The sequence below is a fragment of the Mesorhizobium japonicum MAFF 303099 genome, from assembly GCF_000009625.1.
GTDB classification, from domain to species: domain Bacteria; phylum Pseudomonadota; class Alphaproteobacteria; order Rhizobiales; family Rhizobiaceae; genus Mesorhizobium; species Mesorhizobium japonicum.
Window position 1 is genome coordinate 57,672 of record NC_002682.1, and the last position, 113,701, is coordinate 171,372.

Annotated in this window: 105 protein-coding genes and 5 pseudogenes (2 of these 110 only partly in view); 48 read left to right on the forward strand and 62 right to left on the reverse strand. The window is 60.4% G+C overall.

Going from position 1 to position 113,701, the window contains the following annotated elements:
- Together MAFF_RS00345 and MAFF_RS00350 are read right to left on the reverse strand one after the other, a co-directional pair.
- Positions 1 to 238 carry the 5' end (the start) of a hypothetical protein gene (locus MAFF_RS00345; protein ID WP_010916192.1) on the reverse strand. It extends 266 nt beyond the left edge of the window, so the window shows 238 of its 504 coding nt (coding positions 1-238); it begins with the start codon at positions 236 to 238; its stop codon lies beyond the left edge, outside the window.
- A 12-nt stretch (positions 239 to 250) separates the two neighbouring features.
- The gene (locus MAFF_RS00350; protein WP_010916191.1) at positions 251 to 721 is read right to left on the reverse strand and encodes a host attachment family protein; all 471 of its coding nucleotides are present in this window, start codon (positions 719 to 721) and stop codon (positions 251 to 253) included.
- A gap of 291 nt (positions 722 to 1,012) precedes the next feature.
- On the opposite strand from MAFF_RS00350, the gene MAFF_RS37220 reads away from it, so the two are divergent.
- Together MAFF_RS37220 and MAFF_RS00365 are read left to right on the forward strand one after the other, a co-directional pair.
- Positions 1,013 to 1,498, forward strand: coding sequence for a DUF982 domain-containing protein (locus tag MAFF_RS37220; RefSeq protein WP_162034336.1), 486 nt, complete (start codon positions 1,013 to 1,015; stop codon positions 1,496 to 1,498).
- A gap of 355 nt (positions 1,499 to 1,853) precedes the next feature.
- Positions 1,854 to 2,864, forward strand: coding sequence for a sensor histidine kinase (locus MAFF_RS00365; RefSeq protein WP_010916189.1), 1,011 nt, complete (start codon positions 1,854 to 1,856; stop codon positions 2,862 to 2,864).
- A gap of 74 nt (positions 2,865 to 2,938) precedes the next feature.
- On the opposite strand, the gene MAFF_RS00370 is transcribed toward MAFF_RS00365, so the two are convergent.
- Positions 2,939 to 3,280 (reverse strand): response regulator, encoded by a 342-nt coding sequence (locus MAFF_RS00370; RefSeq protein WP_010916188.1) that lies wholly within the window; start codon positions 3,278 to 3,280, stop codon positions 2,939 to 2,941.
- Positions 3,281 to 4,975: 1,695 nt separating this feature from the next.
- Here MAFF_RS00370 and MAFF_RS38880 point away from each other — a divergent pair.
- Positions 4,976 to 5,308: a trehalose-6-phosphate synthase gene (locus tag MAFF_RS38880; RefSeq protein WP_052292067.1), complete on the forward strand. Its 333-nt coding sequence runs from the start codon at positions 4,976 to 4,978 to the stop codon at positions 5,306 to 5,308.
- A 132-nt stretch (positions 5,309 to 5,440) separates the two neighbouring features.
- The gene (locus MAFF_RS36815) at positions 5,441 to 6,268 is read left to right on the forward strand and encodes an alpha,alpha-trehalose-phosphate synthase (UDP-forming) (RefSeq protein WP_010916186.1); all 828 of its coding nucleotides are present in this window, start codon (positions 5,441 to 5,443) and stop codon (positions 6,266 to 6,268) included.
- A gap of 433 nt (positions 6,269 to 6,701) precedes the next feature.
- On the opposite strand, the gene MAFF_RS37245 is transcribed toward MAFF_RS36815, so the two are convergent.
- The 17 genes and pseudogenes from MAFF_RS37245 to trbB all read right to left on the reverse strand — a co-directional run bounded on the left by MAFF_RS37245 (position 6,702) and on the right by trbB (position 24,225).
- Positions 6,702 to 7,001 (reverse strand): DUF982 domain-containing protein, encoded by a 300-nt coding sequence (locus tag MAFF_RS37245; RefSeq protein ID WP_080511750.1) that lies wholly within the window; start codon positions 6,999 to 7,001, stop codon positions 6,702 to 6,704.
- A 289-nt stretch (positions 7,002 to 7,290) separates the two neighbouring features.
- Positions 7,291 to 7,722 carry a hypothetical protein gene (locus MAFF_RS00390; protein ID WP_044547254.1) on the reverse strand — a complete coding sequence of 144 codons (432 nt, stop codon included), beginning with the start codon at positions 7,720 to 7,722 and terminating at the stop codon, positions 7,291 to 7,293.
- A gap of 694 nt (positions 7,723 to 8,416) precedes the next feature.
- Positions 8,417 to 9,178 (reverse strand): annotated as a pseudogene (locus MAFF_RS37250) (IS5 family transposase).
- A 369-nt stretch (positions 9,179 to 9,547) separates the two neighbouring features.
- The gene (locus tag MAFF_RS00405; RefSeq protein WP_244420571.1) at positions 9,548 to 11,584 is read right to left on the reverse strand and encodes a sensor histidine kinase; all 2,037 of its coding nucleotides are present in this window, start codon (positions 11,582 to 11,584) and stop codon (positions 9,548 to 9,550) included.
- A 652-nt stretch (positions 11,585 to 12,236) separates the two neighbouring features.
- Positions 12,237 to 12,425: a DUF982 domain-containing protein gene (locus MAFF_RS41270; protein WP_341872695.1), complete on the reverse strand. Its 189-nt coding sequence runs from the start codon at positions 12,423 to 12,425 to the stop codon at positions 12,237 to 12,239.
- A gap of 1,034 nt (positions 12,426 to 13,459) precedes the next feature.
- Entirely contained in the window at positions 13,460 to 13,951 is a 492-nt protein-coding gene (locus MAFF_RS41275; protein WP_010916181.1) for a DUF768 domain-containing protein, read from the reverse strand.
- Between the two features lie 652 nt (positions 13,952 to 14,603).
- Positions 14,604 to 14,825: a DUF2274 domain-containing protein gene (locus tag MAFF_RS00430; protein ID WP_010916179.1), complete on the reverse strand. Its 222-nt coding sequence runs from the start codon at positions 14,823 to 14,825 to the stop codon at positions 14,604 to 14,606.
- Position 14,826: 1 nt separating this feature from the next.
- A complete protein-coding gene (locus MAFF_RS00435; RefSeq protein ID WP_010916178.1) occupies positions 14,827 to 15,963 on the reverse strand; it encodes a TrbI/VirB10 family protein in 1,137 nt (378 codons plus the stop codon).
- The gene (trbG, locus tag MAFF_RS00440) at positions 15,960 to 17,024 is read right to left on the reverse strand and encodes a P-type conjugative transfer protein TrbG (RefSeq protein ID WP_044547258.1); all 1,065 of its coding nucleotides are present in this window, start codon (positions 17,022 to 17,024) and stop codon (positions 15,960 to 15,962) included. The genes MAFF_RS00435 and trbG overlap by 4 nt, the downstream gene beginning before the upstream one ends.
- Complete coding sequence (gene trbF / locus MAFF_RS00445) at positions 17,021 to 17,710, reverse strand: conjugal transfer protein TrbF (RefSeq protein ID WP_010916176.1); 690 nt, start codon at positions 17,708 to 17,710, stop codon at positions 17,021 to 17,023. Before trbF ends, trbG begins: the two co-directional genes overlap by 4 nt.
- Positions 17,711 to 17,713: 3 nt before the next feature.
- Positions 17,714 to 19,084, reverse strand: coding sequence for a P-type conjugative transfer protein TrbL (gene trbL, locus MAFF_RS00450; protein WP_044547260.1), 1,371 nt, complete (start codon positions 19,082 to 19,084; stop codon positions 17,714 to 17,716).
- A gap of 2 nt (positions 19,085 to 19,086) precedes the next feature.
- Positions 19,087 to 19,410 (reverse strand): putative entry exclusion protein TrbK-alt, encoded by a 324-nt coding sequence (trbK-alt, locus tag MAFF_RS00455; RefSeq protein WP_341872696.1) that lies wholly within the window; start codon positions 19,408 to 19,410, stop codon positions 19,087 to 19,089.
- Positions 19,411 to 19,415: 5 nt separating this feature from the next.
- Positions 19,416 to 20,174 (reverse strand): P-type conjugative transfer protein TrbJ, encoded by a 759-nt coding sequence (gene trbJ, locus MAFF_RS00460; protein ID WP_010916174.1) that lies wholly within the window; start codon positions 20,172 to 20,174, stop codon positions 19,416 to 19,418.
- Positions 20,171 to 22,621 (reverse strand): conjugal transfer protein TrbE, encoded by a 2,451-nt coding sequence (gene trbE / locus MAFF_RS00465; RefSeq protein WP_010916173.1) that lies wholly within the window; start codon positions 22,619 to 22,621, stop codon positions 20,171 to 20,173. Before trbE ends, trbJ begins: the two co-directional genes overlap by 4 nt.
- A gap of 10 nt (positions 22,622 to 22,631) precedes the next feature.
- Positions 22,632 to 22,913 carry a VirB3 family type IV secretion system protein gene (locus MAFF_RS00470; protein WP_044547263.1) on the reverse strand — a complete coding sequence of 94 codons (282 nt, stop codon included), beginning with the start codon at positions 22,911 to 22,913 and terminating at the stop codon, positions 22,632 to 22,634.
- Positions 22,913 to 23,245, reverse strand: coding sequence for a TrbC/VirB2 family protein (locus MAFF_RS00475; RefSeq protein WP_010916171.1), 333 nt, complete (start codon positions 23,243 to 23,245; stop codon positions 22,913 to 22,915). Before MAFF_RS00475 ends, MAFF_RS00470 begins: the two co-directional genes overlap by 1 nt.
- Positions 23,242 to 24,225, reverse strand: a complete 984-nt coding sequence (trbB, locus tag MAFF_RS00480) for a P-type conjugative transfer ATPase TrbB (RefSeq protein WP_010916170.1) — start codon at positions 24,223 to 24,225, stop codon at positions 23,242 to 23,244. Before trbB ends, MAFF_RS00475 begins: the two co-directional genes overlap by 4 nt.
- Positions 24,226 to 24,611: 386 nt before the next feature.
- On the opposite strand from trbB, the gene MAFF_RS00485 reads away from it, so the two are divergent.
- The 3 genes from MAFF_RS00485 to MAFF_RS00495 are packed head-to-tail and all read left to right on the forward strand — an operon-like array spanning position 24,612 to position 26,735.
- Positions 24,612 to 25,310 (forward strand): amino acid ABC transporter permease, encoded by a 699-nt coding sequence (locus tag MAFF_RS00485; RefSeq protein WP_010916169.1) that lies wholly within the window; start codon positions 24,612 to 24,614, stop codon positions 25,308 to 25,310.
- Positions 25,300 to 25,959, forward strand: a complete 660-nt coding sequence (locus tag MAFF_RS00490) for an amino acid ABC transporter permease (RefSeq protein ID WP_010916168.1) — start codon at positions 25,300 to 25,302, stop codon at positions 25,957 to 25,959. The genes MAFF_RS00485 and MAFF_RS00490 overlap by 11 nt, the downstream gene beginning before the upstream one ends.
- Positions 25,959 to 26,735 carry an amino acid ABC transporter ATP-binding protein gene (locus tag MAFF_RS00495; protein WP_010916167.1) on the forward strand — a complete coding sequence of 259 codons (777 nt, stop codon included), beginning with the start codon at positions 25,959 to 25,961 and terminating at the stop codon, positions 26,733 to 26,735. Before MAFF_RS00490 ends, MAFF_RS00495 begins: the two co-directional genes overlap by 1 nt.
- A 50-nt stretch (positions 26,736 to 26,785) precedes the next feature.
- On the opposite strand, the gene MAFF_RS00500 is transcribed toward MAFF_RS00495, so the two are convergent.
- A complete protein-coding gene (locus MAFF_RS00500) occupies positions 26,786 to 27,619 on the reverse strand; it encodes a winged helix-turn-helix transcriptional regulator (RefSeq protein ID WP_244420572.1) in 834 nt (277 codons plus the stop codon).
- Position 27,620: 1 nt separating this feature from the next.
- Positions 27,621 to 28,511 carry a hypothetical protein gene (locus tag MAFF_RS37275; RefSeq protein ID WP_010916165.1) on the reverse strand — a complete coding sequence of 297 codons (891 nt, stop codon included), beginning with the start codon at positions 28,509 to 28,511 and terminating at the stop codon, positions 27,621 to 27,623.
- Positions 28,512 to 29,121: 610 nt separating this feature from the next.
- Between MAFF_RS37275 and MAFF_RS37280 the strand changes: the two genes are divergently transcribed.
- On the forward strand, positions 29,122 to 29,394 hold the full coding sequence (locus tag MAFF_RS37280; protein ID WP_010916164.1) for a WGR domain-containing protein: 273 nt from the start codon (positions 29,122 to 29,124) through the stop codon (positions 29,392 to 29,394).
- A gap of 41 nt (positions 29,395 to 29,435) precedes the next feature.
- Here the strand turns inward: MAFF_RS37280 and MAFF_RS36820 are convergent, their stop codons facing one another.
- Entirely contained in the window at positions 29,436 to 29,627 is a 192-nt protein-coding gene (locus MAFF_RS36820) for a hypothetical protein (protein WP_052292070.1), read from the reverse strand.
- A 394-nt stretch (positions 29,628 to 30,021) separates the two neighbouring features.
- On the opposite strand from MAFF_RS36820, the gene MAFF_RS00510 reads away from it, so the two are divergent.
- The 3 genes from MAFF_RS00510 (at position 30,022) to MAFF_RS00525 (ending at position 32,893) form a co-directional block, all read left to right on the forward strand.
- Positions 30,022 to 30,876, forward strand: a complete 855-nt coding sequence (locus tag MAFF_RS00510) for an alpha/beta fold hydrolase (protein WP_010916163.1) — start codon at positions 30,022 to 30,024, stop codon at positions 30,874 to 30,876.
- Between the two features lie 328 nt (positions 30,877 to 31,204).
- Positions 31,205 to 32,071 carry a Ku protein gene (locus MAFF_RS00520; protein ID WP_010916162.1) on the forward strand — a complete coding sequence of 289 codons (867 nt, stop codon included), beginning with the start codon at positions 31,205 to 31,207 and terminating at the stop codon, positions 32,069 to 32,071.
- 12 nt (positions 32,072 to 32,083) lie between these two features.
- The gene (locus tag MAFF_RS00525) at positions 32,084 to 32,893 is read left to right on the forward strand and encodes a Ku protein (protein WP_010916161.1); all 810 of its coding nucleotides are present in this window, start codon (positions 32,084 to 32,086) and stop codon (positions 32,891 to 32,893) included.
- 133 nt (positions 32,894 to 33,026) lie between these two features.
- Here MAFF_RS00525 and ligD read toward each other — a convergent pair whose 3' ends face one another.
- Positions 33,027 to 35,678 carry a DNA ligase D gene (ligD, locus tag MAFF_RS00530; RefSeq protein WP_010916160.1) on the reverse strand — a complete coding sequence of 884 codons (2,652 nt, stop codon included), beginning with the start codon at positions 35,676 to 35,678 and terminating at the stop codon, positions 33,027 to 33,029.
- Between the two features lie 619 nt (positions 35,679 to 36,297).
- Positions 36,298 to 36,786: an Hsp20 family protein gene (locus MAFF_RS00535; protein ID WP_010916159.1), complete on the reverse strand. Its 489-nt coding sequence runs from the start codon at positions 36,784 to 36,786 to the stop codon at positions 36,298 to 36,300.
- 682 nt (positions 36,787 to 37,468) lie between these two features.
- Between MAFF_RS00535 and MAFF_RS37285 the strand changes: the two are divergent.
- Positions 37,469 to 37,639, forward strand: a pseudogene (locus tag MAFF_RS37285) (cytochrome C oxidase subunit III); the annotation flags it as partial.
- 64 nt (positions 37,640 to 37,703) lie between these two features.
- On the opposite strand, the gene MAFF_RS00540 reads toward MAFF_RS37285, so the two are convergent.
- The 5 genes from MAFF_RS00540 to MAFF_RS00560 all read right to left on the reverse strand — a co-directional run bounded on the left by MAFF_RS00540 (position 37,704) and on the right by MAFF_RS00560 (position 44,596).
- On the reverse strand, positions 37,704 to 38,231 hold the full coding sequence (locus MAFF_RS00540; RefSeq protein ID WP_052292071.1) for a cytochrome c oxidase assembly protein: 528 nt from the start codon (positions 38,229 to 38,231) through the stop codon (positions 37,704 to 37,706).
- A 455-nt stretch (positions 38,232 to 38,686) separates the two neighbouring features.
- Positions 38,687 to 40,558, reverse strand: coding sequence for a cytochrome c oxidase subunit I (gene ctaD / locus MAFF_RS00545; RefSeq protein ID WP_010916156.1), 1,872 nt, complete (start codon positions 40,556 to 40,558; stop codon positions 38,687 to 38,689).
- A gap of 38 nt (positions 40,559 to 40,596) precedes the next feature.
- Positions 40,597 to 41,589 carry a cytochrome c oxidase subunit II gene (gene coxB, locus MAFF_RS00550; RefSeq protein ID WP_010916155.1) on the reverse strand — a complete coding sequence of 331 codons (993 nt, stop codon included), beginning with the start codon at positions 41,587 to 41,589 and terminating at the stop codon, positions 40,597 to 40,599.
- Positions 41,586 to 42,179, reverse strand: coding sequence for a c-type cytochrome (locus MAFF_RS00555; RefSeq protein WP_425280317.1), 594 nt, complete (start codon positions 42,177 to 42,179; stop codon positions 41,586 to 41,588). The genes coxB and MAFF_RS00555 overlap by 4 nt, the downstream gene beginning before the upstream one ends.
- A gap of 23 nt (positions 42,180 to 42,202) precedes the next feature.
- Complete coding sequence (locus tag MAFF_RS00560; protein ID WP_010916153.1) at positions 42,203 to 44,596, reverse strand: FdhF/YdeP family oxidoreductase; 2,394 nt, start codon at positions 44,594 to 44,596, stop codon at positions 42,203 to 42,205.
- A gap of 406 nt (positions 44,597 to 45,002) precedes the next feature.
- Here MAFF_RS00560 and MAFF_RS00565 point away from each other — a divergent pair, with 406 nt between their 5' ends.
- Both MAFF_RS00565 and MAFF_RS00570 read left to right on the forward strand, forming a co-directional pair.
- The gene (locus tag MAFF_RS00565) at positions 45,003 to 45,215 is read left to right on the forward strand and encodes a hypothetical protein (protein ID WP_044547272.1); all 213 of its coding nucleotides are present in this window, start codon (positions 45,003 to 45,005) and stop codon (positions 45,213 to 45,215) included.
- A 522-nt stretch (positions 45,216 to 45,737) separates the two neighbouring features.
- On the forward strand, positions 45,738 to 46,184 hold the full coding sequence (locus MAFF_RS00570; protein ID WP_044547274.1) for a pyridoxamine 5'-phosphate oxidase family protein: 447 nt from the start codon (positions 45,738 to 45,740) through the stop codon (positions 46,182 to 46,184).
- A 388-nt stretch (positions 46,185 to 46,572) separates the two neighbouring features.
- Here MAFF_RS00570 and MAFF_RS00575 read toward each other — a convergent pair whose 3' ends face one another.
- Genes MAFF_RS00575 through MAFF_RS00585 form a run of 3 tightly spaced genes read right to left on the reverse strand, consistent with a single transcriptional unit; the run spans position 46,573 to position 51,409 of the window.
- Positions 46,573 to 48,117 carry a SpoVR family protein gene (locus tag MAFF_RS00575; protein ID WP_010916150.1) on the reverse strand — a complete coding sequence of 515 codons (1,545 nt, stop codon included), beginning with the start codon at positions 48,115 to 48,117 and terminating at the stop codon, positions 46,573 to 46,575.
- A gap of 12 nt (positions 48,118 to 48,129) precedes the next feature.
- A complete protein-coding gene (locus MAFF_RS00580) occupies positions 48,130 to 49,440 on the reverse strand; it encodes a YeaH/YhbH family protein (RefSeq protein ID WP_010916149.1) in 1,311 nt (436 codons plus the stop codon).
- Positions 49,441 to 49,459: 19 nt separating this feature from the next.
- Positions 49,460 to 51,409 (reverse strand): PrkA family serine protein kinase, encoded by a 1,950-nt coding sequence (locus MAFF_RS00585; RefSeq protein WP_010916148.1) that lies wholly within the window; start codon positions 51,407 to 51,409, stop codon positions 49,460 to 49,462.
- Positions 51,410 to 51,960: 551 nt separating this feature from the next.
- Here MAFF_RS00585 and MAFF_RS00590 point away from each other — a divergent pair.
- Entirely contained in the window at positions 51,961 to 52,188 is a 228-nt protein-coding gene (locus tag MAFF_RS00590) for a hypothetical protein (protein ID WP_044547275.1), read from the forward strand.
- 78 nt (positions 52,189 to 52,266) lie between these two features.
- Here MAFF_RS00590 and MAFF_RS00595 read toward each other — a convergent pair whose 3' ends face one another.
- Positions 52,267 to 52,512, reverse strand: a complete 246-nt coding sequence (locus tag MAFF_RS00595; RefSeq protein WP_244420556.1) for a resolvase — start codon at positions 52,510 to 52,512, stop codon at positions 52,267 to 52,269.
- A 365-nt stretch (positions 52,513 to 52,877) separates the two neighbouring features.
- On the opposite strand from MAFF_RS00595, the gene MAFF_RS38890 reads away from it, so the two are divergent.
- The 3 genes from MAFF_RS38890 (at position 52,878) to MAFF_RS00605 (ending at position 54,703) form a co-directional block, all read left to right on the forward strand.
- Positions 52,878 to 53,153 (forward strand): hypothetical protein, encoded by a 276-nt coding sequence (locus tag MAFF_RS38890; RefSeq protein ID WP_157865841.1) that lies wholly within the window; start codon positions 52,878 to 52,880, stop codon positions 53,151 to 53,153.
- Between the two features lie 23 nt (positions 53,154 to 53,176).
- The gene (locus tag MAFF_RS00600) at positions 53,177 to 53,584 is read left to right on the forward strand and encodes a hypothetical protein (RefSeq protein WP_044547277.1); all 408 of its coding nucleotides are present in this window, start codon (positions 53,177 to 53,179) and stop codon (positions 53,582 to 53,584) included.
- 195 nt (positions 53,585 to 53,779) lie between these two features.
- Positions 53,780 to 54,703, forward strand: coding sequence for an alpha/beta fold hydrolase (locus tag MAFF_RS00605; protein WP_080511752.1), 924 nt, complete (start codon positions 53,780 to 53,782; stop codon positions 54,701 to 54,703).
- Positions 54,704 to 55,033: 330 nt separating this feature from the next.
- Here MAFF_RS00605 and MAFF_RS00610 read toward each other — a convergent pair whose 3' ends face one another.
- Both MAFF_RS00610 and MAFF_RS37295 read right to left on the reverse strand, forming a co-directional pair.
- The gene (locus tag MAFF_RS00610) at positions 55,034 to 55,723 is read right to left on the reverse strand and encodes a hypothetical protein (RefSeq protein WP_010916145.1); all 690 of its coding nucleotides are present in this window, start codon (positions 55,721 to 55,723) and stop codon (positions 55,034 to 55,036) included.
- A gap of 395 nt (positions 55,724 to 56,118) precedes the next feature.
- On the reverse strand, positions 56,119 to 56,808 hold the full coding sequence (locus MAFF_RS37295; RefSeq protein WP_010916144.1) for a hypothetical protein: 690 nt from the start codon (positions 56,806 to 56,808) through the stop codon (positions 56,119 to 56,121).
- Between the two features lie 244 nt (positions 56,809 to 57,052).
- Between MAFF_RS37295 and MAFF_RS37300 the strand changes: the two genes are divergently transcribed.
- Together MAFF_RS37300 and MAFF_RS36825 are read left to right on the forward strand one after the other, a co-directional pair.
- Positions 57,053 to 57,819 (forward strand): IS5 family transposase gene (locus MAFF_RS37300; protein ID WP_157865845.1). Its coding sequence is split into 2 segments (ribosomal slippage): positions 57,053 to 57,377 and positions 57,377 to 57,819, totalling 768 coding nucleotides; the frame shifts between segments, so codons are not numbered across the junction.
- 194 nt (positions 57,820 to 58,013) lie between these two features.
- A complete protein-coding gene (locus MAFF_RS36825) occupies positions 58,014 to 58,535 on the forward strand; it encodes an EF-hand domain-containing protein (protein ID WP_044547279.1) in 522 nt (173 codons plus the stop codon).
- Between the two features lie 664 nt (positions 58,536 to 59,199).
- Here MAFF_RS36825 and scpB read toward each other — a convergent pair.
- The 3 genes from scpB to MAFF_RS00640 all read right to left on the reverse strand — a co-directional run bounded on the left by scpB (position 59,200) and on the right by MAFF_RS00640 (position 62,260).
- Entirely contained in the window at positions 59,200 to 59,877 is a 678-nt protein-coding gene (gene scpB, locus MAFF_RS00630) for an SMC-Scp complex subunit ScpB (RefSeq protein WP_010916140.1), read from the reverse strand.
- A 2-nt stretch (positions 59,878 to 59,879) separates the two neighbouring features.
- A complete protein-coding gene (locus MAFF_RS00635) occupies positions 59,880 to 60,836 on the reverse strand; it encodes a DUF1403 family protein (protein WP_010916139.1) in 957 nt (318 codons plus the stop codon).
- A 401-nt stretch (positions 60,837 to 61,237) separates the two neighbouring features.
- Positions 61,238 to 62,260: a nucleotidyltransferase family protein gene (locus MAFF_RS00640; RefSeq protein WP_044547353.1), complete on the reverse strand. Its 1,023-nt coding sequence runs from the start codon at positions 62,258 to 62,260 to the stop codon at positions 61,238 to 61,240.
- A gap of 213 nt (positions 62,261 to 62,473) precedes the next feature.
- On the opposite strand from MAFF_RS00640, the gene MAFF_RS00645 reads away from it, so the two are divergent.
- Positions 62,474 to 63,571, forward strand: coding sequence for a site-specific integrase (locus tag MAFF_RS00645; RefSeq protein ID WP_010916137.1), 1,098 nt, complete (start codon positions 62,474 to 62,476; stop codon positions 63,569 to 63,571).
- A 39-nt stretch (positions 63,572 to 63,610) separates the two neighbouring features.
- Here the strand turns inward: MAFF_RS00645 and MAFF_RS00650 are convergent, their stop codons facing one another.
- The 6 genes from MAFF_RS00650 to MAFF_RS00675 form a co-directional block, all read right to left on the reverse strand.
- Positions 63,611 to 64,129 carry an RES family NAD+ phosphorylase gene (locus MAFF_RS00650; RefSeq protein ID WP_010916136.1) on the reverse strand — a complete coding sequence of 173 codons (519 nt, stop codon included), beginning with the start codon at positions 64,127 to 64,129 and terminating at the stop codon, positions 63,611 to 63,613.
- On the reverse strand, positions 64,126 to 64,527 hold the full coding sequence (locus tag MAFF_RS00655) for an antitoxin Xre/MbcA/ParS toxin-binding domain-containing protein (RefSeq protein WP_341872699.1): 402 nt from the start codon (positions 64,525 to 64,527) through the stop codon (positions 64,126 to 64,128). The genes MAFF_RS00650 and MAFF_RS00655 overlap by 4 nt, the downstream gene beginning before the upstream one ends.
- A gap of 136 nt (positions 64,528 to 64,663) precedes the next feature.
- Positions 64,664 to 65,869: a plasmid replication protein RepC gene (gene repC / locus MAFF_RS00660; RefSeq protein WP_010916134.1), complete on the reverse strand. Its 1,206-nt coding sequence runs from the start codon at positions 65,867 to 65,869 to the stop codon at positions 64,664 to 64,666.
- A 153-nt stretch (positions 65,870 to 66,022) separates the two neighbouring features.
- Complete coding sequence (gene repB / locus MAFF_RS00665) at positions 66,023 to 66,988, reverse strand: plasmid partitioning protein RepB (protein WP_010916133.1); 966 nt, start codon at positions 66,986 to 66,988, stop codon at positions 66,023 to 66,025.
- A gap of 77 nt (positions 66,989 to 67,065) precedes the next feature.
- Entirely contained in the window at positions 67,066 to 68,268 is a 1,203-nt protein-coding gene (gene repA, locus MAFF_RS00670; RefSeq protein WP_010916132.1) for a plasmid partitioning protein RepA, read from the reverse strand.
- A 587-nt stretch (positions 68,269 to 68,855) separates the two neighbouring features.
- The gene (locus MAFF_RS00675; protein ID WP_044547282.1) at positions 68,856 to 70,643 is read right to left on the reverse strand and encodes a PAS domain S-box protein; all 1,788 of its coding nucleotides are present in this window, start codon (positions 70,641 to 70,643) and stop codon (positions 68,856 to 68,858) included.
- Positions 70,644 to 71,364: 721 nt separating this feature from the next.
- On the opposite strand from MAFF_RS00675, the gene MAFF_RS00680 reads away from it, so the two are divergent.
- Positions 71,365 to 72,195 carry a PRC-barrel domain-containing protein gene (locus tag MAFF_RS00680; protein WP_244420557.1) on the forward strand — a complete coding sequence of 277 codons (831 nt, stop codon included), beginning with the start codon at positions 71,365 to 71,367 and terminating at the stop codon, positions 72,193 to 72,195.
- Between the two features lie 237 nt (positions 72,196 to 72,432).
- Here the strand turns inward: MAFF_RS00680 and MAFF_RS00685 are convergent, their stop codons facing one another.
- A complete protein-coding gene (locus MAFF_RS00685) occupies positions 72,433 to 72,921 on the reverse strand; it encodes a hypothetical protein (protein ID WP_157865847.1) in 489 nt (162 codons plus the stop codon).
- A 651-nt stretch (positions 72,922 to 73,572) separates the two neighbouring features.
- A complete protein-coding gene (locus MAFF_RS00690; protein WP_010916127.1) occupies positions 73,573 to 74,100 on the reverse strand; it encodes a ferritin-like domain-containing protein in 528 nt (175 codons plus the stop codon).
- Positions 74,101 to 75,188: 1,088 nt separating this feature from the next.
- Here MAFF_RS00690 and MAFF_RS00695 point away from each other — a divergent pair.
- The gene (locus MAFF_RS00695; protein ID WP_010916125.1) at positions 75,189 to 75,881 is read left to right on the forward strand and encodes a response regulator; all 693 of its coding nucleotides are present in this window, start codon (positions 75,189 to 75,191) and stop codon (positions 75,879 to 75,881) included.
- Here the strand turns inward: MAFF_RS00695 and MAFF_RS00700 are convergent.
- A complete protein-coding gene (locus MAFF_RS00700; protein WP_010916124.1) occupies positions 75,878 to 76,123 on the reverse strand; it encodes a hypothetical protein in 246 nt (81 codons plus the stop codon). The genes MAFF_RS00695 and MAFF_RS00700 overlap by 4 nt on opposite strands.
- Position 76,124: 1 nt before the next feature.
- Positions 76,125 to 76,319, reverse strand: coding sequence for a hypothetical protein (locus tag MAFF_RS38895; RefSeq protein ID WP_157865849.1), 195 nt, complete (start codon positions 76,317 to 76,319; stop codon positions 76,125 to 76,127).
- Positions 76,320 to 76,586: 267 nt separating this feature from the next.
- Here MAFF_RS38895 and MAFF_RS00710 point away from each other — a divergent pair, with 267 nt between their 5' ends.
- The 4 genes and pseudogenes from MAFF_RS00710 to MAFF_RS00725 all read left to right on the forward strand — a co-directional run bounded on the left by MAFF_RS00710 (position 76,587) and on the right by MAFF_RS00725 (position 77,935).
- On the forward strand, positions 76,587 to 76,796 hold the full coding sequence (locus tag MAFF_RS00710) for a hypothetical protein (protein ID WP_010916122.1): 210 nt from the start codon (positions 76,587 to 76,589) through the stop codon (positions 76,794 to 76,796).
- A complete protein-coding gene (locus MAFF_RS00715; protein WP_010916121.1) occupies positions 76,797 to 77,258 on the forward strand; it encodes a hypothetical protein in 462 nt (153 codons plus the stop codon).
- Between the two features lie 155 nt (positions 77,259 to 77,413).
- A complete protein-coding gene (locus MAFF_RS00720) occupies positions 77,414 to 77,629 on the forward strand; it encodes a hypothetical protein (RefSeq protein WP_157865851.1) in 216 nt (71 codons plus the stop codon).
- Positions 77,626 to 77,935, forward strand: a pseudogene (locus MAFF_RS00725) (hypothetical protein). Before MAFF_RS00720 ends, MAFF_RS00725 begins: the two are co-directional and overlap by 4 nt.
- Before the next feature lie 440 nt (positions 77,936 to 78,375).
- Here the strand turns inward: MAFF_RS00725 and MAFF_RS00730 are convergent.
- The 3 genes from MAFF_RS00730 to MAFF_RS41115 all read right to left on the reverse strand — a co-directional run bounded on the left by MAFF_RS00730 (position 78,376) and on the right by MAFF_RS41115 (position 80,316).
- Positions 78,376 to 79,446 carry a YihY/virulence factor BrkB family protein gene (locus MAFF_RS00730; protein WP_010916120.1) on the reverse strand — a complete coding sequence of 357 codons (1,071 nt, stop codon included), beginning with the start codon at positions 79,444 to 79,446 and terminating at the stop codon, positions 78,376 to 78,378.
- 462 nt (positions 79,447 to 79,908) lie between these two features.
- Entirely contained in the window at positions 79,909 to 80,094 is a 186-nt protein-coding gene (locus MAFF_RS00735) for a hypothetical protein (protein ID WP_010916119.1), read from the reverse strand.
- Positions 80,095 to 80,193: 99 nt separating this feature from the next.
- On the reverse strand, positions 80,194 to 80,316 hold the full coding sequence (locus MAFF_RS41115) for a hypothetical protein (RefSeq protein WP_280111400.1): 123 nt from the start codon (positions 80,314 to 80,316) through the stop codon (positions 80,194 to 80,196).
- Positions 80,317 to 80,509: 193 nt separating this feature from the next.
- On the opposite strand from MAFF_RS41115, the gene MAFF_RS00745 reads away from it, so the two are divergent.
- Complete coding sequence (locus MAFF_RS00745; protein ID WP_044547289.1) at positions 80,510 to 80,749, forward strand: hypothetical protein; 240 nt, start codon at positions 80,510 to 80,512, stop codon at positions 80,747 to 80,749.
- A gap of 152 nt (positions 80,750 to 80,901) precedes the next feature.
- Here the strand turns inward: MAFF_RS00745 and MAFF_RS00750 are convergent, their stop codons facing one another.
- Positions 80,902 to 81,201, reverse strand: coding sequence for a DUF1236 domain-containing protein (locus MAFF_RS00750; RefSeq protein ID WP_010916116.1), 300 nt, complete (start codon positions 81,199 to 81,201; stop codon positions 80,902 to 80,904).
- Between the two features lie 613 nt (positions 81,202 to 81,814).
- Between MAFF_RS00750 and MAFF_RS00755 the strand changes: the two genes are divergently transcribed.
- Positions 81,815 to 82,159 (forward strand): low affinity iron permease family protein, encoded by a 345-nt coding sequence (locus tag MAFF_RS00755; RefSeq protein ID WP_044547292.1) that lies wholly within the window; start codon positions 81,815 to 81,817, stop codon positions 82,157 to 82,159.
- Positions 82,160 to 82,285: 126 nt separating this feature from the next.
- Entirely contained in the window at positions 82,286 to 83,686 is a 1,401-nt protein-coding gene (locus MAFF_RS00760) for a phospholipase D family protein (RefSeq protein WP_010916114.1), read from the forward strand.
- A 248-nt stretch (positions 83,687 to 83,934) separates the two neighbouring features.
- Here MAFF_RS00760 and MAFF_RS00765 read toward each other — a convergent pair whose 3' ends face one another.
- Genes MAFF_RS00765 through MAFF_RS00775 form a run of 3 tightly spaced genes read right to left on the reverse strand, consistent with a single transcriptional unit; the run spans position 83,935 to position 86,428 of the window.
- Positions 83,935 to 84,744, reverse strand: coding sequence for a metallophosphoesterase family protein (locus tag MAFF_RS00765; RefSeq protein ID WP_010916113.1), 810 nt, complete (start codon positions 84,742 to 84,744; stop codon positions 83,935 to 83,937).
- Positions 84,741 to 85,721, reverse strand: a complete 981-nt coding sequence (locus tag MAFF_RS00770; protein ID WP_244420559.1) for a diacylglycerol/lipid kinase family protein — start codon at positions 85,719 to 85,721, stop codon at positions 84,741 to 84,743. Before MAFF_RS00770 ends, MAFF_RS00765 begins: the two co-directional genes overlap by 4 nt.
- Entirely contained in the window at positions 85,682 to 86,428 is a 747-nt protein-coding gene (locus MAFF_RS00775; RefSeq protein ID WP_157865853.1) for a phosphatase PAP2 family protein, read from the reverse strand. Before MAFF_RS00775 ends, MAFF_RS00770 begins: the two co-directional genes overlap by 40 nt.
- Before the next feature lie 184 nt (positions 86,429 to 86,612).
- On the opposite strand from MAFF_RS00775, the gene MAFF_RS00780 reads away from it, so the two are divergent.
- From MAFF_RS00780 to MAFF_RS00790, 3 genes are all read left to right on the forward strand, one after another.
- Entirely contained in the window at positions 86,613 to 88,142 is a 1,530-nt protein-coding gene (locus MAFF_RS00780; RefSeq protein WP_010916110.1) for an ATPase domain-containing protein, read from the forward strand.
- Positions 88,139 to 89,179 carry a sensor histidine kinase gene (locus MAFF_RS00785; protein ID WP_010916109.1) on the forward strand — a complete coding sequence of 347 codons (1,041 nt, stop codon included), beginning with the start codon at positions 88,139 to 88,141 and terminating at the stop codon, positions 89,177 to 89,179. The genes MAFF_RS00780 and MAFF_RS00785 overlap by 4 nt, the downstream gene beginning before the upstream one ends.
- Before the next feature lie 63 nt (positions 89,180 to 89,242).
- Entirely contained in the window at positions 89,243 to 90,316 is a 1,074-nt protein-coding gene (locus MAFF_RS00790) for a histidine kinase dimerization/phosphoacceptor domain -containing protein (protein WP_044547298.1), read from the forward strand.
- A gap of 318 nt (positions 90,317 to 90,634) precedes the next feature.
- On the opposite strand, the gene MAFF_RS00795 is transcribed toward MAFF_RS00790, so the two are convergent.
- On the reverse strand, positions 90,635 to 91,039 hold the full coding sequence (locus MAFF_RS00795; protein ID WP_010916107.1) for a host attachment family protein: 405 nt from the start codon (positions 91,037 to 91,039) through the stop codon (positions 90,635 to 90,637).
- A 315-nt stretch (positions 91,040 to 91,354) separates the two neighbouring features.
- On the reverse strand, positions 91,355 to 92,368 hold the full coding sequence (locus MAFF_RS00800; protein WP_010916106.1) for an ATP-dependent DNA ligase: 1,014 nt from the start codon (positions 92,366 to 92,368) through the stop codon (positions 91,355 to 91,357).
- A 411-nt stretch (positions 92,369 to 92,779) separates the two neighbouring features.
- Here MAFF_RS00800 and MAFF_RS00805 point away from each other — a divergent pair, with 411 nt between their 5' ends.
- A complete protein-coding gene (locus MAFF_RS00805; protein WP_010916105.1) occupies positions 92,780 to 93,322 on the forward strand; it encodes a cysteine hydrolase family protein in 543 nt (180 codons plus the stop codon).
- A 519-nt stretch (positions 93,323 to 93,841) separates the two neighbouring features.
- Here the strand turns inward: MAFF_RS00805 and MAFF_RS00815 are convergent.
- Positions 93,842 to 94,120 carry a hypothetical protein gene (locus tag MAFF_RS00815; protein ID WP_010916104.1) on the reverse strand — a complete coding sequence of 93 codons (279 nt, stop codon included), beginning with the start codon at positions 94,118 to 94,120 and terminating at the stop codon, positions 93,842 to 93,844.
- Positions 94,121 to 94,395: 275 nt separating this feature from the next.
- On the opposite strand from MAFF_RS00815, the gene MAFF_RS00820 reads away from it, so the two are divergent.
- From MAFF_RS00820 to MAFF_RS00825, 3 genes are all read left to right on the forward strand, one after another.
- Complete coding sequence (locus tag MAFF_RS00820; protein WP_044547301.1) at positions 94,396 to 94,677, forward strand: hypothetical protein; 282 nt, start codon at positions 94,396 to 94,398, stop codon at positions 94,675 to 94,677.
- A gap of 448 nt (positions 94,678 to 95,125) precedes the next feature.
- Positions 95,126 to 95,242 carry a hypothetical protein gene (locus MAFF_RS38900; protein WP_157865854.1) on the forward strand — a complete coding sequence of 39 codons (117 nt, stop codon included), beginning with the start codon at positions 95,126 to 95,128 and terminating at the stop codon, positions 95,240 to 95,242.
- A gap of 294 nt (positions 95,243 to 95,536) precedes the next feature.
- Positions 95,537 to 96,559 (forward strand): YihY/virulence factor BrkB family protein, encoded by a 1,023-nt coding sequence (locus tag MAFF_RS00825; RefSeq protein WP_044547303.1) that lies wholly within the window; start codon positions 95,537 to 95,539, stop codon positions 96,557 to 96,559.
- Positions 96,560 to 96,739: 180 nt separating this feature from the next.
- Here MAFF_RS00825 and MAFF_RS00830 read toward each other — a convergent pair whose 3' ends face one another.
- Entirely contained in the window at positions 96,740 to 97,210 is a 471-nt protein-coding gene (locus tag MAFF_RS00830) for an outer-membrane lipoprotein carrier protein LolA (RefSeq protein ID WP_080511755.1), read from the reverse strand.
- A 197-nt stretch (positions 97,211 to 97,407) separates the two neighbouring features.
- Here MAFF_RS00830 and MAFF_RS38905 point away from each other — a divergent pair, with 197 nt between their 5' ends.
- The 11 genes and pseudogenes from MAFF_RS38905 (at position 97,408) to MAFF_RS39885 (ending at position 112,056) form a co-directional block, all read left to right on the forward strand.
- The gene (locus tag MAFF_RS38905) at positions 97,408 to 97,638 is read left to right on the forward strand and encodes a hypothetical protein (RefSeq protein ID WP_157865856.1); all 231 of its coding nucleotides are present in this window, start codon (positions 97,408 to 97,410) and stop codon (positions 97,636 to 97,638) included.
- Positions 97,639 to 98,723: 1,085 nt separating this feature from the next.
- Positions 98,724 to 98,978 (forward strand): annotated as a pseudogene (locus tag MAFF_RS00840) (transposase); the annotation flags it as partial.
- 206 nt (positions 98,979 to 99,184) lie between these two features.
- Complete coding sequence (locus tag MAFF_RS00845) at positions 99,185 to 99,709, forward strand: hypothetical protein (protein WP_010916097.1); 525 nt, start codon at positions 99,185 to 99,187, stop codon at positions 99,707 to 99,709.
- Between the two features lie 15 nt (positions 99,710 to 99,724).
- The gene (locus MAFF_RS00850; RefSeq protein WP_010916096.1) at positions 99,725 to 100,138 is read left to right on the forward strand and encodes a phage holin family protein; all 414 of its coding nucleotides are present in this window, start codon (positions 99,725 to 99,727) and stop codon (positions 100,136 to 100,138) included.
- Entirely contained in the window at positions 100,119 to 100,784 is a 666-nt protein-coding gene (locus tag MAFF_RS00855; protein WP_010916095.1) for a hypothetical protein, read from the forward strand. Before MAFF_RS00850 ends, MAFF_RS00855 begins: the two co-directional genes overlap by 20 nt.
- Before the next feature lie 737 nt (positions 100,785 to 101,521).
- Complete coding sequence (locus MAFF_RS00860) at positions 101,522 to 102,484, forward strand: ArdC family protein (protein WP_010916094.1); 963 nt, start codon at positions 101,522 to 101,524, stop codon at positions 102,482 to 102,484.
- A 144-nt stretch (positions 102,485 to 102,628) separates the two neighbouring features.
- The gene (locus MAFF_RS00865) at positions 102,629 to 104,743 is read left to right on the forward strand and encodes a ParB/RepB/Spo0J family partition protein (protein ID WP_044547305.1); all 2,115 of its coding nucleotides are present in this window, start codon (positions 102,629 to 102,631) and stop codon (positions 104,741 to 104,743) included.
- A 159-nt stretch (positions 104,744 to 104,902) separates the two neighbouring features.
- Positions 104,903 to 109,210: a bifunctional class I SAM-dependent methyltransferase/DEAD/DEAH box helicase gene (locus tag MAFF_RS00870; protein ID WP_044547306.1), complete on the forward strand. Its 4,308-nt coding sequence runs from the start codon at positions 104,903 to 104,905 to the stop codon at positions 109,208 to 109,210.
- On the forward strand, positions 109,210 to 110,268 hold the full coding sequence (locus tag MAFF_RS00875) for a DUF7146 domain-containing protein (protein ID WP_044547309.1): 1,059 nt from the start codon (positions 109,210 to 109,212) through the stop codon (positions 110,266 to 110,268). Before MAFF_RS00870 ends, MAFF_RS00875 begins: the two co-directional genes overlap by 1 nt.
- Positions 110,269 to 110,619: 351 nt before the next feature.
- Positions 110,620 to 111,546, forward strand: coding sequence for a DUF2493 domain-containing protein (locus MAFF_RS00880; RefSeq protein ID WP_010916090.1), 927 nt, complete (start codon positions 110,620 to 110,622; stop codon positions 111,544 to 111,546).
- A gap of 342 nt (positions 111,547 to 111,888) precedes the next feature.
- Positions 111,889 to 112,056: a hypothetical protein gene (locus tag MAFF_RS39885; protein WP_167316189.1), complete on the forward strand. Its 168-nt coding sequence runs from the start codon at positions 111,889 to 111,891 to the stop codon at positions 112,054 to 112,056.
- A 44-nt stretch (positions 112,057 to 112,100) separates the two neighbouring features.
- Here MAFF_RS39885 and dinB read toward each other — a convergent pair whose 3' ends face one another.
- The gene (gene dinB / locus MAFF_RS00885; RefSeq protein ID WP_010916088.1) at positions 112,101 to 113,186 is read right to left on the reverse strand and encodes a DNA polymerase IV; all 1,086 of its coding nucleotides are present in this window, start codon (positions 113,184 to 113,186) and stop codon (positions 112,101 to 112,103) included.
- Positions 113,187 to 113,244: 58 nt separating this feature from the next.
- Positions 113,245 to 113,701, reverse strand: a pseudogene (locus MAFF_RS00890) (SOS response-associated peptidase family protein); it runs 31 nt beyond the window's last position.

A 113,701-nucleotide genomic window follows, 5' to 3' on the forward strand; every position in this document is an offset into this window, starting at 1 on the left:
TCGCCCGCGAGAAGACCACGTAACCTGTACACTTGCCGTTAAGCGCCAATGAGCTTTCCGTCGCGTCAGATGCAAACTTGCAGTTGATTTTGATGGGTTGGGAATCAGCGTCGACCTTGACCGTGCCCTTGCCAATCCAGCTGCCGGCAAACGATTTCAAAAAGGCGCCGTCAGCGGCCTGAGCAGGCGCTGCAATGCAAAGCACTGCTGCGGCTAGCCATCCAATGGATTTTATCATGATTAAAGTCCTTCAGTTCGGCGCAGGCGCGAAGACGATCATAGCGCGGGCGCGATGCAGATTTGAGTTTCTGTCGATGATGCGCCCTAGGCGCTGGCAACTGCCTTCTCCTGGGCCATGGCCGGTGAGATCCTTGGCGATTTCGCCAATCAGAACGTCCGATAATTTCTGATGATAGTGCTTGCGCAGTTCGCCAAGCGTTCGAGGAGCGGCGATGATGGTCAGGTTGGCGATTTGTCCGCCGAGGACCTTTCGGTTGAGCAGTTCGGCGGTTCCGGCCGCAAAACTGTCCTCCTCGATTTGACTGTTGTCCGGATTGGCGGAGCTGCTCTGATGACGCGCTCCGGATCCCTTGTTCTCATTTGCCACGTCTTCCACGACCGAAGCCGGCAGCGTTGGATTGGCTTCGTCTCCTGAATTGCGGAAAAGATTGAGCCTTTCGCCATCCGCCACAGCAACCGTCGTGCCTTTAGGAATATCCATGTGCGAATGTTCTCCGATATCGCGCCAGCCTTGGCTATGCGGTTTGGAGGCCTGCTGACGTCAGTCTTAACGCCCCAACCCGCCAATGGATGCTTGTATCTGAGCCTTTCGTCGACGCCCGTCCGACTAAGGGCCGTGCCGACCGCCTGCATGCCCCCAAACGGCATGGCGCTTTATTGTGAGATCGACGTCAGGTGCCTGACGTTGGACGGATAGGCCGCATTACATGTTGCGCTGGAACGAATGTCGTCGCGCCCCGTTCGCTGAGAGATGGTGGATAGGGGTGACGCGATGCACGACGCTTTTTTCAGGGTTCCAGTGACGGTTGAGTTGCCAAATGGAGAACTTCGCAGGTTGTCCAGTGCGTCCGAGGCTGCGATCTTGCTCATGGAGAAGTGGCCGGAAGAGCATAGCTCGATATACCGGGACGCGTTGCAGGCCTGCACAGGCTCACTGGCTTCGGAGGCCGATGTTGAAAATGCCCGGCAGGCGTTTTTGGCAGCTGCGGAGGAGGCAGGGAGGCTGACCTTGCAAGGCGTGCATCACAACGAGGACGCTCCATCGCCGCGTTCGGTAGAACAGCCAAAATCGTCATACATTGCCGATGAGAAACGGCGCGACCGTGGGCATAGGGAGGAGCAAGAAGACTTTCTCATCCGTTTCCTGGCGCGCGAAACCGGGATTACGGAAGCCCAGGCGCGCGAGCTGATCGATATGGTCGGTACTGACCGTGGATCACTGCTTCGAGAGGCCAGGATATTGAAGGCGCAGCGCTGAGACACCGGAATCTGGCAATGTTCCGGAAAGAGTGCGCCGCCTAGGCTGATGATGGGGATGCTGGACAGCCAGTACAGTGCCTGACGATGTCGTTGTGCGGTGACTTAGCCGTTTGATTGTTGACCCAGAGGTTCCCTCGGCCCGGTCGATACGAGTTTCGACGACCGCCAAGGAAAACCGATCATTGACGGAACTAGCCCCACGTATGCCGGCAGTGAACACGTCGGGTTCGCGGCGCTAACACCCGGCATATGATCTGCGATTTTTCTCATATGCTGGATGAATTGAGCTAATAGAACCGCAGCTTCTGGTTTACAGCATCAGAGTCTGTCCATCGACACCGTTGCGAGTTTCCATGACGACAACCGCGGAACATCTAAAGCCACTCCTTTGGGAACCCAAGAACCTGGTCCGAGCCATCGAAGCCGCAGGGGTCGCCCTGTGGTCGTGGAACGTGGATAGCGACGCCTTGGCCATGGATGACCGCGCCTATGACCTTTGGGGCATCCCGCGCACGACAGACGTCAAGTTTGAAGACCTGTCCGCGCACATCCATCCTGCCGACCGAGACCGAGTGCGGGCGGCCTTCAACGCCACGCGAGCGATTGTCGGCCCCTATGAGATCGACTTCCGGATCATGATCGGCGACGAACTCAAATGGATTTCCGCGCGTGGTCAAGGCGACGACGAAGGAATGGTCCAGCGGCTGATGTTCGGCATCTTCATTGATGTGACCGGCCGCAAACAGGCGGAAGAAAGCCGCGAGCTTCTGGCTGGCGAAATGAGCCATCGCGTCAAGAACCTGCTCACCATAGCCTCCGGCCTTACTGCCATTACCTCGCGTTCGACGACGACCACCAACGATATGGCGCGCGAGCTTACTCAGCGGCTGACCGCCTTGGGGCGAGCCCATGATCTGGTGCGGCCGGTGCCCGGCCAGACCGAAGCCGCCTCGGCGCTGCTTGGCGATCTACTTACGGTACTGCTTGCGCCTTATGACGATCTGGGAGCGTTTAGCGGCCGCATCAGGGTGTCGGTACCAAGGATGAGCGTCGGTGAATCATCGGCAACTATCCTGGCGCTTATCATCCATGAACTTGCAACCAACTCTCTCAAATACGGCGCCTTGTCGGCGGAAGCAGGCACGCTCGATGTATCGTGCTCGGCGCACGATGACGCCGTCACCATCATCTGGACAGAAAGTGGGGGCCCGCTCGTTGAGACACCTGCCGGTCCGCCTGGCTACGGCAGCAGATTGGTCGAGCGCAGCGTAACTGGGCATCTGCGTGGCTCGATCGCGTATGACTGGTCAAAGCAGGGCCTGGTCGTCACGCTGAAGGTCCAGCCGGAACGGCTCGCACAATAACCCCGCGCTGGCCTTTAGAGGCCTAAGCTGGTGATCGAGAAACGACCTGACCACGCCATGGAGCGGAAGAAAGTTCAGACGAGGTCGCGTATACTTGCCGCTATGGCTGCGTTGTCATACGGCTTGGCATAAAACAGGCTGCCTTTCGGAAGGTCCGCGACCGACACCGCGCGATGGCCTGACGTCGCTACAATCCTGATGGGTGGCCAGCGATCGCGGACAGCAGCAGAAAGCTTTATGCCATCCATGCTACCTGGCATGTCGATGTCGGTGAACATGACCTGGATCTGGGCATTGCTTTCGAGCAAGTCGATTGCCTCATCGGCATTGGCAGCCTCCAATACCTCGAAACCCTCGCCGAGCAGGAAATCCACGATGTCCATGCGGATTAGCGGCTCGTCCTCGACAACCAACACGCAGATGCTAGGCGCCAAATGGACCCTCCTGCCAAAATGATGCTGGTGGTCCACAACTCTCTTGAGCCCAGATCGCTCCACAAAAACTTGCAATACAAGCATTGACGCCAAGAGCCGAAGTTCGCGACCTCGGCGATAACCAGAAGCGCTTCCAACGCGAGTTCGTTCGCCCTGTTCTGCATGCTCGCTCTCAGTTCCTTGAGTTTCAGGCGCAGGTCGCCGTCCACGGTCACTCTCCGGTTTCACGCCCGCAGAGGAACGCGCCCACAGGCAACCAATTCCGCCTTGCCAGCTATTCGACCCCGCGTATTTCCAACGGTGACGCTTGAGCCTGAAGAAGGTCAAACCGGCGAGCAGAAGATGCCCAGACGCATACTCCGTATGCCGTCGCGAAGGAGATTAGGAGAGCGATCGCGATAGGTAGACGGTGCATGGCTGGGCTTGTCCTCTTTGTTTCAGACCCGCCCACAACCTTCTGCAACCTGATCGGTTCGCCATAAAGTGTTTACCGTAACGAGATGGTTAAAGAACTGTTTCGAACGCGGTCGCCCCACTGCTAGCTCGCCCACTCCGCAGGCCACTTTCCGGGGTACCTGCACTTCGTAGCCATGTGACGCGGTGCTCTTCACAGCCTTACAGCCCTATGGTTACCGGCATCTCGACAGCGACCGACCCAGACTGGAGCCTCAGCGTTTGACTGAAGCGCTGGATTGAAATGCTGCGAGCTCCTGCTTTGAGCAGCAATCGGTCGGCCGTACATCAAGCGCGAAGATTTTCAGCATATCATCAGCCAGGTCCTAGAAATCATTCGCACGCAGAAACTCGAGTGCGCCTCCGCGAATCTGCTGAACGCTACATCATCGCGCAAGAACTCACCGTGTTTGCCTGCTGCGGTCGCGCACGGCTATTCAAGGCGTGTTATCGTCGTCCGAGACCTTAGCGCTTCCAACGCGTCATCAGGGGACCCTTGCTTCCGTACAAGGGGTCCTTACGAGGACGGCCAACCGCGGGGATAGTCGCTACCGCGTCCTCGTGCTGATCCTTGGTGGTACATTCGTCGTAGGTGCGAGGCAAGCTTCACCGGCATTCCCCCTCCCCCGTCGGTCATTCGGGCCGATTGGGCTGAACACAGCTCACCGGCAGCTACCAGCTTGTCGATTGCGAGGGCAATCTGCGCGGTTGGCCTTGCGGGAGCTGCCCGTCGACTGCCCTACCCACAGCAACCAGGAGTTTAATTTCGAGAGACAGAACTGTCCCTGGATTGCCGGCGGTGAAATTCCACTGAGACCGATCGAGTTCAAGCTGTTGCGTCACCTGCTTGAGAAGGCTGGAAATGTCATCAGCGGGGATGAACTGATCGCCGCGGCTTCGCCCCAGAACGCCGGCGTAAGTGCGCGGTGGTCGACGTCCACATAACTCAGCTGCGAAAGCTGCTTGAAGCAATCCTTGCACAACGTTGCAATACGTACCGTCAGCCTTGCTGGTTACGCCCGGGACGACAAGCCCCGCTGGCTATCTTTGCCGTGGACGTGGACGAGCGTCACAGCGATGGTTGGCATCAAGGCGCTTGCCCTCCCCTGCCCCCCAATGTGCACAGACACAACAAAATCTGCCGCTCGTTTGCGTCGTGCTGGGTTGATCCCTCCACTCCAGACCTTGCCCGCTGCCGATTGGTGGCGGGCCTTTTTGAGGTGTGTGGCGGAAACACGCGATGGTGCCGGCGATGCCTTGGCCGCGAGTGGAGGGCTGTGGCTAGGGGCAAGCGTCGGGCACCATGATTCAGCCGCGAGCGACGAACCGCTGATCCACCTCGAACGCGTCGGCAAGATCGAGTCGGCCGCGCTGACGCTGCCGCAGCAGGAGTATTCGCTGTACTACAACGGCTATGCCGACAGTACGCTTTGGCCGCTTTTCCATTACCGGCTCGACCTTGTACAGCACCGGAGCGAGTTTCTGCACGCGTACGGCAGGTCAATGCGCGCTTTGCCAAGGCGCTCGCACGACTGCTATCAGGCGATGATGACCTGATCTGGGTTCACGACTACCATCTTATCCCCCTGGCTGCGGAGTTGCGGCGCCTCGGATTCGGAAATCGCATCGGTTTCTTCCTCCATATCTCCATGGCCAGGCGCAGCAACAAACAGGTCCGGCGGCGGGAACGTGCTGGGTTTCCAGACCGCGACGGACGTAACGAATTTTCGGCGCTCCGTTCGGGCGACAGGTTCGACCACCTTCGACATCAACGGCGCGGCCAAAAGCAATGGCCGAACCGTCCTGTCGAGGAGCTTTCCGATAGGCATCGATGTCGACGCCTTCGCACGCATGGCTAACGATGCGGCGAGTGATGTCCAGATCGATTCCATGCGCCGCCAGATTCTTGGTCTCAAGCAGATCATCGGCGTCGACAGGCTAGACTACTCCAAAGGGCTGCCCGGCCGCATCCAGGCCTTTGCGCGCCTTCTCGAAAGGCACCCCGAACACGAGCGGACGGTAACCTATCTGCAGATAGCGCCGCCCACGCGAGAAGAGGTCGGAGCGTATGCGGAAATACGCGCGCAGCTCGAGGCAACCGCTGGCTCCGTGAACGGAAAATACGCGGACCTGACCTGGACGCCGATCCGCTACATCCACCGCACCGTTCCGCGCTCGCGGCTGGCCGGTCTGTTGCGGGCCAGTCAGGTCGGGCTGGTCGCGCCCCTGCGTGATGGAATGAACCTCGTCGCAAAGGAATATATCGCCGCCCAGGATCCAGCCGATCCCGGGGTCCTCGTATTGTCGCGTTTTGCAGGCGCGGCTGAAGAGCTTGCGCACTCCTTGATCGTTAACCCCTATGTGGTCGACGAGGTTGCTGACGCGATAGCAAAAGCGCTGGGCATGCCGCTCGAGGAAAGAATTGCAAGGCACGGTGCCCTGATCGAGCGCATCCGGCGCAATGACGCGGCACAATGGCGGAAGTCATTTCTCGAGGCGCTGGCGGACAGCAGCTAGCGTGGCTGGCAACGACCGACTGGATAGCCTCATCGCGCACAGGTTCCTCTGGTGAGATTTTCTTCAGCGGCATGAAACGAGCGCCATCTTGCGACGTTGCCGCTACAGGTGAAGATATACAGGAATAGCGCCATGAAGATATCGCTCTTGCAGTTTCATGAACTTGCAGCGCCACGCGGAGAGGGGTTGCATCCGGTTTTCTTGCAGCCACGGTTGACAAGTCCGCCGGACTTTGTCGCCCTGCCGATTGTTGAGGTGGGCGAGGAACAAAGCCCTCGCCCCCTGCTCCAACTGGTCAGGCCTCGGTCGGCAGACAGCTGACGGCCTGTCTCGTCTTGATGCGTGTCAAACCAGCGAGCGGGAGTACGCCGTCCTGCGGCTGTTCAAGCCGACAGCTTGCCCTTGGCAGCTTGCACAAGCGGTGATTGGCAGATCAGGAATCGCGCGGAGCAACAGACTTCTTTCCATCAGCTCCAGCCGATGCGGAACGATCGGATTGTGCCAGCACCCCTGCCATTCTGGCAAAGCTGACAAATGCTTGCCGAGCCTCTTCGGGTGGCATTTGCCCGGCTATCGCACAATTACAGCTTCTGACCGCGCCAGCATAGACCAGGTCCCGACGGGCCCTCGGCCATTGGTTCAGGAATACGAGCGCCTCCCGAACCGAGTTGATGTCGCATATGACCTCACTGGTCCTAACCGGCACTGGAGGAAGGAAGGCCAGTCTGGCCATTGTTACCTCCCTCCGATTAGGTTGAAGCAAATCTCATGATGTGGCTTTCCCGTTTTGAGGCTTCCCGACGTTATTTGGCATCCTGACGATCCGCGAGGGCCGGGCTCGACGAGCACCGGCCCCGGAGCGTCAGATGCGGTGCGAAAAGCACGCGCCGGGAATTGGCGTCGGGCGGGTAGTCGAATGATTTCCAGCTACACCAATAGACCCGTGATGACCGCAAAGAAGATGTATCTCCAGAGCGAGCGGCCACTATCGACCTTAGCATCCACCTGACTATCAGAAGGCTTTAGTGCCACAGTTTCTCGCTCAGCCATTCAAGCAACTTATTGCCACCAATCGTTTTGCGAACCCTTGCGGCGGCCCATTGAGCCTTAAATGTTGTGCCGACGTGGCAACTGCAGACGATGCTGTGCAAATGCCAGTCGGTCAGTTCGAAGAACCGCTTGGCTTCTCCATAAGAATCATCCCTCAGGCCCAGCTCCCGCAAGACCGGATCCTCAAAGGCCACGGTGATGGGCGAGCCCTCACAGCGTGACGAATCACGGGCCTCCCGCTTCAGATGCTCGGTGCCGCTAAGGGCACCCAGACACCGATCTGGGTCTTTTTCCAGCAGCGCTGCCCACCGTTCTATGCGCTGTTGGCGAGTCATGAACGGATACGTCGACAAAGGCTGAACCTTCGCGATTGTCTGCAGTTGGTCTAGGGTTTGATGTTTCATGGTAGGCTCCTGTCGATTGAAGTGCCCCACCCTGCAAAATTATCGCGCACCGACGTCCCGACAAGAGCCGGTCCCGGTGCGTATCAGCGACAAAATTGGCACAGCTGCAGGTGACGACGGGCGCTGATGCGGACGCTGTCATTGCGGCTGCTCGTGCTTGATTATCCGTGCGCCGAGCCACCTCGATGGCGAGCAATTCGTCCAGTCCCACGCATGCTGGGCACCACGAATTTTCTGGGGCCCGTTGCGATGTACGGTGACGGGAGACATTTTCTCTTGATCGTCGCGAATTCGCCGCGATCCGGGCACGGATATCGCGGTGCCGAAGGCTGATCCGCGGCCCAATCTGGCAACGGCTGTGTGGGACGACTCCGACGCCGTGAACCCTGGCGTTATATGCTACAACATTCGCAGACGCTAATAAACAAGTGCCCTTGCCATCCCAATCGTGATTAACCTCCCCGGTCCGGCGACCCTTTCAACGAGGATCGCCAATGTCGAACAATTACCCCTTTAACGAAAGCACGCTCGGCAAGAAGCTTGAGGCCGGCACGGGCCTGTTGGTATACGGCGGTACGTGCAAGCGAACCGCCGTCTTAAACGTCGCCGAGCTTGGGCCGCGACGATCGGAACCTGCCTTTTACAAATCATGCGGTAACGCAAGAGCAGCGTCGCAGCTAGTCAGTGCTAGTTCTCATTGATTGAGCCAGAAGATGACGGTGGCTGCGATGCAGATGGCAGACATGAAGGCGTGCGCACAGCGGTCGTAGCGAGTGTGGATGCATCGCCAATCCTCGAGCCTGCCGAACATGTTCTCAATCTTTGTGGCGCTGGCGATAGAGTGCGACATCGTGCGGGATCGGCACTTTTCTGTTGACCTTTGACGGGATGCAGGCGGTGATCTTGCGCTCTGCGAGAGCGGCGCGGAACCAGTCGGCGTCATAGCCCCTGTCTGCGAGCAAGGCTTTGGCCGTGGGCAAAGCGTCGATCATGAGGGCAGCGCCTTTGTAGTCGCTCATCTGCCCCTCGCTCAGCAGCATCACCAGCGGTCTGCCTTTGCCATCGCAGACGGCATGTAGCTTCGAGTTCAGACCGCCTTTGGTACGTCCGATACGTCGGGGAACAACCCCTTTTTGAGCAGGCTTGCTTCCGTCCGGTGGGCTTTCAGGTGGGTCGCATCGATCACCAGATGGTCGGGCTTCCCACCCTTCGCCGTGAGTGCCGCGAAAATCCTGTTGAACACGCCCAGCCTGCTCCAGCGAATGAAGCGATTGTAGATCGTTTTTGGCGGGCCATACTCCACAGGCGCGTCGAACCACCGCAAGCCATTCCTGATCACGAAGATGATCCCACTGATGATCCGACGATCATCGACATGAGGCACGCCGTGGGACAGCGGAAAATATGGCTCGATGCGGCGCATCTGCGCTTCCGACAGCCAGATCAAATCACCCATGGCAGCGTCTCCTTGCGCCGCCTTTGAATCAACTGGTCGATATCCCCGCAAGCGATTTAATAGGTCCTGAGCCTAGCTTGAGCTATCCCTTTAAGAAGATCGCTTTCGGTTGCTTGCCTAACGTTGCGGCTGCTTGAATGCGCAATTCCTTGCGACCCTGGCGCCGCCGCGGTCATCTCACCTTCAGGCGTTGCACGAATTGGCGGGAATCATTCTTCCCGCTTGGAGCTGGTTTCGAGGAACGCTAGGCGAGATGCCAAGTTACGGCAGGATCGTTGCTTGCATAATCACGCCCGCCCTGTTCGACCACGGCATTTCAGACTGCTAACCAGCAGCAGCTAAAGCCGTCACGCGATTGGAGCCTCTCTATCAAGCAATTGGTCCTGCGTCAGTCTCATTGTGCTCGGACACGTCGACCTCAAAAACGCAAGACAACCCTCGCCGTTTAAAGTTCATCAAGACCCGACCTGCGGAGTTGGGGGCGAATACGCGCTCCAAAAGTTGGGTGCCAAAGCCCCTGCGCTCGATAGATCCCACGGCTGGACCACCGGTTTCCCTCCATTCCAGATTAAACCGGGCTTCAGTCCCTCGGTTCACGAGGTTCCAAGAGATCGTGACCCTACCTTTTGCGTTTGACAGGGCACCGTACTTGATAGCATTCGTCGTCAACTCATGAAGCGCGAGGGCAAATGAAAGCGCCAGGTTTGGCGGAAGCCAAACTTTCTCTCCGGTAATTTGAAAGCGCTCGATGGCCGCATGGGGCTTGATCGATTCGATGATCAGATCATGCAGATTAGCGCCGCTCCAATTCTTTTGCGTTAGAATGTCATGAGCCTTTGACAGCGAGACGAGTCGACTCGTGAGGGTTCGGCCTGCCTCCGGCAGACTGGTGGCGTTGCGGATCGTTTGGCTGGCTATGGCCTGGACGACTGCAAGCGTGTTCTTGACACGGTGATTCAATTCTTTGACCAGCAATTTCCTTTGCTCTTCGCCGCGCTTGCGGTCCGTAATGTCGAGGCTGATCTGCACTGCCCCTATGATATGGCCGGTTGCGCCGCGAATCGGACGCGCGCTCGAAAGCAGGAAGCGCTCTCTGCCCGACGGAAGGGTGTAGGAAAATTCTTCGTTGTCGGTCAGCTCTCCGCGCATCGCTCTGGATAGTGGCCGATCTTCCCGACTGACCGTGTGACCGTCCTTGACTGCCACGGTATTGATTACAGGATCAGGCACTCCAAACGATTGCCGGACCTTGGTTGGCAAACCCATCAGTTCCGTGGCGAAGCGGTTGCGAATGACCAGAAGAGCTTTGGGATCATATGTGAACCAGACAGCAGCCGGCACCGTGTCGAGCACAGTCTCCAGCTCATTGCGGCGCTGCGCAATCGCACGTTCGGCATCCACCAAGGCTTGCGCGATTGTTGCAAACTCTCTTACCGAAGTGGACAGAGGTTGCACGGGACAGCCCTTTCCCAGCGCATCCGCTCGGGCTGCCAGTTCGGTGGTTGCCCCCGTGAGGTGTTTGCCGACAACATAGGCCAGAGCAGTCGACAATAGAAGCGCCACAATGCCAATCCCGCCTATCGCCGCCAGCGAGCGCCACAGCGGCGCCTGCACATCCGACAGTGGCACGTTGGCTGTGTAGAACCATCCGGAATACGAGGATCGGAAATAGCCCGCCAGCAACGTGGTGCCCTGATAGTTGCGAGATATGAAGCTGCCAGAGCGGCCGACGATCTTTTCCAAATATTCGGGTAGTCCGGGCTTGCCGGTCATCTCCTCATGCGATCTGGAGCGCGCGACATAGTTTCCGTCGCGATCTCCCACTCCGACTGTCCAACCATCGGGCACGGCCGGCATCATCACATCGCGAATGCGCGATGTCGGGACGGAAATTGAAAGAAGCAGGTCCTCACCGGTAGGAGATGGCACTTTGACGGAAATGGCCACGCGATAATCCTTGGAGCCCTGGCCTTGAAAGACATCGCTAACGAGAATGCCAGAGACCTTCAGCTTCTCGCGATCTGGGGCTGATATCGGTTCGACGTGCGGCAGATCTGCCCCGAAACCGACGTCTGTGTTCAACAGCTGATTGTGCCCGAGATCGCGCAGTGCAAGGTTATAGGTGGTTCCTTGTACCGCACGGAGCGCCTCTCCTCGAAAGGCTTCCAAGTCGCCATTGGCGAGAGCCGCGGATTTCGACAAGCCGTCCACGATCGTTCTCAGATTGGCGACCTCAGCCTCCACCACAAGCGAAACCTGCCGGGCCGTCTGCAACGCATCCTGCTCAAACCGCGATCGCTCATGCATGGCAAATTGGAAAAGGAGATACGCCGCGAAAAGCCAGACCGGTATCACTGCGGCCGCGATCAGACCTAGCAGGTGCAAACGAGCGGAACGACGAGGCAACCTATGTCCCCTTGTGCCCTCACAGACCTCGAACATAATTGCAGGACGACGTTCCGCAAGCGTTAGTTAAGAAGAACCAGTCAGTACCGGGTAAGGGTGTCCTGGAATGAACGATCGCGATTAGCCTGTAGCCTCTCGGAGACCGCAACTTTAGCCTTTCCGGATAATGCAGGACACGCCGAGGTGCGGCCGATGCCAGAGAGCATAGCGGCGACGATGACGTAGAAACCGGGAGGTGGTGTCTGCCTGCATTCGTTCCACCCATAAAGCTAGGTCCTTGGTGGTGCGTGACCGAAGTCCGGCGTCAGCGTGGAAATTCCCTGGTTCCTGGTGCGGGAGCAACGCAGCTGGGCACGCTGCATCCGGCTCGGTCACCACTGCAACGCTGTGTACGGTAAGCGATGGGCATTCCCAACGAGTTTGGCCCGTTCGCCCAGCTCCCAATGTCCTGTTCCCCCGATCGATATCGCAAATGCCCAAGATCGCGGAAGATCCTGGTCGATTTCCTCCTCCCATGGCAGTGGTGACGCGTCTTCCGATGCGGCGGCGGGTCGATTGCCGCCGCAAGCGAAATCAACGGTCAATTTCTGTAGGATGGCCTGCACCGCCAATCTTGGGCCCTGTCTTCCAAGGCGGCGCCGCGGGAACATCCTCAATGGACGGACTTTCGACCATCATATGCGGAGTAGCAAGTGTCACTCGCCGCTGCGTGAAGCAGGCCGCGCCTTTCGAGCGGCCATTCCTCAAGAAGCTCTATCGCATCCATGACACAAGCTATCCTTCGGAGAGCGAAACCATCATCTCGTACGAAGATCGCCTGTTTGAACATCCCATCTTCCATGGTGACCTCCCTTCAAACAGTGTGGCAACCGATCCTGCCTCGCCTCTGCGTGGCGAGGATCCGGCAAGTCGACGAGCTTGGGCGAATGCCATAGCAAACAACACGGAATTCGGCCCGACGTCCGCCAAGCTGCACTCGACATAGGAAGAGATTGGAAAGACCTCTTTTGGGTTCAAGGGATGTCGGCAACCGGGACAGCCAGAACCTCCGTTAATCGGGTGCCGTTGCAGCTAAAGGGACGCCCCCGGCTTGGCCAAATCGCCTCATGTTGAGTACAATGAAGATATGAAATCGAAGAATCTGACTTGTGTCGTGTGCAGCCCACCAGCACGGGGCTGCTGTTTCTTGCGGTCATTCTGGCGGCCGACGGCACGGTGACCGCGAGAGCTGCCGCATTCAACCGCCAAATGGCGCGATCATATTAGGAGCGGGACGGTGCCAGCATCGCGCTTTCGTTCCTGGGGATCCAGTCGCACAACACCCCGCACGGGGGTCCAGTATCTCGGTGACGAAGATCGGCGATTGGCGGCCGCTGCCCGGCACGCGCGGCTACCTATATGACCATGTCGAAACCGCGTGCGTAGGCGGCCGCGTCGGTCCTGTCCGTTCCATCGAATGAACGGCGCATCATCGCCAGTGATATCGTTCACGATCTTCGGCAGCGTTTGGTGGGTCCGCTTGAGGGCGCGGAAGTGCTTCGCTGGTTGAGCGGCTTCACGATGGTCTTGTGCAGCGCTTCCGCTGCCACTAGGAAGCGCTCGATTTCAGCCTGCGATAACTGCTTGGGGTTTGGTTCTGGCTATTCGGTGATCTCCGTTTTGAGGGCCTCGCCGCAAAGGAAGGATTATATTCCTCGCCGCAATCTCGGCGGGCAAGGGCTAAAAGTCAGCCTCGAAATGCACAATCGAACAGTATGCGATATAGGTTATCGACCTCTTCATCGATTTCCTCTCGCCCGATACCCAGCGCTTTGGCATCGGAAAATAGCTTGTGTGAGATCTCGGAAGTTGAGACAGCGTCCGGAAACGGCTCTATTAGCCCCAGCGGCTGCTGTAGAGCCGCCCTCCAGATCGATTTTGCATCGCTTCGAGAATGACCTGGAATACGCTGCCGACCTCTTCGGAAATATCCCGTCGAGATAGCCCCTGTTTTTCGGCCGCGGCCATCAACTGATCGGCAAGATCCGCGATGGCGGTCGGATCTTCGGTGAGGGTGTCCGGATGATGTTCCGCGATCCAGTCGTTGAGAAAATCGATCCCACGTCTGCTCATCTTGCAATAAGTTCGATTTGTAGCAAAGGTTCCGGCCGCGGCGCCTCCCCTGCCCAATGGCCGCTTCGACAACGAAACCAGTTCAGCCTCGTCGCTCACGCCGGCCATATAGTTCGCAATGATGCGGGAAGCCAAAGCGCTGCAGGCCTCTGGCGATTCATTATCGAGTTTCAGCAGGTTGTAGACGCGGCCAAGCAGCGCCAACTCCGCTGGCTGCAAAATACCGGCTTCAGTCGCCTGTCGTCGTATCGGCACGCGATTCCTCCCGACAATCCTGCGCGCAGCGTGTCGCAAATCCCCCTCGCCGCGCAAGTGCTTAATTAGGCCTTTGTCCTCCTGGCCTGGCCCGGGGTCAGGAAGCCATCCCTTATCAGGTCCAACGCGTCGAGCGCGTCTTCATCCAACAAGTTTGTCAAGAGCACTCCACCCACGCGCACAACCTTGTTGTTGTCTATGTCGTAGACCTCCCACAGCCCATCACTGACCCTTCGGATTGCTTGCCGTCTCTCCATAAGGGGTCTCTAATAAACGAGTCACCGAAGCGCCAGCAAGAAAACTCGATCCAAAGAGTTAACGGTGGAAAACCATGCTTGCTGTGGGGACAAAAAGCCGTAGCCCGCCCCAGACAGTTTTGCCCCCGTCCGAGGCGGGCTGATTGGAAGCTGATGGAGGCAGCTTCCTGGCCTTGGCCCACGGGGATAAAAACCAAGGCATACTCAGAACTTCACCCGGTGAAGAATGTTCCGCCCGCGGCGATCGCCGGCTGACCCGACCATAGCCCCACCTAAACCTCTCCGAGACAGGCCAGCGCTCGCATCCCTCCATTGCGTGGCTGCGGCGACCGACTTGAGTGATTTTGCAAACGCTCGATAGTCCAGGTGTTGTCGTCGGCCACTGGAAAACCGGTCTAAGCCCCCTGCTTCCTTGCTTTGGCAAAGCCGCGATCCGTTGCGATAAACCGCTCCAGCATCGGCGCGATCAGGCGCGATGGATTGGCAGATGGCTGCCCGGTTTCGCGTCCAAGGATTTCTGCGTATTTCACCAACTCTCGATGCAGGGACGCCGGCAGTTCCACCGTGACCTTGACTGGCTTATCGTCGGCGATCATCGCGAGCTTCAACTTGGTCATGTCAACCTCCGTATGGTTCAAGAACAAGGTCGCGGGTAACGAGCACGCGAACGGGGAACCCGGGTCGCACCGTAAGCGTCGGCGCCATATCGAGTTGCTGTTGAACGACCTGCTGGCCTACCTGGCTGACGCTATCGGAGGCGCCGCTGCGCAGAGCACGAACGATATCGCTGTCTTGGTCGGACGAACCGGCCTGCGCGCCAACACTCAAGACTGTCGACAACGCCGCTGCCTTGAACAACTCGCCCCAGTGATAGTCGACGCCATCCTCGAGGCCGGCATAGCCCTGAGCATCTGCGCCAGGCTGCCGCTCCAAAACGATGGAGCGCCCGTTTGGAAAAATCAGCCTGTTCCAGACGAGCAGCACGCGACGCTGCCCCGAACCAACTGCGTTATCGTATTGCCCGATAGCGCGAGTGCCTTGCGGGATCAGCAGCGAGCGGCCGGTTGGGCTGTCATAGATATTTTCGGTTACCTGAGCACTGATCTGGCCGGGCAGGTCCGACCGGATACCCGTGATGAGCGCGGCCGGGATGACGGCGCCGGCTTGCAGCACATAAGGTGACGCCGGAGGCGTGACGTGATCCGGCGCCACGGTGCGCCGGTCAGCGGCCGCCGACAGGAAGGAAAGCTGGCGATCCTGCGCATTTCGCTGATTGTTCTGACCGGCAAGGTCGTTGCCTGTAGGCGCGGACGCTTCGGCCGTCCTGGTATCGTCTTGTGCTGTCTGGAAGAAGACGCGCGAGGTTCTTGCCGCTTCCTCCTCAGCCCGCCGCCGCTGCTCGGCTTCGTCAATCGCGGGACTTGCGATCGGAGGCGGCACGACGGCCTGTCCCCTGTTTTGGGCATCGAGGATCGGCCTGCCGAGATCGCCAGGCAGCGGGGGCCCAAGGACGGGGCCGGCATAGTCGCGCGGCAGGCGCGCAAGTCCGTCAGCAGGCGGCCGATTGGAGGTTGGGTAGAGCTCTTCGCCCTGCTTGACCGTATCCGCGTCGCGCAGGGCGTAAATCAGCGCGCCGCCGATGCCGAGCGAGGCTACGAAGCCGATGCCTGCAAGCATCTTGCGCGACAGTCGCGTCACGCGCGGCGGGTCGGCGCGAAGGCGCATGGGTTCGACGGCCGTGTCCTGCTCGTTCATGGCTGCAGCCCTCCCCTCTGCATTGAGTTCGGCACCTTCGACGCGCTACTGTCGCCCAGCCTTGGCCATAATCCATCGGTTCGTCCTGCGTCGGTGCGGACGATCCTTACCGTCTGCTGGCGCTTGCCGGCGCCAAGACGCAGTTCGGCCGCGCCGAAAAGCCGGTCGACGATCAGGACGTTTTGATAGACGCGGCTGTTGGTGATTTCAGCCTCGCCGTCCGGACCGATGACGAAAATCGGCGGCATCTCGCCTTGCACAATGCCGCGCGGAAACTCGACATAGACCCTGCGTCCGTCGTCGTAGACATTCACCGGCGTCCAGGGCGGATTGTCGCCTGTGAGACCGTAGCGATAGTTGCGTGCCGCAACGGCCGGTATGGCCGGTGTTGTGGCGATGGCCCGGAGGGTTCCCGCTTTCTGAGCCGGATAGGACCACGCAACGGCGGGCATGTATGGCTTGGCGCCTGCCCGCAGCTCAAGCATATAGCTGCGCCGGTCCGTGGCGATAATGAGGTTGGTCGTGATGTCCGCCCGCGAGGGTTTCACCAGGACGTGGACGCGCCGGGCAATGCCGGAGCCGCTTTCGGTGTCGCCGATGATCCAGCGCGCCGTGTCGCCGGCGGCGATCGGACCGTCGCCGGTCAAGGTCTCGCCCGGCTCAAGCGCGATGTCCGTTATCTGGCCGGGCGCGGCATAGACCTGATAGAGTGCTCCTTCGCTCCAGGGATAGATTTGAATGGCGTTGTAGTAGCCTTCCCGGCGCGGTTCCACGCGCGCCGCAGCGTTTGCGTTCTGGACACGCGCGGTCGGCGTTTCGCCGAGCGCGCCGCCCCGCGCGGGAGCCCAACCTGGCGGAACGCGAAGGGGTTTTGGCCCTTGGTCTGAGGCGGCGACTGCCGGCGGCAAAGGCGCAACATAGCCATCGTAGCTGATCTTCGGCGGCTTTTTCGAAGGCGTGGCGCAACCGGCCAGCAGCGCCACCCCCGGGACCAGCACGACCGATAGCAGGTATCTCCAGACAATCGTACCGGCAGCAAGACGTAATGTCGGGCGGCTCATTGGCCCATCTCCCGCGACCAGTTGATGGCATTGACGTAGATCCCGAGGGGATTGGCGCGAAGGCGTTCGGCGTCGTTCGGCATCTGCGTCACGATTGTCAGGATCGCGGTCCAGCGCTCGGCGCTGGAAAGCTGGCCGTTTTCATAGTGCCGCTCGATCCAGGCGACACGAAAGGAGCTCGGCGAGGCCCGGATGACCGAAGAAATCTCCACCGCGACCTGCTGCTTGCCGACCCTGGAGAAAGGGTCGTTGACGCGAGCGTAATCGTTGAGGGCCGCAGCGCCCTGGTCGGTCGTCCAATCATAGGCGCGCAGCCAATCCTGGCGCAGGATGATGGGGTCCGCGGGGACGGAGCGCACCTGCTCGACGAAGCGGGCGAGATGCCATGCTATCTGTGGGTCGGTCGGCTTGTAGTCGGCGATCGCGGGCGCGATCGCTTGCGCCTGGCCCAGCGTATCGACCTGCACGACCCAAGGCACGACGGTACCTCGGCCCAACTGCCAGACCAGTGAGGTGGCGAGGCCTGCCGACAGGATGAGCGAGCCCAACGCCATGGCGCGCCAGTTACGTGCCTGGACGCGGGCGGAGCCGATGCGTTCGTCCCAGATCTGCTCGGCCTTTTGATAAGGGGTTTCCGGCCGAAGGGTCTTGCCATAGTGGACGGCGGGGCGCCTGAAGATGTTCATGGGTCATTCGCCTTCAGAAAGAGAAATCGAAGCGCCGCCGCCATGGCTGTCGCCGGCGCGCACCGCGTGGGCGGCGGTCTGCGCGCCGTGAGAGACGCGCTGGGTGCGCTGCAAGCGTCTGGCCCATTCCGGTTGCCCTTGAGAGCCGGATGGCTTGCCCGCGCCGGACGCAGGAGCCGCGGCTGCCAACGCGGCACCGCCGATCGTTCCCATGGTCGACGAACCGCCAGTGACTTCAGCCGCCGAACTTGCGCCGGATGCGAAGCTTGACTTGAGCGATCGACCGGTGTTTGCGGCGGCACGCTTGAGCGGCGAGGCGGCCGCCGACGCGCCGGCGCGCGCAATGCCGCCCAGGCCGGAGGCGATGCCTGCCGCGCCAGTCTGGCCGGCGGCGCCGAGCATATAAGCGGCCGAACCACCGCCGGCGAGTGACGTGCCGCCACGCGCGACTGACACCGCGCCCGAGGCCGCGGCTGTCCCGCCTCGCGCCGCCAGGCCGGCTGCGCCATAGCCCACAACCGCCATGCCGCCCGCGGCAAGGCCGGTGCCGACGGCCGCACCGGCGCCAAGCTGCGGCCCGCCCGCCACAAGGCCGTTGGCGATGCCGGGGCCGAAGGTGCCAAGCCCGAGCAGTGACAGCGCCGCCAGCACGATCGCCATGGCCTGGTCGATGGTGGGGCTCTCGTTGCCAAAGCCTTGGGTGAATTCGCCGAAGAGCGTCGATCCGATGCCGATAACCACGGCAAGCACCAGAACCTTGATGCCGGACGAGATGACGTTGCCCAGCACGCGCTCGGCCATGAAGGCAGTCTTGCCGAAGAGGCCGAAAGGGATCAGCACAAAGCCAGCTAAGGTCGCCAGCTTGAACTCGATCAGAGTCACAAAAAGCTGCACGGCCAAGATGAAGAAGGCGAGCAGGACAAGCGCCCAGGCAAAAAGCAGGCAAGCGATCTGGATGAAGTTTTCAAAGAAGGAGACGTAGCCCATCAAACCGGAGATCGCCTCAAGCAAGGGTCGTCCCGCATCGAGACCGGTTTGCGCCACCTTGCCGGGGTGCAGCAGGTCCTGTGCCGAGAAGCCGGTTCCGCTCGCCTTCAGACCAAGGCCGGAGAAACTCTCGAATACGATCTGGGCGAGACCGTTCCAATTGGAAATCAGATAGGCGAAGACACCGACGAAGAGCGTCTTCTTGACGAGCCTGGCGAGGATGTCGTCGTCGGCGCCCCAGCTCCAGAAGAGCGCGGCAAGCGTCACATCGATGACGATCAGCGTGGTGGCGACGAAGGCGACCTCACCGCCGAGCAGGCCGAAGCCGCTGTCGATATAGCGGGTGAAGGTGGCCAGGAATTGGTCGATGACGCCGGTATTGCCCATGTCTATCGACCCCTGAGCATGGAAGCATCTGGCGAGGCCGGTTCGCCTGTCGGGAGCCCAGACGGCTTTTCGAGGCCAAGGAAGCGGTCGCGCTGATCGGCCCACAGCCGCGCACATCCATCGTCGCGCAAAGCAGCCTCGCCGAGGGTCTGGCACCGGCGCAGCCGATCGCGAAGCGGATTTGGCATCGAGCCCGCCTGCATGCGCGGCCCCTCGCTCGCCGGTTTGTCGCCTTTTCGGCTTATACCGAGCGCGGCCGCCGCGAGGGCGGCCGCAACAAGGATGGCCGCCACGGTGCGAGCGAGGGTTTTGCCGTCCATGGTCATCGCGTTCAGCGGTTGAACATCCGGACCGGGCCGGCCTGGTAACCGGAGCCAGGCGTCAGGAAGCGGCGGCGTTGCTCGCGGCCTTGATCGACCGCGGCGGCACGCTCGGCCTCGGTCAGAGCCTGGGCGCGGCCGTTGGCGGCGACGACCGCGGTCAGGTCAGCGAGTTGTTGGCCCTGGAGCGCAAGGAGCTGATTGCCAGCTTGCGTTGCCTGCAGCGCCCCGGTTGCCGATTGGCTGGCGCCGACCAGCGCCGACATCTGAGCGCGAGCGCTTTCGATGTTTCCGACGACACCCGCCTGGACGCGCATCGCATCCTGAAGACCGCCCACCGTGTTTTGCCAGCGCGAGCGCGCCTCGGTGACGAGCTGCTGGTCGGATGCAGCGAGCGAGACGCTGCCGTATTGCTGCTGAAAGGCCTTGTCGACCTGCTGGACGTCGAAGGCGATGTTCTGTGCTTCGCCAAGCAGCTGTTGCGTGCGTTGCACCGACTCCTGCAGCTGCTGCAACGAGGACAAAGGCAGGCTCGCCAGGTTGCGCGCCTGGTTGATCAGCATCTGCGCCTGGTTCTGAAGCGAGGTGATCTGGTTCGTGATCTGCTGCAGCGAACGCGCGGCCGTCAGAACATTCTGGGAATAGTTCGACGGATCAAACACGATGAACGCATGTGCTGGCGCAGTCATCATCGGCGAAATCGCGATCGGCGCGACGAGCATCGCGGCGACCAGAAGAAGGGCGCGCGGGCGGCTTGGACGAACAGTCATGGCTGGGGGTCCTTTCCAGGTTCAGGGACGGTGAGATTGGGAATGAGGTCGGCGGCCCAGCCGACATTGCGGGCATGCAGCCAGGCCGGTAGGAAGCCATCGCGGCCATGCTCGGAGATGATGGCGCTGATCAGGGCCTGATCGCTCTTCGAGGACGCGGCGCAAAGTGCGAGCCCGACCTCCGACAGGCCGAGCTCGAAGAGACGGTTGCCACGACGGGACTGGCAGTAGTAATCGCGCTTGGGTGTCGCTCGCGCCAGGATTTCGATCTGGCGGTCGTTCAAGCCGAAGCGTCGATAGATGTCGGCAATTTGCGGCTCAATCGCGCGCGCATTAGGCAACAGAAGCCGGGTTGGACAGCTTTCGATGATCGCCGGCGCGATGGCCGAATTGTCGATATCGGCAAGTGACTGGGTGGCGAAGACGACGCTGGCGTTCTTCTTGCGCAGCGTCTTCAGCCACTCGCGCAACTGCCCCGCAAACCCCTCGTCATCGAGGGCAAGCCAGCCCTCGTCGATGATGAGCAGCGTTGGACGCCCATCGAGCCGGTCACTGACGCGATGAAACAGATAGGACAGGACAGCCGGCGCGGCTTGCGCGCCCACCAGCCCTTCGATCTCGAAGGCCTGCACCGATGCCTGGCCGAGGTGTTCGGCCTCGGCGTCGAGCAATCGGCCGTGAGGCCCTCCCAAACAGTATGGGCGCAATGCCTGTTTCAGGTCATTGGCTTGCAAGAGCACGCTGAGCCCGGTGAGGGTGCGCTCCTCGAGAGGAGCCGAGGCGAGCGACGTCAGCGCCGCCCAGATATGCTCCTTTGCGTCCGGGGTGATCTGGATACCTTCGCGCATCAGGAGCGCGACGATCCAGTCAGCCGCCCAGGCGCGCTCGTACGTGTCATGAATCCGGGCGAGCGGCTGCAGCGAAACGGAGGCGTCCATGCCTTCGGTGAGATGCCCCCCGAGATCGTGCCAGTCGCCGCCCATGGAGAACGCCGCGGCGCGGATGGAGCCGCCGAAGTCGAAGGCGAAGATCTGAGCGTTGTGGTAGCGGCAGAACTGCAGCGCCATCAGCGCCAGCAGCACCGACTTGCCGGCCCCCGTGGGGCCAACGACCAGCGTGTGGCCGACATCGCCGACATGCAGGACCAACCGGAACGGGGTCGAGCCTTCGGTCTTGCCGTAAAGCAGGGGAGGACCGACCAGATGCTCGTCCCGTTCCGGCCCCGCCCACACGGCAGACAGCGGGATCATGTGGGCGAGATTGAGCGTTGAGATGGGAGGCTGACGGACATTGGCATAGACGTGCCCGGGCAAGGAACCGAGCCAGGCATCGACGGCGTTGACGGTCTCGGCAATTGCCGTGAAGTCACGACCCTGGATGACCTTTTCGACGAGCCGCAATTTTTCGTCGGCCACACGCGGGTCGGAATCCCAAACGGCGACGCTCGCGGTGACGTAGGCCATGCCCACCATGTCGGCGCCAAGCTCCTGCAACGCCGTGTCGGCGTCGGCCGCCTTGTTGGCGGCGTCGGTGTCGAGGAGGGCCGACGCTTCGTTGGTCATCACCTCCTTCAGGATCGCGGCGATGCTCTTGCGCTTGGCGAACCATTGCCGCCGTATCCTGTTCAACAGGCGGACAGCGTCGGGCTTGTCGAGCAGGATCGCGCGGGTCGACCAGCGGTAGGGGAACGCCAGCCTGTTGAGGTCATCGAGCAGGCCGGGTGTCGTGGCGGTCGGGAAGCCGACAATCGAGAGCACGCGAAGATGCTTGTCGCCAAGCCGGGGCTCGAGCCCGCCGGCAAGTGGTTGGTCGGCCAGCAGCGCATCGAGATAGATCGGCGTTTCCGGCACGCGCACCCGATGGCGTTTGGTCGAGATCGTGGAATGCAGGTAGGTCAGTGTGTCTTCATCATCGAGCCACTGGCATTCAGGCATGAGTCCGTCGAGCAGCGCCAGAACGCGCCCGGTCCGATCGGTAAAAGCGCGCACGATCTCGCCCGGATCCGCGCCCGCGTGGTCGCGCCCCTCGTAGAACCATCCCTCGGCGCGCGTGGCGTCTTCGGGCGGCGGCAGGAACAGGAAGGTGAGAAAGTAGCTCGATACGAAATGAACCCCCGCCTCGTCGAAGTCGGCCTTGCGCTCGGCATCGAGCAGGCCGGAAGCCGCATTGGGGAACTGGCTCTCGGGATAGGAAGCCGCTTCGTGCCGCTGCGCTTCAACGAAGATGCTCCAGCCCGAGCCGAGGCGACGAAAGGCATTGTTGATGCGCGATGCCGCCGCCACAAGTTCCGCCGCCACGGCGGAGTCGAGATCGGGCCCGCGAAACCGCGCGGTGCGCTGAAAACTTCCGTCCTTGTTGAGCACCACGCCCGGTGCGACGAGAGCGACCCAAGGCAGGTAGTCGGCAAGGCGGGCGGCGGTCCGGCGGTATTCGGCAAGGCTCATCATAACCGCGCCCTCAAACCGACAGATGCCCGGGCAGACGCAGGTGCCTGCGTCCAACCTCGAAAAACAGCGGGTCGCGCCTGGCGGCCCATACCGCAGTGGCATGTCCGACCGCCCAGATGAGGAGACCGATAAGCCAGAGCCGCAGCCCGAGACCGACGGCGCCCGCCAGCGTGCCATTCAGGATCGCAATTCCGCGCGGCGCGCCGCCAAGCATGATCTGCTCGGTCAGCGCCCGGTGGACAGGCACCGTCCATCCCGGCACAGCGTCGAGTTGTTCGAGAGCGGCCGCCATCAGATCAATGCCCCGCCGCCGAACGAGAAGAACGACAGAAAGAAACTCGACGCCGCAAAGGCGATCGAGAGACCAAAAACGATCTGGATGAGCCGTCTGAAGCCGCCCGAACTGTCGCCGAAGGCCAGCGTCAGGCCGGTGACGATGATGATGATGACGGCCATGATCTTGGAGACCGGGCCCTCGACCGACTGCAGGATCTTTTCGAGCGGCTGTTCCCACGGCATCGAGGAGCCCGATGCATGGGCGACCGGAGCGACCATGAGGTTGACGGCAATTGCGACGCTGGCCGCGGCCAGGCTGGCGCGGCAGCGCGAAAGCAGGCGGATCATGAAGTTTCTCCTGTTTTGATCGGGGTGGCTTCAGCAATGCGGTAGTCGCCGTCGGCGCCGAGACCCTCGACCCTGACCAGTTCGACAAGCCGTCGCGCGGCGCCGCGTCCGGCGAGCACAGCGACAAGGCCGATCGTGTCGGCGATCAGCGCACGCGGGACGGTGACGACGGCTTCCTGGATAAGCTGCTCAAGGCGGCGCAGCGCGCCTATACCGGAGCCCGCATGAAGGGTGCCTATGCCACCAGGGTGCCCGGTGCCCCATGCCTTCAACAGATCCAGTGCTTCGGCGCCGCGCACCTCGCCGATTGGGATTCGGTCGGGCCGCAGGCGCAAAGACGAGCGAACCAGGTCGGAAAGCGTGGCGACGCCGTCCTTGGTGCGCATTGCGACAAGGTTGGGCGCGGCGCATTGCAGTTCACGGGTGTCCTCGATGAGGACGACGCGGTCCGTCCCTTTCGCCACTTCGGCAAGCAGCGCGTTGGTGAGCGTCGTCTTGCCCGTCGACGTGCCGCCGGCAACGAGGATGTTCGCGCGCACGGCAACCGCGGCACGCAATATCGCGGCCTGGCCGGCCGACATTGTGCCCGCCGCGACATAGTCATCGAGCGTGAACACGGCGACGGCGGGCTTGCGGATTGCGAAGGCCGGCGCGGCCACCACGGGCGGCAACAGGCCCTCGAAACGCTCGCCGGTCTGCGGCAACTCGGCCGACACGCGTGGAGAACGGGAATGGACCTCGGCGCCGACATGATGGGCGACCAGGCGCACGATACGCTCGCCAGCGGCCGGCGCCAGCATTTCCCCCGTATCGGCCAGACCGTTCGAAAGAAAATCCACCCAGATGCGGCCATCCGGGTTGAGCATGACCTCGACGATCGCGGGATCGTCGAGAAACCGGGCGATGGCCGGCCCGAGCGCGGTGCGCAGCATGCGCGAGCTGCGCGCGCGTCCTTCGGTATCGTTGTGCGAGATAGCCATCCTGTCCCCGTTCTGGCCGGGAACGCGTCGAACGACGCCCGGTCGGGGACGATCAAAAGAGCCTGGGAGCGGCCCTGTTCAATGGCTTTCAGCCAACATCGTAGCGTAGCGTGCAATTACCGGCCGACGGCGGCACCGACGGTCATGACGCTCTAGGCATACATATTGCCGCCTTCGCCGTACACACGAAATATGAAGTTTCGCAATAATATGTCTATGTTTATTGACACCCGACTCCTGCGGGGTTTATGAGATAGCAATCGATGGCCTGCCCCAACAGGCGATTGTCCTTTCAAGGCGCGGAGGATAGCCATGACGTTTGGTCCGGAGAGCGCGATTTCTGAGCGCAAAGCCGCCTTCCATAGGTACGGCGAGACGATGCTGACATGGTCGCCACGCCTTTCAGTAAAAAGTGGTGGCACCTGGTGAGCATGCTGGAGATCTGGCTAGGCATTCTGCAGGGGCTGGGCATCACCCTGGAGGTCACGGCCTACGGCCTCGTCTTTGCGATCCCCTTCGCGCTCGTCTTCGGCGTCGCGCAGTTTTTGACGACCGGCATGACCCGTTTCCTGGTCACGGCCGTGATTGAATTCTGGCGCAGCTCCGCGGTCGTCGTCCTGCTCTTCGTGTTCTACTACGTGCTGCCGGTGATGGGGGTCACCCTATCGGCGCTGACCGTCAGTGCATTGGTACTCGGCCTCAACACCGGCGGCTACGCCAGCCAGGCGGTTCGCGCCGGGCTGCAATCTCTTCCCGCCGGCCAACGCGAGGCTGGCATGGCGCTTGGCCTCTCTCGCCCGGCGATCCTGTTGCTGATCGAACTGCCGCAGGCGCTGGTCACCATGAGCCCTACCTTCATCAACAACCTTATCCAGCTCGTCAAAGCGACTTCCCTCGTCTCTCTGGTCACGCTGACGGACATGACCTTCCGCGCCAAGGAGATCGCGCAGACCCAATACGATCCGGTTGCGATCTATTCGGCGCTTCTGCTGGCCTTCTTCGTCGTCTGCTATCCGATCGCACTCGCCGGTCGCTGGCTCGAGGCGCGGGTCAATCCTGAAAGAGGAACGCCTCGTGGGATTTAACCTCGATTTCGCCCTCTCGACCATCCCGACCATTGTCGGGGCAATCGGAGCGACTCTGCTGGCAACGGTGTTGAGTTGCCTCGGCGCTTCGGCGCTTGGCTTCAGTCTCGAGATGATCCGGCGCGGCGGCGGTGCGCCTGGCCTCGCCGTCCGTTTTCTGATCGACTTCATTCGCTCAACGCCCGTCCTCGCCTGGCTCTATTTCCTGTACTTCGTCATGCCCTTCTACGGAATCCGGCTCGGCGCCATGACGGTCGGTGTGATGGGGTTGAGCCTATACTACAGCGGTTACCTGGCCGAGGTGTTCAAAGCCGGTATAGACGCGATCCCGAAGGGCCAGCAGGAAGCAGCCCGAGCCTTGTCGCTCAGCCGCCGCGACACGGTCGTTTTCGTCATCGCGCCGCAAATGTTGCGCAACGTCGCAGCACCGTTGGGCAACTATGTCGTTTCGATCCTCAAGGCCACGCCCTATCTCGCGATCCTGGCCGTACCCGAAATGCTCGGCCGCGCCTTCGACATCGCGTCTGAAACCTATCGATACGCGGAGCCGTTGACGGTCGCCGGCATTCTGTTTCTCGCCTTGGCGCTGATCGTTGCTTATGGCGTAAAGCGCATTGAGCAACGCCTGCTTGCATCTGGACGTCGCTGATGCTCGCTCAAGGCCCGCATCCGGACTCCACCGTTCCAACCACTGTGCAAGTCCGGGTCGATGGCCTCAACAAATGGTTCGGTGCCGTGCACGTCTTGAAAGACATTGATCTGACGATCCGCGCGGGCACACGCATCGTCGTTTGCGGGCCTTCCGGCTCGGGCAAATCGACGCTAATCCGCTGCTGCAACGGCCTCGAGCCTTTTCAAAAGGGGATGATCCAGCTCGACGGCATGGCACTGGGAAAAAATGCCCGGGAGACGGCGATGGCGCGCCGGCTGACAGGCATGGTGTTCCAGAGTTTCAACCTCTTTCCGCATCTCACCGTGCTTGCCAACTGCACGCTGGCGCAGCGACGGGTTCTATTGAGATCGGCGCGGGAGGCCGAAGAGATCGCTATGCAGCATCTTACGGCGGTGCGCATCCCCGAAAAAGCGCAAGCCTACCCGGCCCAACTTTCGGGCGGTCAACAACAACGGGTGGCGATCGCGCGTGCGCTTTGCCTCAATCCCCGCATCATGCTGTTCGACGAACCAACATCCGCGCTCGACCCGGAAATGATAAAGGAAGTTCTCGACGTCATGATTGCGCTCGCGAAAACCGGCGTGACGATGGTCTGCGTGACGCATGAGATGGGTTTTGCACGCGAAGTCGCCGATGACATCGTTTTCATGGATGACGGCCGCATTGTCGAGCGTGCCTCGTCCAAAGAGTTTTTCTCTCGAGCCGCTCACCCACGGGCGCGGCTGTTCCTGGACACCATCCTGAGCCATTGAGGAGCGATGGGTGCAGACCGGCGCGCCGGCAACGCTGCACGCTCGGCAGGTTACCACTCCGGCGCGAAGGCGTAGCCTGCCGAGCGGACGGTCCGGATCACATCGCTGCCCACGGATGCCCGAAGCCTTTTGCGTAACCTGGCTATATGGACGTCGACGCCCCTCACGTCGGTTGCGGCGGCATGTTCAGGCCATGCCGTCGCGACCAGTTCCTCGCGGCTGAAGACCTTGCCAGGCTGCGCCAAAAGGCTGCGCAGAAGCTTGAATTCGATCGGTGGCATCACGATCTCGTTTTGCCTGAAAAATGTTCGGTGGGTCTGTCGCTCCAGCCGAAAATCGCCTTGCACCAGCTCGCCCGAGTCCGTCTCGCGTGAAAGCTTGGCGAGGCCTGCTTTGCCGTGCAGCCATGTCAGCAACTGCTCGGGGGCGAACGGCCGGGAAAATATTTCGTCGACGCCAGCCTTGATCAAATCCAGATGCAGCCTGCCGGAGCGCGGGGCAACCAGTCCCGCGACCGGTGTGGCTTTGGTTGCGGCGGTGGACTTCAACCAGCTGCACTGCTTGACGATTGCACGGTCGCCCGGACGGCAGTCCATGATTATGGCAAGCGGGGCTGTCGCAGCGATGGCACGTGCGATTTCCCGGTCTCCCGTGATCAGCTGCGTTTCGAAGCCGGCTACCGACAGTATGTGCCCGAAGACCAGGAAAAAATCCGGGTCCTTCGAGGCGATCAGGACCAGCGGCTTCATGAGTCCATCAACCGATTTCGACACATCATAGGGCTGACTACCGCGCAAATGGGCGCGATGACAATACACCCTGACGATCGACGCCCGGCGAGGTTCCCGCAAGTCACTGATTGCGAGCTTAAATGTTGTTCGCAAGTCAGCCAGCGGTCTTAAGCTTGCGACTTAACATTTTCCGTTCAAGGCTCCGGGCATGTCGACGGGCGACTCTCAGTTCGGCAAGCGTCGGCTGCCACCAGCCGCGCAAACGTTCGTTCGCTTCTGGCGGATTGCGTGCGGGCCATGTCCTGACCAACTCGGCGAGCCTGGCCGAACGCCACCTGCCCCAAACATAGTCGATGTCTTTACGCATGGCGTTTGGATATGAAGCCAGCGACGGCTCGGCAAGTTCACCCGACACTTCGTTGAAAACGACGATGCCGTATTGTGCTGTCGCAACCGGCCGGGCGAGAGGCGGCAAATCTTCGGCTGGTAGTGGATAGCGATGACGCCGACGTTCGGCATTCTGCATTTTCGAAGCCTTGTAAGCTTCAGTGTCTCTGGCGGCTTCTCGTCGTCGCTTCCTTTCTTCGGGCTCGGCATGTCGGGCAGCCTTTTCTATGTTCGGCCATCGGCGCCGAAGCTCCTCAAACGAACGGAACGGCACTCGCCAGGCTCGCAGCTCGTCGTCCCAACTTGCCCACGGAATTGCCCGCAATTCCTCGAGAACGGTCTTCGAATAGGGCGTGCGAACACGTAGATCGTTGGAAACCTCCAGATATGAGCTGGATATCGGATCGAAGGCGAAAGCATCACGACCCTTGCTGTCGCCGTGGAGAGCGAACATCTCTGCCTCTTGTGCCAACCAACGGCCGATCCGGCGCGTGGCCGTCTTTCCGGGGACGAACCAACTCTTGCGCTCGTCACTCCACCTCGCTCGGGGAAAGGCGCGCCGAAATCGCTCGACAGCCATTCTATCAAACGCAAAGCGAGCTTCGGCGCCGGGAGCATTGCCCTGCCGTGGTACGTGATGGGCGTCTGAGTGTTCCATCGTCCTGATTGACAGCGTTCGTTGCCATGAACGCCTTCCCCAGCCTTTCGGTTCACGAGCATTGATCCACAATGCACAGGTCAGCTTGACGTGCGGGAGCGCTGCAAGCCCACCCCCATCTCACGCATCCCTGTGGCCGTGAAACCTTCTCGTCCCCGGTGACTAACTCTGATCTGAACGGCGGATCCATGCCGAGACGACAGGGAAAGGCTAAAGCAGCCCTGCGGCCAAAGAAGCCCCGTTCACGCCCGCTAAGGGCGGGGACTCGGAGGTGAAGCATATGGTTGAGACCCACAACGTCTCCCCGGACCAAGCGCGGGAACTTCTGCGCCGATATGGCGACGTTGGCGCAAGATAGAAGAAGCCACCAAGTCCTACAAAGACGAAAAGTAAGTGTTGCTCATGGTGCGCTGGGATTGAGCATTTGGCTGGGCTCAAAGGAACGTCGCTGGCTGCCTATCTGGTTCTGCGCTTGCGCAGGGAATGCAGGCCGCAAATACGGCATCGGGCAGCGGCTCCGGTCAATCCATCAGCATTGTGAATCAATTGGGTGTTGTCGATTCATCGAACTCGTTGGACGCTTCGGCGCTCGGGAGCGAGACTCCGCAGCATGCTTACCCCAGAGACACGACCGGCTCATCTGCACCGCATTGACGGCGCCCGCAATATGGCCAGGTTCTATTCGCTGACTATTCAGCCGACCCTTTTCGGTGGCGCATCACTCGTCCGCAACTGGGGACGGATCGGGACAAAGGGCCAAATCAAAATCGAGACCTTTGATGAGCCACAAGATGTCGACTGCGCGTTCACTCGGCTTGAGCGCGCAAAGCGACGGCGAGGCTATGTTGACCCGGGCAATACCGTCGCCGATTTACCTCGGTGACTGGCTTCGGCGCGCGATAACTCGCGCAGCAGCGGCAAAAATCAATGTTTGCCGACCGCGCCGATCGGCGGCTCCAGCTTAACGATAGAAAGATCGACAGATAACTGGGCGTCGTCACAATTGGTACGCGTTTCGGAGACGATGGCGCCGCCGCGGGCCTTTACGCTGAGGGTGACGATTTCGCCAATGAACTCGTGGTCGCCGGACTTCTTGAAGGTGCCGATAGTAGCCATGTTGGTTCTCGTTGATCCAGCATGTTTCGAGGCGCACCATTGCGATCTCGATGGGGACAGTCGGAGGCGATCGACGGCGCACTGCAGGCCGGAGCGAAGCGAAAGACGGCGAGGAGAGGCTTTGTTGTGCCGCGAGGGATGACGGCGCAGCCGGCAGGGCAGAACGCCGCGACGGGCCGATGCGGGACGGCCGCGCTGGCGTGACCTTGAACGAGAGCCATTTTTCGTTCGGCACACGATCCTTGATGGTACCCGAACCGCTGCGCCTGACAGGGCTTGCAGACTGAAAGCTATCAGGAGGGCAACGCGCCTGTAGTCGCGACCGACCCATGCCGAACCAATATAGGTTTCGAGAGTTCCTCAACCTGATATGCGTCTATTTTGAGGATGGCGGATGTTTGATAATTTCCGGCTCGAGATGATGGAAACCGAAGCCGGGCCGATAAGGCTTCGGCATGGCGGATCCGGGCCACCCCTTCTTCTGATCCATGGCCATCCGCGCTCACATATGACGTGGGGGCAAGTTGCGGACCTACTCTCGGCAGATTTCAGGATCGTGTGCCCCGACCTTCCGGGCTTTGGGCGCTCATACATTCCGAAGGACGACACAGAGAGCAGGTTCTCGTCCAAACGGGCAAAGGCCTCGGCATTGGTGGAGGTAATGGAGCGCCTGGGCCATCACGCCTTCTTCGTCGCTGGACATGATCGTGGGAGTTTGGTCGCATTCAGAATGGCGATGGACCATCCCAAGCTGGTGCGTAAGCTCATTATCATGGACGGACTGCCCGTCGTCGAGCATCTCGAACGCGCTGACTGGAAGTTTGCCCGCGATTGGTACCATTGGTTCTTTTTCGCGCAGCCCGAGAAACCCGAACGCGCCATTCTGGCAGACCCTATCGCGTGGTACGGCGCCTTGCGGCCGGATCAGATGGGGCGCGATGCCTATGACGAGCTGGTCACGCTCATCCATGATCCCACCGTCATCCATGGCATGGTCGAAGACTATCGCGCAGGAATCAGGATCGACCATCGTCATGACTGCGAAGATCGAGATGCCGGCCGAAGGGTGCGCTGTCCGATGCTGTGTCTTTGGTCGCTCAATGATGATTTAGAGCAGATCTATGGCGATCCGATCGCAATCTGGAAGCACTGGGCCGACAATGTGGGAGGCTACGGGATTGAGAGCGGGCACCACGTCGCCGAAGAAAATCCAGCTGCTCTCGCAGTCGCGTTCAAGGCCTTTCTCTGAAGACCGCAGCGAAACTCATCGACGCCCCCACGCGGGAGCGGGAATTCAGCATCCCGGTCGCCAACACTCGCCAGATCGGCTGAGCGATCGCTCGGCACAGAGCGATGCAGCGGCCTCGCCTCCAGTTCATTCCGCTTCCCGCCAAATCAGCCGGCTCCGGGACCGAGCGCGCGCCCACATGCGCTTGTCGACGCCTGCCGGATGACGCCTCTCGATCCTATCGACCGACGCCGCCAACTCGTTGAATTCAGATTCTTTTTGACTCTGGAACCATATCGGCGGCCTGCGGCTTATTGACTCGCAAAGGTTGTGCCGGAGCGTGAGTGTCATGGTTGCAGCGCGAGCGAATTGGAAGGGTTACATCAAATTCGGCGAGGTTGCCTGCGCGGTGGCGCTCTATACCGCCGCGTCGTCGTCCGAGCGCATCGCCTTCAACACGCTCAACCGCGCCACTGGTAACCGCGTCCGCCGCGAGTTTATCGATAGCGAGACTGGCGATCCGGTCGAGCGCGACGATCAAGTAAAGGGGTACGAGATGGAGAACGGCGACTACGTCGTGCTCGAACCCGAGGAAGTCGCTGCCGCCGTCCCGGAGAGCGACAAGACGCTTAAGATCGAGGCGTTCGTGCCCTGCGACGAGATTGACGACGTCTATTTCGACAAGCCGTATTATCTCGCGCCGGACCGGATGGGCGCCGACGCGTTCAAGCTGCTGCGCGACGGCATGCGACAGGCGAAAGTCGCCGCCCTGGCGCGTACGGTCCTGTTTCGGCGGCTGCGCACGGTGCTGATCCGCCCGCATGGCAACGGCCTGATCGGCACCACGCTGAACTTCGACTATGAGGTGCGCTCGGCGAAGGAAGCGTTCGCGGACATTCCCGAGATCAAGATCGAGGGTGAGATGCTCGATCTCGCCAAACACATCATCGATACGAAGAAAGGCTCGTTTGACGCCAAGACCTTCGACGACCGCTACGACGCAGCGGTGGCCGAGCTCGTCAAGGCAAAGATAGAAGGTAGGCCACTGCCGAAGAAGAAGGCGCCGCCACCGTCGAAGCCTAGCGATCTTCTCGAGACCTTGCGCAGGAGCGCCGGACTGGTACCCGACCAGAAACCGAAACGCGCTGCTGCCGGGAAGACCGACGGCAACCGAAAGCAGCCCAAGCGCGTCGCCAACTCCAAACGCGCGGCCTGATCGGAGACCATCATGGCCGTTCGTTCCTATTGGAAAGGATATCTGAAGCTCTCGTTGGTCACTTGCCCGGTGCAGATGATGCCGGCAACGTCGGAGAGCGAAAAGGTCCGCTTTCATACGCTCAACCGCGAGACGAACAACCGCGTGGTCAGCCACTACGTCGATGCCGTCACGGGCAAGGAAGTCAAGGAGGAAGACGAGGTCAAGGGGTATCAGCGTGGAGAGAGCGATTACATCATTCTCGAAGACGAGGAACTGGAGGACGTCGCCCTGGACAGCACCAGGACCATCGATATCGATGTGTTCTCGCCGCGCGATTCCATCGAATGGATCTGGCTCGACACGCCCTATTACCTGTCGCCGAACGATCCGGTCGGCCAGGAGGCCTTCTCGGTCATCCGCGACGCCATGGCAGCAGAAGACATGGTCGGTATCTCCAGGCTGGTGATCTCGCGGCGCGAGCGCGCGGTGATGCTGGAACCGCGCGGCAAGGGCATCGTATTATGGACCCTGCGCTATGGCGACGAGGTCAGGGACGAGGACGCCTATTTCGAGGGGATCGACGCGGACAAATCCGATCCCGAGATGATGCCCCTCATCCAGCAATTCATCAAGAAGCAGACCCGCCATTGGGACAGCAAACTCGTCTCCGACCCTGTGCAGGACAAGCTGCTGGACATCATCGAGGCTAAGCGGAAAAAGACAAAGCGACCGGCCAAGGCGAAGGCCTCCGGGCCGACGGCGACGCCAAACAACGTCATCAATATCATGGACGCCCTGCGCAAGTCCGTCGAAGCGCAGAACAGTCCCGGCAAGCGCTAGACGTCGGGATAGAGCCATTTCAAGGGACTGGCTGGCCTGTCATCTCGTAGACCATGTCCGGGAGCTAGGGGGTGATGTCCTGCAATCTCACATTCTCGGTGACTTCGTATGGTTGGAAACGCCCCGTCGCGCGTCAGGCCGCCCGCCGCATCGATCTTGCCAGTCGCTTGATGGATGCTTCCAGGAGGCGATGGCCATCGCCATAGTCCTTCCAGGCCGTGCTCTTTGCCAGCAGCCCGGGCACGGTGCGCAGGGTGAAGCGCTTCGGATCGAGATCGGTTTTGACCTGTGCCCAGGTGAGCGGCATGGAGACTGTCGCGCCGGGCCTGGCCCGCGGCGACAGCGGAGCCACGGCGGTCGCCATGCGATCGTTGCGCAGATAGTCGAGGAAGATGCGGCCGATGCGCTGGTTCTTCGCCATCTTGGTCAGGTAGAGGGCGGGATTGTCCCGCGCCATCTGCAGGCAGACATCATGAGCAAACCCTTTTGCCTCTGGCCAGGTGAGCTTGCTGCGCTTGGTGACCGCTAAGGGCGTGACGACGTGCAGCCCTTTGCCGCCAGTCGTCTTGCAGAAGCTGACGAGCCCAAGATCGTCGAGGCGCGCGCGCATTTCCTTAGCCGCCTCGACAACCGTTTTGAACGGGACGTCGGGACCTGGATCAAGATCGAAGACGAGCCGGCCCGGCACCTCGGGCTGCTGTGGCTCGCAATTCCAGGGATGCAATTCCAGCGCACCGATCTGGGCGACGGCGGCGAGACCCTCCACACGGTCGATCTGTAGGTAGGGCTTCTTGTCGCCGAACACCTCCACCAGTTCAAGAAGATTTGACGTTCCCGGCATCGCATGACGCTGGAAGAACTGCTCGCCGCCGAATCCATCCGGCGCGCGGATGATTGAGCAGGGCCGCCCGCGGATGTGCTCGATCAGCCAGGGACCGACAGCTTCGTAATAGCGGGCGAGATCTTCCTTGGTTACGGGGATGCCATCATTGGCATCCGGCCACAGCGGCTTGTCCGGATTCGAGATCAGCACACCCATGACATCGACCTTGCCGCGGCTGCGGGAAGGCTTGGCTGCTGCGGTCGGCTCCCGCGGCTGGGGCACCTTGGTCTTTTCCGGCGAGGCAGGCTTATCGGCTTCGACCTCCTCGGCCGGTTTGTCCTCACGCAAGCCTTTGAAGGCGGCTTGGCGCACGAGCCCGTCGGACGTCCAGCCGGCGAATTCGATCTCGGCCACCAGTTCCGGCTTCAGCCAGACAACGCCGGGTTCGTTCTTTGGCGCGCCGATGCCGGTGAAAGGTGATTTCCGGGTCGCGGCAGCTTTCAACTTCGGCAGCAGGTCCCTGACCTTGGCTGCGCCATAGCCTGTGCCCACGCGCCCGACATAGACGAAGTGATCGCCGCGATAGACGCCGACCAGAAGCGACCGGAATTTGCCATTCGTTGTGGCATAGGCGCCGATGACGACCTCGTGGCCTGCGCGACATTTTGACTTCGCCCACGTCTCGGTACGGCCGGAAACGTAGGGCGCATCGGCGCGCTTCGAAACGATGCCTTCCAAGGACAGCCGGCAGGCCGAGCGAAGCACTGCCTCGCCGCCAGTTTCGAAATGCTCAACGAAGCGGATGCGATCGTCCTCACCCGTGTCGGTCAGAAACTGACGCAATCGCGCCTTGCGCTTACTCAATGGCAAGACACGCAAATCCTCAGCGCCTTCGAACAGCAGGTCGAAGGCGAAGTAGACAAGCGCATCGGTCTTGCCCTCGGCCAGCGCTGCCTGGAGGGCGGCGAAATCCGGGGCGCCGTTTTCGTCAAGCGCGCAGATCTCGCCGTCGATGATCGCATCGGGCAGATTGCCGGCGGCTCGGGCAATGGCGCGATATCTGGCGGTCCAGTCGAGACCCTTGCGGGTCTGCAAGATAGCTTCGCCGCCCAGGACGCGCATCTGGATGCGATAGCCGTCGAACTTGATCTCGTGCAGCCATCCGCTCTCAGAGGGCGGCCGCGCCAGCGTCTGGCAGAGCTGTGGGGCAATGAAGTCGGGAAGATCGGCGGCAGTGACAGTCCCGTGCTTCTTCCTTTTTGCGCGAATGTTTGTTTTCCGTTCCTGCGCCGCCAAGCCTGTACGACTGTCCCACACCGCATCTGCCTCGGCCTTGCCGCCTTGCAGCATGAAGGGTTTCGGGCTGCGGCCCTTGCCGGCAGCAATTGCCTCCATCTTGCGTCCGGATGCGACAGAGGTGTCATTCTTGTCGAGGATTGCAGCCCCGTTTGTCTCGACGGCATATTCGTCGCGATGTTTGATCAGCAGCCAGTTGGTGCGCTTGCCGCGTTCGCGGTCGTTGGCCATCCTCACCAGCACGAAACTGCCATGCAGCCGCTCCCCTTCGAGCGTGAATTTGAAATCGCCCTTGGCCAGCGCCTGCTCGGGGCTGTTCTTTCCCTCGGGCTCCCAATAGCCGCGGTCCCACAGCATGACCGTGCCGCCGCCATACTGGCCTTTTGGAATCGTCCCTTCGAAATCCCCGTAGTCGAGCGGATGATCTTCCACCTCGACCGCGAGCCTCTTGTCATGAGGATCGAGAGAGGGACCGCGCGTCACGGCCCAGGATTTGAAAACGCCGCCGAGCTCAAGTCGCAGATCGTAATGCAGCCGCGTCGCGTCATGTTTCTGAATGACGAAACGACGGCGGTTGGATGGCTTGACCGACCCTTGACCGCTCGGCTCCTGCGTCTTCTTGAAATCGCGCTTGGCCTTGTATGTTGTTAGCTTGTCGCTCGCCATTCGATGCCCTCGGACCACGGACCACATCGGCCTACAGGCAGGAATGTTCGGAGTGGCGACATGTTCCCCCGAGGGGCTGGCACGCCCGCGCTGGCGTCATGCCAGCGCGGACTCGGGATAAGCAAAGGCACCGCCACCGCCAGTTCTGGCCGGAACGGCTGCAAAGACAGGACAAGGCGGCGGGTCGTCATCGTCATCGCGCCGACGATGGCGCACGATGCGCGCTCAATGTGGGAAGGACAGCCGTGCGCGACGCTGCGCCGGCGACTGTCCCGGTGTTTGCTGGCTGGTGCTTGCGCAGATGTCCGCATCCCGCCTTGAGCGCCTGGAGAATCTCATCCACTTCGATGCGGGAGCCGTCTTCCAGCTGACGCAACGAGGCCGGCCAGGAACCGCGCGGGCGTCGGATGCCCAGGAAGCCAGCAGCGCCCGCTTCTCCGCACGGCTCATTGCCGGATCGTTGAGGATTTCATCGGGCTGCTGGAATAGCGGAGATCGATCTGCGTCCCGAGACTTGTGTCTGGAAAGCCAATAAAGCCTGTCATCTCCGTTTCTCCGCAATCCGTGCCTCCCGGACCCTGCCGGGAGGCAAATCGCAGCTTTGAGGTTCGCGTGGAATTCAGGCGGCGCTGCGCTGCCGATCCGTATCCTGGCTGATGTGCTTGCTCTTCGCCGTCTCGTCCCCTGACGCGGCGCTGCCGGTCGAGCCGATGGCAATGCGGCGAGGCTTGAGCTCCTCAGGAATCTCGCGCACCAGGTCAACCGAAAGCAGGCCATTCTCGAGCGTGGCGCGTGCTACCTTGACATGATCGGCCAGCTTAAAAGCCTGCCTGAAATTGCCGATGGCCAATCCCTGGTGGAGAATCTGGCGGTTGCCCTCCTCCGGCTTTTTCTGGCCGGTGACAATCAGCTCGGGGCCGTGCTGGGTGAGCTCGACTTCGTCCGTACTGAACCCGGCGATCGCCATCGTAATGCGGTAGTCGTCGGGGCCGAGCTTTTCGATGTTGTAGGGCGGCCACTCCGACCGCACGCCATTGTCGAGCATGTCGAAGAGACGGTCGAAGCCGACCGTCGAGCGGTAGAGAGGGGTATAATCGAAGCTTCTCATAGCCATATCCTCCGTAAAGCAACATGGGTTACAAGCAGCGTCGCAGCGTCTCTGCGACGCCCAATCTGTCGGGCCGAAGCCCCGACGCAGAACGATTTGGGAAAACCCGAAATCCGGTTCAAGAGGGCAGATTCTATTTTTTTGATCGACATCCCGGATGCATGATTTCCGTCCCCTGCGACGGCAAATATGCTCGGCCCTGCCCCCATCGCGCTTACCAAACAAATGCGAAATAGGTAGACGGCCCGAGGGTCCCGGAAGCGGTCACGGGCCCGGAAGTGGAATAGCTCAAGCCCGGTTTCAAGGCGCGTGTGCGCTAGCTCCGAGGCGAAAACAGGCGGCGCGATGCGTCCGTGCAGATGTCCATGAGACAGACGACAATAAAGCGGCGGTGAAAGAAACCAGAGGGTCTTGACCCCTTCCCGCGACAAGCTACCTCTATCTCTATGATACCGGCGCCCCTTGTGCTTGTACTTGAAGACGAAGAGTTGATCAGTTGGGACCTGGAGGTCTCGCTGGCGGAAGTCGGATATCTCGTCGCAACAGCGAGATCATGCGCCTGCCGCTTGGGCGGTCACCACGCAGCTTGGACAAATCACGCCGTACATGGATTGCCGGCAGAATTTTCCGTGGACGGTTGCTATTTGTGCCGCGCTTCTAGCGGCTTCCATCGCTGGTGTCGATCCTGACCGACCTCGGTGAGACTGTCGTGCTGACCAGCCTGATGTTCACGCGCCATGGCGACAATGCACGGCGGTTTGGCGATGTGGCCGACAATGCGATGTACTGGAACTTTGTGGTGCTGACGTGGTTGCCGATGTACGTGTGCCTTTATTGGGTTCCACGACTTTGACCAGACGATGGTTGCGATATTCGGGATTGGTCGTGCCTGTGTGGGCCTTAGTATCGGGCGACGTTCAGAAAGCGGCGGAGCGTCGAGTTCCACCGTGCTGTAGCGCGCAAATTCGTTTGGCACCTCCGCGCAACTTCATTTGGCACTCAATCGTGCGATGGCCATAATCACTTCGCCAGACAATTGCCCACCAGAACAGTATCGCCGTCGCGAAGAAGCTCAGATGCTGGAGGCGGTGCAGGGACGTGTCGGTCACGGCGGCGTCGAACAGGACGGGCACGTGCCAGGCCCAGATGGCGACGCCGTGAATGATGGTCGCGTTGGTGGCGCCAGTACACCAGTCCCATGCCCTGCGGACAACGGCCATACGCATCACCAAGCCAGCGGCGTGACGTGTTCTCCCGGGCAATCCCCAAAGCAGAAGACCCACCGGCCGCGCCAGCACGATCAAGGGGGCCGCCACGGCCATGACAATCTCGTGCTCGATCATATGGAAGGTAAAGAGGTGTTCGCCAAGCCAATGAAGCGGCGAAAGCAGCGCACCTGCCAACGCCAGCATGCCGGCGCAGTACGGCAAGACCCGGATCGACATGATGCCCGGTCTCCTGATCCGCCAGGTCAACCTTATGACACCCACGCCGTACAGTATGGCAAGTACAGCAAGCGGCACGACGACCCACGGGTCAAACGTCCAAGGGTATGTCGAACCGTGTGTCTCGTTCCCATGCGGTCAAGATAGCCCTCCCTTGGCTAACTGACCTATGAAATTATCGCTCGCTTAAATTGTTCCCTCGTTGGTCCCCGGCGGCCAATTTCGTGACCGCACCGACGATATCGAGAATCCCCGCTGGCTTGGCTAGGAACGTACCCGATCGGAAAGCGTCGTCGACCTCTGTCCGTGCCAAAGCCGAATGCACAACGAAGGGAACGTCATCTGCATGAAGTTTCTTCGCTACATCGACGCATTGGCCGTCGCTAAGGAGTACGTCCAGAACTGCGACATCCGGCCGACGAGTAGCTAGCAAATCAGCGGCTTGGGCACATGCTTCATGACTCATCCTCCGGGTCGCCCTTTGGCCAGAACCAGCCAATGAGTGCGACTGCAATCGGTATGGAGCCCCAGACCACGGCCCATGGGGTAAAGATCGACCAAATCAGCATTGCTGACGTAGCGAGCGCCGCCAGGAGCGGCCAAATCGAATTCCCGACCGATGATTCACGCGCTTCCGCACGCGCTTCCACGACACTGGTGATAAGCAGTTCGCGCCGGTCCGTGTGCAGACCCTCGACGGTACCAAGTGGGTCCGATCTGTCCGACAAGGGCTCTAGGCTTTCGACGACAGGCAGCCGCGCGAAATTATAGGACGGCGGTGGCGAAGACGTCGCCCACTCCAGCGTCGAGGCCCCCCACGGATTGGCTGGTGCGATGGGACCTGATCTGGCGCTGCGTATGGCGTCGATGAAGAACAGCAGGAAACCGGCGGCCAGAACGATCCCGCTGAGACTGATGAACATGTTCAGGCCGGACCACGGCATCTCCGGCTGATAGGTGTAGATGCGCCGCGGCATGCCTTGCAGGCCGAGAATGTGCATGGGGAAGAAAGTCAGATTGAAACCCGAGAAGATGAGGCCAAACGACCAGCGGCCAAGCGTCTCGCTCATCATTCGGCCCGTCAGTTTCGGAAACCAGTAATAGATCGCGCCCAGCAGGGGAAACACGGCGCCACCGACCAGGACGTAGTGGAAATGCGCGACGACGAAATAGGTGTCGTGAACCTGGGTATCGAACGGAACCGATGCCACCATCACACCGGTCAGCCCACCAATGACGAACACGACGATGAACCCGATGACGAACAAAAACGGCGTCTTGAAGATTGGCCGTCCGGCCCAGATCGTCGCCAGCCAGCAGAAGATTTGCAGGCCTGCGGGAACGGCGATCGCCATGCTTGAGGCGGTGAAGAAGCTTTCGCCCAGCCGCGGGAGGCCGGCCACGAACATATGATGCACCCACAGCCCGAAGGCGAGAACGCCCGTCGCGATCAAGGCCATCACCATGGCCAGATAGCCGAACACCGGACGCTGTGTGAATGTGGCGACGATGCTCGAGACCATGCCCACCGCCGGCAGGAAGATGATATAGACCTCAGGGTGGCCGAAGAACCAGAACAGATGCTGCCACAGCAGCACGTCACCGCCTTCGGCCGGGTTGAAGAAATGCGTCCCCACGAGCCGATCGAGGATCAGGCTGGTGCTGGCGATCATGATCGCCGGCATGGCGAGGATGACCAGGAAGGACGTGACCAGCATCGACCAGACGAACAGCGGAATCCTGTCCAGTGACATTCCCGGGGCGCGTTGCTTGAATACGGTGACGACGATTTCGACGGCGATGGCGAGAGCGGAAACCTCGGTAAAGGTGATCATCTGGGCCCATATGTCGGCCCGCTTCCCGGCTGCATATTGAGGCCCCGACAGCGGTACGTAGGCGAACCATCCAATGTCCGGACCGGTATCGACGGCGAAGGCGATCCACAACAGCAGGCCGCCGGCAAGGTACATCCAGTAGGAGAACGCGTTGAGGCGCGGGAATGCGATGTGTCGGGTCCCCACCATCAAGGGCACGAGGTAGATCGCCATCGCCTGCATGACCGGCACGGCGAACAGGAACATCATGTTCGAGCCGTGCATGGTGAAAATCTGGTTGTAGCGATCGGGCCCGATGAACCGGGCTTCGGGTTGCGCCAGCTGCAGCCGCATCAGCAAAGCCAGCACTCCGCCAAGTGCCAGGAAGACAAACGCCGTGACGGTGTATCGGCGGCCGATAATCTTATGATCGACCGTCGACAGGGCACCCCACAGGCCAGGGGGTGTTGACCAGGTCGCGGCAAGTCGACGATCGAGTTCGCCGGCTTCCATCCCGGTGTCCCGAACCCCTTCGCGATCCGCTGCTGCACTCATTTGAGACTATCCATATAGGCGCAGATATTCTGGAGCTCGATGCTGGTCAGCGGGACCATCGGCATATTGTTCCCCGGCTTCAGCGTCTGCGGGTCTGCAATCCAGGCCGCCAGCGAACCGCGCGTGGTCTCCAGCAATCCGGCGGCGATTGTCTGACGACTGCCGATATGCGTGAGGTCGGGTCCCGTCGTACCGGTGGCTTGCGTTCCTCGGATCGTATGGCAGGCCGCACAGGGCTTTGCCAGAAAGGCCGCCTGCCCCGAGGCGGCATCGGGATCGGCCGGCATCTTCGCATCGGCGCGCTGTGATGTGATCCAGCGCGCGTAATCGGCCGGAGCCTCCGCGACGACCATAACCGCCATATGACTATGCTGCAGGCCGCAGAATTCGGCGCATTGCCCGCGATAGATGCCAGGCTTTTCCGCCCGAAGCAGCAAATCGTTTGGTCGACCCGGAACGAGATCCTGCTTCCCGGCCAGACTGGGAACCCAGAACGAATGGATGACGTCCGTGCTTTCAAGCTGAAGCCGGACATCTTGACCGACGGGGATATGGATTTCGTTGGCGGTCTGGAAGGTGGGCGTGCCGTCGGAACCGGCGTAGATGACCTGCCACCACCATTGCTGTGCTCTCACGGTGATCGTCAGGGCAGCACTTTGCGGGACCCCCATGCTGCGGGTGGTGTAGAAGCTGGCGATTGTCATGCCGGCGATAATGGCCACCGTCACCGCGACTGCGGCCGAGACTGTCATTGTGAGCCGACCTTCGGATGTCTGGCCTTCCGTCTCGGCCCGACGCCCCCGCCTGAGCGCCAGGGCAAGCATGACCATCACCAGCAACCAGATCACTCCGGACAGGACAACTATCCCGACGATCAGATGCTCGACATGGACGGCGGGAGCCCCGTAGGGGTTAAGCGCAGACTGGCTACCACTGCAGCCTGACACCAGAACACCAGTCGACAACAGACCAATGCGAGGGGCTCTCACGGCGAAGGTCCCTGATCTGGATGGACACCCGCCGGGCCCTCATCGAAGAGAATCTTCGCAGGGCCGCGGTTCTCGGCCGGGCGGGTCTGCTTGTCATCGTTGCGGCTAGGCGCCGCTGTCTTCGGGGTATAGGAGCCGATCGTCTGGACATAACCCGCAAGCTGCCAGATCTGCTCGATGGTCATGCGGTCGTGAAAGGCGGGCATGCCATGCGGGCGGCCATCACGGATCGAGGCGACGATGGAGACCATTTCAGGACCATACAGCCACCAGCCGTCAAGGAAGGAGGGGCCGACACCGCCGCGCCCATCTCCATGGCATGTCGAGCACCCGAACCAGGCGTAAAGGCGCTTGCCTTGGCTCAGATTATAAGCGTCCGTTTCATAAAGCTTGCCCTGCGCAAAATAACTCTCTGGCGGTGTTCCGCTAATCGCATTGGGCATGAGCCGAAATTGATCGAGATCGGCCGCAACGGGGGGATCCGTGCGAAGCTCCCTGGCCTGCCGAAACCAGCCCAACCAGGCACCGACACCGATCAGCAGAAACGCGGCCGCCACGAATGCCCGGTTTGGGTTTCTTGTGTCTTTCAAGGGGCCCTCAGCCCATAAGTTGGTTAGCCATCGGGATTAATGCTCGATCGGGTAAGGCGCACTGGCAGAAGTTTATAGGAAGGTGTTTTTGCCTTCGGGTCATGGTGAGCGAAAGGGAATAGCGGGTTTGCCTCGGGGTAATACGCCGCACAGCATCCCTTCGGAATGTTGTACTGCACGATCCTCAGGTTAGTGACTTTGCGAATGTTGTTATCGTCGATCGCCGTCGTCACGTCGATGTGCTCGCCATCGACGAAGCCCAGCCGGCTAATATCCTCGCCGTTCATGAACACGACCCGACGGGTGCCTTCAACGCCCCGAAATCGATCGCTGTAGCCGTAGATCGTGGTGTTGAACTGGTCGTTGGATCGCAGTGTCGAAAGATGCAGGACGTCGGCTCTCCCCGATGTGGAGAACTCCGGAAACAATCTGTGCGGCGTGATGAAGTTGGCCTTTCCCGTTTTCGTCACCCACTTGCGTTCTCGCGCGGGCACAGGCCTGGCAAATCCGCCAGGTTGAAAAAGCCGCTTGTTGAAGTCCTTGAACGTCTCCGGGTACGTGCGCTCGATGGCGTCTCGTATCTGCGCATAGTTCCCGACCCAGGCGTCCCACGGAACCTTCGTTTCTCCGAGCGTAGCCTTCGCGATGCCAGCAACGATGGCAGGTTCGGAGAGAAGCTCGGCGCCGGCCGGTTTTGCCTTGCCGCGAGAGCCATGGAAATGAGCAATGGAACTTTCAATCGACACCGCCTGGGGACCGCTTGCCTGCTGATCGACTTCAATGCGCCCAAGGCACGGCAGCAGATAGGCGACCTCACCGTGCAGAACATGGCTGCGATTGAGCTTTGTCGCGATCTGCACGCTCAGATGCAGCTTGCGCCATCCCTCTTCCATTGCGGCCGTGTCGGGTATGGCTTTCAGGAAATTCCCGCCCAGGCTGATGAACGCGCGGCACTGGCCGTTGACAATCGCTTCGCAGGTTTCGACCGTCGAGCGGCCCGTCCATGTCGGCGGCTCAAAGCCGTAGAGCTGGGAAAGCTTGTCCAGCGGCGCCAGCCCGGGTTTCTCGGTGATCCCGACGGTGCGCTGGCCCTGCACGTTGGAATGGCCCCGCACGGCGCAGATATTTGCTCCGGGCTTGCCGATATTGCCGCGCAGCAGCGCCAGGTTGCAGACCATGTGAACGTTCTCGACACCCATGAGGTGCTGCGTCAGGCCCATGCCGTAAACCATCATCACGGCGCTGGCGTTCGCGTAGGTCGTGGCAGCCTGCATCATCTCCGCGCGGCTCAGCCCCGAGACGCGTTCGAGTTCGTCCCACTGATGGGCTCGCGCGGCCTGAGCAAATTCCTCAAAACCAGTGGTGTGTTCATGGATAAAATCGTGATCGAGCACGTGCTTGTTGTCTGCCGAGGCCATCGAGGCCGCAAAGGCGACCATCGCGGCATTGTCCTGGTCCTTCGGCTTCCCATCCTGCCCCGCCACGCGGCTTGCGCCTGATGCCTTGAGGGCATCGTCAGCTTCAATTAGCGCCTTGCATACCCCGAACAGTGCCGCGATATCGCCCCCGCTCCTGACCTGATAATATTCCGACGAGATCTTTGTCTCTTTCCCGGTCAGCATCTGTGGCGACTGCGGATTGACAAAGCGCTCCAGGCCCCGTTCGCGCAGCAGGTTGAAGGTGACGATCTTGACGCCCCGGTTGACGGCATCCTGGAGATCATGAAGCATCCGAGGCGACGAGGTTCCGACGTTCTGCGCGATGTAGAAAATGCAGTCGGTGTTCTCAAAATCGGACAGGATCGCCGTCCCGACGGATGAACCGATGCTTTCCGGGAGCGCCACGGAGGAACCCTCGTGACACATGTTGGAGCTGTCAGGCAAATTGTTGCTGCCGTACATGCGCGCGAACAGCTGGTACATGTAGCTGGTCTCAAGCGAGGCACGGCCGGATGTGTAGAGATCAACCTGATGAGGATCGAGGGAACGCAACTCTCTCCCAATCTCATCAAAGGCATCGGACCAGGCGACCGGAATGTATTTGTCGCTGGCTGCATCCCAACGCATGGGATGCGTCAAGCGGCCTTGTTCCTCCAGGTCGTGATCGGACCAGGTCTCCAGTTCGCTCAGCGTGTGATTGGCAAAAAATGCCGGACCGGCTCGACGCGACGTCGTCTCCCACGCTGTGGCCTTGGCGCCATTTTCGCAGAACTCAAGCGGATGTGGCTGAGCGGGCTTTGCCCAGGCGCAGCTGACGCACATATACCCTTCAGGCTTGTTCTGGGTCGAAAGGAGCTTTGGGTCCCGCAAGAGGACATGTTCTCTCGCGATAATCGCTGCGACGGACTTCGCCGACCCCCAGCCGCCAGCGGGTCCCTCATATGGTCGGATGGTTGGGGACCGTGTCTTTGACGTCATTTCCGCCTCGCTCGCGTAGCCGAGGCCCGCGTTCGGCCTCGCTTCACTGGCGCGTCACGACCTCATTCGTGGACGTGCCGAACGTCCAATCGCCGGCCAGTCAGTCTTGCCCGGCAATATAGAACTTGGCACCTGTCGGACGGTTCCACGGATGACGCCATCTCTTCGGCGCCGCGCTTGGCGAGGGACCAGGCCAGGTTCCTGATTGCTCAAAAGTGAAGTGCGGGGGAGTGGCGGCACTTCGGGATCGGTCTTGACCTCGAGGACGACCGGGCCATCGGATGCGAGGGCTTCGTCCCAGGCTCCGCCAGAGCGAAACGGACCCCAACTGACAGCGGCCCGCTATAGACCGGCCCAGCGACAGGGCGCATAGTTTGGCGTTCGGCGGACTGGGAGCGTTGTAACAATGGTCTACACAGTGATTTGGTACGATAAGCAGGGCGTAGTTGAAATGACGCCCTTGGATGCAGAGAAAGAGGCCAGGGAGCACGCCCAGGCGTCGTTCGCCGCTCGACAGCAGGATGATGGCGTCGTGGCGGTGGAAGTTCGCAAACCTGACGGTACAGTTGTCTTTAGCCAAGCGGGTGGAAGCAGCGGCGGTGTAGACGGCGGCAGCTGAGAGGTTCCGAGTGCTGCCGGCGCAACGCTTAAAGCTCCCAGCAGTAGCGCGCCCTTGTTCCTGGCACGACCTTGCGAGGGCGAAGCTTGCGCCAACTGCTGGCTAGCCTTTCGTGCTCTTCAACGCCGCGCTCACCGACGGTCCGATAGGTTCGAAGAAGCTCGCCAGCACACAACTGTCCCGTGCCCATAGTGGCCGGAATCTCATCGCGGCCGTCCTTATTTTCAGCTCACAGATAGTCTCCGCCAGATTGTTCGTCTCGATCTCGTCGAGCACTAGGTATCGATAAGGTGTCGCCGCGGTTTTGCTCGGGGCTCAATGGGAAGCGATGGGCCGAAACCAGTCCCGGAAGCCTTAGAATGTCATGCAGGTGGCGATCATACCAAGCATTGCACTTCGCCTCCCTCGACAGGATTGGTTAGCACGGCAAAGGCATGTCGGCTCAGTTAGCGCAATTTGATCCACGTCATAGCGAGCTCAGCTGCCAAGGGTGTGAAATGTAACAGGATAGAGGGTCGCATCATGCTGGTCCGCACGCTCTCTACTTTGGAATGCACGAAATTGCTGGCTGCCAATCGTGTCGGCCATTTGGCATGCGCTAAGGACGGACAACCCTACGTCGTCTGCTTCAACTACGCCTACGCCGACAGTCACCTCTACGCGTTCTCTTTACCGGGCAAGAAGATCGACTGGATGCGTGCCAACCCCTCGGTGTGCGCCCACGTTGTCGAACACACCCAGGGACGCGGATGGAAAAGCGTGATTGTCGACGGCCGCTTCGAAGAACTGCCTGACCAGATCGGTCACAAGCTTCAGCGCGATCACGCATGGTCAGTGTTGAGCAAGCACGGGGACTGGTGGGAGCCCGGTGCGCTCAAGCCTGTGATCCCACCCGTGTCAGATAGCTTGCCACACGTCTTCTTCCGGATTCTCGTAGAAGAGATGTCTGGCCGGGAAGCAAGTGAGTAGGCTCCGCCAGGCGTGTGGCCGGTCGCACGGGACCAGAATTGCGCGGGCGCGGTCCGTTTTCGACGGACCAAGCCCGCCCCCAACTCGGGCAAGTTTCTCTCTACCTCGAGTGTCCGCCGCCCGAATAATGATGCGGCAACAACGCTCCGCTCACGACACCTGTGCCTCAACGACATTATTCTCGCCCCTCCCTATTGGCCAGCCCAGCCGGAATATCCCCGGCCAGCAGCTCTCCTTCGGGAGCAGTCCACCGTCCTCGAGCGCCTCGAAATCCGGCAGCTGGGCCCAGCGTGTCGAGCCCCGAACTGCTGCAGAAAAGTCTTCGTCGTCACATAAGTCTGTTCGGATGTTCAGGGGATGGCCGGCCGGCGAGTGGCGGCCTCTGATCTCAAATTTCCTTTGTCGAGCGTTCGCTGAGCATCGCACCGGTTTCAGCATCCAGTGCCACCATGCTGACCTCGTAGCCCCAAAGGTTTCGGATATGGCGCAAGGTCGCGTCGCGGCTTGCGCCCTCGAGCATGATGCCATTCTTTACCGTGTGCTGAAGCCTCAGACGCCGATCGCCCAGGAGATCGACGTCAATCACTTGGATGTCGGGCCGGCTCGCCCCCACGTCGTAGCTTTGAGCGAGCGCTGACCGTATCTTGGCGTAGCCACGCTCGTTGTGGATCGAGGCCACTTCGTAGTGCGGCTCGTCGGCGCTGTCGGCCAGCATGAATAGCCGCCACTTCCGGATGAGCGTCGGGCTCAGATATTGGCGGACGAAGGATTCGTCGCGGTGGTTGGCCCAGGCATCGAGCAAAGTATCGCGCCAGTCGCCGCGGCCGGCTATGTCTGGGAACCAGTCGCGGTCCTCTGCGGTCGGCGCGGTGGAGATGCGCTGGATATCCTGCATCATGTCCAGACCCAGCGCATAGGGATTGATGCGGGAATAGCGCGGGTCGTCATAGGCCGGCTGGAAGACGGCGTTCGAGTGGTTGCGCAAGATCTCGAGCATGGCGCCTTCGCTGATGCGGCAACGGTCGAAAAGCGTGTTCATGAGCGTGTAATGCACGAAAGTGGCGCAGCCTTCGTTCATCACCTGGGTTTGCTGCTGCGGATAAAAATACTGCGCAATGATGCGAACGATCCGGATTATCTCGCGCTGCCAGGGCTCAAGAACGAGGCTGTTCTTCTCGAGGAAATAGAGCAGGTTTTCCTCGGGAAGTTTGAGCGATTTCTTCCGCTCTGCAAGGATTTCGTCGGTGGCTTCCGGCTTGCTTTTTCCCGGCGAGGGCGGCAGCGTTCGCAAGAGATCGTTGAAGGAACGCTCCTCGTATTCGAGGCGCTCGCGCAGCCCTTCGCGCTGCTGTTCCGATGACAGCTTCGGCGGCCGCCGGTAACGGAAGACGCCTTGCTCCATCAGCGCGTGGGCGGAATCCAAAATCGCCTCCACTGCGGTCAGGCCGTGCCGTTCCTCACATCGGGCTATGTAGCTCTTGGCAAAATCGAGATAGCTCAGGATGCCGCCAGCATCCGTCCATTGGCGGAAGAGATGATTGTTCTTGAAGAAATGGTTGTGGCCCAGCGCTGCGTGCGCGATCACCAGGGCCTGCAGAGCCATGGTGTTCTCTTCCATCAAGTAGACGATGCAGGGACTGGAATTGATGACCAGTTCGTGGGCCAAGCCGCGAGCGCCCTTGCGGTAGAGAAGTTCGTCGTAGAGGAAACGTTTGCCGAACGACCAATGCCGATACATCAGCGGCATGCCCACCGATGAATAGGCGTCGAGCATCTGCTCGGAAGAGATGACCTCCATCTGAACCGGATAGATGTCGAGACCAAGCTTTTCGAGGCCCAGCGCCTCGATCTCGTCGTAGACTCGCGCCAGTTTCGCAAAATTCCAGTCCGACCCGGAAAACAGCAGTTCGGACTTGCGCGCCTGACTGACCATTTCCGAAGTCCCTCACGCGCTCTTGCGTAGATCAGGCTGCCTGGCGAAGAGCTGGCGGAAAACCGGATAAATGTCGGCCGGGGCGGCAATGCGCCTCATCTGGAAGTTCGGCCATTTGCCGTCGACGGCGTTATAGGCGCGCCAGAGCGATGTCCCGTTCTCGGTCGCGCCGAAAATGTGACTTTCCCGCTCGTCGATGATTTCCACATAGGCGAAATATTGGCAAAGCCGCATAAGCTTGCGGTCGAGCAGCTCTATGCAGCGCTCGGAGTCGCCGGCGAAGTTGTCGCCGTCGGAGGCCTGGGCGGCATAGATGTTCCATTCGGCGACGGGATAGCGCTGCTCGATGATGCGGTGCATTTCCTCAAGCGCGGTGGAGACGACGGTGCCGCCGCTTTCAGTGTGGTAGAAGAAGGTATGTTCGTCCACCTCCTTGGCCAAATGGGTGTGGCGAATAAAGACAATGTCGGTGCGTTCATAGCGCCGTGTCAGGAAGAGGTGCAGTAGCACAAAGAAGCGTTTGGCCAGATCCTTCTCGCGCTCTCCCATCGATCCCGAGACGTCCATCAGGCAGAACATGACCGCGTTCGCATTGGGCAGAGGCTGGGGATCGAAGCGATTGAAACGGATGTCGACCGGATCGACATAGGCAATTCGCTTGCGCCGGCGCTCGAGCCGGTCAAGCGCCTCGCGCAGGGCGGCGATGCGTTCGCGCACTAGGGCGCTTGCCGGCTTGGCTTCCAGCTCGGCAATCTGGCGGGCGATCGCGTCGAGCTCCGCCTGTTTGGGGCGCCTGAGCGCGATGCGCCGCCCGTGGCTGTTTCGCATCGTGCGTCCGACATTTATGTTGGTCGGCGCCCCGCTTGCCGCGAAACCTGCCCGTCTCGGCTTGAAGCTCAGTACCTGCTTGAGGTTGAGCTTGACCAGATCGGGTAGCTCTAGATCCTCGAAGAAAAGGTCGAGCACTTCCTCGCGCGACAGCACGAAACGAAAGTCGTCTTCGGATTCGGTGGTTCCCGCGGCCGAACCGTAGCCTCCGCCGCCGCCCGGCTTGGGGATAAGATCACCAGAGCTGAATGTCCGGTTGCCGGGCAGGATGTGCTGACGCCGGCCGCTTTCCTTGTCGTCGCCGAAGGTCGGTTCGCCGGTGCCTTTGCGAGGGATCGGCACCACATGCTCGCGGTCAAGTTCGGCGATGCCGCCGGCGCGGACCTTGTCGCGGATGCTGCGCTTGAGCTCTTCGCGCGCGCGTCTTAGAAAGCGCTGGCGATTGCCAAGGCTCTTGTCCTTCGGATTCAGGCGGCGGTCGATGAAGATCGGCATGGCACCGTTCGGGCGTCGCTCAACCCGCCTTGTTCACGCGCATGTACCAGTCGACCAGCCGGCGGACCTGCCGCTGCGTATAGCCGCGCTCCACCATCCGCTGCACGAATTCGTTGTGCCGCTTCTCCGTGACGCTGTCCTGCTTGGAGCCGAAGCTGATCACCGGCAGAAGGTCCTCGACTTGGCCGAACATGCGCTTCTCGATGACCTCGCGAAGCTTTTCATAACTCGTCCAGGACGGGTTGCGGCCATTGTTGCGCGCGCGGGCGCGCAAGGTGAATTTGACCACTTCGTTGCGGAAGTCCTTGGGATTGGCGATGCCGGCGGGTTTTTCGACCTGCGACAATTCCTTGTCCAGGACGTCGCGATTGAGGATCTGCCCCGTATCGGAATCCTTGTAGTCCTGATCCTCGATCCAGGCATCGGCGTAGGCGATGTAGCGGTCAAAAAGGTTTTGACCGTATTCGCCATAGGATTCCAGATACGCTTTCTGGATCTCGTGACCGATGAACTCGGCATAGCGCGTTGCGAGTTCCGACTTGATGAACTCGAGATAGGCGGCTTCCGTCTCCTTCGGGAATTGCTCGCGCTTGATCGCCTCCTCGAGGATGTACATCAGATGCACGGGGTCGGCGGCGACCTCCTTGGTGTCGTAGTTGAAGGTCTGCGACAGGATCTTGAAGGCGAAGCGCGTGCTGACGCCGGTCATGCCTTCGTCGACGCCGGCGGCATCGCGATATTCCTGGACCGACTTCGCCTTCGGGTCGATCTCCTTGAGGTTCTCGCCGTTATAGGCGCGCATCTTGGTGTAGAGCGGCGAATTTTCGTGCTTGGCAAGGCGGGTCGAGACGGTGAAGCGGCTGAGAATGTCCAGCACTTCGGGCGCGCAGGGGCTGTTCGCCAGCTCGCTTTCGCGCAGCAGCTTCTCGTAGATTTGCCTTTCTTCGGTGACGCGAAGGCAATAGGGAACCTTGACCACGAGAATGCGGTCGAGGAAGGCCTCATTGTTCTTGTTGTTCTTGAATTGCTGCCATTCCGATTCGTTGGAATGGGCAACGACGATGCCCTGGTAGGGGAAGGCGCCGAAATTCTCGGTGCCGTTGTAGCTGCCTTCCTGGGTCGCCGTCAGCAGCGGGTGCAGCACCTTGATGGGCGCCTTGAACATCTCGACGAATTCGAGCAGGCCCTGCGTCGTCCGGTTCAGGCCGCCGCTGTAGGAATAGGCATCCGGATCGGACTGGCTGAAGTTCTCCAACTGCCTGATGTCAACCTTGCCGACCAGCGCCGAGACGTCCTGATTGTTCTCATCGCCGGGCTCCGTCTTGGCTATGGAAATCTGGCGGAGCCGTGACGGCAACAGCTTGACGACGCTGAATTTGGAGATGTCGCCGGACAGTTCGTCCAGACGCTTGGCCGCCCAGGGCGAGATCAGTCCGTTCAGGCGGCGGCGAGCTATGCCGTATTTGTCTTCCAGCAGATCGCCCATGCGGTCGGGATGGAAAAGGCCGAGCGGCGATTCGAAGACCGGGCTGATCTGGTTGCCGACCTTGAGCGTGTAGATCGGGCGCTGCTCCATTAGCTTCTTCAGCCGTTCGGCGAGCGAGGATTTGCCGCCGCCGACCGGGCCTAGAAGGTAGAGGATCTGCTTGCGCTCCTCGAGGCCTTGCGAGGCGTAGCGGAAATATCCGGCAATGCGCTCGATCGTGTCTTCCATTCCGTAGAAGTCGGAAAAGGAGGGATACACTTTGACGGTGCGGTTGGAGAAAATGCGGCCGAGCCGCTCGTCCTTGCTGGTATCAACCAGGTTTGGATCGCCGATTGCCTCGACCATGCGTTCCGGGGCCGAGGCATACATGGACTTGTCCTCGCGGCAGGCTAACAGATATTGCTGGAGGCTGATCTCTTCCTGGGCCGCGTTGGAATAAATCTCCGAAAACAGATCGAAGACGTCTGATTGATTCTCGCGCATGATGCCTTGCCTCGACAGGCTGCCAATCGGCTCATCCCCCTATTTAACTGCCGGAATGCATTGTGGTTCCCTTCCCGTGAAGGAGCGCGCATGCAATCCGGGATCGACCTCGGGAGACGCCCGACTCGGTCGAAAAATGCTCCAGCGCGTCCCAGCACCTGTCAGCATGGCGATTTTATGGATCAAAGGCACCGCGGGAGGCGACCTGCTGAGCTTCGACTGATTGGTAGGCGCCAATCTCGTTCCCTTGCAAACGCGTGTCGACGGGTGGAAAGACACGTTTGCCGGCCCACAAAGGTTGACCTGTTCCAGGCCCAAGCGCCCGGGTGGCCAAAAAAGAACGTTAACCCAGTCTCGCAGCTTTAGGAGCCCGCGCGGTCCTTTTCAGCTATTCAAACCCCGTATATTCCACCGGTGATCGTGTGGAGAGCCGGCTTTGTCGCTAAAACGGCGCCGGCATGCGTCCTCGCAAGGACCGTCCTTCGTTCGCATGTTCCTTATATTAGCAAGAGCGCATACCTTTGCCGTGCGGCGCCTAGAGCGGAGACCAAATGGGCGGCTATAAGGCCTGGCATGATGCTATTCACGACCATCAGGTCGAAAGTTTCGCTTCGGAGAACGGTTTGGCTGCGGACCTGGTCTGGGAGTTGATCCTAAAACACGGCAACAGCCGCAAGGCCGTGATCAAAGCTGCGCAGGGTTTAAAACGTGATGCCAGGCAACACCCCAGCCGAGGCGAGGCCGCCACTGACGATGAGCGTGGGCCGACGAAAGCATAGTCGGCTAGCCCCGAAAAAAGCCCCAAGTCGGCTAGGCCCGGCAGCCACCGCGAGCGAGCCCGCTGCCCCCGCGGCTCGTTATAGGCAGTTTGTCGCCCTCAGGATGGTGTTCCAACTCTGGCCCTTCCGAAGCATGGCTATGATGGTGGCCTCGGGCCGGCCCCTCACGCGCCCCTCGGCCTTCGCCGTTGCGATTCCCTGAGCCTGCCTGCGACGCGGGTCGTCGTAGTCCTTGCGGGCGATGGCGGCGAGCATGTCGAGCAACATCCCATTGATCGCATCGAACATCCGCCCGGTGAAGGCGTCCTCGGTCTTCAGCATCATGTGCAAAGTCGGCAAGTCCAATGCCACGACCTTGACCACTCGGTCCTTGATCTCGCGCTTGAGCTGGTCCCAGTCCTTGTCCGAGAGGCGGCGGGAGGGAAGGTCAGCCTTCTGGCAACAGGATTTCCAACCGATGCACGATCACGGCACGTCCCAGAGGAGTTTGCGCGCGAACATTGCGGATGTGCGTGTCGGTCTGATGGACATCGCGCATCGGATAGTGAGAACGCATCCTTCATTCACCGCGACGGAGCTAATCGGCATCGCGTTCGACAGCTTGTTTCGCCAGATCGGTGCCGAGCAGGCACTGGCGACACCCGAAGGCCGGCAGGTGCTGGCACCGTTTGCGATAAGATTGGAGCACGATGAGCGGAATGCCTGTCGGCGCGGTCGTCCACTGGAACACGGTCTATTTCGACTGGGCGGTCACAGAACTCAAACGAGCGGCAAGTACTTTCGAACGACCGGTCGCCGAGTTCGCTACGCTCATAGAAGAAGACTGCGCGTTTGAGTTTGTGCGCTGCCTGGCTCTTGTTGAGGCCGGCTTGGCAGCGCGGGCGGTGAATGCGGTCAATCACTCATGCCCGCGAAAGCTGGTGCCTGCGCGCGTGGGGGAACTATCGACGCATATGCACCGTTAAGACGACTGCCAGGGAGAATCGCCATGAATAGCGCGGACCCGACCCTCCGGATTCAGCCTGAAGTGCTCGTTGCAATTAACGCCTTCCTCAACCAGGTCCAAAGAGACCTGAAACCAATTGCTCTCTCAGAGGCCCTGGCAGCAATAAGACAGATCTTTCCAGAACTGGAAATCTCCGACGCCGATCTTGCCGACGCCATCGCGAGTGAAGCTCTATCGGCTGGCGTCGGCATTGAGTTCGACGTGCTTAAGACGCGAAAGGTGCTCGAACGGAGGGCAATCGAAAGATGGGAGAATGAAGGTGGCGCTAGCGGAAGGAAGAAGAACTCAGATCGGGCTCAAAGCGACGCGGCGCAGCGAGCTAAAGCCGACGACACCAATGGCACGAAGCGACGGGCAAACGAATCTAAGGCGCGGCATCGGTTGATCTAACCAGGCCACTGGACCTGACCGGGAGAGATGTTGCCGTAATCGGCGCCGATCTCGTCCCGCAGCGGCGCCTATCACCGGCGCGTGCTCAAGGGAATTGAGGCAAATCAACTTGTTTCCAGGCAAGACAGGTCAATATTCACCCGTCCTTTTGTGGGCTTTTTTGCAACGAGTCGTACGGGAGGTTTCCTGCTGACCATGTTCATCGCCATGGCGGCGGCGGCCGGTGTGGTTTTCTTGCTTTACAGGACCGAGCTTGGTCCTAAGCGCGACGCCGCCAGCCGAAGCAGTCTTGTCGCCAACTTCGACATGGGTCCGATCGAATACGCCGATGGCGGTGCGGGCATTCCGCTCCTATCGATCCACGGCGGAGGCGGCGGCTTTGACCAAGGCCTTGCCCTTGCTGCCGATCTTGTGGGTGAGGGCTTTCGGGTCATCGCGCCGTCACGCTTCGGCTATCTGCGCACGCCCGTTCCGCAAGACCCCTCGCCAGCCGCGCAGGCCGATGCGCACGCGGCGTTGCTTTCCAAACTGAATGTTCCCAAAGCGGTGGTTGTCGGCGTTTCGGCAGGTGCGCGTTCCGCTGTCGAGTTGACACTCCGGCACCCCGACAAGGGAGCCGCTCTCATCCTGATCGTTCCAGCCCTTTATTCGCCCACCAGTCCGATCTCGATCGAAGTGGGCCGCGGCAACAGGTTCGCGTACTGGGCCGTCAACGCCGGCGGCGATTTCGCTTGGTGGGCGACCGAGAAGATCGCGCCTTCAGTGCTCGTTCGCTTCCTCGGCGTTCGACCGGCGCTGGTAGCGGCTGCGCCTCAGGCCGAGCGGCACCGCATCATGAACTTCGTCAGGAGCGTTGAGCCGTTGTCGCTGCGCTTTGTTGGAATCAATATCGATAGCGCCCCCGAGTTACATGAACTGCCGTTGGAAGAAATCACAGCGCCGACAATGATCATCTCCGCGCGCGACGACCTGTTTAACACGCTGCCGGCAGCTGAGTTCGCAGCACGCAAGATTCCCGGTGCCAAGCTGGTCATCTACAACACTGGCGGACATCTTTTGGTTGGACGGGTGCAGGAGGTTCGCGCGGCGGTTCGCACGTTTTGGCTAGCGCGGGGCTGATCCCGTCATCCGATAGCCCGAGACAGTAACACAATATCGAGACACTCTCCTGAGGGCCCTCGCCCCGCCAAAAGCAAAGATCGCACTCCAGCTTCAATATTCGCAACAACGATATCAATGTCGCTGGTGCTACTCGATATCAGCGGCGGCCCCGCATCATCAACGTGTCGCGGCTTCCCGCCCAATGGCGGGTCGGCCGCCACAGATAGGCGATGACTAGGCCGTGAACTCATAAATGCGGAATGAACGAGATGGGGTGGACAACGGCCTGTCCGCTACTGGCGATCAGAAGGGACAAGCCGGTCATCGGGTGGATGTCGGGTAATAGCCTTAGCCCTTTGTTTTGAAGGCACCGGAAGTTATGGATCGAATCAGAAGGTCAGGCGGGTTTTGGGTTCGCTGGCTGGGGTCAACCAAACGCACTGTGTAGAAGTCAGCAAGCCAGGGCAGGACCTTTTCGATCGCGCCATCGGTCACTGCCTCACCTGTGATCGTCAGGGTAACCTGTTTGAGTACTACGCCAGGTCCAAACGTCGCCGATAGGTTGTCAGGATCGACTCTCTTTATCGACTTTGGATTAGAGATATCGTCGAACGTGACAAAATCCGGATACTTGTTTCGGGCCACGACACGTGTCCCGCGGAACGTCTCCATTGCGCTGGCGCGGTGGTAGCCATTCGGTCCTACCTCCGGGAACGTGGAGAATGCACGATCCGTGCCGGACGCGTAGTCCAATATCGCAAATAGATACTTACCAGGTGACACCTCGACAAAAGCCGACTCCCCTTTGACATAGCTTTGGATGCCGCCCGCCGCCGAAATCGGGATCCATTTCGGTTCGGTGCTGGCATGAATTACAACAGTACTCCCGCCTGTTTTGGCGCCGGTCGGCGTATCAACCTCCAGAACAAGCTTCTGGTGCCATTCCCAGCTTCGGAAGCCGAGCAGCCTTCCGCCGAGGAACCAGACAGCAAGAACTGCCAACGCGACAATGGCGATATTTCTGCCGCCGCGTATCATGGACAGAACTCTCTCGCCAATTCAGCATTTGGCGCGCCGTGGCTTGGCCTAGTCTCAGGAACGGGGTTTGATGCCACAGCCAGAAACCCCGCGTGTCCGCCCCTGGCTTGCCGCCTGCCAGACCGCCGGTCGCGAAATCGCAGCGAAATCAGCCTTGTTGGCCGCGATCGACCGGTCTGTTTGACAGAAGCGCTCCCGGCCCTCGGCGCCGAGAGCCTTGCCGTATCGCTCTGTTGTACCACCGTCGCATCGCCTATCTGCGATCCAACTCCACCGAGACCGGTCATGCCTTCAGCATAGCCACGATTGTAGGCATCCATGGAAAGCAATAGGTTAAATAAATCCGGCGTCATATCCGGCTAACCTTTCTGCTCAAAATTGGCGATGGATCGATCTCACGGTGTCTTAAATGCCCCGGAGCTCAGAGAATTGGCTGGGCTTTCATACTTTCCCACATAAACAATTCCCTGACTCCCGTCGAATTGCGTTTTGTAGTAATCAGGAAGCCACGCTAGGATCTTTCCTATCGCCCCGTCTGTTACTGGCTCGTTTGTAATCTCCAAAGTAATACGCTTTAGGAATACGCCAGGACCAAATGAAGCTTCAAGATTATTAGGATCAACTTTTTCTACAGAGCTCGGATCAGAATTATTCAAAAATGTAAAAAGGTCTGGATATTTTCCGCGCCAAACAGTTCGCGCTTCCCGTACTCGCTCAATGGCATCCAATTGATCATACGCATTAACCCCCTTTTTTGCCGGAAAGGTAAATGCTGCCCGCTCTGCGGGAGAGTTAGAGTCAACAGTGGCGAAAAGGTACTTCCCAGGACTAATCTCTACGAAGGACGCTTCACCTTTGACCTCGCTGCGGATGCCGTCCGCAGCCGAAATCGGGACCCATTTCGGATCAGTGCTGGCGTGGATTGCAACGGTACTCCCGCCTGTTTTGGTGCCCGTCGGAGTGTCAACCTCCAGAACAAGCTTCTGGTGCCATTCCCAGCTTCGGAAGCCGAGAAGCCGCCCGCTGTACAACCAGACCGCTAGCAGCGCCATTGCGACAATGACGGTGTTTCTGCCGCCGTGCATCACTGGTAGAGCCCTCTCGCCAAAACACAATTAAGCGCGACATGACTTGGCCTAGGATTGGGGCCGGGATTTGAGCAAAAGTCAGAAATCACGCCTATCCGCCATAAACCGCCGGACATGCCATCAATCTTACCCCCAAAGTGCTGAAAACTGATCAAAGTCGAAAATAGAATTTGAACGACCGCAATGGGTCGTTTCCGACTGGCGGCTTTTATATTGCGGCGCAATCTGATTCAGGCTCCGCATGAGCCGATATGACCTGACCGACTTCGAGTGGCGCGTGATCGAGCCGCTGTTGCCCAACAAGCCGCGAGGAGTGCCGCGCGTCGATGACCGGCGGGTGCTCAACGGCATCTTCTGGGTGCTGCGATCCGGTGCGCCATGGCGCGACCTGCCAGAGCGATACGGTCCACGCACCACCTGCTACAACCGCTTTGTCCGATGGCGGAAAGCAGGTGTGTGGGACCGCCTCATGGCTGACATTACCAAAGCTCATGATGGCGAGATTCAGATGATCGACAGCACCTCCGTCCGGGCCCACCAGCAGGCTGCGACGGCAAAAAAGGGGGTGCTGATAACTGCCTCGGTCGATCGCGCGGCGGGCTCACAACCAAGATTCATGTCGTAGTCGACGCGCAGGGGCTCCCGATCCGGCTCGGGCTGACGGCAGGACAGGCGCATGATGGGCAGATCGCCGACATGCTGCTTGACCATCTTGGCCCCCGCACCATCGTGCTGGCGGACAAGGCCTATGACGCCGATCGCATCCGCGATCTGATCCAGCAGCAAGGCGCCACGCCCAACATTCCCCCGAAGAGCAATAGGCGATGGAAGCCCTGCTTCAGTAAGCGGCTCTACCGCAAGCGTAATCTGATCGAGCGCTTCTTCTCCAAGCTGAAGCACTTCCGCCGCGTCGCCACTCGCTATGACAAGCTCGCCACCAACTTCCTCGCCATGGTCCAGCTCGCCTCAATGCGGCTCTGGCTGCGCGCTTATGAGTCTACGGCCTAATTCGCCGCCGTACTTTCAAGAGGTCGCTCACAGGGAATGGTCCGTTCCGCGCCCGGCTTCGCGCCGGCGCGCCTAATTGCACATGCTTGTTCTACGCGACAGTCATCGGCTGACCTCAGAGGAACCATGAGAAGAGCAGCGGGTTTGGATTGATGCCGACACGTTCGGCGTATCCATCGTCCAAGGAGGACATAATGAGACCAGCAACCGCAACTATGGCCGCTACCGTGATGGTGACACTGTTGGCCTCGCCAGCGCTGGCACAGATGAACGGGACACCCACACCAGCTGCACCGGCACAGCAGCAGGGAGCCGAACAATCTCCGGGAAACGCCCAGACCCAGGGCTCCATGCGCGAAATGATGCGTCAGATGATGCGTGAAATGATGCAGGAAAGAATGCAAGAGGACCGCAACACCCAAGCAGAACGGAGCGGCGGCGGCCGATGGCACCGCGACTTCCGAGAGGGTCCGCCTGAAGGGCGCAGCATGAGGGAAGGCCGTCATGTTATGGGAGCCAGGATGATGCATGGCGCAGGGATGCGCATGATGTTTGCGATAATGGACGCCAATGGCGATGGCGCGCTGTCGCAGAACGAGGTTCAAGATTTGGTTGGACGGATATTCAACGCTGTCGACAACAATGGCGATGGCAATATCGACATGGAAGAAATTCAAACTTTCTTCCATGGCGCGTCCGATCAGCCACCCGAATAATCCATTCGCCGGTGTCCCGGGGGTTCAGCCTTGCCCGGATCATCCCCTGGCGCCGACAGGAGGCCTAGGATGCCGACATCGAAGCCTTCGGTCGTTCCGTCTGGATCATAAACCCGGATTTGCTTGCCGCGCGGATACGAGATGTTGAGGGTTGGAACTCGACGCGGCCAATCTTGAAGCTGTCCGGCGCATTGAAAACTGCCTCGAGGCCTCGGTCCGCGCCCATCAAACAGTCGGCGTAGAAACAGTGCTGTCAACCGACAAGTACCGACGTCTGGTTAGCCTGGCGTAGAGCCTCTGCTTCGAGGTCCGGCTCATCTACGTGCTTTTGGCCACGCCGCAGCTTACCGTTGAACGTGTTCGGCTACAGATCAAGAAAAGCGGTCATGCAGTTCCGGAACACAAGATCGTGCAGCGCTACACAAAATCGCTTGCGCAGATGCCCTGGTTTCTAGAGCAGGCTGATCAAACTTGGTTGTTCGACAACTCAGGCGCTACCCCGCAGCTAATCGGCAAAAAAGCTGGAAGGAATCATTTCCATCGACGAGGAGGCTACTCCAGCCCTCGTGGCTGCCATAGAGACGATCCAATCCGAACCCGTGAAATAGGCGCGGGAAGTCCTGGTCGCTAAGCGAAGCCTCGATCGGAAACTATTCGCCCGTTGTTAATCAGGCCCCTCTCGGTCGCCGACCAGTTCCGACATGATGTCGCCAGCAAGCAGCTTTTCCTTCGACAGCAGCCCGGCGTCCTCGAGCGCCTCGAAATCCGGCAGCTGGCGCAGCGTCTCGAGCCCGAACTGCGACAAGAAAGTCTTCGTCGTCACATAGGTGTAGGGGGCTCCGGGCTTCGGGCTCCGCGGCCCCGAGGCGATCAGCTCCTGTCCCCGTAGCACGCCGATCAGATCGCGCGACACCTCCTTGCCGAAGAAGGCAGACAGCTCGCCACGCGTGATCGGCTGGAAATAGGCAATGCACATCAGCACGAGCGCCTCCGACTGCGACAGTTCTTTTGTCGCCTTCCCGGCGGTGCCGAAGGCGGCGTGGATGATGTCTCCAAAGGCCTTTTTAGTCCGGTGCTGCCAGCCGCCGGCAACGGACACGAGCTCGTAGGGGCGGCCTGCGAGCTCGGCGCGGATGTCGTCGATGACCAGGTCGAGATTGCAGCTTTTGCTGACGACGCGCGCCAGCACCTCGCGCGGCACCGGTTCATTTGCCGCAAAGATCACCGCCTCCACCCGGCCCATCCACTCACGCCAGCGCAGTTCTGGCGGCAGGTGATCGAGCTCGGTGTCAAGCAGCGCCGGCTGATCGTTCGGCTTGTGGCGGGCAAAGGCTTCGCTCATCGCTACAACCCGAACAGCCGGAAGGTGGGACGGCCGGAGAGCTCGCGCACGGCTTCCAGTTGCTGCAGCCGCTCGAACAGCCGCCGCGATGCAAAGCGCGACAGATCCTTCGTCGTCAGCGATCCTGAGACAGCGTCTTCGTTGAGCAGCAGGAAGATCACCTCGCCGGCGCCCTTGGCGCGCAATTTCGGCGCCACCGCCAGGAGTTTTTCGGCGCGGCGCGACAACTCGTCTGCCAGCCGGCAGGCCTGCGCCGCCGCCTGAACAAAGGCCACGCAGACCGCGCGCTCAAAATCTCTCTCCGCGGGTCGGATGCGCTTGCCGCCGCCGGCCTCGGCGCGGAAGGACGGGCCAAAGGCCTGCGCCATCAGGAGCGGCAGCGGCCGCGGCCAGCGCAGGCTTTGCGCCAATACCAGGTCGGCGAGCCACCAGGCCAAAAGCTCGGCATTGGGACGCATGGCGACGACGCGAGAGGCGATCGCCGCGGCGGCGAACGGCGCCGGCCACTCCGATCGCGCCAGGTCGTCGATGTGTTCACTAAGCGCGGCCAGCGCCTCGACATCCCAATGGAAGCCAAGCTGGTCGAGTATCTTCACGAGCCGGTCAGGCGTAGCGACGGGCGGCTGCCCGGCCAACTGCCGCCAGGCGCCAAAGATGGTGCCGGCGGGTCCGGGGTGGGCCCCGGCCTGGCGCAGATACCAAGCGTCTCGCAAGGCGGCCGCGTCCTCGGCGCGGCCGGCGAGCCGCATGCTGGCGGCGGCGCAATCGAGCGCCAGCCGCTGCCGCCAAACGCCGGACCAGGCAGGCTGCGCGCGGGCGAGCGTGTCGAGGACACCCAGGGCGGCGCCAGCCCGGAAAGCGGCGTCGCCGTCGCTCGGCGCGCCGGCACTTGTGATCGCCCAAGCCGGAACGGAGGGAGGCGCAGAGGAGCTAGCGGTCGAGGGATCAAGGCGAATCATTGATTTTGGAGGGTAAAGCGCTCGTGCGCTTTGTGCCATGATTTTCGCATCAAAACGCACAGCCTGTCGGTGGGCCGAAACGAATGATAATGTTGCATTATCATTCGTGTCTGAAATGGCCGTTTTCGCGCGGGTTTCACCGGCGTACAGCCTCTTTTCGCCGTCAGATCGACGACAAGTCGCGTTCATTGGGCGGACCGGGTAGCGCTTGATCCACGGACAGCGGGCGGCAGTCAGCCGCTCTGGTCGAGCGGAATGCCGAAATCGACGTCAATCGGGCTTCCGGACGGACTCTCGCACTCCAGGCGGAAATGTCGCGCACGATCATGGAGAGCCCTGCGCATAACGGGCGATCTGGCGCCTTCGCGCTTTGGTTCACCAACCACTTTCCGGCGCGGCAGCTATCGCATCATGTCGCCAAGGGCAGCCTGCAGCGGTGGCGAGCGCTCCAAGGTGGCCGCAATCCTGTCCCGCCAGCGCTTGCCGCGCGCCAGGGCGTCCTCGAGAGCCTCGCGCAGATCGTCCGGCCTGTCCGTAGCAAGCACTTCGATCAGGAATTCGGCCTGCAGCCGGTCCTTGATGGATTTTAGGCTGTCCGGCCCGTCCCGGCGGCGGTCGGCGACGATGAGCTTATGGATTGCGAAGCGTTCCGGCCGCGGAATTTGCACGAGCACGCCGTCGCGATAGGTAACGGCTGCTAGCATCGGCTCTGCCAGGAGATAGTTGAGGTGATGCAGCGATTGGGCGTGGACGCCGAGCGCCGGCAGTGGACGCAGTCCCTCCTCCTCGGCGAAAGACGGCGTCAGGAATTCGACGAGTGTCTCGCTCCGCGTTTGTTTCCAGCGCCAGGTCTTGCCGGGGTCCATCGTCGGCGCCGGTTCGAACGAGAAATCCTTGAGGACGCTTTCGAGCGGCGCCGACACACTGTCGTCCAGCGCGATCGAGAGTCGCTCGAAGCTGGCTATGTCGACGTCGTTCGTTTGGGCAGTCTGGTCAAGGGTGAAGCGGACGCCGAGCTCGCCTTCGTAGAGGCGGAACGCCTGAGTTCCCACGACAGTGCCGCCGAGGCGGAAAACGCCGGCGGAAGCGAATGCATGCAGAATGCTGCCGGTCGCGGCATCGACGCCAAGGAATCTTTCCGCGCGTAGCAGGCGGACCAGCCGGGCGCGATTGCGTCGACGATTGTCGCGGTCGTCGCGCAGTGCTTTGATGCGTTGCATGCGAAGGCGAAGTTCCTCGCTATCTTCCCCGATATAGGTTTTCTTGACGTCCGAACCGACGCGGTAGGTATCGTACCAATAGACGCGGCCGTTGCGGTCAATACGCGTCGGCGTTCCGCGGATCTCCGCCGCGACTTCGTCGTGCAGGGACGACAGAAGATCGTGGTAGGCCGAATGGGCGAGCGGCGAATGGCGCGTTATCATGATGCTCAACAAAAAATGTCGTTGTTGAACATAGCCCATGTTCAACGAAAATGAAAGCCGTTGAACATCATACCGCCGCGATCCGACCAGGGCATATTTCGGGGACGTTCCAGCCAATCGTCCCCGACATGATATGGTGCGAATCATAGTTGAGGATTCGCGAGATTGCCCGAACAAGACGACCTGCCTGATATCGTGGAGATCGTCCACGCCATGGGCCGAGATACCGCTGAAGAGTCAAATGCGCATGCGCGGTTGACGGCCGCCAGGAATGATCCCTCCCCTGCCCTGCCGGAGCAAAATCCTGTCGACCGGCTGCGCTTTCCCGGCCACCTCGAGCACCTCGCCGATCGCGCCCGCGACTATGTCGAGGCGGCGAGTTCCGCCAATACCCGCCGCGCCTATAGCTCGGACTGGAAGCATTTTGCCGGCTGGTGCCGGCGCCAGGTCGTCGAGATGTTTCCGCCAGATCCGCAGGTCGTCGGCCTCTACATCACCGCTTGCGCCTCCGGCAAGGCGACCGGCGACAAGAAACCTAACTCGGTGTCGACGATCGAACGCCGGCTTTCCTCCCTGACCTGGAACTATGCGCAGCGCGGCCAGCCGCTCGACCGCAAGGACCGGCATATCGCCACCGTTATGGCCGGTATCCGCAAAACCCACGCGTTCCCTCCCCGGCAGAAGGAAGCGATCCTGCCCAAGGATTTGATTGCCATGCTGGAGACGCTTCCCCGCGGCACCCTACGCGGTTTGCGCGACCGTGCCATGCTGCTGCTCGGCTTCGCGGGCGGCCTGCGCCGCTCGGAAATCGTCGGCCTCGACGTGGCCAGGGATCAAACCGAGGATAGTCGTGGCTGGGTCGAGATCCTTGAAAAAGGGCTGCTCGTCACCCTGCGCGGTAAGACTGGCTGGCGTGAGGTCGAGATCGGTCGCGGCTCGTCCGACGCTACCTGCCCAGTGGTGGCGCTGGAGATTTGGCTGAAGCTTGCCCGCGTCGCCCACGGCCCGCTGTTTCGACGCGTCACCGGCCAAGGCAAGACAGCGGGAACTGATCGGTTGAACGATCAGGAAGTCGCCCGCCTCGTCAAGCGTGCGGCACTGGCTGCAGGCGTGCGAGGCGAATTGTCCGAAAGCGAGCGGGAAATGAAGTTTTCAGGCCACTCGCTGCGCGCTGGTCTGGCCTCCTCGGCCGAGGTCGACGAGCGATATGTGCAAAAACAGCTTGGCCATGCCTCGGCCGAGATGACCCGACGCTATCAGCGCCGGCGCGACCGGTTCAGAGTCAACCTCACCAAGGCAAGCGGTTTGTAGGCCCTGACAAGCCCCCTCCCCTGCCCTTCCACGAGCCCACTATGACCAAGACAACTGGTCCTTCGGCAACCGGCCGCTCGGATCGAAGACAGTTACTTTATGCGGAAGGTCCGGACCCCAGTCCCAAAGGACAAGGTTACGATCCTCATCATGGGCACTTGGCGCGAAGCTTGGGACCACAATTCCGGCAATATCGCGAGACCGCAGCCGGTCGTAGATGGACCCGGACGCCGGGCGCTCTGCGTCGGACATGGCCGTCGCCCAGGCGCAGGCCATGTCCTTGAGCGCTATGGCGAATTCTCCCCTCGCCTCTTCCGTCGTCAGATCCACGATGTCGTCGCAGTCGACCTCATAGGAGCAAAGGACACAGGGATCGATCCGGTGCGCAAAGCCCTGGTTGGCTTCCTTGATTGCTGTCATGATTGTCAGCGCCAGATAGAGCGCCGGCACGCCTTTGGGGTTGAACCGTGCGCCTCTGATCGCCGCTCCATCACCGGAAGTCGGCTTGAATGCCCAGCGTGGATCGTGTGCCCTGTAACAGGTTCCGGCGAACCTCACGCAAAACCACCGACTGCCATGTGATCTAGATAATCACGGACCGCGGCGGCCTTGCCATCCTTCACCAGCGCTTCGGCAGTGCGTCCGCCAAATGCCGGAAGCGGCTGAGCCCGATACCAGGCCATCGCCTGTTCCTTGCCGCCCGCCCAATCGCTCACGCGGCTGATGATCTCGAGCATTTCGCGCAGACGCCCCTGGGTCTTTGCCGCAGCGCTGCGCTCTGAGCGATAGAGTGTCTCACGCGCAAGACCGGCGGTCTGGGCCAACTGACCCTTGGACATGCCAAAACCGTCCGCGACCTGCTCGATCGCAATCTTCCCGTTCCGATCCATATAGGACAAGACGAGCGGCCCATTCTGCTCGGCTGCCTTGAGTGCATGGCCCACAGTGTTCACCATATCAGGAGTCATGTTTCTTGTGCAAAAGATATGGCATTCCTGAACAGCTTTCAAGCCCGGGAGCCCACCGCCGGTAGGTGGCCGCATGCCGTCACCTAGAGCGCCGAGCAACCTGCCCCACGAACCTGTACCTCAATCATCCCGTCATCCTCGTTGCCGGGCCATTGGCCTTGAGCGCGGCCATCAGCATCGGTCCGACCGAGAACTCCCCTGCCCTCGCCTTTTCCGTCAGCACGCGCAGATAGCCACCGGCCGAATTGATGTGCTGTGCCCGTTGCAGAATACACGCAATCACAATCGCGGCGACTTCCTGACCCATCACATGGCAAGCCTCCTCATAGGCCGACGGTGAAACCCCAAGGTAGCCGCGCACCTGGGCCGCGGTGAGCATCAAATCGCGCCAGCTGGCGATCCCGTTGACAGCATAGCCCGCAAACTCGGGGCAGGCCTTCAGCACCAGTCCAATCGGATAGCTTTTCAACCGCTCGTCCGGTGCCGGTCTTGGCTCAACGGCCGCCCTGCTTTTTTCGAAAGCCGGTTCAAATACAAAAATGGAGTCTGTGTTTGAATCAGATTGCTGCCGCTCATTTTGGGACTCATTGCCGCTAGGATTCGTGGAACTTGTGAAGCTTTCCAGCATCCTATCCACTTCATCGTGGAGCACGACCAGCTCGGCAACGATCCCTTCAAGCTGTGACAGCCCCGCCCGGCGCGGAATTGCATCCACGATGGACCGAAACCGCCTCCAGACGCCGCCCCAGTCGCCCGGAACCCCTTCCTCGATCGCCGCCTCGACCAGCTTCTGAATGTCCCTGCGATGCAGCGTGATGCGCTCCCGCATCAATTTCAGCGCCTGGCACTCGGCGCGGACCTGCTCGGCGGCGCGCTGAAACTCCGCCGCCCGTGCCAGCAGAGGCGCCAACGAGAACCCGAAGACCTCCATGACAGCACCACCCTGCCCCTTACGAGCGAATCTTTTGCCGTTCGGACTATCGCGGCGAATGATCAGGCCGCAACTCACCAGCTCGGCCAGGTTCCTTCTCAGCGTCGAATCGGCCATGCCGTGCGCCCGCAAAGACAGCTGTGCGTTCGACGGGAAGACCATCAAGCCGTTTTCCTCGCTGATCTGGTCGTCAGGATAAAACGTCAACAGCCCGCTCAGCACCGCCAGGGCACGATCGCCAACGCCGACGATCGACTTGCCCTCGCATAGCCACCGGTAGACCTGCCATTTCTCAACGGCGGCCCCTTTCGGAATCTGCCGCGACGCGGCATTGGCCTTCACCAAGGCAAGCGTCATCGGCCGCCGCCCAAAAGGCGTCGTCGCAAACCCACTCTCCATTTCCCTCACCTTTCACGAAGGCAAAAGAAACCTGCTCGCCGAAATGGCGCCACGACTCTTGACAGTGATTCGGGGAAGTGCGATTCTCAGCTTGCTACAGACGAGAAGGGCTTCCGCGACGGCGACGTTCGGGGGCCTTTTTCTTTTGCGGTTTCAGTCTCCTGTTCTCTTAGACATTTCCGATTGCCGGAACGCTTCGAAAAGCTCGTCCAGCCGTTCGGTGATGAACGCACCGAACGGCGAGGCTTCCCTTGCTTTCAGGGCAAGCGTGAACACTTTTCCGGTGTCGGTGATCTTGGCCCGCACCGACCTGTCTTGCGGCGCCCAGGCCTTTTCTCGTGTCTTCGGCGCTGCCGGCGAACGTTTCGCCGGAGCGTTCAGGTAGTCGAAAAGAAGCGCAAATCGTGCGTCACTGCTTGGCTCCGCGAAATCAGCGCTCTTCACATAGTCGGCCGCCCTGCCCGCGTTCCCAGGATGCTCCATGAGCTTGGCCAGTTGCCACCACCTGTCCCGTCCGACGGCCTTGGCCGAGCCAACAGCCACAATGACTGGCTCGGGGATATTGCCGGTCACGGAGCGCATCTTCGAAAAGGTCGTGTCATCGAGCGCCAAAGCGGACTTCACCGTGTCCGAGGTGTGGCCGCGCTTGAGAATGCGATCGGCAAACAGGGTCCTCTCGATGAAGGACAGATTGGCCCTGGCGGCATTCTCCTGGCCCTGGGCGATGACATGGTCCTCGTCGCCCATCTTCTTGACGACGGCGCGGACCGGCCTTCCCAGCTGGCGGGCAACCTTGACGCGGCGATGGCCGAATACTGTCTGGAAGCGTCCTGAAACCTCCGGATGCGGTCTGACCAGAATCGGAGAATCTTGACCTCTCTCGCGAATTGCCGACAGCAACTCCTGATACGCCTGATCGTCTTCGTCCAGGCGGTCCGAGACGAACGAGGTGTCAACCAGGGCAGGATCGAGATCGACGACGGAACTCTTGGAGAGCTCCTCGAAGGATTGCATGATCGAGCGGGAGGCACCACGAACGGCATACCCCGATACATCCTTGTTATCGGCCACCGCAGCGACGGGTCCCATCACACTGCCGAAAATATCCTTACGGGCCATTCAACCGCCTCCGTGAGCGGCTAGCGATCTGATTCCACGAGCAAAATAGCCGGTTTTTACTGCCGTAAAGTTCGCCGTCATGACCGACCCCACGCACGATGGATGAGTGTGACGATCTCGGCGTTCACCGCGTCGAGCGATTCCAAAGCGCGGTCATATGTCGAGCGGGTGAAGGCCGATTTCTCCACCTCGTAAAGTGTTTGCTTGGTGAGGCCTGCATCGGAAATCGCCGTCGACTTCAACATCGGGTTTTCCAGGATCTGGCCGGCAAGCATGGACTGCATGAAGCCCACCATCTGCGCCTGCGGAATATCGGTCGGTTCGTAGCGCGTGATCAGGTAGCGAAACCAGTCAAGTTCGATCGCGGCGCCGGCGGCCTTGATGGTCTTCAATATGCCGCCAAGCATCAGAAGAAACTGGCTCATCGACATCAGGTCGAGCATCTGCGGATGGACCGTAATGAGAACCGATGTCGCCGCCGACATTGCCGTCAAAGTCAGATAGCCAAGCTGGGGCGGGCAATCGACAACGACGACATCGTACCGATCGTCAACCTCCGACAACGCTTTGGCCATGCGCGTGAAGAACTGGCGGCCGGCACTGGAGGTTTTGTCTTGCATGGCGAGCGGCGTGTCATACTCGTATTCCTGCAGCTCGAGATTGGCGGGAATGATGTCGAGGCCGGGGAAATTTGTCGGTATGATCACATCCGCAATCGATCTGCGTTCGTCGTCATACCTGATCGCTTCATAGAGCGAGAGGTTGCGATCGAGCTCGGGCTGGAAGCCGTGCAGAGCAGACAGCGAAGCTTGCGGATCAAGATCGATCGCAAGAACCCGATGACCAGTCAGCGCCAGGTGCTGGGCGAGGTGGGCTGCCGTGGTCGTCTTGCCGCTGCCGCCTTTGAAATTGACCACCGCAACCACCTGGAGCTTATCGCCAAGCTTGCGGTGCGGAACGTACTTCTTGACTTCAGTCCTGCCATGCTGGTCCAGGAACTGCCTGAGCTCGAGCATCTGTGTAGCCGTGTAGGAGCGACGGCCGGAAGGACTTTGGTCAGGCAACGGCCCCTTGCCTTCGAGATGGAGACGCTTCAAATTGTTCTGCGAGACCCCGAGGTAGTGAGCGACCTCCGCCATCGAGAATGTGCGTAGCGTCTTCGTCGCATTGGGCGGAAATTTCTCCATCCGAAGCTGGTTCAACCGCCGGGAAATCTCGGCGCCCTGTTCGAGGATTTTGTCATCGAACTCGAAACGTGGCAGCCGGATGGAGACATTCATTCTCGTCGAAACCTGAATTGGCGCTTTTTGTAAGCAATGCCCACAACAAGCGCCATTAAGCTCCGATTCGGACTTACCGGCAAGAAGTTTTGGGTTAACAAAAGGTTAACGCTGGCCAGAGCGCGGCCAATCGCACTGACCGCATCCAGAAATTTACCGCAGTAAAAAAATCGCAGAACGATATTGAAAACATGGATTTGCGCGCACCAGACGCGACCATTCGGCGGAGCAAAGTTTCAGATCGTAGGTACGCGGTGGTGTTGCCAAGACCGCTATGTTGAGACGCATGCTGACGGCCAGCATCGCCAGACCGAGGCCAAAGACTCCTGAAGACGGCTCGTCACATTTCCCGGCTTCAACACATCGTCGTGTCAATGCGGATGAAATCTATCGGGGTAGGGGCCGGCAATAGACCAGCGGTACCAACCCGTCACGATGCGCAAACAGCACCGCTTGCTGACAAAGTGAAATCGCAAGCCAATCCCGCGCGGACCGCCAGCCGGGCGACGAGGGGGTGTTCCGGCTGGAGATTCCGCATGGCCAAACGAGTGACGAACGCCCGTCTCCAGCAAGGCTACTTTAGGCTTCTAATCCTGATTGGCAACGGAACGGTCCAGTCCGGCCAACGGCGCTTCCAGGTTCCATGTGATCCCATGCGAACCATATTCAAGATTTCCCCGTCCGCCCACGGCTTCAGGTGCAACCCGCTCCAGGACCACGGTTCCAAAGCCGCCCTGTCTGATGGTCGTGACTTGCGGCCCATCGGTCTCCGCCCAGGTCAGGTGGAAGAGCCGCGATGTACCGGAACCGCTGATGTTCCATGTAACAGAAATCTGGCCGTCATCGCCGGAGAGCACGCCATACTTCGCAGAGTTGGTCGCGAGTTCGTTGAAGGCAATCCCGAGATATTGGACCGCATTGGGGCCAAGCACGAACGACGGCCCTGACATATCGATCATCTCACCGCGGGGAAATGGCTGGGCCTGCGCCGCCAAAAGTTCACGGATGGTAGCTCCCTTCCAGTCGGCCGACACAAGCAGGTCGTGGGAGCGCGACAATGCCATGATGCGCTGGCGCACCTGGGCTTCAAACTGCTTGGGCGTCTCCGATCGTTTGTTGGTCTCCCGGATCATCGACAGGATAACGGAATACTGGTTCTTCACCCGGTGATTGACCTCGCGCATCAACATGCGGATACGCTGCTCGTTTTCCCTGGCCGATGTGATGTCCCGGGCAATCTTCGAGGCGCCGACGATCTGCCCTGTTGCGTTACGCACGGGCGATATCGTCAGCGAGACCGGAACCAGGCTGCCATCCTTGCGCCGACGTATCGTTTCATAGGTATCGACGCGCTCGCCACGGCGGAGGCGCTCAAGGATGCGAGGTTCCTCGTCCTGGTGGTCGTCGGGGATAAGCATGGTTACCGACTTGCCGATCGCTTCGCTGGCGGTATAGCCAAAGAGCTTTTCGGCGCCTCGATTCCAGCTCTTGATGATGGTGTTGAGATCCTTGCTGACAATAGCGTCAAATGAGGATTCCACGATCGCCGACAGGTGCTGCCTGGTCTCTTCGGCACGCTGGCGGTCCGTCAGATCGAGCAGCATATTCACGGCGCCAACGAGGCCGCCCTGCTCATCGCGCAGCGGAGTGGGGTAGGGCATGAACGGGAAAAAGGACCCGTCCGGACGCTGCGCTATGGCCTGCTGGTTGCGGACCGGCCGGTTTTCCTTGAGGGCGACCGCCATCGGGCATTCGTCGTGCGGCAGCTCCTTGCCGTCAGTGGTGAACAGCTTGAACGTTACGCACCATTTGTCCTTGCCGACCTGAGGCTCCCGCCCTGCCAGATCGGCAGCGGCTCGATTGTAATAGGTAATGATGCCGTTCTGGTCAGTCGTGTAGATGGCGACCGGAAGGCCATCGAGAATCTGGTGATAGGCGTTGTCCTGCTGCCTGAGTTCTGTCCGTGTCCGCTCGAGGTCAGTTACATCGACAGTAAAGCATCTGGTGTTGACTAGCTTGCCGTCGCGGAAATGGCCGCTCGACGTAAGTTCGACGTGCTTGATGGACCCGTCACGGGCGCGCAAACGCGCCGGATATCTGGCAATCTGCTCACCACGGGAGAGCCTACTCAAAATGTTGGTGATCACGTCCCGGTCGGGATAAAACTCAGTAATGTGGCGACCGACATAGTCCTCTGCCGGATAGCCGAGGAGATCGAGCTCCGCCTTGTTAGCATGCAAGATTAGGCCATCCGCGCTCACCAGATGGAGCGCGATGGCACCGTTTTCGAAAAAGTCCTGATAGTCGAGGTTACCGCCCAGGACCATTGCCGGTTTCTTGACGGCGGCAACGTCGGCCTGCGGTAGTTCAGTCATTCGAGGTCCCCGATCTAAACGGGCCACAACGCGCCGTCTAAACAATTGTTCCAAGTCGCTGCCTACATGTCGGAAGTGAAGGGGGTGGTTAGCTGAAGGTAAAGGGGTCCGATCTCCTGACGCAGACGCTGACCAACTGGCCCAGAAACAGCTTGAACAATTTACGCACGACGGCGCTTTTAGCGCGGCGAGTTACCCGCCCCAGGACCTCGAACTGGACATTGACTGGCTGTCGGCGGGCTTGTGCGAGGCAATCGCCCACTGCTGTCGACCGATGAACGTGCCCCACTTGAGCATTGCCCGCGTTTCGCGCGGTTTAGGTCCGACACCAAGCATGACGGCGACATATAATTCGGCAAGAGTTCCCTTCACGTTGTGAAAGACAACCGGCGAGGAACGTTCCCGCTACGCGCCTGGCAACTGGCTCGAGTCCCGAGGGGACTTGCTGACACCCCCCGGCCAGCCCTCGGGCGGGGTGGCCCATGGCTCCCGCGCTATAGTCCGTTGGGGCCTTCTTTCCACGCTACGCACGGCGAGTAACTTCTCGCTCGAACTTGGCAAGGCCGCCCGCAAAGTAAGCGTGGGGCGGGCTGTGGGCCGCTGGCTTCAGCGGGCGGGTGTCGTGGGAACCTCGATCAGCGCATTCCGTTGTGATGCATCAAGTTGCCGTCCTGTCCGGGCAACGGGCAGGGCGTGCGACGACAACGAAAGGATCACCACGATGAGTTACAAAAGTCTGGCTACCGCCACCGCGCTAGCGACCCTTGTTGCCTCAGGCGCTTTTGCCGCGAATGTTGTGACAGCGGCGCCCGCGGACACCAATGCTGCGACAACTGCTGCGGTCGCGCCAAATGGCAGCCTTGTTTCCAAAATTATCGGCGCTACCGTTTACAACGGAACGGACGCTAATGCCCAGACGATCGGCAAGGTCAATGACGTCCTGCTTGCGAAGGACGGCAAGGCGCAGTCTCTCATTATCGGCGTCGGAGGCTTTCTCGGCATCGGTGAAAAGAATGTCGCTTTCGACTTCAACAAGGCCCAGTGGGCCGAAAAGGACGGCAAGCGCTGGCTTGTGATCAAGACCACCAAGGAAGATCTCCAGGCCCAGCCGAACTTCGATACCAAGGCCTATGACCCAACCTTGGCTTCCAACACACCCCCCGCGTCCACGACAGTGGTGACCGACTCAACCACTACCGCAGCTGTAGATAAGACGGCTTTGACCGCCGTTCCGATCGACAAGATCCGGGCCGAGGATCTGGTCGGCACGACCGTCTATGGCGCCAACGACGCCAAGGTTGGAAAGATCGGCGACGTTGTGCTGACGGGTGACAAGAAAGTCGACGCAGTCCTGATCGATGTCGGTGGGTTCCTCGGGATAGGCGCCAAGGAGGTGGCCGTTGGCATGGACAACCTCAAGTTCATGACGGACAAGTCAGGAAATAAGTATCTATATACAAACTTTACAAAAGAGCAGTTTAACGCGCAGCCGGCCTATGAAAAAGGCAGCTACGCTAACGCGCGTGACAAACAACGCATGATCGCGAACTAGAGGGGCTTGGCCTGTCCGTTGAATGGACGGACGCGCTCTCCGCGACCTGGTTCCTATCGACCGGGTCGCGGGCGATTCGTTGGGCGGGTCCAGCGGCAGGCTAATACAACCAAAATAGGGGCGGCTTGTGCCAAACGAGTTCAAACCGAAGAGTATTTGCGCTTCGCGCAACACTGTGTGCGCGGCGCCTAATGATACGGATAGGTGCTCGCCTGCCCCTAGAGGCTCATCTTTCCATTACCGCGCAGCTCTGACAAGCCGCTCAAGTATCTGGAAGTCATCCAAATCCTTGTAGGGCGTCAGATCCAAGTCCACCGGGACGCGTTTCAGCTTTTCCTCATCGATCGGCTTTTCATGGGCTTTCATCATCCGTTGGTAGGTTCGCCATGGCAGCCCCGCCCCTCGCACGGCGTCGCGCTCGGCGCGCAAGGCGACCTGGTGCGCGTGTAGGTAGTGAAGCCGCAGCTCATCGAGCAAGGCCTTTTCGATGATTTCGTGGGTTACCAAGAACGGCGCTAGCCTGAAGTCCCGTCCCTTCCAAGCTAGTGTCCGGGGCAGGTGCCGGTCGATGTAAATGGTCTTCGCGTCGTCGCTGTAGCCGGCAATATATGGAATGTCGAAGTCATGGCTAACGTTGACCCGCCTGTTCAGTGCCGTCACGACGTCAGCCAAGACGCGATCATCCAGCTCCTCGGAGGTGTGGCGAACTTCGTTGTCGAGCTTCAAGGCGGCTATATCCGTTGGCCCCACCGACGAACCCCGCAATCCATGAAAGGTTCCGATCGCGCAGTCAGATGGTCTCGATGTGGAAGGTTTAGACATAGAGGAGTGCTGCGTCCTCAAAGTATTGCGCTCGGCCTGGAGTAGGCCGCATGCGCACCCAGCACCAGCGCAGGCCGACCATGCACCCCCGCGGGGCGTGCGGCGCTACCAGGAAAGAGGCCTGATCGCTTCGAAGACTCCGCGGGTAAGTTCCTTTTAGCGCCCGGTACCAATCCTCGCAGAAATCGCAGGCTGCGTTCTTACCGGTCTTTTCGCGGCGGCTAAATGAGGTGCGCAGGTTTTTCGGGTTCGGCGGAGCCATGCGCTTGAGCATCGGACTGTGCAGGAGTCGCGCAGGCCGGACAGTCGATCGAGACTGTGCTGCGGGAGCGTGCTACGGCGCTCGACGAGATGATTGCGGCAAGCGCCGCGGCACGTGGGCAGGGCGTCGCCTTCGACCGCCAGCCGACTTAGGTCAGAGGATGCTCGTCGCTCTAACCCCTCGTCTCGCTCCCCGGGCGTCTTTGAGGCTAGCGCCGGATGTCCGTCGACACGCGAGGGCTTGTAGCAAACCGGCGGGTGAGGGGTCCTAAACGGGACCCCTCCACTGACGGATCAGGCGGCCTGCTGTTCGGCAGCCCGGTCGTTTACGCCCGCCTCGCCAAGCGACGTCAGTGCTTCGTCGGTGGCTTTTTCTTCTTCCAGGTTGGCGTTGAGCAGTTCCGCGACATCATCCCTGCCAAGAGATGTCGCCCACGCAATCAGAGTGCCATAGCGCGCGATCTCGTAGTGTTCGACCGCCTGCGCGGCGCCTACCAGACCTGCGTCCAGTGAGACCGAGCCTTTGTACTCCTCGAGAATGTCGGAGCCTTCCTCGAGAATGCCGTCGATGGCCGGACAGGTTTTGCCTCGGGCCGCCGTGCCGAGAATCTCAAATACTTCTTCCAGCCGCTCGACTTGGCCTTCGGTCTCCGCAAGATGCTTTTCGAAGGCGGCGGTGACCTGCTGGTCGTCCGCGCCCCTTGCCATCTTCGGCAGCGCCTTCAAGATTTTCTTCTCGGCATAGTAGATGTCTTTCAGGCCTTCGACAAACATGTCCTCGAGGCCTTTATTGGTGGCGGTTGCCTTCTTCGTAGCTGCCATTGCGATGTTCTCCTTGTTCATGGACCCGTGCGGGTAAGATCTCCAACTTCATTGGACGCGCGGGGTTCCATAGCAAGTGACCAGGTCAGCCTTCCTTGGGTTACCTCTACCGTCCCGAACTATGGACCCCATCGGGCCGACAGCTGCGACGAGCCCTTCAGCAGGATGAGAACGGTTGTGCCGCTGGCTGCTGGCCGAGACTGCGCTATCAAAGTGCTCGCCTGCGCAGCAGGCCGACCAAATGCCGTTCAGGACGACTTTTCGCGATAGGTGGGGCCCCGCGGCACCATCAGAACAACTCCTCGATTTCGGCAGCGCTGCTTTTGCTGCGCGGACGAACGACCAGTTCTAAGTCGCGTTGCCTGACGCAGATGAACCTTATTTCCAAGGGCCAGTTGCGTGAGGTCGGCCTGCCTGCGCACGCGACGGAGGGTGGCGCCGAGTTGCCTTTCATTGCGTGCGATCTGGCAGGCCATGATAAGCCTTCAGAGTTTGATATACGCATTCGCGTATTGTGACCCAATATACGCGATTGCGCGTATACAGCGCCATTATACGCGAAGGCGGATAGGCACTATTGCGCCGGCCCACTGAAATCTCGGACGCGAAGCAAGCCGGCCCCGCCAGACGACCATCGACGGCATATTCACGCCGGACTGGACCGTCGCGCTGGACGACGTGCGCAGCAGGCACGCGCTGCGTGGGTCGTGCCAGACCTGCTTGCATCACGCGCAAGTCGCGCCCTTGGTGCCGAAAGCGTTACCCAAGTGATCTTCGAGGCGATGCGTCGTCGCAAGCGGCCCGGCCAGCCTTCAGGTGGAAACAGGACTAACCGGGCCGCGCCGGCCGTTTGAGGAAGCCGGGCGAAGGAACGAATTTTACTCTCCTGTCGTCTGCTCTCAACAGAAAATGAATGGACGATTTTAACGGATCGTGATTGCTGGTTTGTGAGCCGATATCCCTATGGCGGGAAGCGGCCCAAGAGCATGCGGGCCGCGCCAAAACGGTTGAAGCGGACCGAACGCAATGGGTTCGCCGACGCATCAGCCAGCGGCGGTCGTCTCGAAAATACTGCCCGAGGAGCAAGCATGATTGGCACTATCCGCATCGCTATTGTCGACGATCATCCGCTGTTTCGCGAAGGCGTGACGCGCAGCCTGTCGGAGATCGGAGGTTTCGAGATCGTCGGCGAAGGCGCGACAGCGCAAGATGCCGAACGCATCGCCTCGACGGTGCAGCCCGACATATTGCTGCTCGACATCTCCATGCCGGGCGGCGGCCTGTCGGCGGTTGCAAGCATCCTTGCCGTCCATCCCGCCCAGAAGATCGTCATGCTGACCGTTTCGGAGACCAATGCCGATGTAACCACGGCGCTGAACGCCGGCGTGCAGGGCTATATCCTCAAGGGTGTCGGATCGCGCGCGCTTGCTGAAATCCTCCGCAACGTGGCGGCCGGCGAGAGCTATCTTTCGCCGATGTTGTCGGCGCGGCTGCTTTCCGATCTCCAGTCCCCGCAATCCGCCAACGGCGTGGCGGACCGGTTGCGGCAGCTGACCGAACGGCAAACGGAAATCCTGCGGCTGGTGGCGGAAGGGCTCTCAAACAAGGAGGTTGCCTTGCGCCTGGAGCTGCAGGAGAAGACGGTCAAGCACCACATGACCGGGGTGCTGTCGAAACTCAATGTGCGAAACCGCACTGAGGCGGCTCTCATGATGCGCGACCGTGAAAGGAACCCGCGCTCGAAAGCGCAAAAGAGGGTGCCATCAATCGGAGCTTCCTAAAAGGACTTTCCGGCCCGCATCATGGCCCGAGCAATGGCAAGCTGTGTTTCGGTCCTGGCGTTCTCTTTCTGGGTCATACTGTCCGCCGCGATAAGCCGCTTGAGTGACTGCAGAGTTTCGCCGCGCGACCAGCCTGCCTCCAGCATGCAATCGACGATGGCTTGGAAGCCGGGCTCCATCGCCTCCTGGCAGTCGATGACGCGGTCCGGATAATCGTCCGTTTCTCTTGGTCGACTAATCATCTCACCCCGCCAAATCCATGTCGCCGTGTTCGCGATGCTCGAAACAGAACCAAAGCGATGGCTGTCTCGGTTTGGCAAATCCGAACGGCGCCCGTTTCCCGCACCCCCTAAACTCGCAGACATGATTTTCGATCCGTCCACTTTGCCGCAGCGCCGCCATCATGCCCTCGGCAAGCTTGATTGGTTCGTCGCTCATCCGTAGATCATTTCCTTTTGCGCCCTCATCGCCCTTGTGCGCAAACGACGAACTTGTCACCGACAGCCTGCAAGGCTGTATGGCGGGCATCTCGCGCCAAACCGCGGCACATCTCGGGCTGCTCGGACTTGTTGCGGTGACCGGTTTCACGGCTTCTGTCTCCAAATTGCCTACAGTGAACAAAATGAGAACATTAAAGTCAATACCCCCTTGACCTGACAGGAATATGTTCCTTATTTCTGACTGCATCTGAGCAGGAAACGGGCCATGGGAAAGCGCCAAAATGCGCCGATCGGCGAAGCTATGTCCGAATTGGGGTTGGCGGCCCAGCAAGCCATTGCTGCAGCCGGTGGCGACGCTGTGGTCGCCTTGCTGACCGCTCTAGCTAGGAACGCCGAACTTGAACGGGAACTCGCTTTGTCACGCGCGGCGGTCTCCAATGGCTTTTCTCGCGGCTGGCATAAGGCGCGCCCCTAAATGGTGGACACCGCCGAAGACAATTTCCGGATCGAGGTATGGGACCGGGAGGAGAAGACGCATCTCGAAACCATCTGTCGATCGCCGGACGCTGTGGTGAGCCAGGCGGCCTGGCACGCCGCCATCCGGCGCCGGCCGGGCATGATGCTCATTCATTACAACAGCCGCCACGTCATGGAGAAGATTATTACGCCGGGCGAGGTGAAGGTCTCGCCCCAGACGATCATCGACGGCAGCATTCACGCCGGACTCGACGTGGCTCTCGGCGACCTCCGCGGCTGGCACACGCTGCGAGCGTGGTGCAAGACCTGCTCGCATCATGCGGAAGTGAAGCCCGCCAGCTTGATCAAGAGGTACGGCAAGGAAGCCCTGTTCAGCTCGGTGGAGCAGGCGCTCTTGTGCACGAGTTGCGAACGGGGCGGACCGGTGAGGTTGGAAATCCACAAGCTTCCAAGGAACTGAAGGGATTTTGAGAATGCACGACTTGATCGAATTCTTCCGGACCAATGCCGCTCTGGTGGTCGCCAACCCCTTTGCCCTGCCAAGGGAATGTTGCATTTGGAGCGGAACCAGCCCCTGCAGGGGTGGTTATCGTTGATCACACGGAGGACCAAGACATGTCTGACAACGAAAACCATCGCGAAACCGGGGCGACAAAATATCCGGCAAAGACTGGCGCCGACGCTTCGGATACTTTCTCTCAGGACGCGGCCGGAAACAAGAAGCCGAAGAATGGCGTCGGACTGACGCGCCCCGTCAATGAGGTGGACGACAAAACCCACCAATCAGACGGGCAGAACCCATCCGGCCAGGTAAAGAGTTCTCGGCCATGAACGTCGACAATCTTCAGCTGGAAGGTCTGATGACGGCAGTCGCGTCGATCAACTATCTGCTGGTCCAAAAAGGCCTGCTTTCAGTTGACGACATCGATATCGCGTTTGCGGAAGTCCGAAGCCAATGTCATGGGCGATGAGCGCACCTACGAAGACATGTCGCCGTCCAATAGCGATGCCATCTGCTTCCTATCAGGGGTTCTGCAGATCGCGAACAATGCCCAAGGTGTATCCAACATTCCACCGTTTGTGGAACTCGCGAAGATGGTTGGACAAACGAAAGAGCCTTACCACGATCATAGGTAGTGCCATTCCTTTACTTAAGTGACCGCTACATCTCGCTGTTTTGAGTAATGCCCGCTTCGCCATTCTGGATACGCGCGGGGACACCGTCGATTTTTTGGGCCGGACGCCCGCGGGCCACCATGGATCGTCTCGCCATCACTTAGAAAGCCAACTCCCGCCAGTGCATCCGAGCGCATGGCAACGAGCATGTCGCCGACCGGTGCGTTTGCCTTCTCGCGGTTATTGATCATCCTACTTGGATGGAATGTTTCCATTGATCGCAGTTCGGGCAATGGCAGTAAATTCCATCCATCTCTTCGCTGCCGCAAAGCCGGACTGCCCGCCACAGGACAGCGCCGTGCGAGCGTCCAACTCGGTGGGCCGGCATCCTGCGGGCAATGACATGACTGGCTGTCCAAGCGCTCCAAAGGGAACTTATTACCGTTGGTGAAATGTGGCAGTCAATCCGCGGTCTTGCCCAACGTGTCGGCCACCACCGCGCCACGCTTGCCCATGGGCAGGGGCGGGCCTGTGGTCGAGTCTACGGCTGTCTGATGCTCCATCTCGGCATTGATGGCTGCGCCAGCAATAAGGATGATGACGGAAATCCACGTCCACATCATCAAACCGACAACGGCGCCGAGCGACCCGTAGGTAGCGTTGTAGTTAGCGAAATGCTGCAAATAGAACGAGAAGAGCCACGACGCTGCGATCCACGCCACCGTCGCAATCAAGGAGCCCCAACTCAGCCAGCGCCACTTGGCTCGTTCGCGGCTTGGCCCAAAGCGATAAAGGAGGGATATTCCGGTCAGCATCGCACCCACCAGGATCGGCCACCGGGACACCGCGACAAGCGTCTCCGTCCAAGCATCAAGATAGAAATAGCGCAAAAGTGCCGGAACGACGCCCACGGTGAGGAGCAGCAGGATGCCGATCAGCAACGCTCCGACGGTGAACAGGATCGACATGAGGTTGAGCGCGATGATGCTGCGTTTTTCGCGTTCCTCATAGGCGATGTTCATCGCATCAAAGAGGGCTTTCATGCCGCTGTTGGAACTCCACAGCGCGATACCAAGGCCAATGAAGAAGCCTATGCCGAGAGCACCGGGTTTCTGGCTGGCCAAGGCTTGCAGCTGGCCGCGAATGAGGTCCAGCCCCCCTGACGGAAGCAATCCGCCGAGATATGCGACATGGTCCGCAACCGTAACTGGATCCGCGACAAAGCCGTAAATTGAAATGAACGCGGCCAAGGCCGGAAACAGTGCCAGGAGCAGGTAGAATGTGGCGCCAGCCGCGACGAGCAGAACCCGGTCCTTGCTGAATTCCTCCCACAGGCGCCAGAAAATATCTTTCCACCCAAGCGCTGGTATCTGGGAGGGCCAAGCCGCGTCACGTCCGCGGTCTCCCTCCTCTGCTCTCAGAGCGGCCTTGCTCTCTTCCGTTGTTGAAGCAGCGCGACTGGCCGCTTCTTCATCGATTAAGGATGCCCCTTTGCGGAGTGGCTGCTGACTCCGTTTCGCGTTCGAAGTCACTCTTTTAGCCTCACTGTACGCCACATTCGACCAAGACTCTAGCATGTGCGACCAGCGCGTCCCTCCCTTGGCGTGGTGCTGGGGTGCCGTCGAGCGCTTTCACCAATTAGCCTCCTTATGCCCGCGATTGAGTCCTCTCAACGCCATGAGCAGCATAGCTGTTCCCGCCTGCGGGCCGCCAAAGCCGTCGGGCTGCATTTTTCGGCGAGCGCGCATCTTTCTCAGACACATCTACGTTTGATGAAGTGCCCATCAGAGGATGGAAAGATGAAGGGTTAGCAAGGCCGATCGCTCCGAAGAACTTGCCAGCCAACACATTGCCCGTCTGAGAGGTGAGGTATCGCCGCCATCAAGAAATACATCGCGGAAACGATCGATGGAGTAAGGCGCCCTTGGCATTGGGCCCATGCGCTGCCGGCATTGACGCATTGCAGCTTGTCTCAGGTCGGGTTAACCGTGCGGTCAGTTCGCTGACTTCTTCTTGGCCGCCGTTGGATTTTGACCGGTCGCTGCCGACGTCTTGGCGTCCTTGGAATGAGCCGCGATCGCAGGGCCGGCGCCGGTTGCTTTGCGCATGTCTCCGCTCGGTTTTTTGTCGGCTGGCGCCTTGCGATCCAGGCCGGAGAAGAACTTGCCGAAGAAGCCCATGTCATGCTCCTGTTCGCGCCTCTGCGGCGCCGATGCGTTGATTGCGGACGAGCCCTGGTGAACAATTGATCAAGGCTCATCCAACGGCGACGAACCTTGCTACGCAGCTTCTGCGGCGACGTTGACCGCCGACCCGGGGTCCGTCATCTTCTCTTCGGCCAAGGGCCAGCAGTTGGACCGCTCGGTCAATCCAAGCTCGGACGCCCAGGCCTGCGTCGCCATCTCGGCTTCTCCTGGTTTGCTGGCCTCTATAATGAGGAACTTCGCGCTTGCCGACTGGTTCCAGCATCGAGCCAAAAAGCGAGGTCAGGATGTCGACGCGGCCCGGCGCCGGCGTAGCCTCACAGCACGGCGAACACAACCACCAGCACAAACGCTACACCCGTAACCAAAACCATTCCCGGCGTCCGCCCAATTGGAACGCCGCAAACACGTCTTGCGAGAGTTAACGAGCCTCAGCGGCCTGGCGACTGAGGCCAGTATATTTCATTCAGCCGAAATGGCTCTGCTGGATCGGGTGGTCGAGCAGCTGAAGCTCGAAAACCAATCATCTGACGCGCGTGACGCAATAGCCTCCGGAATCATCGGCAACTACATGGCAGGCATTGTAGACGAGGATGAACTGATTTCGCTGTCCAAGCCATTGGGACGTTAGAGGAGAGCGCGGAACTTAACCTCGCGGTCAAACTTATCGCTCCATGAGTACGCGCGGAACGCGCGCGTCCAAGGCATCGGATTTGAGAGATGTTCGTTTCAGTTAAAAACCCGCCGCCTTGAGAGGCGACGGGGTTTGGCCGGCAAGGTTGGTCAGTCGTAGACTTTGACGATCTTGTGGGTGCTTGGATCGACCAGGACCGTCCGGTTGTCAATCACGACATAGCGGTATTTGACGTTGGGAACTTCGCGAAGTTCGACCGTGTCGGGCAGCGCCGTGCCGATGTTGAGTTCCACTCCGGGAACCTTCACCGACGCAAGCGGCTGCTTCTTCACATATTCACGGATAACCGTGTCCTGCTCCGGCTGAATAATGATGTCTTCGGCCCTCGCGATGCCGACGCCTGCGAGCAGAAGAAATGCCGCGGCTGCAGCAGAGACATGCAATTTCATCGTTGTGCTCCTCGTGAGGTTGGCTCCGATCGGTGGTGTCGAAGCTCAACGGCCAACTTGGCGTGGATGCAATCGTTCCCTGGGGTGGACTTCAGTAGGGGAGACGGCTGGACCAAAGTCGGGTCGAATCCCGCAATGGTCTTGCCGGCCACGCAACTTGGAACGGTCAGCTGTCGCGGAAGTTGTCGGCCACGAAACCGGAGGAGCGAATTCATGGGCAGGAGTGATTGGTCAAGCGCGCTGGTTGCCATCGGCCGTTTTCGTTTTGGCGATAGCCCTGGTCATGATGGGTGTATGCCTTGATCGGACCTGGACAACCCACATTTCAAAATCAGCGCAGCTATGTCCCTTCCTGCGCTGATAACGGTTCGCTCGCTGCATTGCCGGCGAGCGAACCCGTCAACTTGAATTTAGCCAGCGACGGGCGATTGAATGTTCAACGACAAAAAGACTCGCTTCATAGAGGCCGGTTTCCTCCTGGCTATACCTATTTGCGTCGGCATCACCGCGCTGATAGCCGTATGCGCCTTGGCCAGGATATGATGGCTCGGTTGTATTCACGGCCCCGCTTGCAGCATCAGGGCCCGGTAACGCAATTGTGGGGCCGCACAAGATGAACCGCATCCTTTTCGTGGCGGCGGACTTCCTTTCCCGGCCACCGGGCTTCTACGTCATGATGGTCGCGATGGTGTTGTGCACCGCGCTGGTGCCGTTCGGAATGACCAACGCAGTCACCTATGCCCTTTCGGTGGCCGCCATTGTGATCACTGGCATTGTTCTTATACAGGGCTATCGCGATACCGCCGCCATTCACGCCAAGCTGGATGAGATCGTCGTTTCGCTGAGGGAGACCAGAAACGACGTTGTCGGCCTGGAGCATGCCGAGCCGGAGGAGATCCGCGAAAAGATTGCGATGCTCGAACAAGAAGCAGCGCAGCGAAATGGGCGAGCCACCTGATCATCATACAGGCGAGCTGTTCGTGAGCTCTCAGCAGGCTCAAGACCCTCGTGCAACCAGATCAGCGCTCGCGGGTTCTTGACCTAATGAAACGGCGCCTCGTTCTCCTCCGAAACTGGTCAGTCCATGGACGTCTCGATTACGCAAACATCGACCGATAAAATCAAAGCAGGTAAGAGCGGCCTGCTGCTGATTTCAGACAATTACGATGCGTTCGCCGCGCGTGTTTTGGCGGCAAGGGGCGCGGTTCGCACGCTCGATCTCATGTATTATCTCTGGCACGACGACCACACGGGACGCTTGCTTTTGCAGGAAGTTGTCCGGGCGGCCCAGCGGGGCGTGCGCGTCAGAATGCTGCTCGACGACGTCAATCCGCGCAAGAGCGATGCCGCTTATTTGGCGCTGAACAACCACCCAAACATCGAACTCAGATTGTTCAATCCGAGCGGCATCAGAGCGCGCGGCATCATGCGCGGCGCGGAAGTCCTCTTGCGGCTTTTTGCATTGACAAGGCGGATGCACAACAAGGCGTGGATTGCCGACGACAGCATCGCCATCGTCGGTGGGCGTAATGTCGGAGATGCCTATTTTGACGCGGCGGAGACGAATTTCCGTGACCTCGATGTGCTGGTCCTCGGTCCCGCCGTGCAACAAACTGCTCGAATCTTCCAGACTTTCTGGGCATGCCAGGACGCCAAGCCAATAGGTGAACTCGGCGCAGCCGCGCCGGGCTCGCATGCCCCTAATTTCGAGAGAAGCGACGCCGAAACCGAGTCGACGCTTTTGAGCGGTATCGGCGACAAGGGCTCCACCGCCGAGTTTATAGCAGCGAGCAGCGACGTACATTGGGTCGACCGCGTGCGCGTGATCTCTGACCCTCCGGAGAAGGTCCGAGGCTGGAGACCGCGCGGTTGGCTGATGAAGGAGTTGCTCCCAATCATTCAGTCGGCGCGCAAGCGCGTGGAAATCGTGTCCCCGTATTTTATCCCCGGCAAGAAGGGTTCAAAAATCCTCGGCGACCTCGTCGACGACGGAGTGCAAGTCGCTGTTTTGACCAACTCCTTGGCCGCGACCGATGTCGCCGCCGTCCACGGAGCCTACGCCAACTATCGCAAGCGCTTGTTGAGAAAGGGCGTACAGCTCTTCGAGCTTCAGCCCTTTAGTAGGCAGCCCAAGATTTCTGTATTTGGATCAAAGGGCGCCAGCCTCCACACCAAAGCGTTCAGCGTCGACGACAGGATCGGTTTCGTGGGATCATTCAACTTCGATCCGCGGTCCGTATCGTTGAACTCGGAAATGGGAGTGCTTTTTGAAGACCAGAAACTGGTCATGGAACTGCGGCACCGCTTCAAATCCGAGACTGCGCCGGAAGCAAGCTACCGGCTTGAACTCAAGAACGGGGTTCTGCGCTGGCATGGCAGCGATGAAGGCAGACCGCAAACCTATGCTCGCGAACCCGAGGCAGCATTGTTCCGCCGCATCCTGTCCGCCCTGGTCAGGTACCTCCCGATCGAATCCCAGCTTTAGCGGTGGCTTGTACTGCGGACTTTGGAACTGCTGCCTTGCCTTGCCGAGCGATGGGGATGGCGCAGCCAAGGCGAGCGTGGGACCAGCCGCAGTCGAAGTCCCGCAGGCTCGAGCAAAGCTTATGCAATTGCTGCTAACTGACACCTCGCAAGGCTGCGGGGATTGTTGCGCGAGCCTTCTCAGAGCGGCGAACCCGCTGAAGCGGGCGCCCGTTTTGGTGGGGGATGCCCTCTCCCCGACCGCGCCATTCACGTAGGTTTCCACCCGCCAGGACCTTGCCGAAAGGAATAACTGGCTGATGTTTCAAACCCAGACTGTGAAGGCTGCCAGGCCCGACACTCGACGGAGATCCTAGGGTGCTCAATGCGAATGATGTTAAACGAATTTGCCGCTCGGCGAAGCCGCGACGAAACCGCCGTGCCCGCTTGAATAAGCAGTGCCGCATAGCCGTCGATAAGGTAGCGCCTTGCGCTCGAACCGGCGCGGTGAAGATGCTGGTGGCCAGACAATATGATGTCGACGCCGCTGCGCGAGAAGGCATGCATTGCCAGATCCGCGCGGCCAACGATGCCGTCGTCGCTTTCCAGATCCCGCCCTTCGAAAGGATGATGCGTGACAACTATCCGGGTAATGTCATCGGACATATGTGCGAATTTTTCCGTCGCCGCCTTGAGCTGGCGGACGTTGATCCTGCCGTCCTTGATTGTCAGGGATCGTGCCGTGTTGATCCCGACAACAGCGACTTCGCTATCGGCGTAGAACGGGTCCGTGTCCGCCTCGATGTAGCGCCTGTAACGCGACAGAGGCGTCATGGCACGCGCGAAGACATTCCAGAGCGGCACGTCGTGATTGCCGGGCACCACGATACGGGGCCCAGGAAGGGAATCAAGGAAGGCGCGCGCCTGCAGGAATTCGTCTTTCCGGGCGCGCTGCGTTAGATCCCCCGACACGACGAGCAAATCAGAGTCGACGGCACGAACCTCAGCCGCGATCGCGTCCACAAGCTGGCTTTCTGTTTTTCCGAAGTGCAAATCCGAAAGGTGGACGAGGGTCTTCACTGAATTTCTCCGCTTTCAGCTACGACCACCGGTTCCGGTATTTTGGCAGGTGCGAAGACCTGCAGAGCCGCTGGCCGAATCTGAAAATTCAGGGGCGTGTTTATACTGACGGCTTCGCCGTCCAGAGAGATCAGCATGGCGCGTCTATGCGATGTGATTTGGAGCGAATTGGTGCGATAGATTTCCAGATCTCGTGTGGCGTCGACCATGCCGAAGGCGATCTTGAACGGAAGCAATGCCAGTCCAAACCAGGACTGCTGCTTGACGACATAAACGCACAGCTCTTTCGACGACAGGCTGCGGCGGCGGCCAAGATCGGCGATGTCGTAGAAATTGTTGCCAACAAACACGCAGGGCGTCCGCAGTCTTTCGCGGGTACCCTGGGCGGCGACGTGGACAGCCTGCCAGGAGGCGAATCTCAACGTTCTCATCAGAGCGGGTCCGATAGCCGCGAGCTTGCCTAACCCGCGGCGCCGCTGCTCGGCTGAACGCTTTGCTACAAAGAAGGGATAGATGCCGATCGATGAGTTGTTGAGAAAGACGCGGCCGTTGACCTCGGCGACATCGACCGCGACAGGCTTGCCGGTCGCGATTGTATCGATCGCCGCCGTCAGGTCGAGCGGCACACCCAAATCCTTGGCAAAGTGGTTTAACGTGCCGAGCGGAAGAACACCGAGCACCACATCCGTCCCCGCCAGCGCGGAGGCGGCGCTGCCGAGAGTGCCGTCGCCGCCGCCCACCACCAATATCGATCCATGGCCGGAGCTCGACTTGTTTTCGGCAACAAAGCGCTGAGCGAGCTCTCCCACCTCTCGCCCTTCTACCAATCGCACATCGGCCTCGACGCCACGTTCGGCGAACCCATCCCGCACGGCTCTCTCTATGTCGCCCTCGCGCGCCGCAGCGCCGGCCCTTTTGTTGATGAGCGCCATAACCTTCAAGTCTTTGGCCCCCGCTTCGGCCTTTCCTGAAACCATAAAGCGACTATCCAGCACAGGACCGCCCAGCCAGAGCCAACGCACCATCCGGCCAAGACATCCGTAGGATAGTGGACCGCCAGATAGACCCGGCTTATGCCAACGGCCACCGTCAGAAACACGGCAAGCAACATGAAATACACTTTGAGGCGCAGATCCTGACTTGCATGTGAAAGGAGAGCGCCTACGGTCAGGAACGTGATCGCCGAGAGCATTGCATGTCCACTCGGGAAGCTTGCCGTGAATACTCGCGTGACATGAGGAATTTCCGGCCTGGGCCGGTTGAAGCTCAGCTTGAGGATCGTGCCAAGCAGTTCGCCGCCGGCCACCGCCACCGCCATCCAAATGGCCAGTGCCCGCTTGTGGACCAGAAGCAGATAAACAACCGCTGCCAGCAGCACGAAGCCAAGAAACACCATGCTGCCGAACGAGGTCACATCCCTGGCCGCTTCCTGAAGCCATGGTGGACCGATCGGGTAGGCCGGATCGGCTGCGCGAAGGGTCGACATAATGGCCATATCAAATTTGGTTGTATCGCCTTCCAGGACTTCCTCGGCGAGCACCCCGAAGCCGAGAACGAGGCATGCGACAAGCACCCCCGCGATAAGCCTGTACTTACCTTGTGCGGAAGCACCACTGATCCGGGATGGCAAGGGAGGGCAGTCGCCGAGACGCACGCGCTCGATATCTGGGAATGGTTCTTTCAAGCGCCTGACCTCACGCTAGAGGCATAACGGGCTCGCGAGAACGAGGTTCCGCCAGCCATCACCGCGCTGAGACGTTAGAAATCTGCAACGACACGGTGCGACAGCCCCGACAACCTAACGCCGTCATTCCCTTTCTTGCGACTGACCCAAATTGCCTCTCTTGCCGAAGAGGGAACCATCGAAAATGGTATCCGTTAAGGAGTTCACGAAGAGCGAGCACGGCAACGTGGATCAAGACGACGCTTCACCAATATCATCTGGCGTGGAAGGCCTCGACTATGTCCTGCGAGGCGGATACGCAAAATTCCGTTCACATCTTGTAGAGGGCAGGCCAGGTTCAGGTAAGACCACACTTGGTCTGCAGTTTCTGATCAAAGGCGCGGCGGCTGGCGAGAAATGCCTTTATATAACGCTGTCCGAAAGCAAGCGTGAACTGCACTCGGTCGCGGAACGGCATGGATTTTCTCTTGACGGTATCGAAATCCTCGAGCTCGTCCCGCCGGAGCTGAGCCTCGATCCGTCGCAGTTACAAACTCTGGTTCATTCGTCCGATCTCGAGCTTGGTGAAACCGTCCAGTCAGCGCTCGCCGAAATCGAGCGCATGAAGCCAGATCGCGTGGTCTTCGATTCCCTGTCGGAAATTCGCCTCTTGTCGCAGGGCTCGTTACGCTATCGGCGGCAGGTTCTGGCTTTGAAAAGCTTTTTCCTGCTCAACAATGCGACGGTGCTTCTGCTTGACGATCTCACGGCTGAACATGACGATCTCAACCTGCATTCCATCAGTCATGGCGTCATCCGGATGGAACAGCTTTCGCCGATCTATGGCGGAGAGCGGCGGCGCCTGCGCATCATCAAAATGCGCGGCGTTCAAATTCGAGGCGGGTTCCACGACTTCGTCATTCGACCTGGCGGCGTGATGGTCTTTCCACGCTTGGTTGCCTCCGAACACGAGATGGCCGAGCATGGAACACCGGCTACCGGAAACGGTTCTGTCGACACGCTCGTCGGTGGCGGGCTGGACCGCGGAACCAGCACTCTCCTGATGGGGCCTTCTGGCGTCGGCAAATCGACCATCGCGTGCAGCTATTGTCATGCCGCTCTCAATCGCGGCGAGCATGTGCTGGTGCTTTTGTTCGATGAAACCAGGCGGATTTTCCTGGCGCGCGCGTCAGGCCTCGGCATGGACCTGGGGCCATTCGCCGACAACGGCAGTTTGCTGCTGGAACAGATCGACCCGGCGGAATTGTCGCCTGGTGAATTGTCGTCGCGCATCCAGTCGGCTGTGGAGCGCTCAAGGGCAAGGATCGTCGTCATCGACAGCCTGACCGGATATCTCAATGCCATGTCGGAGGAGCAGCATCTTGTGCTGCAGATGCACGAGATCCTGACATACCTTAATCAAAAGGGCGTTGTGACGATCCTGCTGTTGGCCAATCATGGGCTGATCGGGCAAATGTCAGCCCCCGTCGACATGACCTATCTCTGCGATTCCGTAATGCTCCTGCGCTTCTTCGAAAGCGGCGGCCGTCTGAGACGAGCTATTTCCGTGGTCAAAAAACGCGTCGGACCACATGAGGACACCATTCGCGAATTCAAGATAAGCGCCACCGGCCTGGCCGTTGGTGAACCACTAGAGGAATTTCGAGGGATCCTGACTGGCGTGCCCACCTACGAGGGTAAGCAAGGCAACCTGCTGCAAGACAAGGCGTCGTGATGCCTTCGGACCCTGGTGTGCTCGTGTTGGCACCGGTCGGGCGCGACGCGAAGGTCGCGTCGGCAATTCTCGCGCAGAACGACATCACGTCCCACATCTGCGCCACCCTCGACGAAGCAGTACCACTGTTGGACCAAGCCCAGTGCTTTTTGGTTACCGAAGAAGCCTTGATCAGTTCTGATCGAAATCGGTTCGCATCCTGGCTCAATCACCAACCGGCGTGGTCGGATTTTCCGATCGTGCTGCTGACGATGCGGGGGACGGAGATCGACAAGCGCCTGGCCTTTCTGGACCGCTATCTGATCGTTCTCGAGAGGCCTTTCCTGGCGTCGAGCCTGGCAAATTCGGTACGTTCGGCTCTGCGAGCCCGCACCCGTCAGCTTGAGGTCAAGTCCTATATTGAACAGAAGCAAGAGGTCGCCGACCGGCAGAAACTGCTGATCAGGGAGCTGCATCATCGCGTCAAGAACACACTGGCAAATGTCCGGGCGATGATGGGGGCGACCGCCAAATCGAGTGGCAGCGTCGATGATTTCGTGCGCGATTTCTCCGCTAGGATCGTCTCTCTCGCCGACACGCACTCGATGCTCACCGATGACTATTGGCAGATGGCTTCCTTGCACAAGCTGCTGGAGTCGGAACTGCGCCACTACGATACGAGCGACAGGTCGCGTGTTGTGCTCGAAGGGCCAAACGTAGCACTTGTCGCCGATATCGCGATCCCGATCGGGATGGCCTTTCATGAACTTGCGTCCAACTCATCGAAATATGGTGCGTTGTCCCGCCCTCACGGTCGTCTCGAAGTCAGATGGTCGCTGAGCAATTCGGGAGACGTGCGAATCCTCAATCTGGAGTGGCTTGAAATGGGCGGGCCGAAGGTCGAGCCACCAAGGCGGCACGGCTTCGGTACGACACTGCTGGAGAAAGTCGTAACTGTGCAGTGCCAAGCCAAGGTCGAGTTGAACTATCGCCCTGACGGTCTGCGGTTTACAATGGCCTTGCCGCTACGCGACACGAGGCTGGTCCCGGCATATTGACCTCTGAAGGTGGCCCCGCTTCGGCGGTGGCCTATCTCCCCTATCGCTGATACTGATAGGGGTATGACATCGGATTCAGGGAAGCCCGAGGTGGTCGAACAGTTGCTCGACACGCCCGAACTTGCGACCGCGCTGGAGAGCGAACAGTTCAAGAAATTCCTCGACCAGGTGCCTATTGCGATCGCCGTTTCAGACCTCACCGAAACGGAGCGCGTAGTCTATGCCAATCCGGAATTCGAAAAACTCTCTGGCCTGAAGGCTGCCAGTCTCGCACGGAAAAACTGGACAGCGCTTGCCGGGACCGGAATCCGTGAGCAGAAGGACAAGGCGCTGGCCGAGCGCGTTGTCAATGAAACTGATTTCGTAGGTACTTTCCGCCTGGAGCGCGGCGCCGACGGACCGGCAGTCGTTGACGCCTACTCAAATTTGATAGTGGACGACGACGGCAAGACTTGTTTCCGGCTGGTTGCCTTGGTGGACGTATCCATTCACGGTGAAGAAGCGCCCTCGGTTGAGGAGCGTGTTCGGGAGAAGGACACCTTGCTTCGGGAACTGCAGCACAGGGTAAAAAACAATCTCCAGATGATCACCGCACTCATCCGGCTGGAGACCCGCAACGCAGCGGAGCCCGATCAGAAACGGTTCGAGAGGTTGGCCGGGCGCGTCGACGCTCTTGCGATACTCTACCAGGCACTGTCGAATGACGAGCAGAGCGATGAGATCGATCTCGGCATCTACCTCAGCCAGATAGCATCCGCGGTAATGGCTTCACATGCCGTCGAAGGCATACGCCTGGACATGAAGGTGGATACCTATCCCGTCTCGATCAATGTTGCGATGCCGACTGGGCTGGTTGTGAATGAATTGCTGACCAATGCGCTCAAACACGCCTTCAAGGGACGAGAAGGCGGCACGATAACGCTTCACAGCGTGGTCGATGGCGACGGATGCCGCATCACTATTGCCGATGACGGAATTGGCTTGCCGCAGGGCGAGATATGGCCGAAGCCCGGCAAGCTCGGCGCTCTCATCGCGCGCTCCTTGACCGAGAACGCCAAAGCGCACTTCGAAGTCAAATCCAACGCCAGCGAAGGGACGAGGGTCACCATCGTTTTCAAACGTTCGGCCGCGAACTGACGTTGTTCTATGCTGCGGTTTGAATGGCTTGGTCGGCCCAAAGACGCCCGACCGTGCGAGGCCAACTCCATGAGGTTCACTCACGGCGATTTGCTCGTCCATGCCAACCGTCGCGCTGAACGCTTGCGCCCGCCGCGCCCGGTCCACGCGGAATGGTGGAACGGCTCCATGGACTTGACGGCAATATCGTCGCTCCGCGGCACCCCGTTAGCTTGCCTTGGGCGCGGGTATGACGAGCCACACCCGCGCCATCTCGAATTATTCAACGGGTCCCGGGGCATGTCGGCCGCATGCACAAGGCCAGAGGCTCCCGGCCAGCTAAGCGGCGGCAACCACCTTTTGTATCTCATGCGCTGAATGCCCCGTAAGATCCTTGGGGATCTCGCCTACGAGCACGGCCGAAAGTTTCTGGTGGTAATGCTTGCGAAGTTCCCCAAGCGTTCGCGGGGCAGCGATGACGATCAGGTTGGCGATCCGACCGCCGAGGACCTGTCGATTGAGCAGATCAGCGGTACCGGCCGCAAAACTGTCTTCCTCGATCTGACTGCTGTCCGGGTTCGAGGAACTGCTTTGATGTCGCGCGCCTGAGCCCTTGTTGTCATTTGTCACGTCTTCGGCCGCCGAAGCTGTCAGCTTTGGATTGGCTTTGTCCCCGGAGTTGCGAAATAGGTTGAGCTTCTCGCCGTCAACGACCGCGACAGTGGCGCCTCTAGGAATATCCATTGGTAAGTCTCCGAATTGCGCCAGTTCTTGCCATCCGATAGATGCCCTGCTGACGTCAGGCTCAACGCCTCAATTCAACATTGGATGCCTTAGGCCTGCTCCTGATTGCGGATGACGTAGAAAACACTGTGTGGCGTGTGACTTCGGCGGCCCCAGCGTCATAACGTATTGTCGCATTCAAGCGGCGCGTAACATCTCGCAAGGAACCCAGATGCGGTCTTCTGAAGCGGCGCCGATCGCCGATGCGAAGGATAGGGACACGCATCGGTTCCCATTCAGAACATGATTACCGCGATTGATCGAGAAGGTCTCAGACTATTCTAACTGCTCGAACGTACATTGGAGCGGCGCCTTATCCGGACGCCAGCGCACGAGCTTTGTTCCATGCCGGAAGCGGTCGCCGGTAACATGGTCGAAGCGAACTTCGACAACCAATTCCGGTCTGACGGGTTCCCATTCGCCGCTACGCTCGGTGCTCCAACGGCTCGGGCCGCCCGGCGCCTTGCCGGTGAAGCCGGATCCGCCGCGCAGGTTTTCGAGCTTTTCCGTCAGCACCGCGCGCTCGTCATTGGCGATGGTGGATGTGAACCCTACATGGTCGAGCAGACCATCGCCATTGTAGAGGCCGAGCAGCAGCGATCCAACCTGTCGTTTGCCGTTCAGATAGCGGAACCCACCCACCACGCAGTCGGCGGTGCGCAGGCGCTTTACCTTCACCATCGCGCGTTCGCCCGGCCTGTAGGGACCGTTGAGCAACTTGGCCACGACGCCGTCGATGGAACCACTACCGGCGCCCTTCAACCAGTTGTCGGCTGTCGCCAGGCTGGTGGTGGCCGGCGAAAGCCGCAAGGTCTTGGTCTTTGCCTTGGCAACCAAGTCTTCAGCTTCTGCGCGCCGATCACGCAATGGCAGTTCCATCCGCGGCCGACCTTCCGGAGCCACGAGCATATCGAAAACGACCAGGCGTGCGGGAGTTTCCCGACTGAGCTTGCGGATGCGGCTCTCTGCTGGATGAAGCCGCATCTGCAGCGCGTCGAAAGAGGCACGGCCCTCGATCTCGATTATGATTTCACCGTCGATGACGAATTCCGTTGCCGCAAGCGCACTCAAGGCCGCCATCAGTTCGGGAAAATAACGACCAAGCGGTTTGCCGGATTTTGCCCTGAGGTCGACGGCCTTGCCGGCCTTGAAGGCGAGGCAACGGAAGCCATCCCATTTCGGTTCGTACTGCCAGGGACCATCGTCCCGCGGCAATACCCCTGCGGCGCGCGCTTCCATCGGCTGCGTGTTCAACGGCAAGGGAAACTCGACGTCGTATACCGCTACCATCGCTCTTCCATATCGCGATAGGGGACGGTCCACGCCGCAGCAAACCCAGCTGAGCCGCCGTTCCTGGCTTTGCCATGAAACTTCGCCAGAAGGCAGCCAAAGGCGCTGCCGGTCGCACGCCGGCACATGTCGCAACGGCGGTAACGCGCGCGTGGATCGCCTGTCCCCCGATAACGGATTTTTCCGCGGAGGCATGGGCCTGTGCGCTCGATAGCAATGGCACGGGTGGAATTCCCTGTTGTGTCCATCCAATTTGAACGCGCGGCGCCGGAACTGGTTTCCAAAGGAACGCGTAGCCGGGCAAGGCGTTTGTCCCACATTGCGGGGATCAACCATTGAATCTCAAGAACCGCTGCGGCTCGCCGAAACAGATGTTGTCCTGCTTGGCGCTCGTGAGGTCTTTGCGTCGATATGCAAAAGCTGTTCGCCGAGCCATCCGAACCGGCGACGCCCTGGATCACCCGAGTCCTTCCAAGAATTGCGAGCCTTGTCGAAAGGAAAGCCGAGCAAACGATCTTCACCCGCTTTATTCCGGCTGCAAGGGTCGGGCAGGGCACCGGGACCTGGAAGCGCTATCACGAGCGCTGGGCATCGATGACGATGGAGGCCGTCGGCCCGGAGATGGTGGAACTGCTGCCGCCACTGCCTGCATTCACTCCGCTGGCGAAGATAATCGACAAGCATATTTATTCGCCGTGGCCGGAGGGAAGGTTGCAATCCGAACTCGCTGGACGTCGGATCGATACGTTGGTGACCACGGGGGCGAAACCGATGTCTGCGTTCTCGCGACCGTTCTTGGCGCGATCGATATCGGGTATGGTCGTTCTGGTCACCGATGCGCTTTGCAGCTCTTCCGACGCCACCCATGACGCGCTGATGACCGTCTATCACCAGCGTTTCGCCCAACAGGTCGAGACGGCGGGGATGGAGGCAGTTCTCTCTGCCTGGAATTGACGAGCACTACCGCTAAGCTCCGAGGTCGATCAACGCGATTTCGGGACGCTTGCTGCGCCGAAGTTGGATAGGTGGTCCAGCCCTCCAGCGTTCGGCTGCACTGACCCTATCAGCAGATAGCCACCGCGCGTCGATCCAACGCCGAGACCAGGCACGGCATCGACATGAAGGCACGGTCGGCCGCTGCCGTCCACTGCGATTTCGCCGATCTCGCTCAGCATTTCGCATTGCTGATCGACGGGGATTCGCGATGGGACTTGGAGCGACCCCCGCGTATGCTCGATATTGCTTTCATCAAAGAGCATGCGCGCACGTGCCGAACTGGCGCGGAGGTCTACAGTGGCGCCCCAGCGGCCGGCGGACAGCGTCTACCGGTGCGGCTGCGCTGTGCGTCGTTGCATCATCAAGCGCCAGGACCGGTTTCGCGATACCCGTAATCACCAGCGATGTCTCCGCGTCCTCGGGTCTGGAGAAGTTTCTCGAGATCTTCGTAGCCCCGGAGCGAGCATTTCGAGCCGCTTAACGCCGATCGAAATCGGCAAGTCCGAGGCGTCGTCGTTGGCCTTCGGCATAGGCCAGGGCGAACGACTCAAGTACGAAAGTTCGAGTTAGCTCTTCGTCGCCATCAACCACACGGACGAACCACTCACCGCAGGCTTCGAGCACTTCAACACAAGGATTGACCTTGCTGCCAGGCGTCAAGCTATCCATCGCAAGCTCCATGGAAAGCAATGGTGAAACGTCAATTTTGTATCGTTTGGCGGAAACGGTCTTCAATATCAAATGTGCGTCGGACATTAGACGTCTCTAAAAGTTGATCCCTGCGGAAGAGCGCTGTCCTCCATCGCCTGCCGAAGATCTAGTCGTCGGTCCGCGGCCTTGGCCGAGAAGGCACTGGGTTAACATTGCGGCTGAGAATGACCGACCCAAGTCGGCAAACGTCTTGAAAAACCCGGAGTGGCGCACACGGTGCCGAACAGGCAGAAACCGATAGGCGCTCGGAACCGAGTTCCGCGAGCGACGTTTTTTTTCCGGAGGTCACGTCCAGTGACCTGACGATGGAGGATAGAGAAATGAACATCAAGATGCTCACTCTGGGCGCTACGGCGCTTGCAATGATGGCGGGTTCAGCCCTTGCCGCTGGCAACACCTCTGCACTTGACGATCCGGCCAAGATGTCGCCGTTCTTCACCGATGCCGGCATGAAAACTTTGAAGACGGAAAAGGATTTCAAGGCCGCATGGACGGCGATGAAACCCGATGAACAGAAAGCGGTGTTGAAAGATTGCGGCGATACCACGCTGAACAAGTCGCACGCAGATTTCTGCGCCATGGCAAAGAAGATGGGCGGCTGACGCCGAGCCTGGCGTGGAAGGCTGACACGCCTCCAAGTTGATGCTTTACATCCGGCGCCGCTTCGCACCGAAGGGGCGCCGGGCCGAGTAGAAAGGCCTCAGCAACCGTCGTCGATAAGGATGGCGGGATCGCGCGGAGGTACGTTTAGTTACACTGCCTTCACCAGCGAACATTGCGGCTGCGGCCAGGAGCAAGGTGGCGCCCCTGATATGAGTTGCCTGCCAAATGGGTTTGCGGCCAGCTGAACGGCCGTAAACTAAGGGGTGTCGTGCTTAGTGATGTCTCCAGCGGATCCGGGGTTTCGAAAAGCCTTCCGGAACTGAAGCCGTTTCCCGCCGACAACTCCTTCGATCGGGTCCTTGTTTATTCGGGCGGCGAAGGAGCCGATGAGGCTCGGCGACGGGGCTCAGTTCGCCCTCCGATGCCGGGCAGCTCGAACGTGCGCTGATGAACCTTGTTGTCAACGCACGCGATGCCATGCCGTCGGGTGGAACTATCAGCGTGCTTGCGCAAAATCGTTCCCAGCACCCTGTTCAGTGCGGGAACATGCAACAAGTGGAATGAGAAGGCTTAATACGAGCAATGTCCTTTTCATGAGTCGTCCTCCAGCAGCCCGAAAAGTGAGCCGGATATTAAATGCGCGGTTCCCGCTTTGGATCCACCTCTCTCTAGTTTAGATCTGGCTAACGATGGTTTTTGACGGGTCCATATGGGTATCTCGGCGGGATGCCCGAATGCGGACCTCGATTCCCGCCGCCTTTCGGCACCCTCGGATCTACCCAAGCCAAGCGGAACATCCGAAGCGTCGACGCATTGCTAGTGAGGACATGGAGCTCTGTCGGTTTTTTAGGGACCAACATGCCCCTAGCTTTCAAGGATGTTTGGAACGTTGCGCGCGAAGCCGTGGTTGGTTTTGTCGACGACGATGCCCTTAGTCATGGCGCGGCGATGGCCTTCTACGCCACGACTTCGCTTGCACCGGTCCTGTTGATCGTGGTCGCGATCGCTGGTTTGGCTTTCGGTCATGACGCTGCGCAGTTGGCTCTATCGGCACAGATTTCGGGTCTTATGGGAGCGGGGAGCGCGGGGATCCTCGAAGACATCCTGAAAGGGGCGTCTGCGAAATCGTCGGGAACCGTGGCGGCGATCCTAGGCACGGTCACTTTGTTCATAACCGCCTCGGGTGTCTTTGGCGAAATGCAGCAGTCGCTCAACAAGATATGGAAGGTTGAGCCGAACGGCGGTTCGATTTCGCGCCTTGTTCGGGCCCGCGCAGTAAGTCTGGGTCTTGTGGCTGCACTCGGTTTCATGCTGCTCGTATCTTTGGTGGCGAGCGCCGCAATCTCGACACTCGGCGACTTCATCAGCGCTCGATTGCCTTTCGGCACAATCGTTTTGAGTGTCATCAATACCTTTGTTTCCTTTGTTCTGATTTCTGCGATGTTCGCCGCGATCTATAAAGTGTTGCCCGACCGGACCTTGAAATGGCGCGATGTCGCAATTGGCGCTTTGGTGACCGCTGCCCTGTTCACGATCGGAAAATCACTAATTGGTTGGTACCTTGGCACAAGCGCCGTTGCATCATCATACGGGGCTGCGGGAGGACTGCTCGTTATCCTGCTGTGGGTCTACTATTCGTCGGAAATTTTCCTGCTCGGAGCAGAATTCACCCGCGCCTTTTCCATCCGACATGGAAGCAGATCCGATCTGGCCAGGCTAGTTCCCCAGCCGTTGCCGGCAGACACGGCGATCCCGGCTCGCAGCGAGCGAATGGCTCTCGATGATAAAAAGGGCAAGTCGGGCGGGGTTTTGGCTGTAGTCGCCGTGGCCTCCGTGAGTGCGACGATAACCGCTATCGTGCTGGGTCCACGCCGCCCTTAGCATTTGTTGATGAAAACGCATGTCGACGAAGCCGGTAGGCAGGAGTGTCGGAGACTAGGAACGCTATGAGCATGAACAATCACCCAGGGCCCCTGCCTCGGAGGGTTTCCGCGTTTGCTACGGAACGCGCCGGCCTCTTGCCAGTTCGTCAAGTCACTTCAGCAGCTTGTCGGCAGGCCGTTATTTCGTTGTGGTGTTGAATTCGCGGTTTGCTGCATAGTCGATGGTGAAGGTGCCTGGAGGAGCGCGAACGCCCTCCTTCACATTAGAGATAGTCACTGTCGTCCTCTGCCCTCTTTCGTCGGTGAGGCTCCATCTGCGTAGATGGAGCGATTTCTTGTCGAAGACCACCGTGATGTTCGAGTTTCCGAAAGCCGACCTGTCGGCCAGCTTAATGATAACCTGGTCACCATCGTCTCTGATGCCTTTGACGCGGTTGCCAGAAAATTCGACCTTGTCGTCCAGGAGGAGTTTAAGCGGCGTCTTCGAGAGGGCATAAAGGTGCGACGTCTTGAGCTTTTTGTTATAGATTACGACGGATTTTCCATCTGCAATCAAGCTGACCCCGGATTGGCCTGCATAGTCGAACCGAAGCTTGCCCGGGCGTTGGAAAAAAAATCTACCGCTGGTCTTTTCCGCCCTCTCGCCGATTGCAACACAAAGCCCGGCTCGGCTGGCGTGCTCAAGCTGCGACCAACCGCCAACAACCGTACCTTACCTCATTGCTGTGAATTCGGTTTAGCTTTCGCCGATGGCTGCATCGCAACGCGTTCATGCCCGGCTCTCCAAGCGAGAGCCGGGCCAAAAGGCTGCGGTCAGTAACCGCCATTCTCCTGCTGAATAACAACGTGGCGGTGACGATGGTGCGATCGGTCCATCGGGCTTCGGATAACAACCGCGTCGGAGCGATGGTGGCGACGACCGTGATCGAAGAAAGCAATTTCACCATGGTGGCGGTGATGGAGGCGATGTCCGTCACGATAGACCACGACACGATCATTGTTCCAGTGATGGTGTCGGTGGTGCCGATGGGTCTGAACTACGATCGCGTCGGCCGAGGCGACCGAGGGCACAAGTAGGCACAGTGCCAAAGCACTAAGAATGGCGACTTTCATTTAAGATCCTCAACGATTTAACATGGCCCTTCGCCTGCTTAACATCGTCGGATCGCTTTGGTTCCGCACGTTGAAGGAAGCCTTGGGAGGGTGTTCTGGTTTGCTACGCAAATAGGCCCCGACTCTCTGGACAACGCACCGGCCTATCAAGAGCCGAACTGAGAGAACGGTGGCGGCATTTCAAAGAAGGATGTCCTGACGACGTTACCGCGGGACCCGCTGGGGGCGTTGAGAGGTGACCGAGTGTCGGCCGATGGCCAAGGTCCGATGCGAGTGTTGCGCATTCCTAGACGCAATTTCGGAGGTAAACGGATGTTCGTTGCCGCGCCCTCCAAGGATCTCGGTCGTGTTACCGGCCATTTCAACGGAATAAAGTAGCCAAACCCGCTAAAGCCGGCCGAGGGCGACGCCCTAAAATACGGCCCACCTATGGAACATTAGGCAGTCCGAAATGTTGATTTCGACGCAATGACCAGATGGCAGGCAAAATAGCGTGACCTGCCTATTATTTTGGAGTCCGATCGATGCACAGCATAATCTACCTTGTAGGGCTAGTCGTCGTTGTTCTCGCAGTGCTGAGTTTTTTTGGCCTCAGGAGATAGGCACGGCGAGTGGGAGGCATGATCGTTGAGGGATCACAGCTCTCCAGGCTAGGCAACCGACCCATCGATGCCCGAACTGATGATTGCCCTGCGGCCGCAGTGGCGATGATGCCTGATTGAATGAGCCCGAGGAACGCTTCGCAGACATCCTCCTAGGGCTCTTGGCGGGACATCAAGGGCACAGCCTTTGTGCAAACGTTGAAGCGGCGTGTTGTAGTCTCGACCTGGGGCCAATGCGTTTAGAACACGGTCTCCACGCCAAGCGCGTCGGCGAGCCACAAGCCGAAGGACGCCTCGCCATCGGTTTCGGTGACGCTTTTGTGCTGCGTCAAGCCAACCACCCAGCGCTTGGCGCGCTCAAACAGATGCTCGTGGTCGCGTTACCCATCATGTTCCCGGCCAATTGGCAAAATTCGATAGTAGACGTTGGGAACGGGGCCTGATGCAGCCGATCGCATCCGCGAACTGATCCAGGAGCAGGGCGCGACGCCCAACATCCCGCCGAAGAGCAACCGGCGCTGGAAGCCCTGCTTCAGCAAGCGGCTCTACCGCGAGCGCAACCTTATTGAGCGCTTCTTCTCCAAGCTGAAGCACTTCCGCCGCGTCGCGACCCGCTACGACAAGCTCGCCGCCAACTTCTTCGCCATGATCCAGCTCGCCTCAATGCGCCTGTGGCTCCGCGCTTATGAGTCTACGGCCTAGCGTTCGCGGACGCGTTCCGACGTTCTGCCTAACGCTCTGCGCGAGGATGATGCGACTGGCCGAGAACGGCGGACGAGCGCCCGTAATCGCGTTCAGCGGCTGCGGTGATCCGGTCAGCGGCGAATGCTCGATAGGCTTTATTCGTCGGGGGCAGGAACCGCTTGATGGCGGCGAAGTTCAATTCTTAGGAACAGGAGTTAAATATCATGGACACGCCAACCACAGACGACTTTACGGGACCAGGTACCGCCAACGAGAACGGCTGGCGGGGCAACGCGGACGGCGAACGAGCCGAGACGAGCAAAGAAGCTCTCGGCAAGCTCAAGACAAGTGCGGCGGAGACCGCGTCGCATCTGAAGACCGCCGCCGCCTCGGTGTCGAGCGACGCCAAGGATTATGCCGGGTCTGTCGCCGCTGAAGCCGCGGGCGCCTTCAAGGACGCAGTCGAGTCCAACAAGACGGCGGGCGCCGACGCTATTGCCAACATCGCCCATTCCGTGAAGGACGCGGCGGACGGCATCGAAAAGCAATCGCCGCAGGTCGCAAGCATGGTGCGCAGTGCTGCCGAAGGCGTCGAGCGGATCTCTACCGATATCAGGGACCGCAACGTTGGCGAGTTGCTCGATTCCGTCACGAAATTCGCGCAGCGTCAGCCTGCCGCCTTTTTCGGGGTCGGCATCCTGGCGGGCGTGGTCCTGACGCGAATGATGCGAAGTTCTGATCGGTCCTGAGGAAGGATCATTCGCATGGATGATGGAACGGATCACCGGCCCTTGGTGAGCGTGCTCGGCCAAGCGGTAAGCCAATTTGGCTCGTTGATGCGCCTCGACCTGCGCCTGCTTGAGGCGGAAATGCGAGCCAAGTCCACGACGCTCGTGTCTTCGGGCGCATGTGGGATGGCCGCTGCCATGTTTTTTGCGCTGGCGGCGTTCGCACTGGTTCAGTGTCTCATCCTTGCGATGATCTTTTTAGGGATTGGCCCGATGCTCGCCTGTCTGGTTGTTGCAATTGTCTTGATCGGGGCCGGCCTCATGTCCCTCTATCTGGCCAAGCGTGCGCTGACCGGATGGACGATCACGCCCGTCGAGACGGTCAATCAGGTGCGGACTGACTTCGCGGCCTTGAAGCAGGGAATACGCTATGGCTCAACTCAGCAATGAAATCAGGGACATCCTGGTGCGGAGCCGAACTGAACGGCAAGCGCTGTTCGGCCCGGTGAGCGAGGTGAGCCGCCGGCTGCAACCCAGGCATTTGGCGGACGTTTCCACGCACTACGCCAAACAGAAAGTCGCCGGGGTGCTGGGTGGCATCTCGGATGCCGTCAAGGAGAATGGCGGAACAGCGGCCGCTGTGGCATTGGGCGCAGTCGCCGTTTTTGATGCGGGACGAAGGAGTGCAGACGGCAAAGTCGCTGCTGGCCGTGTCGAAGCACCCACGGCCAAGTCGACGAGCGGCGGAGATGGCGATGCAGGGTCAATGGGCTATCAGTCTGGCAAGCGTCGCGCCGTTACCAATCTCGATCGGGCCAAGATGATCGCCGGATCGGCGGTAGGAGTGTTGGTAGGCCATGTCATTGGCCGGGCCTTTAAGCCAACGGCCAAAGAGCGCGCGCTGTTTGGCGAGTTTGCTCACGAAGCTCGGGAGGTGGCGGCAAAATTCGTCGGTGAGCATAAGCGCGGTGCAAAGATTGCGGCGGCGGAGGCCTTCGGCTTCGCGCGATATGGCGCCACCTTCCTGGCGGTCCTTGCGGCGGCCAGCGACTATTTCGTCAGCAACGAAGAGATCCGGGACACCTCCGAGAAGTAGTTGTCAGCCAGCCCCAGGCGCACCGAGCCGGAACTCCTGACCGTCTGAGCGCGTAATTTTCAGCCTCGAATGGGAATGTCAGCGTGTTGCCATCGGCCGTTACGCGGACGGTCGCCGTGTCGCTGTGTCTGAAACGGCCGGCGCTTATCCTCGGGGTCTGCCTGCGGCAAACGGCATAGGACGGCCAATTGGAACGAAGGCGGCCGGTGGCTTGTATGCGTCGTTGCGAATAATGAAGCGACCGGCAGCAGGCAAGCGAGGCAGCGACAAACTGACAGCAAGGTGGGGCGAGTTCAGTGTACGTTATGGGCTGACGGATCGTCACTACCGAGGCTAGGTCAAACCACGATGCTTCTGAAGCGGCCTGGATGCCTTTCATGACGGCCTGGGTGCCGACATGCCACCTTCTTCGGAGATATTTTACAGGTGTAGCGACATCCGTTTTCGATCCGGCGCCCTTCGCCGGGGGCGGTCGGTCCCGCATCCCGCCTGGCGGCGGCGCTATGCTGATGCTCCTTCGGCCGCCCTGTTCAACCGGTCTCAGGGCCACGAACGTGCTCCAGCACCGAACTGACTTGGTCCCACTGACGGACATTTCGGTGCCTGCGCTTTGTACGTCCTTTTCATTTGGTCGGGAGGATGGCTCTCCCGACCGAGAGTTAGAGGATGGGGCAGGTTTTTCGCGACGGGTCGAAAGCGGAAGGAGAGGCCTTCGGCTCCCGTCGCGGAGAATCGCGATGTCTGTCCGGACCAATCGAACACATGACGCCGCCGACCGGTCGAACCTCTACGACGAGATCACCGGCAAGATAATTGCCGAGCTGGAAGCCGGTCGTTTTCCTTGGGTCCAGCCATGGGGGGCTTCCGCCGCAGACGCGTCGCTTTCCCTGCCTACGAATGCGAGCACCCATCGTGCGTATAGCGGGATCAATGTGCTCATCCTCTGGGATGCCGTCGTTGAATGCGGGTTCCCCACGCAGAATTGGATAACCTATCGACAGGCGTTCGCGCTCGGCGGGAACGTCCGCAGAGGCGAGCACGGGACAACGGTCGTCTATGCCGATCGTTTTGTCCCGGATCACGAGAAGAAGCGCGCTCGCGATACGGGCGAGGATGCTCAAGCCATACCGTTCCTCAAGCGCTTCACCGTTTTCAACATCGAGCAATGTGAAGGGCTCCCTGACGAAGTCGCAGCTTCGGCCCCGCTGTCAGTGGCAAGCCCGATCGAACCGCGTGTCGAGGCGCTGATCAATGCCACCGGTATCGACTTCCGGATTGGCGGCGACAGGGCGTTTTATGTGCCTGCCCACGATTATATCCAGGTGCCTCCGCCCCAAGCTTACTTCGAGCCGATCAATTGGCATCGGACAGCCTTGCATGAGCTCGGTCATGCCACCGGCCATGGTTCACGCCTGGATCGCAAATTATCCGGCTCTAGCGCCTCCAGGAAGTATGCGTTCGAGGAGCTCGTGGCAGAAATCAGCGCGGCTTTCTGCTGCGCGACCCTTGGCATCGTGCCCACGGTTCGGCATGCCGACTACATCGGCACATGGCTGGAGGTTTTGCGCGAGGACAACCGCGCCATCGTCCGCGCCGCCAGCCAGGCCAGCAAGGCGGCCGACTGGCTTCTTGGCCACCTGCCGGCGGAGGCCGAAGCATCCATCGGGCTGGGCGCAGGCAATGATAGATCGGCGGCATAACCTTCGCCGACCGACGTGCGCGCTCGGCTGTCGACCAACGGTATGTCGGATTGTGCAGGCAGGAGAGGGAGAGGGTTGGAGGAGTCTTGTGACGGGTTCAAAGCCGAGAGAGAGGCTCGCGGCGGCCCGTCGCGGAGACCTTCAATGACCACTGCCGTTCAAAAGATCACGCTGTCGTCCTCGCGCGACATCCCCTTCAGCAAGCTGGTCCTCGGCCAGTCCAATGTGCGTCGCATCAAGGCAGGCGTCTCGATCCAGGACCTGGCTGCTTCGATCGCTCGCCGCGGGTTGATCCAGAGCCTACACGTTCGACCTGTGGTTGATACCGATGGCCAGGAGATGGGGATGTTCGAGGTACCAGCCGGCGGCCGCCGATATCGCGCCCTCGAGTTGCTTGTGAAGCAAAAGCAGCTTGCCAAAACAGCGCCGGTTCCCTGTGTCGTCGGCAGTTCTTCCAGCGCCATTCTGGCGAGGGAAGTCTCACTGGCAGAGAACGTCGAACGCGCGCCACTTCACCCGCTGGATCAATATCGGGCCTTCAAGGATTTGCTCGACCAGGGTATGTCAGAAGAGGAGATTGCGGCTGCTTTCTTCATCTCGGTCAACGTCGTCAAGCAGCGGCTCAAGCTCACGACCGTTTCGCCCGCGCTTCTCGACGTCTATGCCGAGGACGGCATGACGATCGCCCAGCTTGAGGCATTTTCGGTCAGCAGGGATCATACAAGACAGGAGCAGGTCTGGGAGGCGATCAAGAACAACTGGTCGAAAGAGCCATACCAGATCCGCCGCATGCTCACCGAGAACACAGTGCGCGCCTCCGACAAGCGGGCCGTGTTTGTCGGCCTGGAGCGCTATGAGGCGGCGGGCGGCGAAGTGCTGCGCGATCTGTTCCAGTCGGATGATGGCGGCTGGCTGCAGGACGTTCCGCTGCTTGAACGGCTGGTGAAGGACAAGCTCCAGATGATGGCCGACGAAATAGCCAACGAAGGTTGGAAGTGGATCGAAGTCGCCGTGAGCTTCCCCTATGGCGCGGCCGACGGCCTGCGTGAGCTCGAGGGCGCACCGGTTGACCTCAGCAGCGAGGAGAAGGCAACGCTCCACGCGCTTCGCGACGAGCTCAGGAGTCTACAAGCGGAGTACGAGGAAGCTGATGAATTGCCCGATGAGGTCGACCAGCGCTTTGGCGAACTCGAATCCGCGATCAAGACGCTCGAGGCGCGCCCGGTCCGTTTCGATCTCGCCGAAATTGCGCGTGCGGGTGTCTTCGTCAGCATCGACACGGACGGAGCAATTCTCATCGAGCGCGGCTATGTGAGGCCGCAGGATGAGGCGCCCGTGACACCCGAGGGCGACAACGATCCCGGCACCGACGGGTCCGACGTCGAAGCGACGGGTTTGGTTCAGCGGGCCGTCATCACCATCGGTGGCCCGCCGGCGGGCCCGGAGGAGGATGATGAGGATGGCATCAAGCCGTTGCCGGATCGCCTGATCACGGAACTGACCGCGGATCGCACCCTGGCTCTGCGCGACAAGCTCGCGAACGATCCGGCAACCGCTTTTCTGGCCGTGCTTCACAAATTCGTCCGTGACGCTTTCTCTGGCTACAGCGCGCAAGGCGTGGCGATGGAAGTATTTGTCCGCGGCACGGTCTTTCCGGTCCAGTCCGAAGGGCTTCGGGATACGAATTATGCGCGCTCGATCAAGAACCGCCACGAGGCCTGGGAAAAGCGTCTTCCAACGGACGTCGCCGACCTGTGGGACTCACTCTCTGCACTGACGGGTACCGAGCAAACTGAGCTGTTCGCGCATTGCGCATCCCTCGGCGTCAACGCCCTCTACGAAAGGGCCGATCGCTACGGTAACGGCGCCATCTCGACGCACGGTGTCCAACAGCGCCTTGCGGATGCCGATCACCTTGCTCGGGCAGTTGGGCTCGACATGATCGCCGCCGGATGGCGCCCCACTGTCGGCAACTATCTCGGCAGTGTCACCAAGGCGCGTATCCTCCAAGCCGTTCGCGAGGGTGCTGGGGAGCGCGCCTCCCAGCTCATCGATCACCTCAAGAAGGGCGACATGGCCAAGGAAGCCGAACGGCTGCTCGCCGATAGTGGCTGGCTGCCCGAGCCTCTGCGGCTTGCCGACGTTGATATCGAAGCAGTCGGCAGCAACGCTGGCGACGAGGATGAGACGCTGCCGGAATTCTTGGCAGGAGGCGACGCCGGCGATGAGGACGTAAAGCAGCTCGACGCTGCCGAGTAGGCCCGGCGCCACTCGCCATCCGAACGCCTGGTACTCGCAAGAGTGCCGGGCGTTTTTTGTTCTGTCTGAGAGTGAGTGTCCGGTCGGGGCGGGTTGAGCCCGTGCGGTCAAAGAGAGCGCCGGGGGCTTTTCCCGGTCTCGCTCTCCAGAGGATCTCCAATGAATTTCTTGTCCCCGACAGCAACCGGCGATTCCGCCACGCCCGTCGATCCGGCCGCGGCAGTTTGTTCCGCAGCCCTGCGTCTGCTCCCCCACCTCGAATGTGGCCGGCGCGTCGATGCCGTTGTCCTGCGAAGCGCGATGGAAGCCTCATTCGGAGCCTCGGACACAAGCGGTGCCTGGAACTGGGCAATGGCGTATGACGCCTGCGAGGCCGCGACCGTCCTGTTCCTTCGCAAATACGGCAGGTTGCTTCTGCGCAAGGCCGGCTCCATGGCGTCCGCCCAACCGCTCTTTAGCCGGATAGCGGACCTTCTGCCCACGCATACCCGCCGCTCCGAGGAAAGCCAGGCGCTGCAGCAGTTCTCAACGCCTATCCCGCTGGGTCTCGCAGCCGTCTCGGCGGCGGCCATAACGGCATCCGACCGCGTGCTAGAGCCTTCCGCCGGTACTGGTCTGCTCGCTGTTCTCGCCGAGACGTCGGGCGGGTCGCTTGTCCTGAACGAGCTTGCGGAGGTTCGTGCGGGTCTTCTGTCTGTTCTCTTCCCGGGCCTTACCGTCACGCGGTTCGACGCGGCCCAGATCGATGATTATCTCGATCCCGCCAGCTTGCCCACCGTCGTGCTGATGAATCCGCCGTTCTCGGTCCTCGCCAACGTACATGGTCGCGTCGCGGATGCGGCCTATCGCCATGTCGCCTCGGCACTCGCCCGGCTTGCCGCCGGGGGGCGGCTGGTCACCATCACCAATGCGAGTTTCGGCCCGGAGACCCCGGCCTGGCGTAACGCCTTCGGGCGCCTCCAGGAGCAGGGTCGTGTCGTTTTCACGGCCACGATCAGCGGCGCCGTCTATGCCAAGCATGGCACGACGATCGACACCCGACTGACGGTCATCGACAAGACGCTGGCTGGCGATACGTCCTTCATTCCGGGCACGCCCGGCTTCGCGCCGGATGTCGCCACGTTGCTCAGCTGGATCGAGAAGCATGTCCCGGCACGTCCGCCGATCGCCGAAGCGGCGAAGGTCGTTCCCGCCATCACCGCGCCCCGGACGGTTCGCGGTTATCTCGCCCGCCCTGTCGCAGGCTCAGTTCACCGGCAGCTGTCCGAGCCTGTCGGCGTTGAACTGTCGTACGAGACGGTCGATTGGGCACCGGACGAGGGAGCGTGGCTGACCGACGCGATCTATGAAGACTATGGATTGCAGACGATCCGGATTCCCGGATCACAGGCGCACCCGACCAGGCTGGTCCAGTCCGCGGCGATGGCGTCGGTCGCGCCGCCAAAGCCCACTTATCGGCCGACCCTGCCCAACCATATCTTGACCTCGCTCTCCGACGCGCAGCTCGAAACGGTGATCCTGGCCGGCGAGGCCCATTGCGGGTTTCTCACCGGATCGTGGTCAGTCGACCACACGCTCGATCTTGTCACCGCAGCACCCGAGGAGGCGCCAACAGCGGTGCGCTTCCGGCGTGGCTTCTTCATCGGCGACGGAACCGGCGTCGGCAAGGGCCGGCAGTCGGCGAGCATTGTGCTCGACAACTGGCTGCAAGGCCGGCGCAAGGCCGTGTGGATTTCCAAATCAGACAAGCTGCTTGAGGACGCGCAGCGCGACTGGGCCGCGCTCGGCACGGAGCGTCTGCTGGTCACGCCGCTCTCACGCTTCCCGCAGGGACATCCCGTCACGCTTCCAGAAGGCATCCTGTTTACAACCTATGCCACGCTACGCTCCGACGACCGTGGCGAGAAGGTTTCGCGCGTCAGGCAGATCGTCGAATGGTTGGGCTCGGATTTCGACGGAGTGCTCATATTCGACGAGGCGCACGCCATGCAGAATGCCGGCGGCGGCAAGGGAGAACGTGGCGACGTCGCGCCCTCACAGCAAGGTCGCGCCGGCTTGCGCCTGCAACATGCGTTGCCTGGCGCCCGTGTCGTCTATGTCTCCGCCACCGGCGCGACCACCGTCGCCAATCTGGCCTACGCCCAGAGGCTTGGCCTCTGGGGTAGCGAGGACTTCCCGTTCTCGACCCGAGCGGAGTTCGTCGAGGCGATAGAGGCGGGTGGCGTGGCGGCAATGGAGGTGCTCGCCCGGGACCTTCGCGCGCTCGGCCTCTACACGGCACGCTCGCTCTCCTTCGACGGCGTCGAATATGAACTGGTTGAGCATGAACTGACGCTTGAGCAGCGGCGCATCTACGATGCCTACGCGGGCGCCTTCGCCGTCATTCACAATCATCTCGACGCGGCCATGCGGGCCGCCAACATCACCGGCGACAGCGGCACGTTGAACCGCCAGGCCAAGTCCGCCGCGCGCTCGGCCTTCGAAAGCGCCAAGCAGCGCTTCTTCGGTCACCTGCTGACGTCGATGAAGACGCCGACGCTGATCCGCTCGATCGAGCAGGATCTCCAGTCCGGGCATTCGAGCGTTATTCAGATCGTCTCCACCGGCGAGGCGCTGATGGAACGCCGGCTGGCGGAGGTGCCGACGCAGGAATGGAACGATGTCCGCGTCGACATCACGCCGCGCGAATATGTGCTCGATTACCTCGAGCATTCCTTTCCAGTTCAACTCTACGAGCCCTTTACGGATTCGGAAGGGAACCTGTCGTCGAGGCCGGTGTTTCGCGACGGCCAGCCCGTTGAAAGCCGCGAGGCGCTCGCGCGCCGCACGGCGCTGATTGAGAAGCTGGCGAGCTTGCCACCGGTTCCTGGGGCGCTCGACCAGATCGTCCAGCTCTTCGGCACCGACATGGTCGCGGAGGTGACGGGTCGGTCGCGACGCATCGTCAGGAAGGGCGAACGCCTGATGGTCGAGGGCCGCGCAGCCTCGGCCAATCTCGCCGAGACGCAGGCCTTCATGGATGACGTCAAGCGCATCCTGGTGTTCAGCGAGGCCGGCGGGACCGGCCGAAGCTACCATGCGGAGCTTTCGGCACGGAACACACGTCTGCGCGTCCACTATCTTCTTGAGCCTGGCTGGAAGGCCGATACCGCCATCCAGGGGCTTGGCCGCACGCATCGGACCAACCAGGCGCAGCCGCCGCTGTTCCGGCCGATCGCCACCAATGTGAAAGCCGAGAAACGCTTCCTCTCCACGATTGCCCGGCGTCTCGATACGCTGGGCGCGATCACGCGAGGCCAGCGCCAGACCGGCGGGCAGGGCCTGTTCCGGCCGGAGGACAATCTGGAATCGCATTATGCGCGCGATGCGCTGCGCCAGCTTTATCTGCTGATCGTCCGCGGCAAGGTGGAGGGCTGCTCACTCAAGCTGTTCGAGCAGACCACAGGGCTGACGCTGACGGACGAGAACGGCATCAAGGACGAGTTGCCGCCGGTCACCACTTTCCTCAATCGCCTGCTGGCGCTTACCATCGAACTGCAGGACATCCTGTTCGCGGCTTTCGACCAGTTGCTCACAGCCAGGGTGCAAGGCGCCATCGCGGCTGGGGTTTATGATGTTGGGCTCGAAACGCTGCGAGCGGAGAGCTTTGTCGTCACCGATCGGCGGGCGATCTACACCCATCCGGGCACGGGCGCCGAAACGCAGCTCCTCACCATCGATCAGCGCCAGAGCAACCGACCCGTGCCTGTCGAGGAAGCTGTCGCCCAGCTCGACGACCAGCGCGCCATCCTGCTGGTCAACGAACGCTCAGGGCGTGCTGCCCTGCAGGTCCCCGCGCCGTCGTTCATGCTCGATGATGGCGAAATCGAACGGCGGGTCAGGTTGATCCGGCCGATGGAGCAACACCATGCCTCCCTGCGTATGATGGGGGACAGTCATTGGCAGCAGGCTGATCGGGAGACTTTCGCCGCCGCCTGGAGTGCGGAGGTCGCGGGCGTCCCGGCATTCTCGGACTCGACCATCCACATCGTCGCGGGGCTGCTGTTGCCGATCTGGAAGCGACTACCAAACGAATCGAGCCGGGTCTATCGGCTCCAGACCGACGAGGGGGAGCGCATCATCGGACGCAGGGTTTCGGCCGCATGGGCCGCCGGCGCGCTCGCAACCGGCGTCAGCACCCTTACGGCACGAGATGCCTTCAACGCCCTTGCGGACGGACGAACGATGCTCGACCTCGCCGAGGGACTTCATCTGCGCCGCGTTCGTGTCATGGGCGCCAATCGCATCGAGCTGTCGGGCTTCACCGATAGCATGCGCGAGCGGCTGACGGCCTACGGGCTTTTCCACGAGATCATCTCCTGGAAGCTGCGGATGTTCGTGCCTGCGGACGCGAGTGGACCTGCGGTGCTCGCCAAGGTCATCGAGCGGTATCCCATACACCGCATCAGCGAGAAGGAGGCCACCTGATGTCGCCTTGCGATGCATCGGAACTAGCAAGCCGTCTCGCCCATCGGGCGGAGGCGGTCTGCCGCCGCTACCTTTCCAACGGACGCCGTGAGGGCCGCTACTGGCTGGTTGGCGACGCCCGCAATGCGCCGGGACGCTCGATGTTTGTTCGTCTCAAGGGATCGGATTCCGGCAAGGGCGCCGCCGGGAAATGGACTGACGCCGCCACCGGTGAGCATGGCGACCTGCTGGATGTCATTCGGGAATCGCTTGGCCTTGTCGATTTCAAGGACGTCTGCAACGAGGCGCGCAGCTTTCTGTCCATGCCCCTGACGACGAACGAACCAAAGGACCAGTGGGAGCAAGCCGTTCCCGCTGCCGGCGGCTCTCCCGAAGCGGCGCGGCGGCTGGTCTCCATGTCGCAGCCGGTATCAGGAACGCTCGTGGAGGCGTATCTGCGCGGACGCGCGATTACAGCCTTGCATGAGACCGGGGACCTTCGGTTTCATCCGCGCTGCTACTACCGTCCAGAGAGCGGCCCGACCGAAACATGGCCGGCAATGATCGCGGCAGTCACCGACCTCAAAGGCAAGCTCACCGGCGCCCACCGCACCTGGCTCGATCCGGGCGGATTCAGCGAAGCACATCTCGGCCGTGCTCCGATCGACACGCCGAGACGAGCCATGGGCGAACTGCTCGGTCACGCTGTCCGCTTCGGCTGCTGTCGTGATGTCATGGCCGCCGGCGAAGGCATCGAGACCATGCTTTCGCAACGCTCTGTCCTGCCAACCATGCCAGCACTTGCGGCGCTGTCGGCGGCGCATCTGTCCGCAATTCTGTTCCCTGACACATTGCGGCGGCTCTACATCGCCCGCGACAATGATCCGGCAGGCGACGCAGCAGTGGCAACCCTGATTGAACGCACCAACGCGGCCGGCATCGAGGCGATGGTCCTGACGCCACGGCTCGGCGACTTCAACGAGGATTTGCGTCTGCTCGGTCCCGATGCCCTGAGGGCGATCCTGCGGGTACAGATCGCGCCGCAAGACGTCGCTCGCTTCATGACGCTGAGGGCCTGACCGGAAAGGGAGGAAGCGGGCGTGCCAGCTGCGTGGCACGGCTGCGCATGCGGACCTGCGCTCGTTCGAGGCCGGTCCACGGCCTTCCAGAGGGCGATCGGGCGCCGGCGGTCCGGACAGGCAATGGCTGCGCCCGGCTATTTTCCGGCGGCCCTTGCCATCCCTCACGGCAAGCCGCGCGGGACCCGTCTTCGGGCCTTTCCATCGCGAGGCAAAATAGCCGGGCGCAGCCATCCTCCACGTTCGTTGCGGCCCTGCGCTGACGCTGCGGGTGCAAGTCCAGATCGTCCATCGCCTTCGTCGCCATGAAGGCCGCGATGGGCGCGGCCGATCCCGCGAAGGCAAGCCGCCATGAGCACCGAGCACGATACCGATATCGAGCCGCAACCCGCATCCCCCATCGACCACGTCCTTCAGGAGCTTCAGCTCTACGGCTACCGTCCCTTCGAGGACGAACCCGATCCGCGCCCGCTTCCCGAGGGACGTGTCGTCGCCGCCAGCATCGCCGACATCTTCGATGCTCTCGTGGTGGCGATGGCCGACACACGCCTTGAGCCCGACCTCGAGGAACTATTGTGGGGTACGGTCAACCTGTTCCATCGCGCGACCGCGCGGATCGAACGCGAACTCGATGAAAACGAACTTGGCCAACAGCGCCTGCAGCGTGAACAGGATGGGTCCGAGGTCAAGTCTGTCGAACTCGAACAACTGATTGCCCAAGGTCAGACGCTGCTTGAACGCCGCAACGCGTTCGAATTGATGCGCGACCAGGCCGCCGAGCATTTCGAGCGCCACACCCATTCGATCTGGCGGCCGCGCTCAGGCTCTAGGGTCAATCACCGTCATTTCACGGCGGCAATGATCGACAGTCGTGACTTCCTTGCCGCCAAGAAGGCTGCCGACACCCAGGCATTTCTCCCCCAAGGCCCGAAAGTCGCCTTCACCGGTGGACTGCATTGCAATGACCACCGCCTGATTTGGGACAAGCTCGACCAGGTGCACGCCAAGCATCCCGATATGGTCCTTCTTCACGGCGGCTCACCCAAGGGCGCCGAGCTGATCGCCGCGAAATGGGCTCACCACCGCAATGTGCCGCAGGTCGCCTTCAAGCCTGACTGGACCCGGCACGCCAAGGCCGCACCCTTCAAGCGAAATGACGCGATGCTGGATCTGATGCCAATCGGCGTGGTTCATTTCCCAGGGACCGGCATCCAGGACAATCTTGCCGACAAAGCGCGCAGGCTCGGCATCCCGGTCATGCGTTTTGGCGCGACGTGACAGTCGCCTGACGGACCGATGTCACTGGGGTCGCCTATCGCCGCTTCGAACCTAAAGGCTCGGTCAGCGTACTTGCTGGCATGGCCGCGACGCAGGCGGAGCAGTGAGCCTCGCACGATGCCTCAGGGTCCTGACAACAACGGATAGATCGATCCCCACGTTCTTGGCGCAAATCCTTGGTCTGGTCAAAGGGCCTGTCGCCATCAACCCGTGAAGGGTCGGACTACGCAAAGCGTGCCGCCACTTTGGCTTCGCCCTGCGGTGATTGCAGCCTTTTGGCCAGCCTCGTCGGGCGCCTGTCACGCGGGGATCGATCCCCGCTTCCAAACAGGAGCCAGGACGATGTCTCTCGCAGAAGCAAATGCCTTCGCCTTCAGTCTCGCAACGACCCTGATGGTCAGCATCATCATCTTCCGGGCCGGCGACGGGTCGCTCACCGTCGTGCCGGCCGACGAGTATGACGGAGAAGCCTCACAGATCGTTCGCGAAATCGATCCGCATGCGCGTTGACACTGAGAGCCTGCGGTTGGTTTTTCCCCCGGCCGTGGAGATACCTAGAGTTCGAACCGCAACTGCCGCTGATCCGGCGGCAACACGTCGCCCAGCGACGAAAGCGTCACGCCCAACAGGCGGATTCCCTTCCGCACCGGAAACACCGATCCAAGGAGATCGGCTGCGAGATGCTCGAAGTCGGAAAGTTCGATCGGCACCGCCACAGTCCGGCTGCGCGTGATCTGCTGGAAGTCGGCAAATTTGATCTTCAGCGTGACGGTCCGGCCCCGGATGCCTTTGCCCTCACAGTATCCCCACACTTTGGCCACCAGCGGCTTGAGTTCGGCGAGCGATGTTTCGAGATCGACGATGTCGGCTGCGAACGTGTCCTCGGCGCCGATCGATTTGCGTGGCCGATCCGGATCGACCGCACGTTCGTCGATGGCGCGCGCGATCTGATAGTACCAGAGCCCCGACTTTCCAAAATGCTGCTGCAGGAAGGAAAGGGACCTTTCCTTGAGATCAGCGCCGGTCTCAATGCCGAGCGCCTCCATCTTCGCGGCTGTCGCAGGACCGACACCATGAAATTTGTTGACCGGCAAGGTTTCCACGAAGGCCGGCCCGTGGCGTGGCGTGATGACGAACTGGCCGTTCGGCTTGTTCTGGTCGGACGCCATCTTGGCGAGAAATTTGTTGTACGAAATGCCCGCGGAAGCGGTGAGACCGGTCACCTCCAGGATCTTCGCCCTGATCATCTCGGCGATCGTCGTGGCAGACGAAATGTTGAGCCGGTTCTGCGTCACGTCGAGATAGGCCTCGTCAAGCGAGAGCGGCTCGATGAGATCGGTGTGTTCGGCGAACACGTCTCGGATCTGAGCCGAGACCGCCCGGTAGACGTCGAATCGGGGCGGCACGAAGATCAGTTCGGGGCATTTGCGCTTTGCCGTGACCGAAGGCATCGCGGAGCGAACACCAAAGGCTCGGGCCTCGTAACTTGCGGCAGCAACCACGCCGCGGGCGGCGGCGCCGCCGACGGCAAGCGGCTTGCCGCGCAGTTCTGGATTGTCGCGCTGTTCGACCGACGCATAGAATGCATCCATGTCGACATGGATGATCTTGCGAGGGTCGGCGCCGCGTTCAGGGACCATTTGCCTGCAATATCATTTCACCAGGGTCTAAGCCTCGTATTGAAAGATCCTACAATCTTCAGATCGCAAATTCAGCCTGTTTGCGAGCCTGGCGCAGATGCGAAATCGCAAGACTTGCTCCTGGAAGGGGGCGAAGGACTTCGTGTTCAGGATGCGTCATGTCGAGCCAAACCGAGCGCTCGTCCCGGCGCAGCACAACCATCTGACGGTCATGATAGGGGGAAATGTCGTCATAGGCCTGGATCGTGAGGATTGCGTAGGCTTCCGGCCAATCGCGCGTCGCCGGCCGCCAGATGCCGACGAAATAGAACCAATCACCGCTTCCAAGGCGAAAGCTGTCGTTCTTTCCCTGGCTGCGATACCGGAATTCGGACGCCGGTACCAGGCAGCGATGGCTCGGAAACGTGCGCTCCTCCGCACGCACGACCGTGAAAGGGCGTCCGCCTGGTTCCTTGGCTGAAGTCCCCACGGCAACTCAAGCATCTCAACATCGTCGCCATAGCGCCTTATGATGA

Bases quoted from the DNA above. Each gene is read 5' to 3' on its own strand.
- MAFF_RS38900 (WP_157865854.1), top strand. From the start codon at position 95,126: ATGAACCTTGTTGTCAACGCACGCGATGCCATGCCGTCGGGTGGAACT.
- MAFF_RS00600 (WP_044547277.1), top strand. From the start codon at position 53,177: ATGAATAGCGCGGACCCGACCCTCCGGATTCAGCCTGAAGTGCTCGTT.
- MAFF_RS00470 (WP_044547263.1), bottom strand. From the start codon at position 22,913: ATGGCGGCCGCTCTCGAACAACTCGACGCTGTGCCGGGATGGACGGTG.
- MAFF_RS00820 (WP_044547301.1), top strand. From the start codon at position 94,396: ATGAACATCAAGATGCTCACTCTGGGCGCTACGGCGCTTGCAATGATG.
- MAFF_RS00790 (WP_044547298.1), top strand. From the start codon at position 89,243: ATGACATCGGATTCAGGGAAGCCCGAGGTGGTCGAACAGTTGCTCGAC.
- MAFF_RS37245 (WP_080511750.1), bottom strand. From the start codon at position 7,001: ATGGCCAGACTGGCCTTCCTTCCTCCAGTGCCGGTTAGGACCAGTGAG.
- MAFF_RS00710 (WP_010916122.1), top strand. From the start codon at position 76,587: ATGGGAAAGCGCCAAAATGCGCCGATCGGCGAAGCTATGTCCGAATTG.
- MAFF_RS00805 (WP_010916105.1), top strand. From the start codon at position 92,780: ATGCAAAAGCTGTTCGCCGAGCCATCCGAACCGGCGACGCCCTGGATC.
- repC (WP_010916134.1), bottom strand. From the start codon at position 65,869: ATGGAGAGTGGGTTTGCGACGACGCCTTTTGGGCGGCGGCCGATGACG.
- MAFF_RS00880 (WP_010916090.1), top strand. From the start codon at position 110,620: ATGAGCACCGAGCACGATACCGATATCGAGCCGCAACCCGCATCCCCC.
- MAFF_RS00850 (WP_010916096.1), top strand. From the start codon at position 99,725: ATGGATGATGGAACGGATCACCGGCCCTTGGTGAGCGTGCTCGGCCAA.
- MAFF_RS00755 (WP_044547292.1), top strand. From the start codon at position 81,815: ATGAACCGCATCCTTTTCGTGGCGGCGGACTTCCTTTCCCGGCCACCG.
- trbG (WP_044547258.1), bottom strand. From the start codon at position 17,024: ATGAGCCGCCCGACATTACGTCTTGCTGCCGGTACGATTGTCTGGAGA.
- MAFF_RS41270 (WP_341872695.1), bottom strand. From the start codon at position 12,425: ATGGAAGATGGGATGTTCAAACAGGCGATCTTCGTACGAGATGATGGT.
- MAFF_RS36820 (WP_052292070.1), bottom strand. From the start codon at position 29,627: ATGGCTACTATCGGCACCTTCAAGAAGTCCGGCGACCACGAGTTCATT.
- MAFF_RS00875 (WP_044547309.1), top strand. From the start codon at position 109,210: ATGTCGCCTTGCGATGCATCGGAACTAGCAAGCCGTCTCGCCCATCGG.
- MAFF_RS00760 (WP_010916114.1), top strand. From the start codon at position 82,286: ATGGACGTCTCGATTACGCAAACATCGACCGATAAAATCAAAGCAGGT.
- trbB (WP_010916170.1), bottom strand. From the start codon at position 24,225: ATGGCTATCTCGCACAACGATACCGAAGGACGCGCGCGCAGCTCGCGC.
- MAFF_RS00870 (WP_044547306.1), top strand. From the start codon at position 104,903: ATGAATTTCTTGTCCCCGACAGCAACCGGCGATTCCGCCACGCCCGTC.
- MAFF_RS00845 (WP_010916097.1), top strand. From the start codon at position 99,185: ATGGACACGCCAACCACAGACGACTTTACGGGACCAGGTACCGCCAAC.
- MAFF_RS00520 (WP_010916162.1), top strand. From the start codon at position 31,205: ATGGTTGCAGCGCGAGCGAATTGGAAGGGTTACATCAAATTCGGCGAG.
- MAFF_RS00540 (WP_052292071.1), bottom strand. From the start codon at position 38,231: ATGTCGATCCGGGTCTTGCCGTACTGCGCCGGCATGCTGGCGTTGGCA.
- MAFF_RS00750 (WP_010916116.1), bottom strand. From the start codon at position 81,201: ATGAAATTGCATGTCTCTGCTGCAGCCGCGGCATTTCTTCTGCTCGCA.
- MAFF_RS00640 (WP_044547353.1), bottom strand. From the start codon at position 62,260: ATGATAACGCGCCATTCGCCGCTCGCCCATTCGGCCTACCACGATCTT.
- MAFF_RS00365 (WP_010916189.1), top strand. From the start codon at position 1,854: ATGACGACAACCGCGGAACATCTAAAGCCACTCCTTTGGGAACCCAAG.
- MAFF_RS00780 (WP_010916110.1), top strand. From the start codon at position 86,613: ATGGTATCCGTTAAGGAGTTCACGAAGAGCGAGCACGGCAACGTGGAT.
- MAFF_RS00855 (WP_010916095.1), top strand. From the start codon at position 100,119: ATGGCTCAACTCAGCAATGAAATCAGGGACATCCTGGTGCGGAGCCGA.
- MAFF_RS00720 (WP_157865851.1), top strand. From the start codon at position 77,414: ATGTCTGACAACGAAAACCATCGCGAAACCGGGGCGACAAAATATCCG.
- MAFF_RS00735 (WP_010916119.1), bottom strand. From the start codon at position 80,094: ATGGGCTTCTTCGGCAAGTTCTTCTCCGGCCTGGATCGCAAGGCGCCA.
- MAFF_RS00535 (WP_010916159.1), bottom strand. From the start codon at position 36,786: ATGAGAAGCTTCGATTATACCCCTCTCTACCGCTCGACGGTCGGCTTC.
- MAFF_RS00645 (WP_010916137.1), top strand. From the start codon at position 62,474: ATGGGCCGAGATACCGCTGAAGAGTCAAATGCGCATGCGCGGTTGACG.
- MAFF_RS00580 (WP_010916149.1), bottom strand. From the start codon at position 49,440: ATGCCGATCTTCATCGACCGCCGCCTGAATCCGAAGGACAAGAGCCTT.
- MAFF_RS00560 (WP_010916153.1), bottom strand. From the start codon at position 44,596: ATGACGTCAAAGACACGGTCCCCAACCATCCGACCATATGAGGGACCC.
- MAFF_RS00435 (WP_010916178.1), bottom strand. From the start codon at position 15,963: ATGAACGAGCAGGACACGGCCGTCGAACCCATGCGCCTTCGCGCCGAC.
- MAFF_RS00770 (WP_244420559.1), bottom strand. From the start codon at position 85,721: ATGGTTTCAGGAAAGGCCGAAGCGGGGGCCAAAGACTTGAAGGTTATG.
- MAFF_RS00590 (WP_044547275.1), top strand. From the start codon at position 51,961: ATGGGCGGCTATAAGGCCTGGCATGATGCTATTCACGACCATCAGGTC.
- MAFF_RS00815 (WP_010916104.1), bottom strand. From the start codon at position 94,120: ATGTCCGACGCACATTTGATATTGAAGACCGTTTCCGCCAAACGATAC.
- MAFF_RS00715 (WP_010916121.1), top strand. From the start codon at position 76,797: ATGGTGGACACCGCCGAAGACAATTTCCGGATCGAGGTATGGGACCGG.
- MAFF_RS00595 (WP_244420556.1), bottom strand. From the start codon at position 52,512: ATGATGCTGAAGACCGAGGACGCCTTCACCGGGCGGATGTTCGATGCG.
- MAFF_RS00680 (WP_244420557.1), top strand. From the start codon at position 71,365: ATGAGTTACAAAAGTCTGGCTACCGCCACCGCGCTAGCGACCCTTGTT.
- MAFF_RS37280 (WP_010916164.1), top strand. From the start codon at position 29,122: ATGCTTACCCCAGAGACACGACCGGCTCATCTGCACCGCATTGACGGC.
- MAFF_RS00350 (WP_010916191.1), bottom strand. From the start codon at position 721: ATGGATATTCCTAAAGGCACGACGGTTGCTGTGGCGGATGGCGAAAGG.
- trbE (WP_010916173.1), bottom strand. From the start codon at position 22,621: ATGATGAGCCTTGCCGAATACCGCCGGACCGCCGCCCGCCTTGCCGAC.
- MAFF_RS37220 (WP_162034336.1), top strand. From the start codon at position 1,013: ATGCACGACGCTTTTTTCAGGGTTCCAGTGACGGTTGAGTTGCCAAAT.
- MAFF_RS00800 (WP_010916106.1), bottom strand. From the start codon at position 92,368: ATGGTAGCGGTATACGACGTCGAGTTTCCCTTGCCGTTGAACACGCAG.
- MAFF_RS00795 (WP_010916107.1), bottom strand. From the start codon at position 91,039: ATGGATATTCCTAGAGGCGCCACTGTCGCGGTCGTTGACGGCGAGAAG.
- MAFF_RS00675 (WP_044547282.1), bottom strand. From the start codon at position 70,643: ATGACTGAACTACCGCAGGCCGACGTTGCCGCCGTCAAGAAACCGGCA.
- MAFF_RS00605 (WP_080511752.1), top strand. From the start codon at position 53,780: ATGTTCATCGCCATGGCGGCGGCGGCCGGTGTGGTTTTCTTGCTTTAC.
- MAFF_RS37295 (WP_010916144.1), bottom strand. From the start codon at position 56,808: ATGCACGGCGGCAGAAACACCGTCATTGTCGCAATGGCGCTGCTAGCG.
- ctaD (WP_010916156.1), bottom strand. From the start codon at position 40,558: ATGGAAGCCGGCGAACTCGATCGTCGACTTGCCGCGACCTGGTCAACA.
- MAFF_RS36825 (WP_044547279.1), top strand. From the start codon at position 58,014: ATGAGACCAGCAACCGCAACTATGGCCGCTACCGTGATGGTGACACTG.
- MAFF_RS00525 (WP_010916161.1), top strand. From the start codon at position 32,084: ATGGCCGTTCGTTCCTATTGGAAAGGATATCTGAAGCTCTCGTTGGTC.
- MAFF_RS00635 (WP_010916139.1), bottom strand. From the start codon at position 60,836: ATGATTCGCCTTGATCCCTCGACCGCTAGCTCCTCTGCGCCTCCCTCC.
- MAFF_RS41115 (WP_280111400.1), bottom strand. From the start codon at position 80,316: ATGGCGACGCAGGCCTGGGCGTCCGAGCTTGGATTGACCGAGCGGTCC.
- MAFF_RS39885 (WP_167316189.1), top strand. From the start codon at position 111,889: ATGTCTCTCGCAGAAGCAAATGCCTTCGCCTTCAGTCTCGCAACGACC.
- MAFF_RS00575 (WP_010916150.1), bottom strand. From the start codon at position 48,117: ATGGTCAGTCAGGCGCGCAAGTCCGAACTGCTGTTTTCCGGGTCGGAC.
- scpB (WP_010916140.1), bottom strand. From the start codon at position 59,877: ATGAGCGAAGCCTTTGCCCGCCACAAGCCGAACGATCAGCCGGCGCTG.
- MAFF_RS00390 (WP_044547254.1), bottom strand. From the start codon at position 7,722: ATGAAACATCAAACCCTAGACCAACTGCAGACAATCGCGAAGGTTCAG.
- MAFF_RS37275 (WP_010916165.1), bottom strand. From the start codon at position 28,511: ATGGAACACTCAGACGCCCATCACGTACCACGGCAGGGCAATGCTCCC.
- MAFF_RS00610 (WP_010916145.1), bottom strand. From the start codon at position 55,723: ATGATACGCGGCGGCAGAAATATCGCCATTGTCGCGTTGGCAGTTCTT.
- MAFF_RS00655 (WP_341872699.1), bottom strand. From the start codon at position 64,527: ATGGTGAACACTGTGGGCCATGCACTCAAGGCAGCCGAGCAGAATGGG.
- MAFF_RS00565 (WP_044547272.1), top strand. From the start codon at position 45,003: ATGGTCTACACAGTGATTTGGTACGATAAGCAGGGCGTAGTTGAAATG.
- dinB (WP_010916088.1), bottom strand. From the start codon at position 113,186: ATGGTCCCTGAACGCGGCGCCGACCCTCGCAAGATCATCCATGTCGAC.
- MAFF_RS00495 (WP_010916167.1), top strand. From the start codon at position 25,959: ATGCTCGCTCAAGGCCCGCATCCGGACTCCACCGTTCCAACCACTGTG.
- ligD (WP_010916160.1), bottom strand. From the start codon at position 35,678: ATGGCGAGCGACAAGCTAACAACATACAAGGCCAAGCGCGATTTCAAG.
- MAFF_RS38890 (WP_157865841.1), top strand. From the start codon at position 52,878: ATGAGCGGAATGCCTGTCGGCGCGGTCGTCCACTGGAACACGGTCTAT.
- repB (WP_010916133.1), bottom strand. From the start codon at position 66,988: ATGGCCCGTAAGGATATTTTCGGCAGTGTGATGGGACCCGTCGCTGCG.
- MAFF_RS00430 (WP_010916179.1), bottom strand. From the start codon at position 14,825: ATGACCAAGTTGAAGCTCGCGATGATCGCCGACGATAAGCCAGTCAAG.
- MAFF_RS00585 (WP_010916148.1), bottom strand. From the start codon at position 51,409: ATGCGCGAGAATCAATCAGACGTCTTCGATCTGTTTTCGGAGATTTAT.
- MAFF_RS00825 (WP_044547303.1), top strand. From the start codon at position 95,537: ATGCCCCTAGCTTTCAAGGATGTTTGGAACGTTGCGCGCGAAGCCGTG.
- trbK-alt (WP_341872696.1), bottom strand. From the start codon at position 19,410: ATGACCATGGACGGCAAAACCCTCGCTCGCACCGTGGCGGCCATCCTT.
- trbL (WP_044547260.1), bottom strand. From the start codon at position 19,084: ATGGGCAATACCGGCGTCATCGACCAATTCCTGGCCACCTTCACCCGC.
- trbF (WP_010916176.1), bottom strand. From the start codon at position 17,710: ATGAACATCTTCAGGCGCCCCGCCGTCCACTATGGCAAGACCCTTCGG.
- MAFF_RS00570 (WP_044547274.1), top strand. From the start codon at position 45,738: ATGCTGGTCCGCACGCTCTCTACTTTGGAATGCACGAAATTGCTGGCT.
- MAFF_RS00690 (WP_010916127.1), bottom strand. From the start codon at position 74,100: ATGGCAGCTACGAAGAAGGCAACCGCCACCAATAAAGGCCTCGAGGAC.
- MAFF_RS00865 (WP_044547305.1), top strand. From the start codon at position 102,629: ATGACCACTGCCGTTCAAAAGATCACGCTGTCGTCCTCGCGCGACATC.
- MAFF_RS00510 (WP_010916163.1), top strand. From the start codon at position 30,022: ATGTTTGATAATTTCCGGCTCGAGATGATGGAAACCGAAGCCGGGCCG.
- MAFF_RS00475 (WP_010916171.1), bottom strand. From the start codon at position 23,245: ATGATCCGCCTGCTTTCGCGCTGCCGCGCCAGCCTGGCCGCGGCCAGC.
- repA (WP_010916132.1), bottom strand. From the start codon at position 68,268: ATGAATGTCTCCATCCGGCTGCCACGTTTCGAGTTCGATGACAAAATC.
- MAFF_RS00695 (WP_010916125.1), top strand. From the start codon at position 75,189: ATGATTGGCACTATCCGCATCGCTATTGTCGACGATCATCCGCTGTTT.
- MAFF_RS38895 (WP_157865849.1), bottom strand. From the start codon at position 76,319: ATGAGCGACGAACCAATCAAGCTTGCCGAGGGCATGATGGCGGCGCTG.
- trbJ (WP_010916174.1), bottom strand. From the start codon at position 20,174: ATGACTGTTCGTCCAAGCCGCCCGCGCGCCCTTCTTCTGGTCGCCGCG.
- MAFF_RS00700 (WP_010916124.1), bottom strand. From the start codon at position 76,123: ATGATTAGTCGACCAAGAGAAACGGACGATTATCCGGACCGCGTCATC.
- MAFF_RS00485 (WP_010916169.1), top strand. From the start codon at position 24,612: ATGGTCGCCACGCCTTTCAGTAAAAAGTGGTGGCACCTGGTGAGCATG.
- MAFF_RS00860 (WP_010916094.1), top strand. From the start codon at position 101,522: ATGTCTGTCCGGACCAATCGAACACATGACGCCGCCGACCGGTCGAAC.